Here is a 112,074-nt window from a genome sequence, read left to right as displayed (position 1 = left end):
TACAAGCAACCTGTTTCCGGTAGGATTCCCGTCGTGAAGTACCGGCCCACCGACGTGTCACTGGCGGTGAAGCGGTTGCAGTACCGCCATCACCGCGCACTGAATCGCGCGCTCACGCCGCTGGGGCTCTCGCTCGTACAGTGGGATACCTTGCGCCACTTGCACGCTCGGCCGGACGCCTCGCTCCACGACCTCGCCGTCCTGACATTCCAGACCGACCAGTCCTTCGGCTCCCTGGCGAATCGCATGGCCGACCGCGGCCTGATCGAGCGAATTCCGGGACCCGGCCGGGCCGTGCGCCACCGCCTGACCGATGAGGGCGAACGCCTGCGCACGGCCGGTCAGAAGATCATGGAGACGGTCATCGAGTCGTCCCTCGGCGGCCTGACCCCCGAGCAGCTGGACCAGCTGGGCGAACTACTGGATGCCGCCCTGGGCCCCGACCCGACGGCGTAGCGAGACGGTCAGGGCCAGCCGATCGCGCTGCGGCAGTGGCTGTTTCGGCGGGCCAGGGTAGCGGGTGCTCACCTCGCCGGTCTGGTCTGCTTCGAGTCGCCGTGTACCGCAACGGTTTCCGGGAGGTCGGCCGGGGTGCGGGAGAGGGTGCGGCCGAGGGCCAGGGCGGCTGTGCGGACGGCGGGGGCGAGGAGTTCGGGCTTGAAGCCCGCGGTCGGGACCGAGACGGAGAGGGCCGCGATGGGGTGGCCGGCCAGCAGGACGGGGGAGGCTACGCAGCAGGTGCCGAGGGAGGACTCCTCACGTTCGATCGCGATGCCGGTGCGCCGGACGGCGTCGAGTTCGCGGGCGAGGCGGGCCGGGTCGGTGAGGGAGTTGCGGGTGTAGCTGCGCAGGGGCGTGTCCAGGACGTGGGCGCGGACGTCCCGTTCCGCCGGGCCCAGCAGGGCCTTGCCGACCGCGGTGCAGGTCAGGGGGAGGCGGCCGCCGATCTGAGAGGGCAGGGGGAGTGCGGCGTGGCCGTGGATCTTCTCGACGTAGACGGCGTCGTGGCCGTCGCGGACGGCGAGGTGCACGGTCTCGCCGGTCACCGCGTAGAGGTCCTGCATGAACGGCAGTGCCGCCGTGCGCAACCGGTACTTCAGGCCGACGCGCTCGCCGAGTTCGAACAGGGCCAGCCCGAGTTCGAACTTGCTGCCGGTGCGGGCCAGCCACCCCAGCTCGACCAGTCCGGTCAGCACGCGATGCGTGGTCGAGCGGGGCAGCCCCGTGCGGGCGGCGACCTCCGCCAGCGACAGGGCGGTTCCCCCGGGAAAGGCGTCGAGCACCAGCGCCGAGCGCTGCAGCAGCGACAAGTTGTCCCGTTTCATGGGACACATCCTATTCACGACGGTTCGCCGCCAATAGCGTGCAGGGCATGACAACGGTGCAGAACGACACGATCGGCGAGGCCGCCGAACGACTGGCGACGGCCGCGGCGACCGGGATTCCGTGCGCGCCGATTCGCGACCTCATCGGACCGGACGATCTCGAGGCGGCCTACGCCGTTCAGAAGCGCAATATCGACGCGCTGCTGGCGGGCGGGCGGACCGTGGTCGGGCGCAAGACCGGCCTGACCTCTCCGGCCGTACAGCGACAGCTCGGCGTCGATCAGCCCGATTTCGGTGTCCTGCTCGACGATTTCGACTGCACGAACGACGACCGGATCGATATCGGCAGGCTGCTCCAGCCCAAGATCGAGGCCGAGATCGCCTTCACGCTGTCCGGCGACATCCTCGACGCGATCACCGCGGCCGAGGCGCCGCGCTTCGTGGAGCGAGTGCACGCCGCGTTCGAGATCGTCGACAGCCGAATCGCGAACTGGGACATCAAGTTCGCCGACACCGTCGCCGACAATGCCTCCTCCGGACTGTACGTGCTCGGCGACTCGCTGCCGATCGCGGACGCCCCCGACCTCGTCGCGGTCACCATGACCCTGACCACCGGCGGCGAACAGGTCTCGACCGGCCGCGGCTCGGACTGCCTGGGCAGCCCCTGGGAGGCCCTGGCCTGGCTGGCGAACACCTGCCGCACCTTCGGATCGCCGCTGCGCGCGGGCGAGGTCATCCTGTCCGGTGCGCTGGGTCCCATGGTCACCGTGGCGCCGGGCGGGACGTACGAGACGCACATATCCGGAATCGGCTCCGCCACAGTGGCTTTCACCGACTGACCACCACACCCGAAAGCAGGACGCCATGAGCCGTATCAAGGCCGCGGTCATCGGGTCGGGCAATATCGGCACCGACCTCCTCATCAAGATCCTCCGGATTGCCCAGCACGTCGAGATCGCCGTACTGGTCGGCATCGACCCCGACTCCGACGGGCTCGCCCGCGCCCGCGGGCTCGGCATCAGCACCGTCGACACCGGTGTCGAGGGGCTGATCGCACACCCGGACTTCGACGACATCCGCATCGTCTTCGACTCCACCTCGGCCAAGGCGCACCTGGCCAACGAGAAGGCGCTGCGCCCCTACGGCAAGCGGCTCATCGACCTCACTCCGGCGGCCATCGGCCCGTTCGTGGTGCCGACCGTCAACCTGGACGAGCACCTGGACGCCCCGGTCGTGAACATGGTGACCTGCGGCGGCCAGGCGACGATTCCGATCGTCGCCGCCGTCTCCGCGGTCACCCCCGTGCACTACGCGGAGATCGTCGCCTCCATCGCCTCGAAATCCGCGGGTCCGGGAACGCGGGCGAATATCGACGAGTTCACCGAGACCACCTCCGAGGCCATCGTGCGGGTCGGCGGCGCCGACCACGGCAAGGCCATCATCGTGCTCAACCCCGCCGAGCCGCCGCTGATCATGCGCGACACCGTGCTCACCCTGGTCACCGATCCGGACCAGGAGGCGATCCGGAAGTCCGTGCAGGACATGGTGTCCGCGGTCTCGGTGTACGTCCCGGGGTACCGGCTCAAGCAGGACGTGCAGTTCACGAAGCTGGACGACGCCGAGTCGGTCGCCACCCTCACCGGCGGCGTCGAGAAGGGACCCGGCCTGTGGAAGGTGTCGGTGTTCCTCGAGGTCGAGGGCGCCGCGCACTACCTGCCCGCCTACGCCGGCAACCTCGACATCATGACCTCCGCGGCGCTGCAGGTCGCCGAGCGGATCGCCGACAACATGCTTCTGGAGACGGCCCGATGACCGAGACCACCACCCGCCCCGACGTCACCGACGGCGCCCCGCTCTACATCCAGGACGTCACCCTGCGCGACGGCATGCACGCCATGCGTCACCGGATCAGTCCGGAGAACGTGGCGGCGATCGCCGCCGCCCTCGACGCCGCGGGCGTCGACGCCATCGAGGTCACCCACGGCGACGGATTGGCCGGCCACAGCCTCACCTACGGTCCGGGCAGCAATTCCGACCGGGAGTGGATCGAGGCGGCCGCCGCGGTGGTCCATCGCGCGAAGCTGACCACTCTGCTGCTGCCCGGCGTCGGCACCGTCGCCCACCTGAAGGAAGCCTTCGATCTCGGGGTGACCTCCGTGCGCGTGGCGACCCACTGCACCGAGGCCGATGTCGCCGCGCAGCACATCGGCACCGCCCGCGAACTCGGCATGGACGTCAGCGGCTTCCTCATGATGTCGCACCTGTCCGAGGCGGCCGAGCTGGCCCAGCAGGCGAAATTGATGGAATCCTATGGGGCGCACTGTGTCTACGTCACCGACTCCGGTGGTCGGCTGACCATGAACGGCGTGCGGGACCGGGTGCGCGCCTACCGCGACATCCTCGACCCCGGGACGCAGATCGGGATCCACGCGCATCAGAATCTGTCGCTGTCGGTGGCGAATTCGGTGGTCGCGGTCGAGGAGGGCGTGACCCGGGTCGACGCCTCCCTCGCGGGGCACGGCGCGGGCGCGGGCAACTGCCCGATCGAGCCGTTCGTCGCGGTCGCGGATCACTCCGGCTGGAAGCACAACTGCGACCTGTTCGCCCTCCAGGACGCCGCCGACGATATCGTCCGCCCGCTGCAGGATCGCCCGGTGCAGGTCGACCGCGAGACGCTGACCCTCGGATTCGCCGGGGTGTACTCCAGCTTCCTGCGGCACGCCGAGGCCGCCGCGAAACAGTACGGCCTGGATACCCGCGAGATCCTGCTGGCCGTCGGGGAACGCCGACTGGTCGGCGGCCAGGAGGACCTGATCACCGACATCGCCCTCGATCTCCAAGCAGCGAAGCAGCGCTGAGGCGTGCCCGGCACCGTCGGCGAACCGCCGCCGACGGTGCCGGGCCGTATCGGTGAGATGCCGGGAATTCGTCAGCAAACAGCCTGACGCGACCTCCTCTGCTGCCTGCGCCCACTTTCGTCTCGCGAATCCGGCCGCGGAAGAACGGCTGGCAACGGTAGGGTGGATGGATCTGGTCCGGAGAGTGGACCGCCTGGGTTCGTGGAGGCGACCATGCACACCGTACTGGGTAAGGCGCGAATGCTGCTCGAGGCGTTCGATGCCGAGTCGGGGGAACTGTCGCTCACCGAACTGTCCCGGCGCAGCGGGGTCGCCAAGGCCACGACCTACCGCCTGGCGAACGCGCTGGTCGAGTGGGGACTCCTCGAACGCTCCGGGACGCGATATCGCCTGGGCCTGCGCCTGTTCGAGCTCGGCGCGCTCGTGCCGGCGCAACGGGTGCTGCGCGACGCCGCCCTGCCGTACCTGCAGGAATTGCATGCCGCGACCGGTGCGACGGTGCATTTCGCGATCCGGGACGGTCTCGACGTGCTCTACATCGAGAAGCTCTCCGGCCACGGCGCAGTCGCCATCCCGTCCCGGGTCGCGGGCCGGCTGCCGCTGTACGCCACGGCGACAGGGAAGGCGATTCTCGCGTTCTCCGGCGCGGAGGTGGTCGCGCAGGTGGTCGAGAACGGGCTGTCCGCCTTCACGCGCCGGACGGTGTCGGCGCCCCAGTTGCACCGCCAGCTCGGCACCGTCCGGCAGCACATGCTGGCCGTGGAGGCAGAGGAGGTGTCGCTCGGCGTGGTGAGCGCCGCCGTCCCCGTATTCGGGCCGCACGCGGTGCTGGTCGGGGCGATCGGGATGTCCACCACCACGCCGCGGATGAATCTCGACCGGGTGTCCGGCCCGCTGAAGGCCGCCGGCGCCGGGATCACACGGACACTGGGCTCACTGGCGCGGTCGGCGTAGCGCGCGGGAGACTCGATCACCCGGTTACGGGACTCGCTCGCTTGCTGGGTGTGGTGCGGGGTGCGGGCGGACGTCGTCCGCTAACCCCCGCCAGCGCGGCGAATCCGAGCGCCGCCGCCACGGTCGTCGTGATCGCCACCGCGAGGCTCGTATTGCCCAGCAGCCCGACGATTGGCGCGACCACGGCCGCCGCCCCGAACTGCGCGAACCCGACCATCGCCGCCGCCGCGCCCGCGACCGCGCCGTACCGGGACAGCGCCAGCGCAGGGGCGTTCGGCATCACGAAGCCGGTGGCGCACAGCAGCGCGAGCACCGGCAGCGCGAAGCCGAGGAACCCTCCGGTGGCGGTGGCAGCCAGGACCAGAAAGCCCCCGCCGACCGCCGTACTCACCAGCAGCGAGACCAGGCTGATGCGCAGCGGCGACCACCGCTCGAGCAGGACGACGTTCAGCTGGGACGCCCCGATCAACACCACCGCCCCGGCGGCGAAGGCGAATCCGTAGGACCGCGAGCTGAGCCCGAACTGGCCCTGCATCACGAACGACGACCCGGCGATATAGGCCCAGAGCACCGACCGGCCGAGCCCGCACACCAGCACGAGCACCAGGAACCGCGGATCCCGGATCAGCGTGCGATATCCGTTGAGCGCCTGGGAAATTCGCCGTCCGGTGCGGGCGGCGGGCGGCAGGGTCTCCGGCATCGCCCACCCACCCAGCACCATCATCCCGGCGCCGAGCCCGGCCAGCACGAGGAAGACCCCCTGCCAGGAGATCGCGCCCAGGACCAGACCTCCGACCGACGGCGCGAGGATGGGCGCGACGCCCATCACGAGCATCAACCGCGACAGCACGACCGCCGCCGCGCGACCGGTGAACAGGTCGCGGACGACCGCCATCGCGATCACTCCCGTCGCCGCCGCGCCGAAACCCTGGAGGGCGCGCAGGAATCCGAGCGCCGCGACGGACGGGGCGAAGAAGCACGCCACCGATGCCGAGACATGCAGAGCCGTGCCGATGACGAGCGGCCTGCGCCGCCCGTAGATATCCGACAGCGGCCCCACGACCAGCTGCCCGATCGCGAGGCCCGCCAAAGTGCCGGTGAGAGTGAGCTGTACGGCGGTGTCGGAGGTGTGGAAGTGCGCGGTGAGCGTCGGCAGCGCCGGGAGATACATGTCGACGGTGAACGGCCCGAGCGCGGTGAGCGCCCCGAGGATCAGCACGAGCCGGATCCGGGCCGCGCCCTCCGGCGGGGCCACCACCCGCGTCACGGATGCCGCTGGTCGAGGAAGCCGGTGACCACGGAGTAGAAGTCGTGCGGCCGTTCCTCCTGGAGGTGATGCGACGCCTTGTCCATGATGTACAGGTGCCCGTGCTCGATCATCCGGGCCAGCATCAAGGGGTAGTCCGGCGTGAGGAAGGCGTCGTGCATTCCCCACGCGAAAAGCACCGGCGCGCTGATCATTCCGAGTTCCGCGGTGAGATCCTGCCAGTCGCCGCGGGGATTGTCCGACGCCGCGGCGAGGGCCATCTCCTCGGGGTCGAGGCTCTGCTCGTAGCGCATGTCGAGGGTCTCCGGCGGCAGCTTGTCCCCGTCGAACCACTCGAGGCGGGTGATCAGCTGACGCATCTTCTCCCGGGTCGGGCCCTCGCCGCCGTAATAGACGTCCCGGGCCGTCCGGCCGCGGTGCCCGTTCTCCGGCAGCGGGGCGAGCGGACCGTAGAACACCGGCATACTGCCCGTCACGACCAGCGCGCGCACCCGATCGGGGTACTTGGCCGCGAGGTTGAGCGCGATGGTCCCGCCCCACGAATTGCAGAGGAAGTCGGCGCGTTCGATGCCCAGCGCGTCGAGCAGCGCGACGATCTTCGCCGCGTGGAAATCCCACATCGGCCCGGAGATGGTGCACTTCTCCGACCGGCCGTACTGCAGGATGTCGACGAGGATCGCCCGCCGATCCCGCGCGAACAGCGGTGCGACAGGCCCGAAGTCGGACCAGGCGGTGCATCCGGGTCCGCCGCCGTGCAGGAAGATCGTGGGGCTCCCGGCGCCGAGGTCGTGGTAGTGGAACGTCACGCCCGCCGCGTCGGCGTACAAACTGTTCGGTGGTTGGGCCATGGGCACACCTGACCGCACCTCGCGCGCGGTGTGAAGGATCGCGGTCCGCTGGACGGTCCCGGTCTGTGGTCCGGCGGCCGCGCGCGGAGTTAGCTTGCGGCGCATGCGATCAGATCTGCGAGCGGCCGAAGACCGGGCCCGTGCCCTCGTCGGCGCCGTCGAGCACCGCGAACTCGGGCCGGTACGAGCATCGGAGACGGTGGCGTTCGCGCGCGCCTGCGGCGAACGCGATCCCCGGCTGCTCGATCCCGGCGCGGCGGACTTCGAGGTGCATCCCCTGTACCTGCCGAGTCTGCTGCGCGGCCCCGACGGCGGCGTCGACAGCGACTACCGCGACGACGGCATGTTCCGCGACGAGGTGCCCGGCACCGACGGGCTGGACGTCCGCCTGATGGCCGGCGGGCAGAGCGTCCTCTGCCATCGCCCGGTACCGCTCGGGGATCCGGTCGTGGTCCGGCGCACGCTCGATGCCGTGGCACGGAAGGGCCGCGAGGGCTCGGAGTTCCTGCTGCTCACGGTGTCGAAGGTCTACCGAGCCGCGCGGGCCGGGCGGCTCGCCGACGTCACCGAAAGGTTCATCGTCCGATGACGAACCCGCCCGCCGCCCACGCCGAAATCGGACAGCACATCGAGCCTGTCGTCCTGCGGACCGACCCGGTGCGCCTGCTGCGGTTCGGCGCGGCCACGCACAACGCGCACCGCATCCACTACGACCCTGGCTACGCCACGACCGAGGGCCTGGACGCACCGGTGGTGATGGCCCAGCTGCACGGCGCGCTGTTCCACCGCGCGGCCGCGGAGTTCTGTGGCGGTCCGCGCGGTGTGGTCTCCGTCGAGTGGCGCAACCGCGCGCCCGCGTATGTCGGATGCGAACTCGTCGTGACCGGCGTCGTCCGCGCGATCGCGGACGGGCTCGTCACCCTCGCCCTGGAGGAACACACCGGCGACGGCGTGCTGTGCGCCGCCGGCGAGGCCGTGGTGGTCGGCGACGCGAACCCGGTCTGCTGAGCAAACCGGATCCGTTGGCGCTGCGCCGGGCCTCGCCCAGGATTCGCAGTATCACACAGCTCGTCTCGAGAGGACTTCACATGACTGGTGTCGAGGCGCCGAAAGTCACGCAGGAGGCGCCGGAGCGACCGCGTGCGGCCGGCCGGCAGGACTGGACAGCCTGGCCCAAGTACAACGCGGCCGGGAGCGGATACCGCGGGTACTGGTACCCCGTCACCTGGTCCAATCACATCACGGGCGACCCGCGGAGCTACACGGTCTGCGGGGAGAAGCTCGCCCTCATCCGCGACGGCGGCACGGTCTACGCCCTGCACGACCGCTGCCCGCACCGCGGGGTGCCGCTGTCGGAGGGCGACCAGCAGTTCCCGGGCACGGTCAGCTGCCCGTACCACGGCTGGACCTACCGGCTGACGGACGGCAAGCTCGTCGCGGTCATCACCGACGGCCCGGATTCGAAGATCTGCGGCAAACTCGAGGTGCAGACGTACGCGGTGGAGGAGCGGCTGGGGCTCGTCTGGGTCTACATCCCGATCACCCGCGAGCCCGCCCCGCCCCTCGACGAGCAGCTGCCGCGCGAACTCGTCGAGAACGAGGGCATCATCGGCGGGCGCATCCAGCCCCGCGCGGGCAACTGGCGTTTCGCGTGCGAGAACGGTTTCGACGAGGGGCACGCGAAATACCTGCACCGCACGTCGCTGTGGCGGCTGTTCAAGCCGATGCCGACCTGGAACATCACCCGCATCGTGCGCGACGGCCGCTGGATCTACCGGGTCCAGGACGAGGTGTACTGGGAGGCCGAATTCCCCGGGGTCGGGACCTGGACCAACAAGCGGTGGTGGAAGAAGAAGCCGAACGAGACCAAGGTGTCGCAGATCGGCAATGTCGGCGCCGGACTCGAGGTGAACCCGGTGATCGCGGCGCAGGAGTTCCCCGGCTTCGCCTCCCTGTCCATGCCCGGCGTCCTGCGCATCGCCTATCCCAACTTCATCCACTACGAGTTCTACGTGCCCATCGACGACGACAATCACCACTACGTCGGCCTGATGGTGAATTTCGTGACCGGGGCGAGAAAGCTCGGCTTCTACGCCAAGTATCTGGGCGCTATTCGCTGGCTGTTCCACGGCCAGTTCTCCGGACAGGACGCCTGGATGGTCGAGGTCACCGACGCGCCGCCGGAGAAGCTCTACCGGCCCGACGTCTCGCTCACGGCGTGGCGCAATCTCGCCGAGGAGGAGTACGCCGAAAAGCTCGACGCCGCTGTCGAATTCGTCAAACAACCGGTCGCCAAGGCGCGTGAGCGGCGGACGCCCGCCCGGAACGGCGCCGCGCGGCCCGCCCCGTCCAGCGAATAGAGGAAGCACATGCTCAAGACACTGATCGCATTCGTCGCGGGCGGCGCGGCCGTCGCGGGCGCACCCGCCGCGTGGCGGTTCCTCGCTCGGCACAACAACACTCAGGTACATCAGGTCCGGCCATGACGGTCGCGGAAGCCGACGCGCCGACGGATCCGGACGAGCGGCGTCGCCGATGGACCGAAGCGGCCTGCGCGCGGGTGGATCGAAACCGCCTGCGCGAATTGCTGACCGGGATCGTGGACATCCCAAGTCCGACCGGCGACGAAGCACCGCTCGCCCGGCACCTCACCGCCACGATGGCGGCGGCCGACATCGAGTCGCACACGATGTATCTCGATGAGCGGCAGGCCAATTCGTGGGGCCGGGTACGCGGCGACGGCACCGGCCCGGATCTGCTGCTGTACGCGCCGATCGATACCGTGACCACCGGCGACCCCGCCGAGGACCTGCCCTGGGCCGGTGCATCGTTGCGCGCCGATATGGTCCCGCAGGCCACGACCGTCGAGGACTACGTCGTCGGGCTCGGCGCCTCCAATCCCAAAGGCCACGCCGCCTGCGTGCTGGCCGCGGGCGAGGCGATCCGGGCGGCGGGCGTGCCGCTCACCGGGGACCTGCTGCTGGGCTTCGGCGCCGGCGGGATGCCGACCAATGCCCGTCCCGGCGTGGGCAATCCGCGGCGCAACACCGGTCAGGGAGTCGGCTGCTCGTTCCTGCTCGAACAGGGGGTGTGGGCGGATTTCGCCCTCATCGCGAAGCCGGGCTGGACGGTGTCGTGGGAGGAGGTCGGGCTCGCGTGGTTCGAGGTCACGGTGCACGGCAGCCACACCTACGTGGGCTCGCGGCACCGGCTGCCGTACCGGAATCCGGTGGCGCTGGCCGGGGCGGTCGCCGCCCGGCTCGAGGAGTGGTTCCCGCGGTACTCGCGGGCGCACGACGACGGGCTCGTCCTGCCGCAGGGCATGGTCGCGAATATCCGCGGCGGCTGGGAGCGCACCGCGTCGTTCACCCCCGAATGCGTTCGTATGACGGTCGACCTGCGGCTCAGCCCGCGCACCACGCCCACCGCGGCCAAACGCGAACTCGTCGCGGCGGTCCGGCGGATCGCCGCGGAGCTCGAAGCGCGGATCGACGTGGAGCAGATCCTGGCGATCCCGGGGGAGGGGTCGGATCCGGGTATGTGGTTGTGCCGCAGTGCCATCGAGGCATGGGAAGCGGTGGAGGGGGAGCCGCACCGGGAGTTCCGGGACGCGAGCGGCGCGACCGACGCCAACATCCTGCGCGGCCGCGGGATTCCGACCGTGCGGGTCGGCATGCCCAAGGTCGTGGACGCTCCGTTCGAGGTGGATTTCGCGATGGGCATGAACACCGTCGATCTCCGGGACGCGGAGAAATTCACCGGATATCTCGTCCGTGTCGCACTCGACACGCTCACCCGCAGCCTCGAGGAAGTAGGGACGGCCTGATGGCGACCATCGTGCTGGGTGTCGGCGCCTCGCACAGCACCCTGATGAACACCCACTGGGAGCAGACCACCCACAAGGCGGAGGCCGGACGCTTCCGGGACGCGCTGTACACCGCGCGCGAACGGATCGCGGCCGCCGCGCCCGATGTGGTGCTGATCCTCGGATCCAACCATTTCCGCGGCTTCTGGCTCGATCTCATTCCGGCCTTCACTCTCGGTGTGGGGGAATGTATTTCGAGCGGCGAATCCGGAACTCCGAAGGGTCCGCAGGCGGTCGACGTCGAGTTCGCCCGGCACCTGGCGAATGCGCTGATCGAGGGCGGACGTTTCGATCTCGCGTATTCGGCGCGCATGCAGATCGATCACGGGCAGTCCCACGCGATCCAATATCTGCTCGACGGGCTCGACGTGCCGATCGTTCCGCTGGTGGTCAACGTCTTCGCGCCACCGCTGCCCACCTTCCGGCGCTGCGCGGAACTCGCGGGCGCGATCCGCGCGGCGATCGAGGGCTTCGGGCCGGACAAGCGGGTCGCCGTCATCGCCTCCGGCGGGCTCTCGCACCGCCTGCCCTGGCCGGACTGGCGTGACCCGCACGGCGAGGACGAGGACTTCATGGTCCGCGCCTGGCTGGACGGCCGGGAGAACTGGTCGGACTACGACATGCGCCGCCGCGAGATCATCCGGGCCGCCGAGGCCGCCATCACCCCCGAATTCGACGACCACCTCCTCGACCTCTTCGCGGCCGGCAAGGCGTCGGAACTCGCCGAATACACCACGGAGTACGTCGAGCGCGCGGCCGGGAACGGCGCGCAGGAACTGCGCACCTGGCTCATGATGGCCGCGATCCTCGACTACATCCCGGCCGAACGCCTTGCCTACGAAGCTATTCCGGAATGGCTCACCGGCATGGGCGTCGCGATCCTCGACCCCGACTCATCGTCACGAAGGACACGATCATGACAATCTGGAACGAACTGGCCGGACTCGACTTCACCCTGACGACCGTCGACGCCAACGGCATTCCCACCCGGTCGCTGCGGGCCGGCGCGGGCGAGGAGGCGGTGGTGTTCCTGCACGGCACCAGCGGCCACCTCGAGGCGTTCGCGCGCAATATGGCCGCGCACGCGCCGCACTACGCATGCCACGCCATCGACATGCTCGGGCACGGGTACACCGGCAAACCCGATTACCCCTACGAGATCCCGCGCTACGTGGAGCATCTGGTCGACTACCTCGACGCCGTCGGCATCCGGCGAGCGCACCTGGTGGGCGAATCGCTCGGCGGCTGGGTGGCGGCCCATCTCGCCAGCGAGCAGCCCGAGCGGGTGCTGTCGCTGCAACTGCTCGCCGCGGGCGGCACGGTCGCGAACCCCGTCGTCATGGACCGCATCAAGACCTCGACCATGAAAGCGGTGCGCAGCAACGACATCGAGCTCACCCGGCAGCGGCTGCGGCTGCTGATGCACGACCCGGTGAACGCCACCGAGGAACTCGTCGAGGTCCGCCACCGGATCTATCACCAGCCCGATTTCGTCGCCAACATCCACAATCTGCTGTCGCTGCAGGAGATGGAGGTGCGGCAGCGGAACCTGCTGCGCCCGGACCGGCTCGCCCGCATCCAGGCGCCGACGCTGGTGGTGTGGGGCCACGACAACCCGTTCGGTGATGTGCCGGAGGCGAAGAAGCTCGCCGAGGACATCCCCGGTGCGCGGTTGCAGCTCTACCCGGAGTGCGGTCACTGGCCGCAGCACGAGCAGGCGGATCACTACAACCCGCTGAGCCTGGAGTTCCTGGCCGAGGCATCGGCGAAGGCCAAGGCGTCGGCCTGAGACCACCGATGAAGCGCATCGTGCTGCTGACACCGGACGAGGACGACGCCCTCGGCGCGTGTATTCGCGCCGCGGTCGGCGATACCGGGCAGGTCGTCCGCCCGGCGGCGCGCACCGTGCGCGAGGTGCACCGGCTGCTCCCCGACGCCGATATCGTCGTCGGCGACTGGCTCGGTGACCTGCCGCTGGGAGCCGCCGAGGCGGCGATTCCCCGTCACTGCACGCTGATTCAGCAACCCGGCGTGGGCGTGAACTTCATCGACGTGGCCGCCTGGGCCGCGGCCGGAGTCCCCGTGGCCAATGTCCCGGGAGCCAACGCGGCGTCGGTCGCCGAGTGGGCGGTCGTGGCCGCGGCGAGCCTGAGCAGATCGATGCCGTGGGCGCACGACGAGATGCGGGCCGGGCGCTGGCCGCAGGAGACGATACCGACGCGCGGATGCCGCGATCTCGGTGAGCTGCGGGTGGGAATCGTCGGATTCGGTGCGATCGGCCGCCGCTGCGCCACACTGTTCGCCGCCTTCGGATGCGAGGTGGTCTACACCGCGCGCACCGCCCGCCCCGACGCGACGGCACGGTTCCTCCCGATGGCCGAACTGCTGGCCGTAGCGGACGTGCTGGTCGTGGCCGTTCCCCTGACCGACGACACCCGCGGGCTGATCTCCGCGCGGGAATTGGCGACGCTGCCGCCGCGAGCGCTCGTCGTCAACGTCGCCCGCGGTCTCGTGGTGGACGAACCGGCGCTCGTCGCCGCGCTGCGGTCCGGGGCGATGGCGGGCGCGGCGCTCGACGTCTTCGCCGCCGAGCCCCTCGCGCCGGACAGTCCCCTGCGCACCCTGGACTGCGTGCTGCTGAGCCCGCACATCGCCGGCGGGTCGGAGACCGCGCGGCGAAAGATCTACGCGATGACCGCCGAGAACGTGGCGCGCGTCTGCGCGGGCGAACGGCCGCGCTGGACCCTCTGACGTCGCCGGATGTTTCGTCTACGTAAGCCCCTCGACCTCGGTCCATTCGGTGGACCGAGATGATTTTCAGCCCCGGTCGGCGTGGCTAAGTTGCTTCACACCACCGCACGAATGCGGCCCAGATCACAGAACGAAGGTGTCCGTACATGGCCTGGCGATCTCGATCCCGAACCGCCGCCCTCGCGGCGGCAGTACTTGCCCTGATGACCGTCGGCGCGTGCAGCCGCCCGGCCACGCACAGCACCGCCGACGCGGCCGGTGGCGCGCTCCGGATCGCGGTCGGCATCGACGCCTCGTACGCGCCGTTCTTCGTCGCCGACCGGAAAGGGCTGTTCAAGGACGCCGGACTGGATGTGCAGCTGGTGCAGTTCGGCCGCGGCGGCGAGGCCGTCGACGCGCTGTCCACCGGGCAGGTCCAGGTCGCGGGCAGCTCCGACACCACCACGATCTCGCAGCTGCGCCAGAATCCGTCCCTGCGCGCGATGTACTCCTACGAGGTCTCCGGCGACTACATCAAAGCCGTGCTGCGCAAGGGAATCGACGCGCCGGCCGCCGGCCAGAAGTTCGGCATCGTCCCCGGCCTGAGCCAGATCTCCACCGAGAAGTACCTCGAGGCGCACGGCGTCCGGCCGGACGCGGTCAAGATGATCACCGCCACCCCGACCGATATGCCCGCGCTGCTCGGCCGCGGCGATATCGACGGATACGTGCTGTGGGAGCCGTGGCCCGCCACGGCCCTGAGCCAGGGCACCGGCCACGTCGTCGCCCGGACCGGGGACTACAACTGGCTCTACCACCACTGGGCCATCACGACCCAGCCGTGGCTGTCCGCGCACGAGGACACCGCGCGCAAGGTCGCCGAGGTTCTCGACAAGGCGACCCAGCTGGTCGAATCCGATCCGCGGGCCGCCGCGGCCGCGACCAGATCCGCGGTGAACGTGGAAGAGGACCAGACCGTCACCGCCGTGCAGGAAATCGACTTCGGCGTCCAGAATCTGACCGCCGCCGATATCGCCTCGGCGCAGTCGGTCGTCGACTTCTACACGAAGATCGGCGCCCTGTCCGACCAACCCGACCTGCAGTCGGCGATGCTCACCGACTGGTACAAGAAGAGTGCGCAATGAATGTGACAGCGACCAAAGGCGTCCCCGTCGACATCCGGGACCTCGGCATCAGTTTCGGGGCCGCGGAGATCGTCTCGGGAATAGATCTCCAAGTGCGAGAGGGCGAATTCGTCTGCCTCCTCGGACCCAGCGGCTGCGGGAAATCGACCCTGTTGTCGTCGATGGCCGGATTCATCGAACCCACCGCGGGCGAGATCCGCTGCGACGGAACCGCCGTGAAGGTCGGTAATGCCCACGCGGGCATGGTATTCCAGAGTTCCGAGGCGCTGTTCGAATGGATGACCGTCGACCGGAACGTCTCCTACGGGCCGCGCATGCACGGGGCGAGCAAGGCCGAACAGGCCCGGATCGCCGCCGAATACCTTGCGATGGTGGGACTTCCGCATTCGGGTGACAAGTTCCCGTCCCAGCTGTCGGGTGGTATGCGCCAGCGCGTCCAGATCGCCCGGGTACTGGCCAACCAGCCGTCGCTGGTCCTGATGGACGAGCCGTTCGGCGCCCTCGACGCGCAGACGCGGCAGGTCCTGCAGATCGAGCTGGACAAGATCTGGCGGCACACCGGCTGCACCGTCGTCTTCGTCACCCACGACATCGACGAGGCGCTCACCCTCGCCGACCGGGTCGTCGTCATGTCCGCCGGGCCGAAGGCGCGCATCAAGAGCATCTACGAGGTCGACGCGCCCCGCCCGCGCGATCGCGCCCACCCGGGCGTGATCGACCTGTACGAGCAACTGCGCGACGACATCCGTGCCGAGGTCGTGGCGTCGTTGCGGAATCAAGGCATCGAAGAGGACGAGCTATGACCGCCATTGTGCAGAGCCCCGCGGCACCGGCCGGAAACGCGAACGCGAAACGGGCACAACGTAAATCGCTCGCCGCGGCGGGGCGGGTCACCCGCACCGCGCTGCTGTGGGTGGCCTCGGGCGTGCTCGGCCTCGCCGTGTGGTCCTTCCTCGCGTGGTGGTACGGGCCGACGACCATCGCCTCGCCGGGGGAGGTGTGGTCCGCGGCCGTCGAGCTGGCGCAGCGCGGTGTGCTGTGGACCTCCGTCTCGGCGTCCGCGCAGCGCATCCTGCTCGGCTGGAGCCTCGGTGTCGTGATCGGCGCGCCGATCGGCATCCTCATGGGGCGCGTCAATGTCGTGCGCCAGCTGCTGGACCCCTACATCGAGTTCTTCCGGTTCATCCCGCCGATCGCCTTCGTGACGCTGGCGGTCGTCTGGTTCGGCATCGGCGAGACCTCGAAGATCGTCCTGATCTTCTACACCTCCGTCTTCATCGTCACGGTGAGCACCATTGCGGCCACCGTCGCGATCAGCGAGAACAAACTCCAGGCCGCGACCAGCCTGGGCGCGAACCGGCTGCGACTCATGAAGACCGTGGTCCTGCCCTCGGCCGTGCCCGGCATCGTGACCGGCGCCCGGCTGGCGATGGGCAACAGCTTCCTGACCATCGTCTCCGCCGAGATCGTGGCCGCCGATCGCGGTATCGGGTCGATGATCTGGCAGGCCCGCAACTACGGCCGCATCGACTGGACGTTCGTCGGAATCATCGTGCTCGGCATCATGGGCTTCGTCTTCGACCGGGTGCTGCGGCTGCTGTCCGCGAGATTCCTCTCCCGGTACGGCGTGAAATAGGCAGGGACGCAATGGAACAGAAACCCACCATCGCCGAACTGGCCGGGATTCCGGACCGGCCGCACTCGGGCGACGTCGGCGAGGAACGGCGACGGCGCAAGATCGCGGTGATCGGCGGCTACCGCATCCTGTCGCGGTTCGGGCTCGACGAGGGCATCTCCGGGCACATCACGGCCCGCGATCCCGAACTGACCGATACGTTCTGGACCGCGCCCTTCGGCAGGCATTTCTCGACGGTGATGCCGGACGACCTGCTGCACGTGGCCGCCGACGGCACCATCCTGTCCGGCCGGGGCCCGTTGAATCGCGCCGCGTTCGTGATTCATTCGAAGGTGCACGAGGCCAGGCCGGACGTGATCGGGGCCGTGCACGCGCACGGGTTGCAGGGCAAGGCGTTCTCGTCGCTGCACCGGCTGCTGTCCCCGATCACGCAGGACGCGTGCGCCTTCTACGACGACCATTCCATGTACGAGGAGTATCACGGCGTCGCCCTGGACGAGGAGGAAGGCCGGCGCATCGCGCAGGCGCTGGGTGCCACCAAGGCGGTGATCCTCACCAATCACGGACATCTGACGGTCGGCACGTCGGTCGAGAGCGCCGTGTGGTGGTACGTGTCGATGGAACGCTCGATGCAGGCCGAACTGGCCGCCCGCGCGGCCGGCGAGCCGGTCGCCCTGCACGACAAGATCGCGGCCCAGACCTACGAGGCGGTGGGCACCGAGAAGGTCGGCTGGTTCGCGTACTCGACCATCATCCAGAAGATCGCGGCGGAGGAACCGGAACTCTTCGCCTCCTGAATCACTGTTCCCTCCGGCGGGCCCGGCGGCCACCTCGCGTGGCCGCCGGGCCCGCCCGCGTGCGCACCACTCGATCCGGACGGAGTCTGCTGACCGGACCGAGTTCATTTCTCCAGGGCCGCAGCCGGATTAGCGTTCTCGCTGTGAACGAATCGTCCCTTGCCTCGACCGCCGCGCTCGACGTCGACATCCTCATCGTCGGCGCCGGCCCGGCGGGACTCTACGGCGCGTACTACGCCGGGTTCCGCGGCCTGCGCGTCGCCGTACTCGACGCGCTCGCCGAACCGGGCGGGCAGGTGAGCGCGATGTACCCCGAGAAGGCCATCCTCGACGTCGCGGGGTTCCCCGCCGTCAAGGGCCGGGATCTCATCGAGGGGCTGCTCGCGCAGGCCGCGCCGTTCGAGCCGATCTATCTGCTGGGCGAGCAGGCGCTCGGCCTGTCCCACGACGCGTCGGGGAATGCGGTCGTGACGACCGGCAAGGGGCGCACCATCACCGCGGGCGCGGTCGTAATCACCGGCGGGATCGGGACTTTCACGCCCCGGCCGCTGACGAAGGGGCTCGATTTCCTGGATCGCGGGCTGAGCTATTTCGTCCCCGAGCTGGCGGCGCACGAGGGCAAGGACGTGGTGATCGTCGGCGGCGGCGACAGCGCGTTCGACTGGGCCGTCCACCTCGAACCGATCGCCAACTCCGTCACCTTGGTGCATCGGCGCGACAAGTTCCGGGCCCACCGATCCACCGTGGCCAAGGTGCACGACAGCTCGGTGCGGGTCCTGGTCAACGCGGATATCGCGGCGGTGCGCGGCAACGGCTGGATCGCCGAGGTCGACATCGCGCACACACTCGAGAAGTCGACGACCACCCTTCCTGCCCAATCCGTCATCGCCGCACTGGGTTTCACCGCGGACCTGGGTCCGCTGGCCGAGTGGGGACTGGAGATCGACTCGCGGCACATCGTCGTGAACACCCGCATGGAGACCGCCGTCCCGCGCGTCTACGCCGCCGGGGACATCACCGACTATCCCGGGAAGGTGCGGCTCATCGCGGTCGGCTTCGGGGAGGCCGCCACCGCGGTGAACAATGCGGCGGCCGTTCTCGATCCGGACGCGGAGATCTTCCCCGGACATTCCACCGAACAGGAGGGCTGAGGCAATGGCATTCGTGATAGGCGAGGCCTGCATCGACTACACCGACCGCTCGTGCATGGAGGAATGCCCGGTCGACTGCATCTACGAGGGCGACCGGAAGCTGTACATCAATCCGAACGAGTGCATCGACTGCGGCGCCTGCGAATTGGCGTGCCCGGTCGAGGCGATCACGGTGGATCGCAAGGCCGCACCGGAATTCAAGGAGGACAACAAGAGGTTCTTCCTCGACATCCTGCCGACCCGCGCCGAGCCGGTCGGTAATCCGGGCGGGGCCGCGAAGATCGATGTGGTCGGCGTCGACACCCCGATGGTGGCGGCGTACTGATGGGCGCGGAACTCCGATTCGCCTACGCGGACACGTCTTTCGGCCAGGTGCACTACGCCGAGCAAGGGGACGGCCCGGTGCTGCTCCTGCTGCATCAGACGCCGCGGTCCTGGGACGAGTTCCGGGAATTGATCCCGCTGCTCGCCGTCGACCACCGGGTGATCGCAATGGATATGGTGGGTTTCGGCGCGAGCGCGAAACCGCCCGCGCCGCAGACGATCGAGGTCTTCGCCTGCGGAGCGTGGGAGCTGCTGGACGCGCTCGGCGTCGGCCACGCCGCCGTCCTCGGTCATCACACCGGGGCCGCCGTGGCGCTGGAGATGGCGGCCGCCGACACGGAACGTGTTGTCGCGCTGCTGTTGTCGTCGTGTCCGTGGGCGGACGAGCGATATCGCACCGCTCATGCGTCGGGAGCGGGGGTGGACCGCGCGGAGCAGAGCGAGGACGGGACGCACCTGCGGACCCTGTGGGATCTGCGCCGGCCGTACTACCCGGCCCCGGTCGCGGGGCTGCTGGACCGGTTCGTCCGCGACGCGCTCGCACCCGGCGTCGATCCCGCCGAGGGGCACCGGGCCTGTGCTCGGTACCGCATGGAGGATCGCATCGGTGCGGTGACCGGACCCGTCCTCCTGATCGGCGCGGGCCGGGATCCGTTCTCGATGCCCAACCTGCCCGCTCTGACCGCCGGGCTCACCGCGGCCCGCTCGGTCCGCAGTACCGTGATCGAGAACGGGACGGTCGCGCTCATCGAACGCGAGGCTCCGGCGGTGGCCGCGGCGGCCCGGGAGTTTCTGACATCCGCCGAGGTCACGTGGCCCGATGTAAACATCGTGGAACGGGTCCGCTGAGCGGACTCTGTGACGTGCCTCTCACGGCATCTCTCCCGTAGCGTCACGACATCAGGTGAGCGCTCGCCCGACCCGCCAGGAGGCACCCTTGACTACAGCCACACGAGGACCCGGTGGACTCGGGCCGGTCGTACCGATCACGGCGGCCCAGCAGGCCGGGACCGATATGTCCTCGGTGCTGGGGAAGGCCCGCCTGATTCTCGACGCGTTCGACAGCCAGTGCAGTGATCTGTCCCTGACCGAATTGGCGCGCCGCAGCGGGGTCGCGAAGGCGTCGGTGCACCGGCTGGCGGGTGAGCTGGTGGAATGGGGCCTGCTCGAGCGCGCGGGCACCAAATACCGGCTGGGACTGCGGTTGTTCGAACTCGGCCAGCTCGTGCCCCGGCAGCGGATCCTGCGTGACGCGGCGCTGCCGTATATGGAGGATCTGCTGCTGGCCACGCAGGAGACGGTGCATTTCGCGGTGCGCGACGGCATCGACGTGCTCTATATCGAGAAGATCATCGGCCATCGCGGACTCAATCAGCAGTCGCGCGTGGCGGGCCGCTTGCCGCTGTACTGCACGGCCACCGGCAAGATCATCCTGGCGTTCTCGCCGCCGTCGGTGTTCGACGAGGTCGTCGAGCAGGGCTTCACGGCGCTCACCAGCCGCACCACGATGTCCGTCGGCGTCCTGCGCACGCAACTCGAGCGAATGCGCAAGGAGCAGTTGGCCGTCGAGGTGGAGGAGACCCGGCTCGGTTACATGAGCGTGGCCGTCCCGGTATTCAGCGGCCCGCGCGTGCTGGCGGGGGCGCTGTCGGTCACCGCACCCACCGCCCGCCTCAACGTCAGCCGCATCACCGGCGCCCTCCGCACCGCCGGCGTCGGCATCACCCGCACCTTGCAGGCGATGCGCTGCACCCACACACCGGGTGAGGTGGCCCCGCGCGACAGTTCGTGCAGCGCGGCGATGTGTTCCTTCAACGGGTGCGGGCGGTGACCGGTCAGTGGGGGCGCGTCGGCAGGAAGCCCTCGCGTTCCGCATCCCAGGTGGCCGGGCCGACACCGCGGGCGCGTAGCTCCTGTTTGCGCACCTTGCCTGTCTCGGTGAGGGGGAGCGCCGGGACCAGGTCGAGGTAGCGGGGGAGCGCGAAGTAGGCGAGGTGGCGTTCGGCGAAGCGCAACAGGTCCGCGGGGTCGAAGGCGGCGCCGTCTCGGGGCACGATCGCGGCCATCACCTCGTCCTCGGCGAGGGCGGACGGGACCGGGAAGACCGCGACCTGGGCGACGGCCGGGTGCTGGGCCAGGACCGATTCCACCTCGGTGGCCGAGATGTTCTCGCCGCGGCGGCGGATCACGTCCTTGAGCCGGTCCACGAAACGGAACCAGCCGTCGGCATCGCGGATCACCCGGTCTCCGGTGCGCAGCCACGCCCCCTCCGCCGGGACCGGATCACCGAGATACCCCGCCGCGAAGGCCCCGCGCCGCAGACTGCGGACCATCAGTTCGCCCGGCGTGCCGTCGGGGGCGGGGCGGCCGCCGTCCACGACGGCGGCCTCGTAGCCGTCCATGACCGTGCCGAGGAAGCCGTCGCGGCGGTGGCCCGGCAGCGACCCGATGACGAGATTCGTTTCGGTGGTGCCGAATCCGTCGACGAGATCGATGCCGAACCGGGTGCGGAAGGGCTCGTACAGGTGCGCGGGCGTGGCGGGTGACAGCGCTCGGGTCGCCCGGTGGGCCCGGTCGTTCGGCGAGGGTGGGCGGTTCATCAGAATGGCGACCATGGCGCCGAGGAGATAGGTGACGGTGGCACCCGATTCCTCGACCCGCCGCCAATAGTCCGTCGCGGAAAAGCGTTCTCCGAGAACGAATGTGCCTCGCCACACCAGCGCCTGGAACAGTGACCCGAGGGCATTGGTGTGGAACAGCGGCAGGCAGTTGTACAGGACGTCGCCCGCCTCGACGCCGAGCGAACGCCCCACTCCCGCACCCCACCACAGGAACTGGGCATGCGGGCACCGAACCCCCTTCGGCAGGCCGGTCGTGCCCGATGTGAACAGGATCGCGGCGAGATCGAGGTCGGCGACCGGCGCGGGATCGCGGGGCGGTTCGGATGCCGCCGGATCCACCCGCGGGGCCGAGGCGGAACCGGCGATCCAGCACACGCCCGGGAAACCTGTCGCCTCGACCTGCCCGGCGTGGTGTGGCTCGACGAACACCCACCCCGCACCCGATTCGGCGAGCGCGTGACGCAGACCGTCACCCCGCAACGCCACGTTCAACGGCACCGCGACGGCCCCCAGCCAGGCACATCCCAGCACCAGATCGATAAGCTCGATCCGATTGTCCAGCACCGCCGCGACTCGATCCCCGGCCCGTATCCCGTTCGCGTGCAAGGCATTCGCCATGGACGACGCCCGGCACACGAGCCGGCGATAACTCACCGCGACCGAACCGGCGCGCACGGCGATCCGGTCCCCGCACTGTTCGGCCCGCAGGACGAGCAGTGCGGGAATGGTCATCGCTTCCGGCAGTGCGGGGATGGTCATCGCTTCCGGAAGGCCCGCCTCGGGTGCGCCCCCGGTCATGGCACGACGACGGCGCGCCCGGCCACCTTGCCCTCGCGCATGAGTCGCAGGGCATCGGCGATCCGGTCGAGGGGGAACTGTTGTACCGCCAGCCGGACCTCACCCGCCGCGAGCCTCTCGAGCAGCTCGGGGGCGAGTTCGGCTTGGCGCGCTCCCTTGCGAATCATATTGACGGGCAGGATCTTCACGTCGCTCAGCAGCCAGTTGGGCAGGTCGAGGGTCAGCTCGGTGCCCAGCGTGTAGCCGATCAGCGCGGCCCGCCCGCCCGGTGCGACGCGTTCGAGCAGCGGCGGAAGGGAATCGCCGCCGAGAGTGTCGATCAGGACCTCCGCGACGGGTTCGTCGCCCAGCTGCCCGGCCAGTTCGGTTCCGCGGCCGACGACCGGGCGGACCCCGGCGGGCAGCAATTCGACCTGGTCGTGCCGGGGGACCACGCCGATCACGTCGCCGGCCCCGGCGAGCAAGGCGAATTGGGCCGCCATCGAGCCGACCGCTCCCGACGCACCGGACACCAGCACGCGGTCCCCGGCCCGGACCTCGGCGACATCGTGCACGGCGACGTATCCCGTGGTGCTCGGCAGGAAGAAGGTCGCGGCCACCTCCGGCGGCAGATCGGCCTCGAACGGCGTGAACGCCTTGTCCGCCGCGACCAGATACTCCGCCCAGCACCCGTTCTTGACCAGCCCGATACCGCCGCCGCGCGCGAGCACCCGCGTCCCCGGCTCGAACGTATCCGACTCGACGACGGTCGCCGCGCCGTCGGTGCCGCCGATGTGTGGCAGCGACGGCTTGATGTCGAACGTGCCGCTCGCGACGGTCATATCGAGGTGGCCGAGTGCGGCCGCGTCGATGCGCACCAGCGTCTGGCCCGCCGTGCGGGCGGGGATGTCGATCTCGTCGAGGACGGGTGCCTCACCGAAACTGTGCAGCCGGGCGGCGCGCATGGGACTCCTTCGGGTTGGGGTGACGGTTCAGGAAAAGGATCGAGGCCGCACGCAGCTCGGCGATCCGGCCCGTTGGATACCGCAGGACGTCACGGAGCACCGATTCGGTATCGGCACCCAGAAGCGGTGCGGCGGAACGGATCCCGCCACCGGCGCGGTCGAGCCGGACGGGCACGCCTTCGTGGAGGAAGGCTCCCGCGCGGGGGTGGGTATGCCGCACGTAGAAGCCGCGGGCACGCAGATGGCGGTCGGCCTCGACCAGATCCCTGCCGTCCTGCACCGTGCCGGCGGGCACACCCGCGTCCTGTAGTGCCTCGGTGACCGTCTCGGCCGGCAGCGTCCTGGTCCACGCCGTGATCGCCGCGGTGATCTCCTCGTCGCGGGCGCGGCGTCGCTCCGCGGTCCGGAAGTCCTCGGCGCCGGACCATTCCGGGCGTTCGATCAGTGCGCACAGGGCTCGCCAGTCGGCCTCGTCGCGGACCGCGATCGCCACCCAGCGGTCGGCGCCGAGACAGCGGAACACGCCGTGCGGCGCATACGCGGCGTCGGTGTTCCCTCGTGGCTCCGGCGTCTGCCCGGTCCCCGTCGACCGGATCACCGCGGTGCCCATATGCGCGGCCATCGCCTCGAGCTGGGACAGATCCACGTGCTGGCCACGGCCGGTGCGGTCGCGGTGTTCGAGGGCGGCCAGCGTCGCCGTCGCCGCCTGCAGCCCCGCGACGATATCGCCGTGGCCGTAGATGACGCCGACGACATCGTCGGCATGCCACCCGGTCAATGCCGTCAGACCCGTACTCGCGGAGACGATGTCGGCATAGGATACCCAGCTGCTGCGCGGCCCCGTGTGCCCCATGCCGGACATCGAGACGTACACGATATCGGGGCGCAGTTCGCGCAGCCGTTGGTATCCGAATCCCAGCTTCGCCATCACCGACGAGCTGAAGTTCTCGATCACGACATCACTGGCGGCGATCAGATCGGCGAGGACCGCCAGGCCCTCCGGGGTTCGGGTGTCGAGGGTGATGCTGCGCTTGTTCCGGTTGACGTCGTTGAAGTAGCCGCTGGTGTCGGGATCGTCGTGCGGCCCGCGCGACAGGTGCATCGCGGGGGAGAAACGGGTCGGGTCGGGGCGGCCTCGCGATTCGACCTTGATGACCTCGGCACCGTGATCGGCGAGAATCCTTGTGCAGTAGGGGCCCGCGAGCACCCAGGTCAGGTCGAGCACCCGGATTCCCTCCAGGCTTGCCGAGTTCGCTTCGCTCGCAGGGGAAGCTGATGGGGAAGTGCGTGTTTCGGGAATCAGTGACTGATCGGCACCGAGTTCGGGCACGACGAGTTCGCGGACCCGCCGTCCTTCCGGAAAGGCGAAACCGAATCCGAGATCGCGGGTCACCTCGGTCCCGGCGACCACGTCGAGGAAGAAGTCGCGATCGTTCAGCTGCGGATTGACGAGCAGTTCGGCGGGGCCGTCGACCGCGGCCCACGGCAGTTTGCGTTCCTGCGCGCGGACGGCGAACTCCTCCTTCGGCCATTTCGCCAGAAAGCGCTGCACCACCGCGAATATGTGCTCCTGGTGCGTCTTTCGTTCGACCGGATCACTCCAGCGCGGGTCGTCGAGGTCGTCCTGCGCGCCCTCCTCGATCAGCCACCGCAGCGTCTCGTCCCACATCCGGGGACTGCCGCCGAGCCCGCCGCCGAGGAAGCCGTCCGCGGCGGTGAACAATCCGTGCGGAACCAGCGGATGCACCCGGCCCGGCCGGCCGGGCACGCGATCCTCGTGCAGGTATGCCAGGGCGCCCGCCTCCAGGCTCGCCGCGACGCACTCCTGCGCCGAGATGTCGACGAACGGCGCGCGCCCGAAACGCCTGGCGCGCAAGCCGAGCAGGGCCCCGATCGCCGCGTTCACCCCGGCCAACTGCTCCGCCTGGCCCTCGGGCAACGACAGGGGAGCGCCGTCGGGCATGCCGACCTGTGCCATCATGCCGCCCATCGCGGCGACGGTGAGATTCGTGGCCGCCCACGCGCGGTGCGGGCCGGACACCCCGAACGGCGTGACGCGGACGTGGACCAGTGAATCATACTGGGAGACAACCGGTCCCGATTGATAGTCGGTGCCGTCCAGCAGTACATCGGCCCCCGCGAGCAGATTCCCGAGGGCATGGCGATCGCCCTCGGCCGCCGGATCGAGCACGATCGACCGCTTGCCCGCATGCCAGTGGGCGAACGCGTACCCGTCGAGTTCGCGGCGCGTCGGGTCGCCCTCCGGGGGCTCGACCAGGACGACCTCGTATCCCAGACCGACGAGTATCCGCCCGGCGAATCGGGTGAACGGGCTCGACAGTTCCACGACGCGAACAGGGGATTCGGCCACGGGGTGCTCCATTTCGTGTGGTGTGCGCTCTCCGGGGAGGGCCGTGCCTACTGCGAGTTCCGGCCGACCCAGCCGCTGAGCAGGACCTGCTCCGGATCGACCGGACCGCCGAGCTTGCCCTGACCGCGAAAGAAGTCGACCAGCTGCCGCGCCTGCTCGATATCGCCGGGCGTGAAATCGCGTCCCTTGAAATCGATCTGCGTCACCTGATTGCGCGCCTCGGCGGGATCCATGCGGATGGCCTTCGCCACCGCCTTCGCCGCGCGATCCGGATCCGCCGCGATGATGTCCGCCGCCTGCGCGACCACACGGAACACCCGACCGGCCAGTTCCTCGTGGGTGGACAGCCAGCCCTGGGACGCCAGGAGCCACTGCGAGTACTTCGCGCCGAAATCGCCTGTCGTCCCGGCGACGTGGCCGTCCTGTGCCACCGCGCGGGCGACCCAGGGATCGAACGAGATGAACCCGTCGATATCGCCGCGCGCCAGCAGCGCGGGCTGCTCGGGAGGACTGGTCGTCACGAGCGCAATCGCGGCCGGGTCCAGGCCCAGGCTACGCAGATACCGGTCGGTGAAATAGAGTCCGATGCCCGGGAAGACGCCCATCTTCTTGACGGACTTCGGCGTGACGCCCTCCCGGAGCACCACCCGGAAGTACCGATCGGAATCCTCGTACACGCCGAGCGCGCGCAGTCCCGGATTCCCGGCCATCACGGTGAGCGCGGTCGAGTCCGCGTTCCCGGACAGTTCCGAGGTGCCCGCCACGACGTTCTGCGCTCCTGCCGCACCGCCCTCGGTCTGGATCACCCGCACGTTCAGGCCCGCCGCCTCGAACAGTCCCTCGCCGTCGGCGAGGAAGAACGGCGCGTAGGAGGGATCGACGCCGACCGAGATGCGGACCAGATCGCCCCCGTTACCCGCGGCCTGCGTGGCCGGCCGGGTACAGGCCGTGGCGGCGACCGCGACCGCCGCCACCGCTACCAGCGCGGCCACGGCGCGTCGCCGGAGAACTCTCATCATGGGGATTCCTTCGGATGTCGTGGGTCAGCGGCCGGTGAAGGTCGGCGCGCGTTTGTCGAGGAACGCCTGCAGGCCCTCCGCCGCGTCGGCGGTGCGGATCAGCTCGAGGACGGCGGCGAATTCGAGATCGAGCGCCTGCTCGAGCGGCAGCGAAGCCCCTTCGCGCACAATGCGTTTGAGCAGGCCGATCGTGCGGGTCGGCTTATCCGCCAGGGCGCGTGCGGTGGCGCCGATGTGCTCGTCGAATTCGACGTCGGGGACGACGCGATCCACCAGTCCGACGCGCAGCGCCTCGGCGGCGGACAGCCGGGAGCCCTCCATCATGAGCAGTGCCGCGCGGTGCGCGCCGAGCAGCCGGGGCAGGCGCTGACTGCCGCCCGCACCGGGGAACAGTCCGAGGGAGATCTCGGGAAAGCCCATGGTCGCGGACTCCGCCATCACCCGCATATCGCATGCCAGCGCCAGTTCGGCGCCGCCGCCGAGGGCATGCCCGTTGAGAGCCGCGACGACAGGCTTCGGCGCGGTCTCGAGTATGCGCTGGACGTCGACCCACGGCCGCATCGCGCGTTGCGTGGCCTCGGTGAGATCGCGCATGACGGCGATATCGGCGCCCGCGACGAAAAATCTTCCCGTACCGCGCAAGACGATGCACCGCACGCCCGGGTCCTCCGCGAGCGGCGGCAGCACCTCGAGGAATTCCGCGATCACCGCGGGATCGAAGGCATTGGCCGGTGGGCGATCGATCGTGATCGTCGCGATGCCCTCCGATATCGATGGTCGGAGGAATCCGGTGGTGTGTCCGGTGTGCTCGGGCATCACGTGCGTACCTCGATGGGGGAGTCGATCGAATGCGTCGACGAGTCAGTATCGAGCAGCCGCCCGGTTCGGGAAACGAATGAGGTTCGCTCAGCAAACCGGCCGCGAAATTCCTCCGACCCACCGCTGAACGGCGGTCAGCTGAGCGGACCGGACGCATTGACCTCGAACGATGCGCTCGGGCACCGTTCCAGCACTTCCCACGAGGAAGTGATGCGGGTCGCATCGAGACCGCACAGCGCATGGATGAGCAGAGGAAGAAGCGCAGATGAGGAAAATCGTTACGGTAACCGCGGGCTTGGTGGCCGCGGTCGGAATCACCTCCGGCTCGGCCGGCGCCCAGCCCGCGGCGGACGAGGGGGTCGGCTTCACCGCCCGCGCCACGGACACCCAGTCCATCGTCACCACCGATGCGGGCTCGCTGGTCGTCGAGGACGGCGTATTCAAGGTCGAGGCGGCCGACGGCACCGTGCTCGCCGGAACGCCGCTGAATTTCCGGGTCGACGATTTCGAATTCCCGATCGCGGCCGATATCGACGGCCGCACCGCGACCCTGACCCCGCGATTCGATACGGCGCACGCGGTCTACAAGCCGGTCGCTCTGCCGTACGAGAACATGGCGCCGTGGAAGACCGACTACGACCGTGAGCAAGCCGCCTGGACGCGCCTGACCAGCACCATCACCATGGGCGCCACCCTCGGCACCCTGATCGGCGGACTCGGCGGCGGGGCCGTCGGCTGCGTCCTCGGCGGCATCGCGGGCGCGACCGTGGCCGCGGCGGCGATCGTCGGCCTGTTCGGCGGATTCATTCCGGCGGCGGCCGTCGGCTGCCTCGGCGGCATCGTCGCCGTCGGCGCGCTGGGCACCCTCGCGGGCCAGATCCTGATCACCGCCCCGGTCGCGATCGGCGCCGCGGTCCAGTACCTGACCACGATCAACCAGCCGCCGGTCGCGCCGGTCAAGTAGGTCGTCGCGCCTCGATGCCCGGTGCCGCGGTGGTCACCGGGCATCGACGCGCGCTCAGCCGGTTCGCCGGTCGCGGCCGGGGGAGTCCGTGGCGAGGGTGTACAGCCGGCTGAGATCGAGCGATTCGAGCGGGCTGCGCGGAGCGCGGGTGTGGTCGACCTGGCGGTGCAGGGCCTCCATCTTCTCGTCCAGCTGGGCGGCCACCTCGGCGGCCTGGGTCAGCTCGCTCTGCAGATTCGGGGGAACCTCGCCGCTGTACTTGTAGTAGATCTTGTGCTCGAGGCTTGCCCAGAAGTCCATCGCGATGGTGCGGATCTGGATCTCGACCGGCATCCGCTCGGTGCGATCGGACCGGAACACCGGGATCGACACGATCAGGTGCAGGCTCTGGTAGCCGTTCGGCTTGCGGTGGGTGATGTAGTCGCGTTCCTCCAGGAGCGTGATGTCCTCCTGGCCGACCAGCATGTCCCTGATCACGGCGATATCGGAGATGAAGCTGCAGACCACCCGGACCCCGGCGATATCGAGCACGTTCTCCCGGATCGACGCCAGGTTCATCGCATAGTTCTTGCGCTGGACCTTCTCCAGGACGCTCTCGGGGGACTTGAGCCGCGAACCCACGTGCTCGATGGGGTTGTACTCGTGGGTGTTGTTGAAGTCCTCCCGCAAGATGTTGATCTTGGTCGTGATCTCGTCGATCGCGAACTTGTAGCCGAGCATGAAGTCGAGGAACTGCTCGCGAAGGGCGCGGACGTCGTCGACGGTGACCCGATCCAGGGTCCCGGGGGAGTCGTCGTCGGCGCGGGGCGTCGGCTGCAAGGCTCTCATCCCCTTCATTGTGCCTGTGCCCGCGCCGGGCGCCACCAGCGCGTCGCGTCCGGCGCGACGGCATCGCCGGGCGCGACGGCCACCTCCCGGCCCGGGAATTCCGCCGTGCCCGCCGCCGGGATATCGCCGAAAGCGCGATTCCTGCGCCGGTGCTTTATCGGATTCGTTTGCCGATGTGAGCAGCCGCTGTTTCCGGGGGAATGGGGCCGTGAATTGATTTCTGTTTCGGATCCGGATTAGAGTTGTTGTTCTCGTACTTGTGTGAGAGAAAGTGGGCGGTTGTATGGCGAAGAAGGTCACCGTCGAGTTGGTGGACGACTACGACGGTAAGTCGAAGGCCACGGAGACGGTTCGTTTCGGCATCGATGGCACGGAATACGAGATCGACTTGTCGATGAAGAATGCCGGCAAGCTCCGCGAGGCGCTCGAGGAGTGGACCGGTTCGGCGCGCAAGGTCGGCCGGATTCCGAAGGGTAAGGGCAAGGTGGCGGCACGGTCCTCCACCGATCGCGAACAGACCGCGGCGATCCGGGATTGGGCGCGGCGCAACGGATACAACGTGTCGAGCCGCGGCCGTATTCAGGCCGACGTCGTGGCGGCGTACAACAAGGCGAGCTGAGATCGGTTGCCGCGGCCGGCATCCGAATTCGGGATGCCGGCGCGACACCATCGCAGGTAAGCATCCCTGAGTCGATTTCGCGGCGATATCTGTCGGTGGGTGTCCGTATCGTCGGGTTCATGACCGATATAGGCCCGCTGGCCGCAGCCGCGCGGGCGACATTCGGCGATCCGGGAGTACGCGCGGTCGTCCACAACGGCCGCACCGTGCACGCCGTCCGGCTCGGGCGGTGGATCGGCGCCGAAGAAGCGCCCGAACTGATCTGCCACACCGGTGTAGCCGGGTGGTCTCCCGACGCCTTGCACCCCACCCGCGCCGAGATCACCTGCGCCCGCTGCCTCCGCATCCTCGGCGCCACCTCCGCCACCGATCCCGCGCAACTCCCACTCTTCGGCCACGGCACGCCGTTCGAAGCCGCGTAAGGGTTTCGCTGCGCGGTGTTCCGGGTCGACGGTTCGGAACCGTTGTCGCGGTGGCTAAGTCGCGTGGGTGTGCCAGATTCCCGCGGGTGCGCAGACCAGGCCGATGTCTTTGAGGGTGGAGATTCCGGGGGGTGCGGCGGCTACCTCGAAGGCGGCGTTGACGGCGGGCATGGCGGTCATGGTGTCCCATTCGTGGTTGCCCCAGGTGTCGGGGGGAACGAATCGGATGCGGGTCCGGACTTCGGGTTCGCCCTTGACGATCACCTGGTAGTGGTCGTCGTCGAACTGCCAGTCCTCGTTGAGTTCTTTGGTCAGATACCAGGCGACAGTGGTCTGGACGACGGTTCTACCGCCGATCTTGCCGTTCCAGCCCGCGCGGAGGGCCGCGATCGTGTTCTTCTCGATGTGCAACCACCCGAGGTCGACGTCGGTCGAGGCGGTGGCGTGTTCGATGAAGAACTCCACGTCGTCGAGGCGGTATCCCAGTGCGGCGGCCATGCGCTGATTCGAATCGCGGAAGGTGCTCAGCCACAGTTTCGACATCTCGATCTTCTCCGGCGTCGCCTCGGCGAACGAGAAGCCCAGCGCCTGCCAGGTTTCGGCGGATTCGTAGACCGAGACATCGGCCGATTCGAAGATCGATACGGTCTCCACGTCGCGGCACACCGCGGTCATCGCCGTGACCATCGAATTGATCCAGCCGGGATTGATACCCGTGATGAACAGTGAGCTGTCGCCGCGCCGGCACGCGTCGGCGAGCTTCTCCTCGGTATCCCCTTGGATGCCACCGAGATTGAGGAACAGATTGGTGCTGATCACGTCGAGGCCGCTCGCGAGCAACCGGACCGCGTGCCCGAGATCGGCCATGAACGGCGTGTAGAGCACCACGTCGGCGTCCAGCGCGATCAGGGCGTCGATATCGGTCGTCGCGAGAACGCCGGTATCGGGTCGGCCGCACAGGGCCCCGGCATCCCGGCCCGCCTTGTCGGCCGAATAGGCGTAGACACCGGCCAGCTCCAGCCGGGGATCGTCGAGAATGCCGCGCAGGCTGAGCTTGCCGACCTTCCCCGTGGTCCATTGGATGACTCGCAGTGTGGTCATAGGTCCCTCCGCGGCGGGATTCATCCGGCGACACTCGACCGGAATGAGATTCTTGCTTGTGAGAGGGTAGCAGTCACAAGTGGAAATCATATTCTCATTGCGGCAAATGTCAGCCGGATCGGCGTCGGAGGACGACCCGATGGGGGATTATGTTGTGTCGCCGAAGTATTCGGCCGGAGTCGTCACTGCGGCGCGGGGACCTCGATGGTCAGCTCGGCCGGGGTGGGGTTGGTGCTCACCTGCACGGCGACCCGGCCCGCGCCGTCGAGCGTGAAGAAGGCGGCGTGCCAGCCGTAGTGGCCGTCGTACTCGGTGGTGCGGGTATCGGTCGTGCTCGCGCCCGTGTCGAGGTTCCGCATCGTGACGGTGGCGGAGATCTCGCAGTCGCCCGGCGATCCGGATATCGAGCCGAGGGGATTGGCGTCGGGGGTGAAATTCACGGTGACCCGGGCCGAGCTGTCGATGAAATTCGCGTTCTCCCGCGCCTGCTGGCCCGGGCTGGCCGAGACCTCGGCGGTGACCTTGCCCGAGCACCCCGGGGTCGAGCCGTTGACCTGGGCGGGTTCGAAATGCACCGGATCCGCGGCGGCGGGACCGGCCGGTAACAGGAACGCCAGCACCGGCAGGATCGGCATCGCTGCGATCTTCAACGCGCTTCGCTTCATGGTTCCGTCCTTCCTCGCGCGATTCCGCGCGGGGATCAGATAGCTACCTGGCAAATCGAACGTTCACGTTACGCGCCGCACACGCGACGACGGCGTGGCGGGCGAGGCGGCGATGCTGCCGACGATAAGGCCGGCCAGTGCGGTGACGGCGTCGTCGGCGCTCGTGCGCCCGCGATTCACTTCGGTGGCGATGGCTTCGGCCGCGCCCAGGATGCCGTGGCAGCGCAGCCGGAGGGCGGCGTCGGTGAGCCCGGAATGCGGAGCGAGGGCGGCGGCCATCACGTCGGCGTAGGCGTCGAGCATCTCCTGCTGGATCGCCTCCATCTCCGGATCTCCCTTGAGCGCGGCGGATACGGCGGTGAACTCCGGCATATCGGTCGCGCAGGCGAAGTACGCGGCGCTCATGACGCGCGCGATGGCGTCCGGCGCCGGCGGTGCGCCCGCCAGGGCTCGTTCGGTGGCGGTCCGGTGGCGTTCGTCGAGCCGCCGGTACAGGGCGAGCAGCAGACTCGGCCGGGTGTCGAAGTGGTCGTACACGATCGGCCTGCTCACTCCGGCGGCCTCCGCGAGAGTCGGCAGGCTCAACCGGTCCGCGCCCTGGGCTCGCACGATCGCCATGGCCGTCTCGAGCAATTGCTCGCGCCGGGCCTGCTTGGACAGGCGCGCCGATGTCGTCTTCACGGTCCTCCTTGCGCTCGCCGCCCAGTATAGCTACAAAATGTAGGTTACAAAATGTAGGTTGAGTGAGTGGAAGGACATCGGCGGTGGGACAGTGGAATTCGGTACTGATCATGGGCGGTTCGGGTCAGGCGGGCGCGGGGGCCGCGGCCGTCCTGCGGCGGTGGCACCCCGAACTGCCGCTGACCATCGCCGGGCGGAACCTCGGCCGCGCGCGGCGGGTCGCCCGCGAACTCGGCGGAGCCGACGCCGTGACCCTCGATCTCGAGCGTGGCGATCTCGGGCTTCCGGCGGGGGAGACGTATTCCGCGGTGGTCGCGGCGGTGTGGGATGCTCGCCTGCACGGTCTGCGCTACGCACAGCGCACCGCGGTGCCGTACCTCAGCATCTCCAGCGGTCTGGTGGATATCGCGCCGGAGGTCGTCGCGGGCGCTCAGCGACCGGCCGCCGCCCCGGTCCTCCTGGCCAGCCACTATCTGGCCGGTCTCGTCGTCCTCGCGGTCCTGGACGTCGCCCGCGAATTCGACCGGGTCGACACCATCCGGATCGGCGCGGTGCTGGACGAGACCGACGCGGGCGGGCCCGCGGCGGTCGCCGATCTGGAACGCCTCCTGGCGGCGACCTCGGCGGGACTCGTCCGCCGCGACGGCGTCTTCACCTGGCTGACCGGTGACGAGGCGGACGCGATGGTGGCGGGCGTCGGCGGCACGGCCCTGCCCGCCCGGAGTATCCCCATCCTCGACGTGCCGAGCCTGGCCCTGGCCACGGGCGCGCCGAACGTGCGCTTCGACTTCGCCGTCGGCAGCCGCCGCGACGGCCCCTCCCTCGAAGTCCGGATCGACCTCGAGGGCACGGGACCCGACGGCACTCCGCTCGAGACGAGCCGCTACCTGCTCCACCCGGACGGGCAGCGCCCGCTGACCGCGCTCGGCGTCGCCCTGGGCCTCGAGCGGCTGCTGGGCCTGCGCGGGGACGCCGTACCGGCGGGCATCCACACTCCGGAGGGGCTGCTCGATCCGGCCTACGCCGTCCGGCGGATGCTCGAGGCGGGCGCCACGATCACCGTCGCGTGACGGTCAGCGCGCGGCGGTCCGGCGGAGTTTGGTGTTGACGAACTCGCCCATGCCCCAACGCCCGAGTTCGCGGCCGTAACCGGAGCGTTTGACGCCGCCGAACGGCAAGCCGGGCAACGTCGTTCCGTGTTCGTTGACGTAGGCCATGCCGACGTCGAGGAGGTCGGCGACCTCCGCGGCCTTGGCGAGGTCGGTGCTCCACACCGACCCGCTCAGGCCGAATCCGACATCGTTGGCGAGCCGCACCGCGTCGTCGATGGAGGAGACCCGGTAGACCATGGCGACCGGACCGAAGATCTCCTCGGAGTAGGCGTCCATCTCCGGGGTGATGCCGGTGAGGACCGCGGGTTCGAGGAACGCGCCGTCGCCGGGCGAGCCGCCGGTATGCAGCGTCGCGCCCTGCCGCACCGCCGTGGCGATCTGGTCGGCCACGGTGTCGCGCGCGGACACCGACGACAGGGGACCCACCTCGGTCCCGGGATCCGCCGGATCGCCGACCACCGCGCGCTTGAATTCACCGATCAGGCCCTGCACGAAGTCGTCGTAGAGTTCGTCGAGGACGATGAAGCGTTTCGGCGAATTGCACGCCTGCCCCGCATTCGACAGGCGCGCCCCCGCCGCGATACGGGTGGTTCTGGCCATATCGTCGGTGTCCAGCAGGATGAAGGGGTCGGAACCGCCGAGTTCCAGGACCGACTTCTTCAGATTCTCGGCGGCCTTCGAAGCGACTGCGGCGCCGGCCTTTTCGCTTCCGGTCAGCGAGACTCCGCGAATCGCCGGATGCGCCAGCAGTTCGGCGACCTGGTCCGAACTCGCGTACACGTTGATATAGGCGTCGCCGGGAACTCCCGCCTCGTGCAGGACGTCGGCGATGAGCGCCGAGGAGGCCGCGCAGATGGACGCGTGTTTGAGGATGATCGTATTGCCCAGCAACAGATTCGGCGCGGCGAAACGGGCGACCTGATAGTACGGGTAGTTCCACGGCATCACGCCGACGAGCGGCCCGATCGGCAATGTCTGGACCAGCGATTCCTCGGCGCCCTGGGGATCGAGCTGCTCGGGGGTCAGCAGGTCGCGGCCGTGCTCGGCGTACCAGCGGTAGATATCCGCGGACAGCTGCACCTCCCCGGCCGCCTGCTGCGCCGGTTTACCCATTTCCCTAGTGATGGCCGCCGCCAGTTCGGCCGATCGCTTCTCGTACAGATCCGCGGTCCGCGCCAGCGCGGCGGCGCGTTCGGGCACGGGCGTAGTCCGCCATGCCTGGAATCCCTGGGCGGAACGGTCGGCGATCTCGGACACTCGGTCGTCGGCCAGTCCCGGGAATTCGCGTTCGGTGGTTCCGGTGGTCGGGTTCGTCGTCACATAGGTACTCACAACGCAGTCCTCCGTATCAGCGGCCGGTTCATACGCGTGGCCGGGCTTACTCGTCACGCCCCACGGCCCGCGCTACCCCGCCCACGCGTCACTATTCACGCCGAACCCGGAAAATCACCGCGCGCCGAACCACCACTCTTGGCCGCCGCTCGAGCCGACTGTGTACGTGCGTGCACCGCTGCTAGATCGAATTCACCTGGGAATAATCCGGTTATCGGCCAATTCGGTGCACGGCTGTTCACTACCTCTGTAGGATGCTGCCACTGCAAGTAACAGTAATCATACGTGGAAGGTTCGGTGACGGTGATCGACTCGGTGGAGCAGCTGTCGGCGCTATCGCGACCGAGTCGGGTCGCCGCGGACCGTCCGGATCGGCCCGGACCCGACACGCGGCCGGCGGAGACCGTCGATGTCGTGCGCATGTGCCGGGAACTGGCGATCCGCGCCTTCCGCGGCGAGGAGGTCGGCCCGGCCGTCGCGCAGCTGGAGGATATCGCCCGCCGGTGGGCGGATCGGGGCGTCTCGCTGGATCGGTTGCAGCAGATCGTGCAGGAGGGGTTCCGGCTGGGCACCGACCGTGCGTCCGGGTTGCTCGAGCCCGCGGACGTCGCGGCCGCGATGGCGGTGATGCGGCGGCAGCTCGACGTGCTGCACACGCTGCACATCGCCGTCACCCGCGCCTATACGAGCCGGCTGCGGGCGGGCGATCCCCGTCACGCGGCGGCCCGGCAGCTGGCGACGGCCCTGCTGCACGGCGAGCCCGCCGGGACGCTGGCCCGGCACTGCGGGATCGAGATCGCCGACCGGTACCACGTCGTGGCCGTGGCTTTGCCCGCCGACGACGACTCCGGCGACGCGCCCCGCATCGCCGTGGACCGGGTCGAGGACGAACTCGCGCGCCGCTTCGGGCTGAGCGCGCTGTCGTTCCTCGGCGCCGACGGCGGCACGCTGCTGCTGCCGATGGAGCTGGTCGAGGACGAGCGGCTCGGTGACCTGATCGGCACGCTGTCGCGTTGTGCCGGAAGCTCTTTCGTCGCGGTGGTCCTGGACGCGGCAGCCGGGGACATTCCCGGCGTCGGCCGCCAGGCGCACGAACTGCTCGAGACCGCCGTGCAGCTGCGTGCCACGCCCCGCCTCTACCGGCTCGACGACGTGGTCCTGCCCTTCCAGCTCACCCGCCCGGGACCGGGCCGGGACGCGCTCCAGGCGCTGCTGGCGCCGCTCGACACCCGGCCCGAGCTGTTGCGCACGCTGACCCGTCATCTCGCCAACGATCTGAATCGCCAGGTCACCGCCCGGCAGTTGCGCGTCCACACCAACACCATCGACTACCGGCTCAAACGCATCGCACAGCTCACCGGCTGCGATCCGACCACGCTCACTGGGCTGTGGCACCTGCGCTCGGCCCTGATCGTCCGCCGCTTCACCGGCGGCGCCGACCGGAGCGGCGTCGTCGCCGAGGCGCCCGCCCGGAGTGTGCGGCGGTCGGCGAGTAACCGGCGCGTCGGAGCGTGAGTCCGTGGTGAGCTCGCCGCGCTGAGCGGTAGGCCGGGATCACGAGCGCCGCGTATCCCCGATGCCGAAGCGCTGTCTGGATATTTCGGCGTGGGCGATGCGGCGCAGCACGGTCAGCAGGGCGTCGCCGAGTACGGTACCGACCACCGCGCCTTCGACCACGGCGTCGGTGGATCCGAGCCGCCCGACGGCGTCGATATCGGCCTCGGCGACGCGTTCGGCGGATTCGGCGTAGCGGGGCAGCGCGTCGAGCACCCATTCGTGCCCGACCTCACGGAAGGTGCACAGCACCCCGACGAGATCCTCGATCAGCGGCGCGCCCGGCGGCGGCCGCCAGCCTCGCTCGGCGATGATCTCCTCGATGCGGCCGATCGCCCACGCGCGGTCCGCGTCGCCGATCGCGATGTGCGACACGGGAAGTCCGTGCTGTGCCAGCCCGAGGATGTCGTGGGTCGAGGCGTCCGGCTCGTCCATCGCGGCGAGTACGTCCCGCACGGCGGCGACCGACAGCCCGCCGATATCCGTCAGCGCGCGAACGAGTTTCAGGCGGCGGACGTGCGCGGCGCCGTAGCGGGCCTGGTTCGGGCTGGTCAGTTCGCCGGGCGGGAGCAACCCTTCACGCTGGTAGTACTTGATCGTCGCGACGGGAATCCCGGACTCCCGGCTCAGCTCCGCCATCCGCATACTCGGCTCACCTCTGGACATCCCCATAACGGATAGTGTAGCTTTCTATTACAGATAGTAGGACTATCCATTATGGAGTCGATCAGATGTACAAGCCACTTCTCGTCATCGCCGCGATCTACCTTGCGGCCATTGGACTTTCACTGCTGCTGGTGCCGGCGCAGTTCGGTGTCGGCGCCGTGCCCGACGATGCCTCGCCCCAGTTGCTCGCGCTGCTCCGGTTGCTCGGCGGGCCGTTCCTGGGCATCGCGGTGCTGAACTGGATGGCGCGCGCGTCCACACCCGCCTCGATCCGCAATACCGTGGTGCTCGCGAATCTGGTGGGCTTCACCGTCGTTGCCGCCAACGATGTGTGGGGCGTCGTCAGCGGTGACGCGCGCGAACTCGCCAAGATCTTCGTCGTCGTCCATCTGGCCTTCGCGATCTCCTTCGCGGTCGCGTGGGTGCGGGCCGGTGCGGGCCGGTCGCCGCAACCCGCGTGACTGCGCGGTGGACACTGCTCCGGACATTTGTCCATAATTGATCCGCGATGAGGCGGCAGGAAGGCGAGTCGATGACGGTCGGCCGGGAGGCGATGGATCCGCAGTTGCGCCGGTGGGGGATCTGGTGGCGGCGGGTGCTGTCCCGGCACGGCGAGACCGGTCTGCGGCGGGCCTACCGGGTGACGCGCCTGACGAGACCGATGCTGTCGGCGTGGCGGCCGGACGGTCTGCGGGTGCGGCGGGAATTCGTGGAGCGAGGTGACGGCACAAGGTTGCGCCTGCTGGTCTGCGAGCCGCTGGACCCTCCGTCGAATGTCGTGGGGATGGTGTGGTTCCACGGCGGGGGATACGCGCTCGGCTGTCCCGAGCAGGATCTGCCGACCTGCCGCCGCCTGGTCGCCCGCAGCGGCGGCGTCGTTGTCGCGCCCGACTACCGGCTGAGTCCGGAAGCGCCGTATCCGGCCGCGCTCGAGGACGGCTATCTGGCGTTGACGTGGTTGCGCGATCACGCCGGGCGCCTCGGCGTGCGGAGCGATCAGCTCGCGGTCGGCGGGGAGAGCGCCGGTGGCGGACTGACCGCGGCCCTGGCGCTGTACGCGCGGGACCGGGGCGAGATATCCCTCGCGTTCCAGATGCCGATCTATCCGATGATCGACGATCGAGCGGTGACCGAGTCGTCGCGCGACAACGATGCGCCGGTGTGGGATTCGGTGACCAATGCCGCGGCGTGGCGGCTGTATCTGGGCGCCCGGTACGGAACCCGGGATGTGCCCGCGTACGCCGCCCCGGCGCGGGCGACCGAATTCGGCGGGCTCCCACCCGCATTCACCTACGTCGGCGATCTGGAGCCGTTCCGCGACGAAACCGTCGCCTATGTCGAGAACCTGCGCGCCGCCGGTGTCCCTGTCGATTTCGAACTCTATCCGGGCTGCTGGCACGGGTTCGACCGGATCGTGCCGGGCGCGGCCGTCAGCGCCCGCGCCCGGCGAGTCCGGGACGAGTGGTTCGCGCAGGCGGTACGGCAGCACTTCGCCCCGCAGCCCGGTGCCCGTTGACGGTCGGCGCTCGAGGAATGCGACGCCGCCGAGGCCCATCGCCTTTTGGAGACCGGTGGCCTGCGCGGGCGGGTGGTACTGGACTTTCTCCTGACGCCCGGGTGACGAAGGCGGTCCCGCTCTGCCGAGTCAGTGGGTGAGTGACGCGGTCAGGCGTCTCAGGGCGGCGTGTGCGGGCGGGCCCCAGCTCGGTTTGCCGCCGGGGCGGCCGTGAATTCCCGCCTCTCCCACCAGGATTCCGACGAGGGCCCGTACGACGGCATGGCCGCGCGCGCGGCGCAGGGTGGCGGCGTCCGCGGTCGGTCCGTAGGCGCGGTGGAAGCGGTCGGCGGTGCCCTCGGGGAGCAACAGCCAGGCGGCGGCGAGGTCGCACGCCGGATCCCCGATGCACAGGTCGCCGAAATCGATGATGCCGCTGATGGTTCCGTGCGCGGTGAGGACGTTCGCCGGATGCAGGTCGCCGTGAAGCCAGAGCGCCGGGCCCGTCCACTCGGGCGCGTCGACGGCGTCCGCCCAGATCGCGCGGACGGCATCCGGATCGGGAATCAGTCCCAGGCCGATGGCTTCGGTCAGTTGCCGCTCGAACAACTCCGTGCCGTGGATCAGTGGTCCGCCGCGGCTGCTGCCGGCCGGCGCGTCGTCGGGTGCGGGCCGGTGCAGCGCGGTGAGGAAGGCGGCCAAGGCGTCCGCTGCGGCGGGGTCGGTGGCGGGTGCGTGGTCGGCGGGCGAGCCCGGCACCCAGGTGGTGACGATCCAGGGCCGCGGGAACCGGTCGGAGGGCTCGCCGAGACGCTGCGGGACGGGGACCGGCAACGGCAGGTGCGGGGCGAGGGTGGGCACCCAGGCGTATTCCTTGCGCAGCAGCGCGTCCGCGGACTGTGTCGCCCAGGGCAGCCGGACGGCGAGATCGTCGCCGAGCCGCCACAATTGGTTGTCCCACCCGCGTGCGCCCGGACTCAACGGGAGTCCGGCGAGGTCGGGGTGCTGGTCGCGCAGCAGATCGCGGATGACGTCGGCGGTGATCTCGATCGGACTGTGGGTCACGCCGGTCCACGCTAGCCGGACGCCCGCTCAGCAGACGGCGCGGAGGTGACCGGGGGCGCCCTCGGGGGTGACTTCGCGGTCGCGCCGGACGATGCTGAGCGAGCCGCCCCAGCGGGCGCAGGCGTTGGTCAAGCCCGTACTGGTGTATTCGACGACAATGACGTGGTTACCGAATGCGGCGGTGTATTCACCGCAGTCGTCCTGGTCGCCGCATTCTTCGGCGACGGCGAAGTCGAGGCCGTTCTCTCGCCGGCGGTCGGCCAGTTCCGCCGTGTTCTTCTGTGCGACGGCCAGTCCATCGGTGTGCGCGTGAGCGGACAGCAGGCGGATGTAGGCCTGGGCGTCGCGGTCGGACAGGAGACCGTGCGAGCGGGTGAAGCTGTCGTAGTTGTCCGGCTCCACGGCCTGATAGCCCGCGGCCGCGCAGCCGTCGACCCAGGCATTCACCTTCGCCGCGACGCGCTCGCGCTTGTCCGCGGTTCGCAGGTCGAGCACGGCCTCGTTCCAGTCCTCGTCGACGATGGTCTCGCCGTTGGCATCTCGCAGCACCAGGTCGCCCCAGTCGGCCGCACCGTCCGGCTGGGCTTGGAACGCGTTGACGTAACAGATGTTGTAGATCCCGGCGGCGGGCCGTGCGGCGTGATCGCGGGTGACGACGCGTACTCCGGGCGGCGGCGGGTAGGCGCCGCCCATCTGATAATCGAATTCCGCGCCGACCGGCGGCACGGTCACACCGGCAGGCGGCGGGACCTCGGCTGCCGGTGGCTCGGACGGCGAACACGCGACGCACCCGGCGACCAGCGTGGCGGCGAGGACGAGGGTGCGAGGTCGCATGGTCGCACTCGGAACCGTGATGGGCACAACCCATCTCAGCCCACACGGCCACGCCTCGGTGCTCCGGGGTCTAGACGAAGGCGTTCACGCCGGTGAGTTCCGCCGAGACCGCCCACAGGCGTTCGGCGAGCGCCGGATCGATCGCGTAGTCCTTGACTCCCGTGCGCGCGCCGTCCGCCGGTGCGGGCTCGGCGATATCGCAATCCTCGAGATACACGCCGCCCGAGCCGTCGAGCCGGGGCGACGTCGCCGCCCAGACCTGCGTGGCGGCACCCTGTTCCGGCGTCTTCACCTCGCCCGTGACCGCCCCCGACTCGTCGAGCATTCCCGCGGCGATCAGCTCCGCACGATCCAGGTACCGCACCAGATCCGTCATGATCCGGCCCGGGTGCAACGCGAACGCGCGGACGCCGTGATCTCGCGCCAGCCTGTCGAGGTGCACCGCGAACAGGACGTTCGCCGTCTTCGCCTGACCGTAGGCGAGCCACTTGTCGTAACCCTGCCGGAATTCGAGATCGTCGAAGCGCACCGGGCCGAAGTGGTGACCGCGCGAGGACACCGACACCACGCGGGCACCCGGGATGAAGGCGGGCCCAAGCCGATTCACCAGGGCGAAGTGCCCGAGATGGTTGGTCGCGAACTGCGCCTCCCAGCCCGGCCCCACCCGGGTCTCCGGCAACGCCATGATCCCGGCGCTGCCGAGGAAGATATCGATCCCGCGTCCGGACGCGAGGAACCGCTCGGCGAAGGCGCGGACGCTGTCGAGGTCGGCCAGATCGAGTTCATCGATCTCGGTATTCTCGAAGGCCCCCACCGCTTCTTCGGCGGTGGCGCGGCGACGGGCCGGGACGACGACGTGCGCGCCCGCACCGGCCAGCGCCCGCGTCGTCTCCAGGCCGAGACCGGAGTAGCCGCCGGTGACGATCGCGAGCTTGCCGGACAGATCGATCCCGGCCACGACCTCGGCGGCGGTGGTGGCAGCCCCGAAACCCGACCCGATCTTGTGCTGTGCAGTGGTCATCCCTCGACGCTAGGAGCTGGAGCGAACTCCAGCGCAAGCGTTCCGGGTGGCGAAGAGGGCGGACCGGCGCCGGCCCGCCACCCTACTCCCGCGGTCTACAGAGTCTGGCGGGTGAGGCGATGGGCGATGTCGGTGGCCCAGGCGTCGATGCGTTCCCTGTTCCGGAAGTCGCCGGCGTGGTTCTTCGCCATGGCCGCGGCGGGGAAGCCGCGGGCATCCGGGGCCAGCCGCCCGCCGAACAGGGTCGCGCCGCGGGCATCGAGGCGGCGGGCGGTCTTGCGAACCGCGCCGGAGCCGGGAATGCGCGGGGGATCGGGGCGATCCGCGGAGTCGTCCAGCGGTCCGCTGCCGAAGACCCAGACCGGACGCTCGCGGAGCTGCCGCAGGAAGCGCCGGGCGAATCGCCGGGCGTGGCGGTGCCAGCGCCCGGCGTAGAGGGCGCCGCCGAGGACCACCGCGCCGTAGTCGTCGAGGGAGCGCACGTCGCGGGCGGATCTCACGTCCGCCTCGAGGTGCTCGGACCGGAGCGTTTCGCCGATCCACTGCGCGATCTCGGCCGTCCCGCCTCGATGCGAACCGTAGGCCACCAGAACAGGATCTCGTGTCATCGTGAACCTCCTTCCCCTCGATCCCACGCCCGTCCGTGATCGACCGGCAGGGGCGAAAGTCACGGCAGGACAACACCAGTGGATACGGAGGTCACCCCCTGCGCCACCGCGGTTCCCGGCCCTCGCGCCGTGCGGCCAGCCCTTCGACCGGGTCCCGGTGGGGGATGAGCTTGTCGAGGAGGTCGGCCGGGCGGCCGAGGAGGCCGTCGGGGTCGGTGTCGCGGTCGGCGCGGGCCATGAACGCCAGGGCCGCGCGGATGGCCACGGGGGACCGGGCGACGATGTCGGCGGCCATCTCCCGCGCCACGTCGACCGCCTTGCCGGTCGGGGCCACCCGTGCCACCAATCCGGCCGCGACCGCCTCGGCCGCATCGATCCGGCGGCCGGTGACGATCATGTCGTGGGCCAGCGCGCGGCCGACGGTCCGGGGGAGCCGCACCAGAACGCCCGGACCGGGAGATTGCCCGAATCCGGTGTCCGGCAACGCGAACGACGCCGCGTCGTCGGCGACGACCAGCTGACAGGCCAGGACCAACTCGAGCCCGCCGCCGTCCGCGCGGCCGTCGACCGCGGCGATGACCGGCTTCGTCAGCTCGCGCGCCACCAGCCCGCCGAACCCGCTACGCGGCAGCCCCAGCAGCTGCATCGGCGAGGCCAGCTCGTCGAGATCGTGCCCGACGCAGAACGCCTCGTCGCCCGCACCGGACAGCACCGCCACCCACAGATCGTCGTCGTGCTGGAACGCCCCGAAGATCTCGTCGAGTTCCCGCTGCGCCTCGGCGTTGAGCGCGTTACCTGCCTGCGGCCGGTCGATCGTCACCTCGAGGATGTGCTCCGAGCGCGTGACGCGGACGTGAGAGTAGTTGTCGCGCAAGGTCGGTACGGCGTGGCCCAGCCGCTCGTCCATCCGTTCCCGATCGACGGCGACCCGGTTTCCGGCATCGGTCGACCTGACGAAGACCCGTCCCCCGATGGCCTGGTCGTCGCCGGTGAGCGCGTCGATCAGCGCACTGTCACCCTCGAGGGTGTTGGCGAGGAACCGCCTGCCGTCGTCGAGCCTGCCGAGCACGATGCCGACAGGAGAGCCGTCGCGGTCGAACTTCACGACATAGCTCTCGAGGGTTCCCCAGCCGTCGGCGTGGACGGCGACCGGCACCTCCGGCGCGTCGTTCAGCTCGGCCTGCACCGTCGCCGTGCGCGCCGGGCGCCAGGCGGCGGGCGTCGTGGTGTAGATGCCCACCGAATGTTTGCTGAGGATGCCGCCGTTGGCGACCACCATCCCGTGGCTGCCCGGCCGATCACGCACGCGCGCAACGATTTCCGCGATGCCGTGGGTCGAGTAGTTGTTGCCGGGGCCGCCGAAGTACGGTAGGCCCCCGGTGACCGTGAGCCCGCGCGGATCCTCGGGATCCAGGCCGAGCCCGTCGCAGATGTTGAAGACCGCGATCGGGAAGCAGCTGTACAGATCCATGGCCGCCAGGTCCTCGACGGTGACGCCGGCCATGTCGAGGGCGCACCGGACGGCGGCTACGGCCGCCGGGCTGCGACTGAGATCCGGCCGCGCGAGCAGTTCGCGCTCGGTCAGGTCGGCGTGGCCCGCGAGGAATACCGTGCGTTCGGCGGGGATTCCGAGCCGCCGCGCGGCCGCCAGCGACGTGATCACCACGGCCGCACTCTGATTCACCTGTTCGCGGGCGATCAACAAGCGCGTGTAGACGTCGGTGACCCGCCGGTTGCGATCGCTCTCCTCGATCAGCTCCGCCGCCGTGCGTTCGACCGGGGCCGCGGCGTGCGGATTGCGGGCGGCGACCGCGCTGAACCGGCTGAACAGCGCGCCCATCGCCCGCGCGTACTCCGAGCGCGAGGCGCCGAGGCGGGCCCGGCGGGCGTTCTCCAGCACCGAGTACGACACCAGCGGCTCCACCATCTGATGCAGGACGGCCTGCGCCGGGGTCATTCCCTCGATCCCGTAGCCTCGATCCTCCAGCGAGCCCTCGGTGTGCTCGCCGAAATCGGGGCGCTCGGCGGCGGGGCGGCCCGCCAGGGACCGCACGGTGGAGATCGCCTCCGCGCCGAAAAGTACTGCGGCATCGCTCTTTCCGTCGGCGATGGTGCCGCACAACTCGGTGAGGAGCTGTTGCGGGCCCTGCCCGCCGGTCGGTCCGAGGGTCGCCCGGCCGGGGCGTGCGCCGACTCGTCCGGCGACGGCGCGGGCCACATTGTCCGGCGCGCCGAGCGCGGCACGGGCGAAGGCACTCGAATCGTCGAACGCGCGGATCGCGACGACGGTGTCGAGCGCCGCGAGCACGGCCTCGGCGTCGCCGCCGGTATCGGCCGCCGCGGCCCGGACCGCCGCGGCCGCCAGATCGGCGGCCGACAGGGCCCGATATCCGGGTTCGCCGATGCGCTCGGAGACCTGGCCGACGCCGACGATCACCGGGGTCTGCGGCGGCAATTCCGCGGCACCTGCTGGGGACACCTCGTTGGACACCTGTCCGAACGTAACAGGCGATCGATTCCCGGACAACAGAGCGGTACGGCCGTCCCGGATCGGGGGCGTCATCGCGGATCGGCGACGTGGACCGGGAGGTCGTCGGCCCAGGGCTGCCGGGTGACCATATCGGCCACCCGCACCACACCGCGCTCGAACTCTCCGGTGGCCGCGTCGACCAGGCGGTACCGCTGCTCCTGGCGGTGGATCGGCTGCGCCTCGAGCAGGACCACGCGCACCTCGCCGGGTTCGAAGTGGCACCGCCGCTGCATGGCGGCGATGAGCTGCTCGCTGTGCATGTGGCCGTCGCCGAAGTTCCAGCCGATCGCCGTGCTGCAGATGCGCTCGCCGTCGGTGAGCGTGTACTCGTCCTCCCGGCCCGCGGGCATGGCGCGGTGCGCGAGGGTGAACAGCGCGCGTCCGTGAGTGTTCATGGCGCGGAAGGCGTATCCGAGATAGAGGGGGATCTGCGCGCGGTCCTTGCCGTAGTACCGCTCCAGCTGTGCCTGGGGCATGCTGGCGATCGCGACGATGCCCCGGCCGATCTTCGCGGACGCCGACGGCTTCACGCACCACAGCGTGGTGTCCCAGTTGCCGGCGTAGTAGCGCATGCCCGGTAGGAACGAGATCTTGCTCGGGAGCAGGTTGCCCGCGATCACCGTGCCCGCGAGGACCAGGAACAGCAGCACCGGCCACGGGCTGTGGATATCGCCGAGACCGAGGTCGGCGTGGGCGACGAACAGCGTCGCCATGCCGAAGATCATGAAGACGTTCCACTCCAGCGGTACGCCCATCGGGATGGCGGTCAGAATCCCGAGATGGAACACCACCATCAGGACCGCCGCCACGGCCGTCGGCCAGCCGCCGCCGGAGAAGAACAGCACGACGGGCACGCACATCTCGATGGCCGTGCTGATATGCGCGACGACCCGCGACCACCGGCCCGGCCGCAGGTCGTCGGGGAACTTCTCGAAGAACCGGCGCTTGATCGCCCGCGGCCGGACCAGCGGGCTGTTGGACATCATCGTGGAGATCACGAACGGGAAGTGCCGGTTCAGCTTCGAGGTCGCCGCGCCCATCCAGATGACGACGAAGACCAGCTTCGCGGCGACGATCACATCGGCCCCGGAGAACAGGAAGGCGACCGTCAGGCTCGCGTAGACCTCGCCGCGGGCGGCCAGGAAGATCACCTTGTCGCGCAGCCCGAGCACCGCCAGCACGCCGACTATCGCGGCGATCTGCCACACGGGCAGCAGGCCGACGGTGGTGTCGAGGTCCGGTATCGGGCCGGTGCCGTCCGACAGCAGCGCCCACACCAGCAGGATCAGCAGCGCCGCGTACAACACGACATCGACCGGGGTCCGGTTGTCCCCCTTCGTCAGGGGCACGTATCGCGGCCACGGTGGCAGCCGAATCGTGTTGGGGCGCAACCAGTACAGGATCGATCCCAGGGGAGGAAAGAACCGATTGTTCAGCGGGCCGAATCCGCATCCGAGGCCCACTACCTCGAACAGCATCGTGTACAGCACGACCTTCTCGAACACGATCGGCTCCGACCACCAGGACCCGACCTGGAAGAAACCGTCGACGCCGCGCGTGGCCAGGGCGAACAGCCAGCCGCCGAGGATGTAGAGGCAGATCTTGACCACATAGAACAGGTGCATCACCACCGGCGTGCCGAAGCCGACCTCGGCCCAGTGCCGCGTCATCGGCCGGATGCGCTCGCTGCGCGTCCCCCGGCTCCACTGCTCCATGTCGACCACGGGCAGATCGGGCTGCGTAAACCCCATCGGACCTCCGTTCCGGCGGCGAACTACCGGGCGGTCACGCTATCACAGCGAACTAGAACTTGTTATAGAAATGGGGCCCCGCCCGGGCGGGACCCAATTGGCGGGTTTCCGGCATGGAATGTCGTCTACCGGTGGTTGTCGGCTCGGCCGATCAACAACAGTGGAGGTATCGACGAGGAGGAGACACCCATGAGCGACAACCGTATCGGCGACCGTCTGGCGATCGGCGACCTGATGACGGGCTGGATCCACCGGGACAGGGAGCGGTGGGAGGAACTGGCCGGGTTGTTCCACGAGGACGCTACGCTGCGGATCCTGTGGTTCTCCGGATCCGCCCGCGACTTCGTCGACCGCTCCCGCCGCATGGGGCACGGGCCGCTGCGCAGCAAGCATTTCATCGGCCCGCCCGCCATCCGTTTCGCGGGTGAGAGGGCGTTCGTCGAGACCAACGCGATCCTCCTCGCCGAACTCACCGATACCGGAATCGGCGCGACCGTTCACAACCGATTCCTCGACCGCGTGAGCCGGCGGGACGGGGTCTGGCGCATCGACCATCGTGACTCCGTCTACGACATGGGCGGATTCACCTATCCGTTCGGCGTCGCGGGCGCCCCGGACATCGACTCGACGTCGCTGTCGGACCGGCATCCCCGGGAGTACGCGGCGCTGGCCTACCTCCTGGAAGCCGCCGGGCACCCGGTAACCGGCACGTACCCGACCCGGTTCGGCGCGCAGGAGGCGGCCATCCTCGAGGCAGGCAACGCGTGGCTGGCCGAGGCGAACGCCGCATCCTGAGCATCGCCCTGGCGTTGATGGCGGCGGGAACGCTGGTCTCGGCCGTGTCGGGCGTGCTTGCCGTGGTCCTGCCAGTCGTATCCGGCGGAGGCGGCGTTACTGATCGTGGCCGGTCGGCGGACTCGGTAGCTGAGTCTCAGGGTGTCGTCGGCACGTAGGGAATGTTGAGGGAGCTGTTGTCGTCGACGTGGATCGGGCGGCCCAGTTGCGGGAAGGCGCGCTGGGCGCAGTCGGTGCGCTCGCACACCTTGCAGCCCGCGCCGATCGGCACGGCGGTGCGCGGATCGTCGATCGGCAGTCCGTGGGAGTACACGAGCTTGTCGGCATAGGCCAGATCGCAGCCGAGCCCGATGGCGAAATCCCGTTTGGGAGAGAGGTATCCGGGCGTCTTCTCGTCGGTGGTGCGGGCCAGCCACAGATAGTTGCGCCCGTCCGGCATCCGCGCGATCTGCGTGCGGATGCTGCCGGGAGTCGAGAACGCCTCGTGCACCACCCACAGCGGGCAGCTGCCGCCGACCCGGGAGAAGTGGAAAGCGGTGGCGGACTGGCGTTTCGAGATGTTCCCGGCGCGGTCGGTGCGCACGAAGAAGAACGGCACCCCGCGCCGGCCCGGCCGTTGCAGGGTGGACAGGCGATGGCAGACGGTCTCGAAACCGACCTCGAACTTCGCCGCGAGCATCTCGATGTCGTAGCGCAGGGTCTCGGCGGTGTCCCGGAATGCGGTGTAGGGCAGGATGAGCGCTCCGGCGAAGTAGTTGGCCAGGCCGATGCGCAGCAACCCGAGGGAGCGTTCGGGCAGGGCGTCCGCGGCGGCGATCAGGTCGCCGATGACCGCGGCCTGGGTGAGAAACGCCAGCTGCGTGGCCAATTGGAAGGCGCGCTGCCCCGGACTGAGCCGCCGCGCCAGGGTCACGACCCGATCGCCGGGATCGTAGACCCGCTTCGGGCCGGGCCGATGCGGGTCGTCGGTGCGGATGACGACCGCGATATCGTGCTGCTCGCGCAGCATCCGGGTGAGTTGCAGATCGAGGCCGCCGAGGCTCAAACCGTTGCGCGCGAACAGATCCTCGGCCGCGGCGTCCAGTTCCGGAATGTGGTTGCGGCGGTCGTAGAAATAGTCGCGCACCTCCTCGTAGGGCATCGCGGCCGCGGGATCGCTTGCGATACCGTCGATTCCGGCGGATACGCGTTCCATCTGCTCGGTGGTCCCGCGCAGCCGCCGGTGCAGGGAGACGAGCAGCCGCGCCGCCGCCGGGACGCGAGCCACCAGATCGTCCATCTCGGCGGTGGTGATGGTCGCGCCCTCGGGATCCTCGGTGAACACGTCCTGGAGATCGGCGATCAGGCGCGCGTCGGTATCCGCGGCGAAGAACGCCGTATCGAGATCGAAGCGGGAATTCAGGCGCAGCAGCACCGGGACGGTGAGCGGGCGCTGATCGTGTTCCAGTTGATTGATGTAGCTGACGGAAAGCTCCAGCGCCTTCGCCAGAGCGGATTGGGACAGCCCGCGCTGTTCGCGCAGCGCCCGCAGCCGCGCACCCGCATACATCTTCTGCACCCGGCCAATCTACCAATCGCCATTTCCACAACTTTCACACATTCACCGGTCGGCTTCCGCAAAATTAGGCATTTGTTGAGTATTTCCGCCTGAACGCGGCATGTGTAGCGTGCGAAACAATTCGATGTCACCGAACTCCGGGAGGTTTCCGACCGTGAAGAATCATCTCGTCCGACCCCGTCGCTCGGCGGAGAGTTTCCCGCGCGAGGACCATCTCGCCTGGCGTATCGCGGAGGTCGCCGCGGATACCGTGGAGGTCCCCGCGGAGACGGAGGAGATGATCGTCAATCGGATCATCGACAATGCCGCGGTCGCGGCGGCCTCGCTCACCCGGCGTCCCGTCGCCAATGCTCGCGCGCAGGCGCTGGCCCACCCGTACGAGCCCGGCGCGACGGTCTTCGGTGCCGAGGGCCGCTATTCGCCGGAGTGGGCGGCGTGGGCCAACGGGGTCGCGGTGCGCGAACTCGATTTCCACGACACCTTCCTGGCCGCCGAGTACTCCCACCCGGGCGACAACATCCCGCCGATCCTCGCGGTCGCTCAGCACGCCGGGCGGTCCGGGCGGGATCTGATTCGCGGTCTGGCAACGGGTTACGAGATCCAGGTGGATCTGGTGCGCGCGATCTGCCTGCACGAGCACAAGATCGACCATGTCGCGCATCTGGGCCCGTCGGCCGCGGCCGGTATCGGCACTCTGCTGGGCCTGGATACCGGGATCATCTCTCAGGCCGTAGGGCAGGCGCTGCACACCACCACAGCGACCCGGCAGTCCCGCAAAGGGGAGATCTCCAGCTGGAAGGCGTACGCGCCCGCCTTCGCGGGAAAGATGGCCGTCGAGGCCGTGGACCGGGCGATGCGTGGCGAGGGTGCGCCGTCGCCGATCTGGGAGGGCGAGGACGGCGTCATCGCCCGGCTGCTCGGCGGGCCGGACGCCGAATACGCGGTACCGCTGCCCGGTCCGGGCGAGCCCAAGCGCGGCATTCTCGACACCTACACCAAGGAACATTCGGCCGAGTACCAGAGTCAGGCGCCCATCGACCTGGCGCGACGCCTGCGCGAGCGCATCGGCGATCTGGATCGGATCGCGTCTATCGTGCTGCACACCAGCCACCACACCCACCACGTGATCGGGACGGGTTCGGGCGATCCGCAGAAATTCGATCCGGCGGCGTCCCGCGAAACCCTCGATCACTCGGTCATGTACATCTTCGCGGTCGCGTTGCAGGACGGTGTCTGGCACCACGAGCGCTCCTACGCACCCGAACGAGCGCGGCGTCCCGACACCGTGGAGCTGTGGAACAAGATCTCCACCGCCGAGGACCCGGAATGGACCCGCCGCTACCACTCCACCGATCCGGACGAGAAGGCGTTCGGCGCGCGGGCGGAGGTCACGCTGAAGAGCGGTGCGGTGATCGTCGACGAACTGGCCGTCGCCGACGCGCATCCGCTGGGCGCGCGGCCGTTCGCCCGGGAGCAGTACATCGCCAAGTTCCGGACCCTCGCCGAGGGCGTGATCGACGCCGCCGAACAGGACCGCTTCCTCGAGGTGGTCCGGCGCGCGGGCGAGTTGTCCGCCGGTGAGCTGCCGGAACTGACCTTCACCGTCGCGCCGGACGTGCTCGCCCGCGCGCCCCGCTCGCCGCAGGGACTGTTCCGATGACCGGCCTGATCGCCGCGGAGACATCGGCTGCCGACAAGCGCGCCGCGTTCCGGGCGGGGCTCACCTCGGGCACGATCCAGCGCTTACCGGGCGCGTTCAATCCGTTGGTGGCCACGCTGATTCAGGAGATCGGCTTCGAGGGCGTCTATGTCTCCGGGGCGGTGTTGTCGGCCGATCTGGGGCTACCCGATATCGGTTTAACGACCCTGACCGAGGTCGCCGGACGTAGTCAGCAGATCGCGCGGGTCACCGATCTGCCGGTCCTCGTCGACGCCGACACCGGCTTCGGCGAACCGATGAACGCCGCCCGCACGGTGACGGTGATGGAGGACGCCGGCATCGCCGGTCTGCACCTGGAGGACCAGGTCAACCCGAAGCGGTGCGGCCACCTCGACGGCAAGGCGGTGGTGCCCACCGCGGATATGGTGCGCCGCCTGCGCGCTGCGGTATCCGCCCGTCGAGACCCGAATTTCGTGATCTGCGCCCGCACCGACGCCGCGGGAATCGAGGGTATCGACGCCGCCATCGAACGGGCCGGGGCGTACGCGGACGCGGGCGCCGACCTGATCTTCACCGAGGCGCTGCGGAATGCCGCCGACTTCGAGAAATTCCGTGCGGCCGTCTCGATTCCGTTGCTGGCCAACATGACCGAGTTCGGCAAGTCGGAGTTGCTGACCGCGCGGACCCTGGAGTCGATCGGGTACAACGCCGTCATCTATCCCGTCTCCACGCTGCGGCTGGCCATGTTCGCCGCGGAGGCGGGCCTGCGGGAAATCTTCGAGCAGGGAACGCAATCGGGGCTGCTGGATCGCATGCAGCACCGCAGCCGCCTCTACGAACTCCTCCGGTACGAGCGCTACAGCGAATTCGATTCCGACATAGTCACTTTCACCCTGGGAAGGAACCAGTGATGACGGAGACCGCGGTCCCCACCATCCGCAAGGGATTGGCCGGTGTCGTCGTCGACACCACCGCCATCTCGAAAGTGGTGCCGGAAACCAACTCGCTGACCTATCGCGGCTATCCGGTCCAGGACCTCGCCGCGCACTGCACCTTCGAACAGGTCGCCTACCTGCTGTGGAACGGTGAGCTGCCCACCGACGCCCAGCTGACACAGTTCCTCCAGCGGGAGCGGGCCGCACGCCGCGTCGACCGTTCGCTGCTGTCGCTCGTCGCGAAACTGCCCGACAACTGCCATCCGATGGATGTGGTGCGCACCGCGATCAGCTATCTCGGCGCCGAGGATCCGGCCGAGGACGACAATTCTCCGAAGGCCAACCGCGCCAAGGCATTACGTATGCTCGCCGTGCTGCCGACCATTGTGGCCGCCGATCATCGCCGTCGGCACGGGCTGGACCCCATCGCGCCGCATTCGCACCTGGGGTACGCGGAGAATTTCCTGAACATGTGTTTCGGGACGGTGCCCGCGCCGGAGCTGGTGCAGGCGTTCGAGGTGTCGCTGATTCTCTACGCCGAGCACAGTTTCAATGCCTCGACCTTCGCCGCGCGTGTGGTCACCTCGACCCTGTCGGATATCTACAGCGCGGTCACCGCCGCCATCGGCGCGCTCAAAGGGTCGCTGCACGGCGGCGCCAACGAGGCCGTCATGCGCGACATGCTCGAGATCGGCGACCCGGCCCGCGCGGAGGAGTGGCTGCGCGCCAAGCTGGCGAACAAGGACAAGGTCATGGGGTTCGGCCACCGGGTCTACAAGAACGGCGACTCCCGGGTGCCGACCATGAGGAAGGCGTTCCACGACATCGCCGCCGCCACCGGCGGGGAGAAGTGGGTGCGGATGTACGACGTCCTCGAGCGCACCATGGCGGAGGAGACGGGCATCGAGCCGAATCTCGACTTCCCCACGGGCCCCGCGTATTTCCTGCTCGGATTCGATATCGAGGCGTTCACGCCGATCTTCGTGATGAGCCGCATCACCGGCTGGACCGCCCACATCATCGAACAGGGCGCCGCCAATTCCCTGATCCGGCCGCTGAGCGAATACGTCGGGGTGCCGCAGCGTTCCGTCGTCGCCCGACGGCCCCGCGATTGACCTGCGATCCCACAGTTCGTATCGTTGAGCGACGATGTCTCGAGGAATCCGGTGAAATTCCGGACGGTCGCGCCACTGTGAACCTCCACGCCTGCGGGTGTGGGGCAAGTCAGACCCTCGCATCGTGGTTCAGCTCGACGACGGGGACGCGCAATCCCCACGAATGCAAGGAGTCATTGTGGCCACCTCCTACGTCCCGCGGTCCGGTGCCGGAACCCGATCGCTGGCGGTCCCGTCCACGGCCCTCTGGCTGATCGGCACCACCGTTCTCGCGCTGCTCGCGCTGTATTTCATCGGCATCGACCAGGGTGCGGTCTCGATCTTCGGCAGCGATATGCATGTGCACGAGTTCGTGCACGACGGCCGCCATTTCCTCGGATTCCCCTGCCACTAGGCGGGGATCGAGACCTCACAATGGAAAAGCGAATCATCGGCCGCGGCGTCCTGCTGGGCGCGCTCGGCGGCTTACTGGCGTTCCTGTTCGCGCGGATCCTGTCCGAACCCCTCATCGACCGGGCCATCGACTACGAGGCCGGCCGCGACGAGGCCCAGGAGGCGCTCGACAAGGCCGCCGGGCATTCGATGCACGGGATGGGCGAGACCGAGCTGTTCACCCGCACCGAGCAGGCCAATGCCGGCCTCGGGTTCGGGGTGATCGTCTTCGGCATCGCGATGGGCGCGCTGTTCGCGGTCGTCTACTACCTCGCCCTGCGCCGCGCGGGCCGCATCGCGCCGCGGCCGCTGGCCCTGCTCGTCTCGGGCGGCATGTTCCTCGCGCTCTATGCCGTGCCGTTCCTGAAGTATCCGGCCAACCCGCCGTCGGTCGGGCACGCCGACACCATCGAGGAACGCACCGGGTTGTACCTGGCGATGATCGTGATCACCGCCGTCGTCCTGCTGGGTGCGGTGTGGCTCGGCCGCCGGCTCGCCTCGCGCTGGGGTGACTGGGCGGCAACCGTGGCCGCCGCGGTGTCGTTCGTGGTGGTCATGGGTGTGGTCCTGGCGCTGATGCCGTCGCTGGGTCGTCTCTCGGCCAACGCGTCGTTCGGCGATTTCGACACCGAGACACCGCAACCGCTCACCGACCCGGCCGGGAGGATCGTCTACCCCGGCTTCCCCGCCGACGACCTCTACCACTTCCGGCTCTACGCCTTCGGCGCCCAGCTGATCCTGTGGCTGGTCATCGGCGTCGGATTCGCCTGGCTGGCCCCGCGCCTGCTCGGCGAGCGGACCCCGGCCACCGAATCCGGCGAACCGGCCCCGGCGGCGTGAGCGCGGTCACCCGCCTCACGCTCGTCGCGCACGCGGTCACCGACGCCGTCCGGCACGCCCGGTTCCCGGCCGACGAGCCACTCGACCCGCTCGGCCTCCGATCGATCGCGACGGTCGGCGCCTCCCCGGCGCCGACCGCGCGGCCGTCTACTGCGGCCCCGAGACCCGCACCCGCCAGACCGCACAGTCACTCGGCCTGTCCGCCACCCCCGACGACGCCCTGCGCGACCTCGACTGCGGCCACTGGGCAGGCCTGCCGATGACCGCGACCGACCCCGCCGACCTGACAGCCTGGCTCACCGACCCCACCTACCGCGCCCACGGCGGCGAATCCCTCACCGACCTCCTAGCCCGCACCCACACCTGGCTGACCACCTTGGAGAACCGAGGCGACCCCATCATCGCCATCACCCACCCCGCCGTCGCCCGCGCCGCCATCCTCACCACCCTCGACGCCCCCGCAAAGTCCTTCTGGCGCATAGACATCCCACCCCTCACCACAATCACCCTGCACCACCGCCCCCCTGCCTGGACCCTCCGCACCACCCCACACCCTGTGATCCGCCGCCCCTGCTCGACCGCGCCGGACGCGGGCGGCTGACGTGGATTACTCAGTCGACTTCGGTGAGGTCGAGTTGCTGTGAGCCGGCTCGACCGGCTCAGGGTTCGGGGGCTTCTCGCAGGGTTGTGCGGATTTCGGTTTTGAGGATTTTGCCTACCTTGGAGCGGGGGAGGTCGGGCCAGATTTCCAGGTGTTTGGGGGTTTTCACGCTGCCGAGCTGGTGTTTGACGAAGGTGAGTAGGGCTTCGGGGGTGGTGGTGTGGCCGGTGCGGAGTTCTATTGCGGCGGTTACCTGTTCGCCCCATTTGGGGTGGGGGAGGCCGACGACGGCGGCGTCCTTGACGGCGGGGTGGGCGAGGAGGGCCTGTTCGACCTCGGCGGAGTAGACGTTGAAGCCGCCGGTGATGATCATGTCCTTGGCGCGGTCCACGACGAACAGGAAGCCCTCGTCGTCCAGGTAGCCGATATCGCCGGTGTGGTGCCAGCCGAAGGCGCCGACTTCGGCTGTGGCGTCGGGGTTTTCGTGGTATCCGTCCATGACCAGCGGGCCGCGGACGACGATTTCGCCGCGCTCGCCGCGGGGGAGCAGCCTGCCCTGCTCGCCCATGATGGCGACGGTGGTGAGCGGGGTGGGGCGGCCTGCCGAAGCGAGGCGTTCGGTGGCGACCGAGCCGTCCGGGCGGAAGTGGTCGGCGGGGGACAGGGTGGCGATCATATTGGGCGCCTCGGTCTGTCCGAACAGCTGGCCGAGAACGGGGCCGATGCGGCGCAGCGCCTCCTCGAGCCGCACCGGCGACATCGGGGCCGCCCCGTACCAGAGGCACCGCAGTGAACCGAGGTCGCGGGTGTCGAGATCGGGGTGGTCGAGGACGCCGTAGACGACCGTCGGCGGGAGGAAGGCGTGCGTGATGCGGCGTCGCTCGATCACCGCGAGGAATTCACCGATATCGGGCGCGGGCATGATCACGACCTCGCCACCGAGGCTGAGGATCGGGAAGGTCAGCACGCCCGCCGAATGGGTCAGCGGGGCGAGCGCGAGATAACGCGGCCGCTCGCCGAACGGATAGCTCATGAGCGCCAGCGCCGTCGAGGTCATCATGTTGTCCTCGGTGAGCCGCACGCCCTTCGGCCGCCCCGTCGTGCCGCCCGTACCCGCCAGCATGCACAGGCCGCGCTCCGGCCGCCGCGTCTCGTCGGGTTCCGCGGGATGCGCGGCGACCCAGTCGTCGAAGCGCGTCGCCCACTCGACGTCACCGTCGAGACACACGAGCCATTCCAGGCGTGGCAGCTCGCCCCGGATCCGGTCGACGAGACCGGCGAACCGCTCCTGGAAGAACAGCAGCCGGCACCCGAACAGACCGAACAGCTCCCGGTTCTCCCCGGCCTCGTTGCGCGGATTGACCGGGCACCACACCGCACCCGCCCGCGAGATGCCGAAGACACACGTGAGCGCGAGCGGATCGTTCGCCGCCAGCACCGCCACCCGGTCGCCCGCCGCGATACCGGTGTGCTGCAACGCACCGGCGATGCGGACGGAACGGTCCTGGACCTCGCCGTAGGTGGCGGTCACGCCGCCGGTCGTGAGGCAGGGCGCCCCACGACCGAGCGACGCGCCCTTGTCGAGATACTCCGCGAGACGCATCGTCGACCTCAGTTGTGAACGGTGACAATCGGATTCAGCACGAGGCCGAACGCCCGCAACGTCCCCAGCAGCTCGCGATGCCCGAACGCCTGGCAGCTCGAGGCGAATCCGGCGCGCCGCGGCGTGCCCTGCAGGAGTTCGGCCGCGGCGTGCGCGTTGAGCAGGGCCGTCTGCTTGTAGTTGCAGTTGCCGTGAATCACGCAGTGCGCCCGCCCGAGCGGGCCGGAGGCGTACACCGAATCCAGCGAGGTGTTGATCCGCGGATTCTCCCGCGGCGGCATCTCGCTGCGGATCGCCGCCGACTGCTCGTCGATGATCCGGTACTTCTCCTCCTCCGACTTGCCCTCCATCTGTTGCAGCGCCGCGGCTACCAGCACCGGAACCCCTTGCATCAGCGGACGATTGAACACCCCGCCCAGCGCGCGGGCGGTGGCCACGCGCGGATCGTTCTTGAACCACACCGGATGCGAGGTGCCGCCCCACGGCAGCGCCAGGCCGAGATCGTGCTGCCCCGGCACGCTGACCGTGTAGAGCCCCTCCTCCGGCGGCCACTCCACGTACTCGTTCTGTTCGAGGTAGTACGCCTTGGCGAAGGCCGCGTTGGTGAGGATGGTGTTGGTCGACGCGACGGTCGGATGACCCTTCCAGAACACCTGGATGTCGAGGGTGTCCAGACCTGGATTCTCCAGGCAGATATTCGCGGCGATCTCGCCGATCGAGTACATCTGCGCCAGGCCGGGGGTGAGAAGTAGTCCGCGCGAGGCGAATTCGGCACCGTAGCGGGCCTCGGCGTCGATCATCCAGTTCTGCTCGCCGTTGGTGTCGGTGTAGTGCGCCCCGATCTCCAGGCATGCCTGCACGACCTCGTGGCCGTAGCGGGCGAAGGGGCCGACGGTGTTGAGCACGACGCTCGCGCCGCGGAACGCCTCGGCCAGCCCGGCCGCGGTGTGCTCGACCTCCGCTATCTCGTGGTCGACGGTATCGATGCCCGGTACGGCGTCGACCGCGGCCTTGACGCGCCCGTGGTCGCGGCCGGCGGCCAGGAACGGAATGGTGTACTCGCGCAGGTACTCACAGATGAGGCGGCCGGTGTACCCGGAGGCTCCGTAGACGACGACGCGCTTGTCGGTGGGCATGGCTGAACTCCTCGGAAGGTCGGGTGTCGATGAACGATGCTGCGAGAGAACGGACTACATGCCCATGCCGCCGTCGACGGGCAGGCCCGCGCCCGTGATGAACTTCGCCGCGTCCGAGGCGAGGAAGACCACGGCGTCGGCCATGTCGTCGACCTGGCCCAGGCGGCCGAGCGGGGTGAGTTCGGCGACCGCCTGCGCGGCGGCCTCGGGGGAGGGGAACAGGCCCAGCTGCGCGCAGTCGACGGCGAGTTTGTTGCCCATGGCGGTCGGGGTCAGCGCCGGGTAGATGCAGTTGACCCGCACGCCGTACCCGAGCTTGCCCGATTCGGCCGCGGCGACCCGGGTGAGGCGGTCGATACCAGATTTGGTCGCCGAGTACATGCTGATGCCGGGGAAGGCGATCGTCGCGGCGACCGACGCGATATTGACCACCGCGCCGCCGTTACCGGCCGCGCCGCCGGGACGCATGGCGCGGAAGGCGTGCTTGATGCCCAGTGCCGTGCCCAGCAGGTTGATCTCCAGCATCTTCGACGCCGCGACGGGATCGAGATCGACCAGCAGATCCGTGACCTCGATACCGGCGTTGTTGACGACGATGTCCAGCCCGCCGAGGGACTCGACCGTCGTGGCGACCGCCGCCTCCCACGCGGTGTCGTCGGTGACGTCGAAGCCGACGAATTCGGCCTTGGCGCCCGTCCCGCGTAGGTCCTCGACCGCCTGCTGGCCGCCGTCCACGTTGACGTCGCCGATTGCCACCGAGGCGCCGGCCGCCGCCAGCGCGTGCGCCATACCCGCCCCCAGGCCCTGCGCCCCGCCGGTGACCAGTGCGGTGCGTCCGGCCAGGTTGTAGCTCGTCATGTCGATACCTCTTCGTTGAGATGCGCGAGTGTCGAGAATTCCGCGGGTGCGATGTGCGGCACAGCCGCGGAGTGATGTGTCGCAGGCCACACTAAGCGGAAATCTTGACAGTCGTCAAGACTTCTCTTGACAGTCGTCAAGTTTTCGCTGGACACTCGTCAAAGACGCTCCGCGCCGCACCGCTACACTCACAGGACAGACATGACGTGACCCGGCCGACAAGGACTCACCGTGACGCAGGTCGCCGACCCGAAAGCCCGTGTGGAAGGACGCGCCCGCGACAAGTTCCAGGCGCGGCGTACCGAGCTGGCGCAGGCCACGCTGCACACGCTGGCCGAACTCGGCTACGCGCGGACCAGCCTGCGTGAGATCGCGCAGAACTCCGAGTACTCGCACGGCGTCCTGCACTACTACTTCTCCGACAAGCTCGACCTGATCACCCACGCCGTGCGGCAGTACGAGGCGGTCTGCGTGACCCGCTACGACGAGGTCGTCGCCGCGGCCGAGAGTCCCGAGCAGCTGCGCGCCGAATTCGCCGCGATGTTCTTCGGCACCCTGCGGGCCGACGCCGCCGTCCACCGGCTCTGGTACGACCTGCGCAACCAGAGCCTGTTCGACGACACGTTCCGCGCCGACGTCCTCGACATCGAGGCCCGCCGCGAGGAGATGATCTGGCGGGTGGTCTCGCGCTACTGCGAACTCTCCGGCACCGAACCGGCGCTCTCGCCCGCCACGGTGTACGTCACCATCGACGGGATCTTCCAGCGGGCGCTACTGCACCACATCGCCGGCCGCACAACGGAAACCGACCAGGCCCCCGAGCAGCTGAACGCGGTCTTCGCGCTGCTGAGCCCCTGATCCGTCGCGCGCCGGAATTCAGCGCGCGTTCGGGGTGTCGCCGTAGACGACCAGCCAGATGGCGCGGCCGAGGGCCGCGGCCAGGTCTCCGTCGGAGAGGCCGGTGCCGATATCGGCCGAGAAGGCGACGGTGATCGAGCGTTCCACCATCGAGGTCAGTGCCAGCGCGGTGGCCGCGGGATCGAGGTCCGCGCTGACCCGGCCCGCCGCGCGGTCGGATTCCAGTCGCTCGCGGACCATTTCGGCGAAGGTGGCGACCCGGGCCTGCCAGTAGGCGCGGACGTCGCGGTCGTATCCGGCGACCTCGCTCAGGGCCAGCAGCAGGTAGCGGTGGCGGCGGAAGCCCGCGATCATGGCGGCGATGGCGCGGGTCACGCCCGCGCGGCGGTCGGTATGCTCTGTGGTCCACCACATTTCGGCGGCCCGGAACAGGTCGGCGGTGCCCAGGTCGGCCATGCGGATCAGCAACCGGCTCTTGTCCGGGAAGTAGCGATAGAACGTCGACCGGGCCGAATTCGAGGCCGCGGCGATCTTCTGCACGGCGATCTCGGTGAACGGCGTGCCGTCGGCGAGGAGTTCCTCCACCGCGACGAGCACCCGCTGTTCGAATTCGGCACGGCGATCGTCGGTGGGCTTGCGCGCGTGCCGCGGGACCCGGGTCAGTGAGGGCATCGGCCGCCCGCCGCCGACCTGCTGTTCGCACCTGCCATAGGCCCATTGTGCCTGCCGGGAGTGGGAAGCCGGTGACGGACGATCCGCGCGGCGCTGTCCCGGACACCGATCCGGCCGGGCGCGGGGGGCGTTGACTTTCGGTGCGACCCGCCGCACTATTGATCGGACACACTGTCCGAGACTCGGTGCCCGAGGCGGTACGTATGGGCGAGATGGCCGTTGCGGCGACCGGGCGGGCCGGTGTTGTGAATTACTTTGTGCCGCAATCGAACTGCACCGCTACCGACCCAGTGGTGTGCGGTGGGAGAGGTATTGGACGCCCGTCCGCGACGTGGCGGCGGGTGCGCAAATCCGGTGTCGGCGCAGGGTTTCAAGATCGTCTGGGACGGCGGCCGATGCGCCGGGCCCATTCCGCTCCACCCCGCTCAGGAGATGACCCATGTCTGAACAGCTGCCGATGACGCCGGCTCGGATGAACCGCCGCGACGTACTGCGCGGGACGCTGGCGGCGGGAGCCGCCCTCGCGGTCGCCCCCGCCCTGGCCGGTCCGGCCACCGCGATCACGCCGCGGCGACGCTCGCCCGGACCGGCTCGGGAGGCGACCGTGGCAATCTTCGGCGGCGGGATGGCGGGCCTCTCGGCCGCGCACGAACTCGCCGAGCGCGGCTATCCGGTCACGGTGTACGAGCCGGCGTATCTGGGCGGCAAGGCCCGCAGCATGGGCGTTCCCGGGACGGGCGCCGACGGGCGGCTCGACCTGCCCGGCGAACACGGATTCCGCTTCTTTCCCGGCTGCTACCAGCATGTCCCGGACACCATGCGCCGAATTCCGTTCCCCGGCAACCCGAACGGTGTGCTGGACAACCTGATTCGCGTCGAAGGCACGGTGGCGGGATTCCGCGGCCGCGCGCCGGTCTTCGCGCCGGTGGAGATCGGCTCGGTCGACCAGCTCACCCCGCAGCTGGTGCAGAACGCCGTCGTGACCGCGTTCGGGTTCGTACCCGAACTCCCGCCGCAGGAGCTGGCGTTCTTCGGCAAGCAGATGGCCCTGTGGTTCACCTCCAGCGAGGAGCGCCGGTTCGGCCAGTGGGAGTACGTCACCTGGGAGCGGATCATGCAGGCGGACGGGAAATCCGCGGCGTACCGGAGCTACCTGGTGAACGCGCTGACCCGGATCACGGTCGCGGCGAAACCGCATCTCAGCTCCGCCCGGACGATCGGCACCATCGGAGAAGCCCTGGTGCTGGCCGCGACCGGGGCGATCCCGCAATTCTCCGGCGGCGTCGACCGCATCCTCAACCGCCCCACCAACGAGGCGTGGATCGACCCCTGGGTCGCCCATCTGCGCTCGCTCGGGGTGCGGTTCGTGATGGGCAGCCGGGCGAGCGCGCTGCGGCTGGACGGCGGCCGGATCGAATCGGTGACGGTCACCGACGCCCGCGGCGCGACCTCCCGCGTCGAGGCGGACCACTACGTCTGCGCCATGCCCGTGGACCGGGCGTTGCCGCTGCTGAACGACCGGATTCTGGAGGCGGATCCGCACCTGGCCGGAATGCGAGACCTACTGACCGACTGGATGGTCGGGATCCAGTACTTCCTGCGCCGCTCGACCGACCTGCCGGAGGGGCACATCGCGGCGCTCGGCTCGCCGTGGGCGCTCACGGCGCTGCGGCAGGCGCCGATGTGGGTCGGGGATTTCGCGGCGAAGTACGGCGACGGCAGCGTGCGGGAATGCCTGTCGGTCGACATCTCCGACTGGGATACCCCGGGCATCCTGTACGGCCGATCCGCCAAAGAGTGCGGCGCGGAGGAGATCTCGGCCGAGGTGTGGGCGCAGCTGAAGGAATGGCTCAACACGTCCACCGGCTGGCTGCGCGACGAGGACATCCACTCCTGGCATCTCGACCCGGGCGTCAGCTGGTCCGGCGGCGATATCGCCAACGAGACGCCGCTGCTGGTGAACACCGTCGGCTCCTACGACAACCGGCCCCACGCCCACTGCGCGATCCCCAACCTGTACTTCGGCGGCGACCACGTGCGCAGCCACATCGATCTGGCAACCATGGAGGGCGCCAACGAATCCGGGCGCGCGGTGGCCAACGCCGTCCTCGACGCCGCCGGCGACTCCGGGCCGCGCGCCGCGGTATTCCCGCTCGTGGCACTGCCGGCCTTCGACGCCGCGAAGAAACTGGACGCGGACCGCTACCGGGCCGGCCTCCCGCACATCCTGGACGTGTGAGCCCCCTCGGCTGGGAACCGCGTCCAGCCTTGACACCGAGTTCCATACGGGAACAGACTCCCACTGCAAAGTGCGGTGTCAGGAGGGTTTCGGTGGTGTGGAAAGTCGTTCAGTGGGCTACGGGTTCGGTGGGGCGGGCGGCCATCGAGTGCATCCGGCGGCATCCGGATCTCGAGCTGGTGGGGTGCTGGGTGCATTCGGACAGCAAGAACGGGCTCGACGTGGGGGAGATCATCGGGACCGATCCGCTGGGCGTGACCGCCACCTCCAGCGTCGAGGAGATCCTGGCGCTGCGGGCCGACGCGGTCGTCTACGCGCCGCTGCTACCGGATCCGGGGCAGGTGGCGGCCCTGCTGCGGTCGGGGAAGAACGTCATCACGCCGGTGGGGTGGTTCTATCCGGGTGAGAGCGAGGCGTCCGTGCTGCGGGAGGCGTGTGCCGAGGGCGGTGTGACGTTGCACGGCACCGGAATCGATCCCGGGGGCGCCACCGAGATCTTCCCGCTGATGATGACGGCCATGTCCTCATCGGTGGAATTCGTTCGCGGCGAGGAGTTCTCGGATATCCGCGGCTATGAGGCGCCCGATGTGGTGCGGCACATCATGCGGTTCGGCGCGACCCCTGAGGCGGCGGCCGACGGGCCGATGCTGTCGCTGCTCGACGGCGGGTTCCGCCAATCGGTGCGGATGATCCTCGAGACCCTCGGCATCGGCGAGGCGGAGATCCACGGCCTGCACGAGTCCGCGGTCGCCACCGCCCCGATCGAGTCCCCCATCGGCGTGATCGAGCCGGGGCAGGTCGCCGCGCAGCGCTTCCACTGGGAGGCGACCGTGGGCGGCGACGTCGTCGTCCGGATCGGCGTGAACTGGCTGATGGGGGAGGAGAACCTCGATCCGCCTTGGACTTTCGGGTCCGGCGGGCAGCGGTTCGAGATGCAGGTGAAGGGCGATCCGGACAGCCACGTCGTGATCCACGGCTGGCATTCCGATTCGGTCGTCGCGGGGCTCGCGGGCAACGCGGGCATCGTCGCCACCGCCGCGCACGTGGTGAACTCGATCCCGTACGTCTGCGCCGCGCCGTCCGGTATCCGGACCGCGATCGACCTGCCGCTGGTGTCCGGCCGGGCGCATCCCCGGCTCCTGAAGTCCTGAATTCCCGGTAGGCCCCGATGGATTCGCCGCCGCCGCTGCGCGCCCGCCGGCGCGCCCAGCTGACGAAGGAGATCCGCAGGACCGCGTTGCGGCTGTTCGCCCGGCACGGCTTCGACGCGGTCACCGTGGACGATATCGTCGCCGCTGCGGCAATCTCGAAGAGCACGTTCTTCCGCGTGGTCGCCGGTAAGGACAGCCTGCTGGTGGATCCGCTGCTGGAGAACGTCGCCGCGGTCGTGGCGGCCTTCGCCGCCAGGCCCGCGACCGAGCAGGTCACTGATGCGCTGATCGCCGCCATGGTCGACCGCGTGACGGCGGCCGAATCCGCCGATATCGAGCTGTGGTGCACGGCGATTCGCACCGCGCCCCACCTTCTCGGGCGGGTCGCGCTGATCGGCCCCGACGATCGGGCCGCCCTGATCGAGGCCGCCGCCCGCCGCATGGGCACGTCCGCCGACCCCGCGACCGACCCGCGGCCCGGCCTGCTCGTCACCGTCGCCCTCGCCGCCGGCGAGTTCGCCTTCCGCACCTGGATCACCGCTCCCGGCGAGACCCCGCTGCCGGAGCTGGTCGAGAACGCCCTGCGCACCGTTCTCACCCCGGACTGGACGACACGCTAGGGCAACGCGGTCCGGAATACGAAAGAGGGCGCCCCCGGCAGGGCGCCCCGTTCGTCCCGGGCCGTTGCGGGATCAGCGACGGCGTGAATCCTCGCAGCGCGTGGCCCACGCACCGGGTAGGTCGTCGGACAGGACCGGCGCGTCGAGAATCTCGTCGTCGAGACCGAAGGCGTCGAGCAGTGCGGGCAGGTTGTCGGCGAGCGTGTCGATGGCACTGTGGAACTGCCGCTGCGCCGCCTGGACCCCCGCCACGTCGAGAAGACCGTGGGTGAGGTACCACGCCGCGTGCTCGTTGAGATAGTGCAGCGCGAAAACATCACGCACGGCGGCGATCTCGGCATGATCGGCATGCTGGTGGAGCAGTTGCAGGGCCTCCTCGGCGCAGTACGCCTCGGCGAGGTCCAGCGCCTCGGGAATGACCGCCAGCCGATCCGCCAGCGCCGGGCTCGCCAGATGCTCCTGCGCCTCCTGCACGATCGTCAGGGTGCGCGCGTTGAGCAGGCCTAAACGGTCGGCGGGGTCGGCGGGGTCCAGCAGGCCGGGCTCGGGCGGCATCTTTCCGGCCAGGTGTTTGGCCAGCACGCGCCCGGCGACGGAGCCCAGGACGTGGCAGTCGCCCTCGCCGGTGATGGCCGCATGACAGACCCCGAGATAGCCTGCCACCCGGTTGGCGCTGAACATGCCCTGCGCGCCCATCTTGATGCGGCAGTGGGTGACCGTGTCCAGGGCGTGCAACTGGATGAAGTGCTTGGCCAGCATCACCGAGACGACGGTGTCGCGATCGGTGAGATCGCTGCCCGCCAGGAAGGTCTTGATCGAGTTGCCGTAGATCGTGCGGGCCACCGTGCCGGCCAGGTCGGTGAGCAAGGTGTCGCGCACGTGCGGGATGTCGGCCATGAGCGGGGCGTCGACCGGAGTCAGCGGCACCACCCGCTTGGCGGCGTAGCGCAGCGCGATGTACAGCGAGGCGCGGGCCGTGGCGTTCAGGCAGGACGAGAGCGCCAGCCGCCCGACGGTCAGCTGGCTGATCGCCGAGGCGAACGACCGCTTCTTGCTGTTCTCGTCGCGCCAGGTCAGCACGCCCCGGTCATCGATCGTGGCGAGGTCGTTGCTCAGCCAGGCACTGCGCTCGACCCGCAGATTGTCGAAGCTGATGACCGAGTTGTCCATGATGACCAGCGGCTGGTGATCGAGCTGGGTGATCGTGACACCCGGTGCGGGATCGCCGTTGGCGTCGCGCAGCCGCGCCGTGAACAGGTGCACCCCCTGATCGACGCCCGCGGCGTCGATGTACCGGGCGCCGATGACGCAGACCCGGGAGACCGGGATGCCGACGCTGGGCATGAACTTCCGCGCCCGCGGATTGGGGGTGTTGAGGACGAATCCGTCGCCGTCCCAGGTCGCGGTGGTCTGCATGAAGCCGATGTTGGAACCGCAGCCGTACTCGGTCAGCAGCATCACGCCGATGCTGGACGCGTTGTCCAGATCCGCGAGATACGGTGCGGCGGAATCGGAGTCGGTCAGGGTGGCCAGGCTGCCGGAGGCCAGATTGTAGTGACCGGAGATCAGCGGGATCAGATCGGTCGCCAGCACCGCGGACCAGTCGAACACCGCGAACAACTCGGGCAGTTCGGTAGCGACGGCCCGGGTGCTCCCGATCTCCTCCACCAGGTAGCGCAGATGGGCGTAGGCGTTCTCGCGCCGTTGCTCTTGACTCTGCTTCTCGGTAACGGCATAGTGCGGGTTGCTCAACACCTTCTGCAGCTGATCGTGAAAATCCAGGCTGCCGTGCCGAAGAAGTTCGGCGAGCGATGTCCCTTCCTCGTACCCGTGCGTAACCATAACCGCCTCCTACTCATTTTCGATCCCAGCAGCATTCGTCCGTCGCTGGGCATAACCGAGGCGATCGTGGCCGGACCTCGACGCACCGGGACCCGTCGTCGCCGCGCGCTCGCGCGGCCACTGTCGGGGACTGGAGAGAAAGGGCCGGGACGATCACCCGTCAGACGCTCAAAGCACCACACACCTTCACGTGAGAGTTGTTCCGCTAGCCCGTCCACCGGATGCGCGCAGCGCGGCGCGGGGTAGACGCGCATCGATGCGGTCGTCCGATCCGGTCGCGTCGGTGAGGCGGGCTGTCTGGTCGAATCGGCGGGGCGGCAGTGCGTACATGCCGCCGGGCCGATGTTGCGGTCGGGTCGATGAGCGGCGTCACCGTTGCCGCGGAGTTGCTTTCGACCGACCGAGCCACGAATTGTAGTGTGCCACAAATTTTCTTACGACTCATGCCGAACCGCTCATAACGGACGGCTCATGGCGAACGCATCATGGCGAATCGACACCGGACAGTGCTGGTCGAGGCGTTGACCTCGATCGAGGGCGCCTGGGAAAAAAGTCTTGGATCGGCTGTCTAGGGCCGGAGACCCGGGAGCGGGTGCGAGAGTGGCGACCGGTCGGCACGTAAAGTTGCCGCTGGGCAAACCCCGGCTCCCCCTTGACATTTAGTCTCACCGGTGGACGCGCAACCGGCCAGCGCGTGATCCGCCCGGCGCCGCCACCCGGGGCGGCGACGCCGGCGCGCGATCCGCGACTCCGGCCGGTGCGGCTCCCTCAACCGATGACCGCGCGGTTCCCCGGCGCCGATGCGAAGACGGCGAAAGGGGTTACCGCACAGGGAGCTACACCGTCAGAGCGAGAACGGGGAACTGGGCGGGAACACGACCGGCAGCGTCGTCAGGGCGCGGTGGAAGGGGCCCGGGCGCCAGACGAGATCCTCTTTGGCGACCGCCAGCTGCATTTCCGGGAGGGTGTCCAGGAGTTGATCGATGACGTCCTGCGCGAGCAGGAGCCCGTACGGCCGGGCGTGTGCGGGGCAGGCGTGATCGCCGGTGCTGAATGCGAGATTCCAGCCGTTGTCCAGGAATTCGCCGTTATTCATCTCCGGATCGGTATTACACGCCGCCATGCTGATGATGACCGGCTCGTGCGCGGGCAGCCATACACCCTCGATCAAAGTCGGCTGGCGGGGATAGGTAATGCAGTAATTCGCCATTGGCGGGTCGGTTGCCAGCCGCTCGTCGAGCGCGGTCTTCGTGGACAGCGGAAGCCTGTTGTCGTCGCTGGTGTACCGGCTGTCGGTCAGCATCAACAACAGGGTGTTGGCAATGAGATTCAGCGGCGGTTCGACGCCGGCGGCGAACAGCAGGACCAGCTGGTGCACCATCTCCTCGTCGGAGAGCCCGGCGGAGTGCTGGACCAGCCGCGTGGTGACGTCGTCGGCCGGGTGGGCGCGCTTGAGGGCGGTGAGGTCCATCAGCGCCTCGCCCATGATCGCGTTCACGGTCTCGGTGTCGACGCCGTCGAACATCGCGGCACTGGCCTGCGCGACCCGTTCGCCGATATCCGGCGGGCAGCCGAGAACCTGGCAGAACACCGAGAACACCAGCGGCAGAGCGTATTGGCTCAGCACGTCGGCGTGCCCGTCCTCGCAGAACGTGTTCACGATCGGGATGGCGGAATTCTCCACCATGGACCGCAGCGAGTGCAGATCGATTCCGGCCAGGGCGTCGCCGATGGATTTGCGGTAGCGCGCGTGCTCCGTGCCGCTGGTACGGATCGCGTTGGGCCGGTACTCGATCATCGGCATGATCGGGATATCGGAGGGAACGGATTTCTGCCAGGTGCTCGGATCTGCCGGGAAATGATCCGAATCGTTCAAAATGCGTACGGCGGTGCTATATTTGATCACCAGGGTTGCGGGCACACCGGGCCACATGTCGACCGGCACCAGCGCGCCGTAGTCTCTACGCATCTGACGATAGGCCCCGTGCGGATCGGCCGCAAATTCCGGACTGTAAATCGGGATTCGGGCTTCTATGTCCTCGATCGACGACATCGAGTTAGCGGTAGCACCCTCACGCGTGTGCTGCGGATACACGTAGTCTCCTTGAAATCGGTTGCCGCAGCATAGTACCCAAGGTCAGGGCCTTGGTGTTGCCAGCCGGAAGGATACGGGGGCGAGAGGCCGCCGGAATTCCACATCCCTCGCAAAGTCGGCACGGCACACCGCCGCTCACCCGTCCGCGATGTGGATGACTACTGTGACCGCGGGGCGACACGGCGTGATCGACCGCGCCGCCGCACCGTCCGACGAACGAAAGGCCGCCTCGTGCCGTCGCATATTCCGGATCCGCGCGACACCGCCCGTCTCGGCCGCCGGGCGTTGCTGTCGATGATGGCGGCGGCGCCGTTCGCCGTGCCGGCGTTGGGTGGGGCGCGGGCCGGGGCGGATCCGGGCCGCCGCCCGAACATCCTTGTCGTGATGACCGATCAGGAGCGGGCCGATGTCGTGCGCCCGCCCGGGTTCGCGCTGCCCGCCCGTGACCGGATCGACGCCGCCGGTGTGCGATTCGCCATGCATCACACCCCGACGGCCCCGTGCACCCCGGCCCGCTCCACCTTCTTCACCGGTCTGCACGCGCCCGTGAACGGGATGATCGACAATGTCGGCGGCAGCGGCGTCGTCGATCAGCTGCTCGATCTCACCGGCACTGCCAACGCCGATCTGGACACCGCGATCCCCACCCTCGGCACGCTGTTGCGGCAGACCGGCTACCACACCGCCTATATCGGCAAGTGGCATCTGTCCGGTGCGGTGAGCCCGGATCCGGCGGGCCTGGCGGGCTACGGATTTCAGGAATCCCACGACATTCTCGGCGGCGGCGGGCCCGACGAGGGGCTGCACGAGGATCCGGGCGTGGTCGACCGTGCCGTGAACTGGTTGCGCGACAACGGCACTCGGGCCGAGCCGTGGCTGTGCGTGGTGAGTATGGTCAACCCGCACGACATGATGTACTGCCCGCGCTTCTACCGGCTCGCGGACGTGCCCGAGCACGGCGCGGACGTCCCGCCGAACTTCGAAGCCGACCTGTCCGCCAAACCGCAGGTGCAGAGCGTATGGCGGACGCTGAACACCGCGGTCGGCGGGGTGATGCCGGAGGAGGTGACCTCACCCGGCGCGCGCCGGCAGTGGCAGCGGTGGGGCAACTGGTACCTCGAACTCCTGCTGCGCACCGACGACCTCATCGGCCGCGTCCTCGACGGCCTGGACGCGAGCGGCGCCGCGAACGACACGGTGGTCGTCCGGGTGGCCGACCACGGCGAACTGGGTGGCGCGCACGGCCTGCGGCAGAAGGGGGCCATGATCTACCGGGAGAACAACCGTGTCCCGCTCACCATCGCCGATCCGCGCATCCCGGCCACCCACGGGCGCACCGTGTCCGGCCTCACCTCGCACATAGACCTCGTCCCGACGCTCGCCGCGCTGGCCGGGGTCGCGGTCGCGAGCACCGGCCGCGACCTGACCCCGCTGCTCGGCAATCCGGGCGGCGACGTCCGGGAGGCGCTGCTGCTCACCGCGGACGCCAGGTCCAGCGGCGGCCGGACGCCGGGCGTGCGGTACTGCCTGCGCGGCACGATCACCCCGCGCTACAGCTTCGCCCGCTACTCGACCCCCGCGGGGGTCGACGGCTCCCGTGCGGACTTCGAGTACGAGCTGTACGACCGGCAGGAGGATCCGCTGGAGATGCGCAACCTCGCGCACGACCCGGCCGCGTCGCCGGTGGTCGACGAGCTGAACGGCCTGGTCGACACCCTCGTGGCCCGCGAACTCCGCCGCGCCTGAGCCGCGCGCGGGCTAGGACGCGTCGGCGGCCGGGTCGACCAGTTCGTGCACGGTGAGCAGCACGTGGTCGAATCGGGTGCGCGCCCCGGGACTGTTGGGGTCGAACTGCCTGGCCTCCTCGACCAGCCGCGCCGCGAGCGCCCGCAGCTTCGTATTGGTGTGCTGGGAACGCCATTTCAGCACCGCGAAGGCTTGTTCGGAGTTCAGCCCGTAGATCAGGGCCAGAATGCCCTTGGCCTGCTCGATCGGCGCGCGGGCCGCGATCGTCTCGGGCAGGACGTTGTCGAGGGCGTCGTTGCGCTCCTCCTCGAGCGCGTCGGTGAGGTCGATGTAGAACCCGGTCGTGCCGACGACCGTGCCCTGGTCGTCGGACTCGTAGTCACCGATGACGATGACCTCGCGCACCCGGTCGGCGGTATCGATGATGCGGTGCCGGCCGCAGAACGGTTCGCCGTCCTCGACCCGGTGGATCACCGCCTCACCGGTCGCCCGATCGTCGGGATGCTGATGCGACAGGAGCAGTTCCGTGGTCGGCCGGACCGTGCCGGGTTCGTAGCCGAACATCCGGGCGAGATCGTCGGACCACTCCCACCGCCGCTCGGCGAGCGAGTAATGGAACTCCCCGGAGTTGGCACAGGGCGTGCCGCCGACGACGGATTCGATCACCGTCGTCAATTCGGGATCGACCCGCTGTTCACCACTGATCACAGCAGCATTATCCGCCGTGCCGGTGCGGATGCTCCGGCCAGGGCCGGGTCGTACTCGCGGTCTGGGCCGAACGCCCCTATACGCGTGTGACTACGGATTGGGGTCTTGTGGCTCTAGACTCGGTGAATTGCGACGGTTGAGAACCACAGCCTCGCCGATTCCGACGACGGGTCCACGAGAGAGCGGGGCCCTGGTTTCGAACGTCCCGAACAGCACGCGCGGGTCCGCGACACGTGAGAACGTGCGCGCCGCTGTGCGATTCGTGCGGGTACGGAATGCGAAAGGTCATGGATTGCGTCACGAAGGCCAACGGCGGGGTTTCACCGTCGACGTCGTGTCGGTGGGTGCGGCGGTCGTGGTGATCGCCGCGGGCGAGGTCGACATCCTCACGGCGTCCCGGCTGCGGGAAGCGGTCGACGCCGCGGTGCGGTGCGGGCCGCGGACGGTTGTCGTCGATCTGTCCGAAGTGGGATTCTTCGATTCGTCGGGGCTCAACGTGCTGCTGCGCACGGCCCGGGATTCGGTGGAGCTGAGGGTGATCGGCTCCCATCCGGTGCGACGGCTGATCGAGATCACCGGGCTGTCGGACACGATTCGCCTGATCGATCACCTGGACGAGGCGACCGGTCCGTGAACCGTCCGGCGCCGGCCCGACCACGACGCCGTTCTTTGGAGGAGCAGTGGTGGACGAAGCAGTCGACATGGCGTACCCGAGCGGTGACGCCGAGCCCGTGCTCGACCGGTGCGGCGGGTGGTCGGCGGTGCCGCATCCGGCGGTGGTGGTCGATCGCGCGGGAACCGTGCTGGCCGCCACCGCCGCGGGCCGGGCGGTCCTGCCCGGGATAGGCGCGGGGTCGCCGCTGCGCGATACCGCGCCCGACTGGTTGGTGCGGGCCCACGCCGAGGTCGTGGGGGGATGTCCGGAGGCCGAGTCGGCGTCGGGTCCCCTGGACGGCCGGACGGTCGAGGCGCGGCCGACGGTGCTGGCCGATCACTCGGTGGTGTGGTGGCTGGTCGAGGACGCCACCCGCTCGCTGACCGCCGCGCGCGAGGCGCTGACGCGGGAGCGGGAGCGCACGGCATTCCTCTCGGAGACCTCCGACATCTTGCTATCGTCGCTGAACATCACGCGGTGCATGGAGGCGACGGTACGGATGGCCGCACAGCATCTCGCGGACGCCGCGGTGGTCGTGGCGCCCGCGTCCGGACCGCAGCTGCCGATCACGTCCTGCTGTTCGGGCGGCGAGGTGTGGCACGGGACCGCGGATCAGGACCCGGCGGCCGTGCCGGGACTCAGCGAGGCGCTGCGCGGATTCCCGCCGGTGCCGTCGCGCTGGATCGATCCGGCGACGGTGCCCGAGTGGATCCTGCCCGCCGGTTTCGACGGGCCGGTCGGTTCGGTGGTGATCACTCCGCTGCCCGGGCACGGCGTGCCGGCCGGTGCGCTGATCCTGTTGCGCCGCACGGGAGAACAGGTCTTCGGCGAACGCGACGAACTCTTCGCGCACCTGTTCGCCGCCCGAGCCGGGGGTGCGCTGTCGGCCGCGCGGCTCTACGCCGAGCAGGTGAACATCACCGGCATCCTCATGCACGAACTGCTGCCGCCGCGGTTGCGGTGGGTGCACGGCATCGAACTGGCGGGCGGTTACCGCGCGTCGGAGAATCACGAGATCGTCGGCGGCGACTTCTACGACGTGCATCCCGCCGCGACGCCCGACGGGGAATCGCTGGTCGTCCTCGGCGACGTGTGCGGCAAGGGCCTGGAGGCCGCGGTGCTCACCGGCAAGATCCGCAACACCCTGCAGGCGCTCGCGCCGATGGCCGACGATCACGAACGCCTGCTGAACATGCTGAACAGCGCGCTGCTGTCCACCGAGCACACCCGCTTCGCCACGGTCGTGCTGGCCTCCGTGGTCCGCAGCCACGGCGGCCTGGGGGTGCGGCTGACGTGTGGCGGCCACCTGCCGCCGCTGATCGTGCGGGGTGACGGCATCGTCGAAAAGGCCGACACCCGAGGACAACTCGTCGGCGTGCTGCCCAGTATCTCCGCCACCACCTTCCGGACCTGGCTGGCGCCGGGCGAGACCTGCCTGCTCTACACCGACGGGGTGACCGAGGCGCGGGGCGGGCCCCTGGGCGGGGAGATGTTCGGTGAGGAGCGGCTGTCGGCGGCCCTGTCCGGATGCGCCCGTATGCCCGCGGACGCGGTGGTCGAACATATCCAGATGCTCACGACGGAGTGGGTGGGCCGGCAGCGGCACGACGATATCGCTGTCGTCGCCATCACGGCGCCCCGGCACGCGCATCTGAGCGCGGTCGACGGGCACATGAGCGGGAGGTATACGGCATGACGACCGGTATGGCGGCCCCTTCGGTGGATCGGGCCCGCGACGAACTGTGGGACGCGGTCTCGGACCGTGACGAATATGCCGCCGCCGCAGTGCTTCTCGGCGTGGCCGACGCCGGGTTGAGCGTCGAGATGATCCTGCTCGAGGTGGTCGCGCCCGTGCAGCGCAGAGTCGGGGTGGAATGGGCGGCGAACCGCGTCACCGTCGCGCAGGAGCATGCCGTCACGGCCATCAACGACCGCGCGATGGCGGCGCTGGCCCACCATCCCGCGGGCGCGTCGGAGACGACGGCCGGTAGCGTCACCGTCGCCTGCGTCGACGGGGAGTGGCACGCGCTGCCCGCGCGGCTGGTCGCCGAGGTGCTGCGGCTGCGGGGGTGGCGGGTCGACTTCCTGGGCGCGCAGGTGCCCACCGGTCATCTGATCGTCCATCTGCATCAGCACAATCCCGACGCGGTGGCGCTGTCGTCGTCCCTGCCGACCCGGCTGCCCACCGCACATGCCGCGATCAGCGCCTGCCAGGCGACCGGGATCCCGGTCGTCGCCGGCGGCGCGGCGTTCGGGCCGGACGGCCGGTACGCGCGGATGCTGGGCGCCGACGCGTGGGCGCCCGACGCGCGGGCCGCCGCGGATCTGCTCGGGGGAGGACTACGCCGGACCGCCGTATCGCTCGACGACCCGCCGGCGCCCGATCCGCTCGCGCACCTGGCCGATCAGGAATACACGATGGTCGCCCGCTCGGCGCCGCAACTCGTGGCCTCCACGCTGGCCGGGCTCGAGCAGCGGTTCCCGCCGATGCGCGCCTACAACGCGGCCCAGCGTGACCGGACGGCGGAGGACATCGCCCATATCGTCGATTTCCTGGCCACCGCCCTCTACACCGACGACGACGATCTGTTCACCGGTTTCATCACCTGGACCGCCGATATCCTCACCGCCCGTGGCGTTCCCGCCGCATCGCTCGGTGTGGTGTTCGATATCCTGGGCACCCGGTTGCAGGACTTCCCGCGCTCCCGGCGCCTGCTGGCCGCCGCGAGCGACGCGCTCGCCCGGTGGGGACGGCCCGACAGGTAGCACAGCCGGGTGACTGTTCGCCCCGTCACCGAGGCCGGGCCGGCGTCGACCTAAGCTGCAGTGACGGACGACGGAGTCCGGCCCCTCGCGGGTTGCGCGCGAAAGGAACACGCATGATCGCTGTAATCGCCGAATTGACCGTGCAGGACGGGAAGGGCGCCGAACTCGAATCCGTGGTGGCCGATCTCGTGCAGCAAATCGAGCAGAACGAGCCGGGCAACCGGGAGTACCGGCTCGTCCGGTCCAAGAGCGACCCGAACTCCTACCGCATCTTCGAGCTGTACGACAACGACGAGGCGCTCGAATTCCACGGCAAATCCGATCATTTCCGCGCCGCGGGGAAGAATCTCGCCCCGCTCCTGGCCGGCGCGCCGAAGATCGAGTACTTCGACGCCGTCTGACGAGTGCCGCACCGGCCGGACGCTTCTCAGTCCGCCCGCAATTCGATGCCCTTGGTCTCGGTGACGAAGTAGACCGTGCCCAGGGTGAGCAGGGCGGTGAAGACGAAGTATCCGGCCGGGGCGAGGGAATTGCCCGTGAGGTCGATGAGGTAGGTCGCGATGAACGGGGCCGTGCCGCCGAGCAGCATATTGGTGATGTTGTTGCCCAGCGCCAGGCCGCTGTAGCGGACCGAGGCCTTCAGCATCTCCACGTAGGTGACGTACGAGGCGCCGTTGACGATCGAGACGCAGATGAACAGGACCGACTGCCCCGCCACGGCCTGCCAGGCGCCGCCCCCGGCCATCAGCATGAACATCGGCACGCCGAGGACCGCGGCCGCCGCGCTGCCGAGATACAGCACCGGCTTCCGGCCGTACCGGTCCGCGCAGTACCCGGCGATGGGCAGGGTGATCACGCCGAGCACCAGCGCGAGCGAGGTCGACAGGAACGCCAGCGTGGCGGAGTGCCCGCCGGTGGTCTGCAGATAGGTCGCGGCGTACACCGAGGCGATGTAGTAGCCGCCGGTGATGAGCGCGCCCAGGAACACGATCTTGACCACCGCGCCGCCGGAGGTGCGCAGCAGCTCCGCCACCGGCAGCTTCTTCGTCTCGCCCTTCTCCGCGAGCTCCTCGAACTGCGGCGTGTCCTCCATGTGGTTGCGGATCCAGATGCCGACGACGCCGATGACGACGCTCAGCAGGAACGGAATGCGCCACGCCCAGGACAGGATGGTGTCGTGGGAGAAGATCGAGGTCAGGGCGAGCGCGACGAGGGAGGCGACGAGCGATCCCAGGTACGTGCCGGAATTGACCATCGAGGTCTGCGTGGCCCGCCAGCGCGCCGGGGCCGATTCGGAGACGAACGCGTTGGCGCCGCCCAGTTCACCGCCCGCCGCGAAGCCCTGTAGACAGCGCGCGAGCACCAGCGCCGCGGTGGCCCAGACCCCCAGCGTGACGTAGGTCGGCATCAGGCCCATGATCACCGTGGCGATCACCATCAGCAGGATGGTCCACGACAGGGCGCTCTTGCGCCCGTACTTGTCGCCGATGTGCCCGAAGAAGATCCCGCCCGGCACCCGGAGGAAGAACGCGACCGCGAAGGCGGCGAACGTCCCCAGCAGTGCGGCCGTATCGTTCTCCGAGACGAAGAACAGGGTGGCGACGACGGTCGCCATATATCCGTAGATGCCGAAGTCGTAGTACTCGACCACGGTGCCGACGATGGCCGCGCGCACGACCTTCACCGACGACCGCCCGCTCGTGGCGGGCGGGCCGGAACGCTGCTCGGCGTGCGGCATCAACTCGTTTCCCAACATGTCGGCTTCCTCAGGTGTTCCTGTGGGCGCGGGCGGCGCTGCGGCCGGCGACGCGTCCCATCGTCAAAGCATTGGCGACGGCGTTGCCGCCGCCCACGTAGCGCTGTCCGAGGACTCCGCCGCCGGCCTCTCCGGCGGCGAAGAGCCCGGGGACGGGCTGTCCGGTGGTATCGAGAACGGCTGCGTGCGCGTCGATTTCGAGACCGGTATGGGTACAGACGAGTTCGGCGGGCAGGATCTCGGCCGCGTAGAACGGCGCCTCGGCGATCGGATCGAGCCGGGTCGCGCCGCCCTTGGCCGCGAGCGAGACATGGCGGCGGAAGTCGTCGTCCACGCCCGTGGGCAGCTGAGCGTTCCAGCGTTCGATACTCGCACGCAGCGCGGGCGCGGGGACGCCGAGGGTCCCGGCGAGTTCCTCCCAGGTGGCGGCGCACGCCGTGCGCCCGGCGGCGACCTCCGCCGCGACGCGCTCGGGAATCCAGTCGGTGTACCCGGACGCCAGATTCACCCGCGCCTTCTCGTCGAAGATCATCCAGCCGCGCCCGCCGTGGTGGTCGATGATGCCGCTGGAGACGGCGTACGGGGCGTCCTCGTCCATGAAGCGCCGCCCGGTGCGGTCGATGTGAATGCGGGAGGCGGGCGGGAATCCGGACTGCCAGTGATGCAGGCGCTGGAAGTACACGGTCGGCATGAGCAGGCCCCACCCGTGCCCGGTGAGCGACGCGCCGACCTCGGCCCCGAACCGCAGGTGGTCCCCGCGGCTGCCCGGCGCGGCCACCACGAACAGTGCGTCGCCCGCCGCCCGCGCCGCCGGGAAGTACCGGTCGACCAGGCCGGGATCCTGTGCGAAGCCGCCGGTCGTGACGACGACGGACGCACCGTGCACCTCGATCCCGTCGGCGACGACGCCGGCTACGCGGCCGTCCTCGACGAGCAGGCTTTCCACGCGGGTGCCGAGCACCACCTCGATCCCGTGCGCGCGCCCGGCGCGGGCGAGGACCTGGACGAGCCCGTAGCCCTGATCCTTGGGCACGTGCGCGCGCCACACGTCCTCCACGCCCGCGCGGGCGAGGCCCGGTTGATGTGCGTTGCCCGACACCGTCGCGGGAATCTCCACGCCGAGCCCGATCAGCCATTCCAGCGTCGGCCCGGCGTTCTCGCAGAACGCGTGGATCAGGCCCGGGCGCAGCACCCACTGGTTGAGATCCATGTAGTGCTGGAAGAACCGCTCCGCCGAATCCTCGATGCCCAGCGCGCGCTGCACGCTGGTGCCCGCGGCGGTGAACAGTCCCGCGGACAGCTGGGTGGACCCGCCGAGTTCGCGCTCGGATTCGAAGAGGACGACCGACGCGCCCTGCTCGGCGGCCGAGACCGCGGCGGCCAGACCCGCTCCGCCGCCGCCGATCACGACGACATCGACGTCCATCACAGGCTCCCCTCGGTCTCGGCGACGATGCGGTGGTACAGGCCGTTGGAGACCAGGCCGCCGTCGACGGTCACCTCGCTGCCGGTCATATAGCTGGACCGGTCCGACAGCAGATGCAGGACGGCGTCGGTGATCTCCTCGGCCGCGCCCATCCGGCCCATCGGGATGGACCGCAGCGACGACTCCACGAACGCGCCCGATCCGCTGACCAGTGCGGTACCGACCAGGCCGGGATGAACGGAGTTGACCCGGATACCCCACTGCGCCAGTCCGCCCGCGGCCGACTTCGACAATCCCGTCAGCCCCCATTTGCTCGCCGAATAGGCGGGCGAGAAGTAGCCGATCTGCCCGGAGATCGAGGAGATGTTGACGATGGACCCGCCGCCGGAATCACGCATCAGCGGTGCGACGGCTTGCATTCCGTAGAACGGGCCGAACAGGTTGATACGCAACGTCGTTTCCCAGACGTCGTCCGGGGTGTCCATGAATTCCCGGCGCCGCGAGATCCCGGCGTTGTTGACCAGCCCGCCGAGTTCGCCACGCGTGGAACGGATCTCGTCCACGATCCGGGTCCACGCGGCGCGGTCTGCGACGTCGAGCGTATGCGCGCTCGCCGAGCCGCCCGCCGCGGTGATCTCCGCCGCGAGTGCGGTGGTGTCGGCGACGTCGGCGAGGCACACATGGACGCCGAGCGCGCCCAGCGCCCGCGCGTGCGCCGCGCCCATACCCGCGGCGGCCCCGGTGACCAGGACGACCCCGGGATACTCCGGCCGATCAGACATGACGCGACCCGCCGTCGACGGCGATGCTGTGCCCGGTGACGTAGCGGGCGCTGTCGGACAGCAGGAACAGCAGCGGCCCGAACACCTCCTCGGGCGAGCCGAGCCGGTGCAGCGGCACCACGTCCAGCGCGTGCGCGAGGGCGGCGGGATCGTCCTGCACCCAGCGGGTCATCTCGGTATCGATATAGCCCGGGGCGAGGGAGTTGACCCGAATTCCCTTGTCGCCCAGTTCGACCGCGAGCGATTCGGTGAGGTGCGCGACGGCCGCCTTCGACGTGCAGTACGCCCCGCGTCCCTTGCGGACCCGCACCGCCGAGACCGACGACATGTTCACGATCGCGCCGCCCGGCTTCATGTGCCGCGCCGCGGCCTGCGCCCCGTAGAGCACACCCTCGACATTGACGCTCAGTGTGGCGCCGATCTGCTCGGGGGAGATCTCCTCCGCCGCCGCGAACGGGAAGATGCCGGCGTTGTTGATCCAGAAGTCGATCCGCCCGAACTCCCGCAGCGCCCGCTGGGCGAGTTCCTCGTGGTCGGCGGCGACGGTGACGTCCGCGCGGACGCCGGCGACCCGGCCCGGCTTGTCCGCGAGCGACTGCCCGGCGAGTTCCCCGTTGATGCGCTCCGCGGTGGCGACGACCCGCTCCTCATCGATATCCGCGGCGAGGACCGACACCCCGCGGGTGGCCAGGCCCGCCGCGAAGACCGCCCCCATGCCCTGCGCCGCGCCCGTGACGACGGCGACCTTGCCGTCCATCTCCGGGTAGTGCGCGCTGGGCGGCGTCGCGTCGGTGCGCCCGGGATTGGCCTCTCGCGCCGTGCTGCTCATCTGTAGTTCCTCCGAATTTCTCGATGGGTGAAGGTCGTGGCGGCTAGGGCCGCGGTGCGTCGTCGCGGAAGACGCGACGGCGGGCGACGAGCCAGGCGCCGTCGACGAGTTCGAGGCGGTCCTCGATCGTGGTCATTCGCACCAGCCGCGCGTCCGCGCCGGGCGCCGTCGCGATGATCTGGAGGTAGGCGGTCACCTCCAGGTTCGACGAATCCGATTGCCGGACAGCAATATTGGTGATCACATGCCGCCGCACCTCGTTCGCCGCCCGCGCCCCCTCACGAAACGCGGCGGCGAATTCGGTGAGTGCGGCCGTGCCGGCGACCGGCTCGGGGTAGGTCGGCGAATGGAATTCGCCGCCGGGCGTGAACGTCGCGGCCCACTCGGCCGTCCATCCCTCATCGATGGACCGGCTCTGGAAGCCGTACAGCTGGTGGACCGCGACGACCGTCGCGGGATCCGGCAGCCCGCCGGATCGAACCCTGGTCATGGAATGTCTCCTCGAACTCGGCACGGTGTCGGGGCGGGTTGATAGTCACCGCTGTCCGTGCGATAATCGCACGCAGTGTGCGATATGTATGCAGAGTAAGTGTCCCCGCTCACAGAAGTCAAGGAAGTCGAGTTGAATCACAGCGCGGAATCGGCGAGTGCGGGCAAACCCGCGGCAGAACTGGACCCGGGAATGTCGAAGACGCTGCATCACGGACTGCGGATCCTCGAGGTGCTGTCGCGGTATCCGCACGGGCTGACCATCACCGAGGTCGGCGACGCGGTCGGCGTGCATCGCACGGTCGCGCACCGGCTCGTGCGCACCCTGGAGGCCCACCGGCTGTGCCGGCGCGACGACAGCAAACGCGTCACGCTGGGCGCGGGACTGGTCACCCTCGCCGAGCCGGTGGAACAGGATCTGCGGACCGTGGCGCGGCCGGTCATGGAGGAGTTGGCCGAACGCACGCGCGCGACGGTGCACCTCGTGATCCGCGAGAGCGAGACCGAGGTGCGCGCGCTCATGGTCGTGGAACCGCGCAACGCGCAGGTGCACGTCGCCTTCCGGCCCGGCCAGGTGCACCCCATCGACCGCGGCTCCGCGGGCCTGGCCATGCTGATCGGTCTCCCGGCCACCGCCGGCGAACGCCCGGAAGTTCAGGCCGCGCGCAGCCGCGGCTACGCCGTCACCCGGGGCGAGGTGGTGGCGACGGTATTCGGCGTCTCCGCCCCGGTCCCGCGGCGGCGCGGCGGCCCGCAGACGACGATCGGCATCTCGGTGTTCGAGATCGACGACGAGCCCGCGCTGGGCGCGGCCGTGGTCGACTCCGCCCGGCAGCTGGGCTCACTGCTGAACTGACAGCGCTAGATTGCGTCGCCGGTGTGGATGCCGATCTCGCGTACCGCGTCCAGGAGCGGGTCCCGGGCGTTCTCGAGGACGGACTCGCGGTTGGTGACGATATTGATCGCGGCGGGACGGCCCCAGCCGGGCAATGGTGCCGCGATGGCGTGGGCGCCGAGATTGAGTTCGCCGTGGGTGGTGAGGTAGCCGTGCGCGCGGGCCGAGGCGACCCGGTCCGGTTCGTCCGGACGGGGCGGTCCGGCGGCGAGCGCGGCCACACCGCCCGCGCCGCGATCGAGCGGATCGCGATTGCCCAGGCGATAGGAGAATCGCGGTCCGTCACTGGGAGGTTCGGCGACCAGGGTGGTCACCGCGTACCCGTCGACCACCTCGACCAGCGACGCGGTGGCGTCGACCGTGCGCGCCAGGCGGTCGAGGACGGGCGCGGCCACGGCGCGCAACTCCGGGCGCGACAGGCCGAGCAGATCACCGACCGCCGGGCCGACCGAGTACGCCCCTGTCTCGTCGCGGCGGGCGAATCCGGTGCGCTGCAACGACACCAGCAAACGGGTGGTGATCGACCGGTGCAGCCCGCACGCCGTCGCGACCTGGGCGGTGGTGAGGCCACCGGGATGCCGGCTCAGCTCGACCAGTACCGCGAGACCGCGTTCCAGCGTCTGCGCACCCTCGTTCGGTTCAGCGCGTGTCACGGCTGACATTGTTCTCCCTCCCGCACCCGCCGGGACCGCGGCCCGCCGATCACGGCCCGAGCAGCCCCAGGGCGGCGAGATCGTCGTAGGGCTCCTGAACGCTGCACGAGCCGTAGGAGGCGAACAAGGTCCGCGCGGCGGCGGTGCGCGCCCGGTCGGCGAGAGCGCCGGTGAGCGCGTGCGCATCCCGCTCGGCGAGGATCGCGGCGAGCGATCCGGCGGTGGCGCCCTCGACCGCGGCCGCCGCCGCGCACAGGATATTGAGAAAGCCGTGGTGCTCGAATCCGGTGACCGCGTCGGTGTGCCGGATCGCATTGTGCAGTCCCGCAGTGCATTTGAACGGCGTGGCGGTACGCGCCGCGGCGGCGATCCACTCGGCCACCTCGGCCTCGGACGGAAACGCGCGCGCCTCGGTGCCCCCGGTGCGGAATTTGAGCCGCAGGCCACTGCCGGCGACCGCGGTGAGCACCTGGGGCCATTCGGCATGACCCGGTCGCGGTGCCTCGACATAGGTGATCGCGCCCCGCCGGTCGCGGGCCGCGATCCGCGCGACCTGCTCGGCGAGCGGCCGCGCGGGGTCGAGTTTGACCTCCAGCGCGGCCAGGGTCACGCGCAGGCGACCGGCCAGGTCCACGGTCGCACCCACGGCCTCCGGGCCCGGGACGACGACGCTCACCGGCAGGGCGTCGGGAAACAGTGCGGGCGTGGCCGATTCGGCCGCCGCCGCGAGATCGCCCGCCCCGACGACGAACGGCCCGACGAGGGCCCGCAGCGGCGAACCCCGATGCGCGGCATGCGCGGGGACGGCCTCGGGGAGCGGAAGCGACCCCGGCGGAAAGATCGCGGCGTCGTCGACGAGGGCGGCAAACACGGTCGGGATTGACATGGCTCACACTCTAGCGCAGAGTGGTCGATAATAGGTCATTTAGTAACCGGTTATCGAACATCGAGGATGATTATGGCGTACTACCGACGCGTGGGCGAGGTGCCGGACACCCGGCACACCGCGTTCCGCGACGAGGCGGGCGGGTTCCGGTACGAGGAGCTGATGGGGGAGGAGGGCTTCTCCTCCGATTCGTCGCTGCTGTACCACCGCACGATTCCCTCGGCGATCACCGGCAGCGAGATCTGGCATCTCCCGGACCAGTCGACGGCGCCGAACCACCCGCTCAAACCCCGGCATCTGCGGCTGCACAACCTGTTCGACGAGGCCGCGGCCGAGGCGACCGACGCGGTCACCGGCCGCCGGCTCGTCCTCGGCAACGCCGATGTGCGCCTCGGCTACGTGGTGGCCGCGGCGGTCTCGCCGTACTACCGCGACGCGGTCGGCGACGAATGCGTGTACGTCGAGGCGGGGCGCGGCGTGGTCGAGACCGTGTTCGGTGAATTGCCCTACCGCACAGGCGATTTCGTGGTCATTCCGCGGGCCACGACGCATCGCTGGGTGCCGGACGGTCCGAGCCGGCTGTACACGATCGAGGGCAACGGCCACATCGCCCCGCCCGAACGCTACCTGTCGCGCTACGGCCAACTGCTGGAGCACGCGCCCTACTGTGAGCGCGATCTGCGCGGCCCCGGCGCGCCCCTGCTCGCCGCGGGCACGGATGTCGAGGTGCTGGTGAAGCATCGCGGGTCCCGCGGGATCGTCGGGACCCGGTTCCGCTACGCCGAGCATCCGTTCGACGTGGTCGGCTGGGACGGCTGCCTGTATCCGTACACGTTCAACGTCGAGAACTTCATGCCCATCACCGGCAAGGTCCACCAGCCCCCGCCGGTGCATCAGGTCTTCGAGGGCGACAACTTCGTGATCTGTAACTTCGTGCCCCGCAAGGTGGATTACCACCCGCTGTCGGTCCCGGTGCCGTACTACCACTCCAACGTCGACTCCGACGAGGTCATGTTCTACGCCGGCGGCGACTACGCCGCGCGCAAGGGATCCGGGATCGGCGTCGGGTCGATATCGCTGCATCCCGGCGGGCACGCGCACGGCCCGCAGCCGGGCGCGGTCGAGGCCTCGATCGGGGCGGAGAGCTTCGACGAACTCGCGGTCATGGTCGACACCTTCCGGCCACTCGAACTGGGCGAGGGCGGGACCGCCGTCGACGACGGCGTCTACGCCTGGGCCTGGGCCGGCCGGAAGGCGGGGTGACCGTGGACAAGGTCTGCGCCACCGCCGCGGATATCGTCGGCCGGATTCCCTCCGGCGCGACCGTCGCCGTCGGCGGCTTCGGGCTGAGCGGAATCCCGTCCGTGCTGATCGCCGCGCTGCTCGAGTCGGGCGTCACCGATATCGAGGCGGTCTCCAACAATGCCGGCGTCGACGACTGGGGGCTGGGACTGCTGCTCGGCGCGCGGCGGCTGCGCCGGATCGTCGCTTCCTACGTCGGCGAGAACAAGGAGTTCGCGCGCCAATACCTGTCCGGCGAACTGGAAGTCGAGCTGACGCCGCAGGGGACGCTGGCCGAGCGCCTGCGGGCGGGCGGCTCCGGAATCGCCGCCTTCTACACCCGCACCGGTGTCGGCACCCAGGTCGCCGACGGCGGGCTGCCCTGGCGGTACGCCTCCGACGGATCCGTCGCCGTCGCCTCGCCCCCGAAACCGGTCGAGGTGTTCGACGGTCACGAGCACGTCCTCGAGCGCGCGATCGTGGCGGACTTCGGATTGGTGCGGGCCTGGAAGGGAGATCGCCACGGCAATCTCGTCTTCCGCAAATCCGCGCGCAATTTCAACCCGCTCGTGGCGATGTGCGCGCGTGTGACCGTCGCCGAGGTGGAGGAGCTGGTGCCGGCGGGCAGCCTGGACCCCGACGAGATCCACACCCCGGGCGTGTACGTCCGCCATGTCCTCCCGCTCACCCCGGATCAGGTGCGGGACAAGAGAATCGAGAAGCGCACGGTCACGAAGGAGTCGCGCTGATGCCGTGGACCAGAGCACAGATGGCCGCCCGCGCGGCCGCCGAATTGCGCGACGGCGACTACGTCAATCTCGGCATCGGCCTGCCGACGCTGGTCCCGAACTTCGTGCCCGACGAGGTGGAACTCGTCTTGCAGTCCGAGAACGGGATCCTCGGCGTCGGACCGTATCCGGACGACGAGGCCGTCGACGCGGATCTCGTCAACGCCGGTAAGGAGACCGTCACCGTGCGGCGCGGCGCGGCGTTCTTCGACAGCGCGACGAGCTTCGGCATGATCCGGGCCGGGAAGATCGACGCCGCGATCCTCGGCGCGATGCAGGTCTCGGCCCGTGGCGACATCGCGAACTGGACCATCCCTGGCAAGATGATCAAAGGGATGGGCGGCGCCATGGATCTCGTGCACGGCGCCCGCCGGGTCGTCGTCCTCATGGAGCACAACGCGAAGGACGGCACGCCCAAACTGGTTCGCGAGTGCACACTGCCCTACACCGGCCGCGCGGTGGTCCACCGGATCATCACCGATCTCGGGGTCCTCGACGTCACGCCCGCGGGGCTGCGCCTGGTCGAACTCGCTCCGGCGGTCGGGGTGGAGGACGTCCGCGCCCGCACCGAACCACCGATAGAAGTAGCCGGCTCACTGCTCCAGGAGGCACTGCGATGACCGCCGCCGACCATTTGGCGACCGAGGGATTCGGGATCACCCATCTGCCGTACGGCTCGTTCTCGACGGCGCTGAGCGAGCCGAGACTCGGCGTGCGGATCGGCGACCACGTGCTCGGGGCCGCGGCCCTGCTGCGGCGCGGTGGCGCGTCGGCCGAGGACCTCGCCGTGGTGGACGCCGCGAATCTCGATGTCCTGCTGACCCGCGACCGCGAGACCTGGGATCGGGTGCGGGCCGGGCTGATAGCGGCCCTCACCGACCCGTCCGCGACGGCGAATATCGTGGCCGACGCCGTCCCGCTCGCCGAGGCGACCCTGCACCTGCCCTTCACCGTCGCCGACTACGTGGATTTCTACGGCAACGAATTCCACGCCTCGAACGTCGGGCGGATCTTCCGTCCCGGGCAGCCGCCGTTGACCCCGAACTGGAAGCACCTGCCGATCGGCTACCACGGCCGCGCGGGCACCATCGTGCCGAGCGGCACCGAGATCGCCCGTCCCCGCGGCCTGCGGCCCGAACCCGACAACCCGCCCAGTTTCGGACCGAGCCGCCGCCTCGATATCGAGGCCGAGGTCGGATTCGTGCTCGGCGCCCCCGTCGCGCGCGGCGAGGTGGCGCTCGCCCACGCGGACGAGCACATCTTCGGGCTGGTCCTCACCAACGACTGGTCCGCCCGCGACATCCAGGCCTTCGAATACGTCCCCCTCGGACCGTTCCTCGGCAAGTCGTTCGCCACCTCGATCGCGGCGTGGGTCACGCCCCTGCCGTGCCTGGACCGGGCGCGCATCGCCCCGCCGCCCCGTGACACTCCGCCGGCCCACTACCTCGACGACACCGCCACTCCCGCATGGGCTTTCGACATCGATATCGACGTGGTCCTCAACGGCGAGGTGGTATCGACCGCTCCCTACGCCACGACCTACTGGACGGCCGCGCAGATGCTGGCCCACATGACCGTCAACGGCGCGAGCCTGCGCGCGGGCGACTTCTTCGCCAGCGGAACCATCTCCGGACCGGAACCCCGCCAGCGCGGTTCTTTCCTCGAAATGGCCTGGGGTGGAACGGAACCCCTGAAACTCGCGGACGGAACGGAAATAGCCTTCCTCCGCGACGGCGACGAGGTGACCCTCCGCGCGACCGCGCCGGGTCCCGGCGACACCACCCTCACTTTCGGCGAATGCACGGGCCGCATCCTGCCGACACGCTGAGAATCCCGAACTGCGTGTTCACGGCCGCGGGTTGATTCTTTCCGAAAGGTATGAGTACCTATTAGGCAAGCATCACCTTAGTTGTGTCGTGGCATGAGTATGCCGTGTGGAGACATGCGGTCGAACTGGATGAGGGATTCATGGTCAGCTCGCAGCAACACAGAATTCGGTTCCTACGTCGCTTCGCACCGGTGATTCTGTTTCTGGTGGCGGCGCTGGTCGCCGCGGTGTCGGGCTGCTCCGGCGGCACCGAGCAGGGGGCGTCGAACGGGCAGTCGAGCGGGCCGGAGGTCGAGGTCACCGATGTGCTGGGGCGCAAGGTCACGGTGAAGGCGCCCTCGGCGCGGATTCTCGTGGACGGTGCGCGCTATCTGTACACGACCGCGATGCTGGACAAGCAGAATCCGGTCGCGCGGATCGTGGGCTGGCCGAAGGACTTGCAGCAGAACGACCCTGGGACGTACCAGACGTATCAGCGGCAGTTCCCGCAGCTGGCGGACATCCCGACGATCGGCGATCTCTACGACGGATCGTTCTCGGTGGAGCAGGCGATCAAGCTGCGCCCGGACGTCTTCGTGGCGAGCGCGTCGGCGTTCAAGACGGCGCAGGACGCCGGTGTCATCGACCGCCTGGCCAAGGTCGGCATTCCGACGGTCTTCCTCGACTACTTCGTCGACCCGATCAAGAACACCGTGCCCAGCGTGGAACTCATGGGCAAGCTGCTCGACCGCAATGCCGAGGCGGCCGGTTTCGTCTCCTACTACCGGTCGGTCGTGGACGGGGTCCGGTCGCGCCTGGATGCCGCCAAACAGCCTGCGACGCCGACGTTCCTGTGGCGTGCGCCGGGGTACTTCGACTGCTGCTCTTCGTTCGCGCGCTCCAATCTGGCTGCGATCGTGACGTATTCGGGCGGCGTGAACATGGCCGACGACATGCTGCCGGGCCAGCAGGGCAGTATCTCGCCGGAGGCCGTGCTGTCGCGCAATCCGGAGGTCGTGATCGCCACCGGCGCCAACTGGTCGCCGGACACGCCGGCCAAGCCCGGCACCTTCGTCCCGCTCGGCTACGACCAGTCGCAGGAGCAGGCGAAGGCGCAGCTGCGTTCGATCGTCGACCGGCAGGCGGGCTTCTCGCAGCTGCGGGCCGTGCAGAACCACCGGACGTACGTCGCGTGGCATCACTTCTACGATTCGCCGTACAACTTCCTGGCCATCCAGTGGTTCGCGAAGTGGATGCATCCCGATCTGTTCACCGACGTCGATCCCGACGCGAGTTTCCGTGCGCTGCACGAGAAATTCCTGCCGATCCCCGCCACCGGCGCCTTCTGGGCAGGTCTGCCATGACCAGCCAGGACGTCTCGGCAAAGCCCTCGAACAAGTTCGAGGGCAACGAATCGCAGGTCGAGGGCAACGAATCGCAGGTCGGGGTCGACGGCCGGGAGCTCGAACCGGCCGCGCGCGCGGACCTCACGACGCGGGCCTACCGCGGGGTGATCCGCCGTCGCGGCTTGCTCGTGCTTGCGCTGCTGATCCTGGCGGTGGTGCTGTTCGTGGCGGACGTCGGCGTCGGCGGCAGCGGGCTGAGCCTGCCCGAACTGCTACAGGGGGTGTTCACGCCGTGGCACGCGCCCGAGACCGTCAAGCAGATCGTGTGGAATATCCGCATGCCGATGTCGGTCGTCGGCGTGCTGGTCGGCGCCTCGCTCGCGGTCGCGGGCGTGCAGATGCAGACCATCCTGAACAATCCGCTCGCCGAGCCCTACACGCTGGGGATTTCGGCGGCGGCGGGATTCGGCGCGGCTCTCAATGTGGTCGCCGGTGTCACGGTCATCCCCATGGTCGGCTCGCTGCTGAGCATGGCGGGGACGGCGTGGATCTTCGCCATGATCGCCTGCGCGGTGATCCTGGGTTTCAGCCTGGTCCGCGGCGCGAGCACCGAGACCATGATCCTGCTCGGCATCGCGATGGTGTTCCTGTTCACCGCGCTGCTGTCGCTGATGCAGTACGTGGCCTCGGACGCGCAGCTGCAACAGGTCGTGTTCTGGACCATGGGCAGCCTCGGGCGCGCCGACTGGCCGCAGGTCACGCTGCTGGCCGTCGTCTTCTGCGTGATCACGCCGCTGTTCCGGCGCTCGGCGTGGACGCTCACGACGCTGCGGCTGGGCGACGACCGGGCGCGGGCGCTCGGCGTCTCCGTCGAGCGGACCCGGATGTGGGTCCTGGTCGGTGTCTCCGTGCTGGCCGCGACGGCGGTCGCCATCGCCGGATCGATCGGCTTCGTCGGGCTGGTCGGGCCGCACGCGGCGCGAATGCTGGTGGGGGAGAACCAAAGGCATCTGCTGCCGGCGTCGGCGCTGTGCGGCGCGATCCTGCTGTCCGGGGCGTCGATCGCCAGCAAGCTGCTCGTCCCCGGCGTGATCGTCCCGGTCGGCATCATCACCTCGATCGTCGGTGTCCCGGTATTCCTCGTGCTCATCCTCACCAAGCGGAGGCAGCTGTGGGCGTAGAACTGGCCGTCGAAGGACTCACCTTCGGCTACAACGGAACCCCCGTCCTGCGCGAGATCACCTTGCCCGCAGTGCGATCCGGCACGGTGACCGCGCTGGTCGGCCCGAACGCCACCGGCAAGTCGACCCTGCTGCGCTGCATCGCCGGGTTGCACCGCGCGTCCGGCAGCGTCCGGATCGACGGCGAGGGCGCCCTCGACGCGCGTCCCGGCGGGCGCGCGATCCGGCGCTGGCTCGGCAGGGGAGCGGGCCACGACCGGATCCTGTACACCCCGCAGGAAACCCCGCCCGCCAGCTCGATCACGGTGTTCGAGGCCGTGCTGCTGGCCCGCCAGGGGCAGTTGCGGGGTCGCGCCGACGCCGCGGTCCTCGACCGGATCGGACAGGTCCTCACCCAGCTGAACCTCGACGAGCTGTCCACCCGGCCGATCTCGGATCTGTCGGGCGGGCAGCGGCAGCTGGTGAGCCTGGCCCAGGCGGTGGTCCGCGAGCCGACCGTCCTGCTGCTCGACGAGCCGACCAGCAACCTGGACCTGCGCAACCAGCTCCAGATCCTCACGCTCATACGGGAATTGGCGCGCTCCCAGCCGGCCGCGATCGTCATCACCGTGCACGACCTCGCCCTCGCCGCGCGGTTCGCCGACCAGATCGTCGTCCTGCACGGCGGGGCGGTGCATTCGGCGGGCTCCCCGGAGGAGACCATCACCGAGGCGATGCTGCGCGATGTCTACCAGGTCGACGCGACGGTCCACGCGATGCCGGACGGAACTCTCAATGTCGCGGCGAAGAGAAGTATCTGACGCACAGCGGAATTAAATCAGCGACAAATCGGACAGAAATCGCGCCGGGGCAACCGGTTCGCTATTGACGCGAACGAACGGCGAGATGTCGTCGATTCCCGGATCGGCCGGAAGAATTCGCGGACCGAGTGCCGATACCCGTCGATAAACATGTCCGACGCACGGCTGTTGGTGAATCTCGGCAGCGCGTGCGGACATGTTCGGGCGAATATCGAAGCCCTTGCGGGACAAATTAGGTGAGGCTACCCTCATTCACGTCCCAGGCTGTTGGTAGATCTCGCAAACGCACGATTGGACACCGATCTCATGCACATTCTCACGCGCAGTGATTTGTCTGACCTGCCCTTATCCGCCCAGGATGTCATCGCCGCCGTGGAGGACGGTTATCTGGCGCTGGCGGACGGAAAATCCCGTTGTCCCACGAAGCTGATGATGCCGCTGCCCGACGAGACGCGTGACTCCGTCTCGTATTCGATGCTCGGCTACGACGCCAACCTCGAGCAGCTCGGATTCAAGACCTCCTACCGGCAGGGGAGCCGGAGCAACGAGAAGTACTACACCACGATCAGCCTGTACGACGACGCGACCGGGCTGCCGTTCGCGCTGATGGACTGCCAGCGGGTCGGCGCCTCGCGGACCCCGGCGACGACCGCCCTCATCGCGCGGGAATGCGCGCGCCCGGATGCGCGCTCCGCGTTGATGATCGGGACCGGAGTGCAGGGCGTCAACACGCTGCCCTACCTGCTGACGGCCCTGCCGAAGCTGGAGAAGCTGCGCCTGTTCGGCACCCACCCGGAGGGAATCGCGCTGTCGCAGAAGGTATTTCGCGACCATTTCCCCGACCGGGAGATAGCGCTGGTGCCCGATGTGCCGGAGGCGGTGGCGGACTCCGACATCGTGGTCGTGGCCTCGGGCCGGGCGGCGCATCCGCCGGTGCAGACGAGCTGGCTGCCCGCGGGCGGGCTGCTGATCTCGGTGGCGAGCAAGGGTGTCGCGGCCGGCGCGCTGCGCGACGCCGACTACACCGTCACCACGAGCATCGGGCAGCTCGGTGTCACGGGGACGCGGCTGGCGGGCCCGGACGGCGAGGTCCACATCGACGGGACCCTGCCGGAGATCCTGGCGGGCACGGTGATCGGGCGGCGCGCCGCCGACGACCGGATCTTCGCCTTCTCCAGCGGCATGATCATCACCGACATCCCGGTGGCGCACGCGCTCGCCACCCGTGCGATCGCGGCCGGTCGCGGACAGCGGGTCGAGCTGTGGCGGTGACGATCTCCTCCGCGCCCCCGACCTCGTCCCACCTTCCCGCCCGCCAATCCGACTGGGCCCTGCGGGTGCAGCAGGATCCGGTCCTGCTCGGCGACATCGCCCGCGCCGTGGACGGCCCCTTCCACGTCATCGATCCCGCCCGGTTCGGGGCGAATCTCGCGGCGTTCAAGGCGGTCCTGTCCGCGGCGGGGGTGGACGGCCAGATCTACTACGGCAAGAAGGCGAACAAGGCCGGCGCCTGGCTCGGCGAATGCGCGCGGCACGACGGCGGCGTCGACGTCGCCAGCGTCCCCGAACTGGTGCACGCGCTCGAGTGCGGGGTCCGCGGCGAGGACGTCGTCGTCACCGGCGCCGCCAAGGCCGACCGCCTGCTGTGGCTGGCCGCCCGGCATCGGTGCCTGATCGCCGTCGACAACCTCGACGAACTCGAACGCATTGCCGCACTACATATTCCGGTGCGGATCCTGCTGCGCGTCCTGCCGGATGTCAACCCGGACAGCAGGTTCGGGCTCGACCGGAAACAGGTGGAGCACGCTCTGGACCGGTGCACCGCCGAGTCCTCGCGGATCTCCATGGAGGGGTTCTCCTTCCACCTCGACGGCTACGAGGTGCGCCCCCGGGCCGAACTCGCCGACCGGTTGATCGATCTGTGCACGGCGGCTCGCACCCGCGGCCTGCCCGCGACGTCGATCTCCATCGGCGGCGGCTTCGCGTGCAGCTACGTCGACGAAGAGGACTGGGAGCGGTTCCGGTCCGGTTACCGCGACGACTGGTTCCACGCCGGTAGGAAATTCGCGAAATTCTATCCCTACCACCAGAATCCGACCGGCGCCGCCATGCTCGCCGACATCCTCGGGCACATCGGCCCGCGCCTGGCCGGGACGGGGACCCGGCTGTTGTGCGAACCGGGCCGGGCGCTGCTGGATCAGGCCGGATTCTCCGTCTTCCCGGTCCAGGGGTACAAGGAGCGCGGTGATCACGGGGTGGTCGCGGTCGGCGGGCTGAGCATGAGCGTGTCCGAACAGTGGAAGGGCAGCGAATTCCTGCCCGATCCGCTGCTGTGGCACCCGGATTCGGCTCCCGGCGATCCGGTCACGGCCTTCGTCGGGGGCGCGAGCTGTATGGAGTACGACGTGCTCACCTGGCGCAAGATCGGTTTCCCGCGCCGTCCCGCGCACGGCGATCTGCTGATCTACCCCAATACCGCCGGATATCAGATGGACAAGAACGAGAGCGAATTCCATCAGCTCCCGCTACCGCCCAAGATCCGCCTCGCCGACCACGACGGCCGGATCACCTGGGCCTTCGACACCCACTGACACCGGCCGCGACGCAAAGGAATTCCGGCACGATGCTGACCACGATCAGCCCTCCGCAGGTATCGATCCCCGATCGCGCGTCCGAACTGATCGGCGATACGCCGCTGCTCGAGTTCACCCGCACCGGATCGGGCACCCGCCTGCTGCTGAAACTCGAGCAGTTCAACCCGACCGGATCGGGGAAGGTGCGCATGGCGCGCCGCATGATCCTGGACGCCGAGCGCAGCGGCGCGCTCGCCCCGGGCGGCCATATCGTCGAGCCGACATCCGGCAATACCGGACTCGGCCTGGCGCTCGTCGCGCTCGAACGCGGCTACCGGTTCACCGCCGTCGTCGACGCCCACGCCGCGAAGGACAAAGTGCGCGCGATGGCCGCGATGGGCGCGGAGATCGTATACGTCGAGGGTGGCGCGTCCGGCGGGCCCAGTACCGTCGAACGCCGCCGGATCGCCGACGAGATCGCGGCGCGCACGGGCGCGTTCCGCCCCGATCAGCACAACAATCCGGGCAACGGCGCCGGATACGACGAGCTGGCCGGGGAACTACGTGACTCGCTGGGGGAGATCGACTACCTGGTGGGCGCTGTCGGCACGGGCGGCTCGCTGTGCGGGACGGCGCGCGAACTGCGCAGACACGGATCGCGGGTGACCACCATCGGCGTGGAACCGCTCGGATCGATCATCTTCGGCGGGCCGGGCGGCCCGTACTGGCAGTCGGGCGCGGGCAGCCCGCCCGGATTCGACGTCGGCGCCAATGTCGACTACTCGGCGATCGACGAGGGCGTGCAGGTCGGTGACGTCGACGCCTTCACCACCGCCCGCGTCATCGCCCGCCGCACGGGCCTGCTGGTCGGCGGCACGGCGGGCGCCGCGGTGAACGTGGCGCTCAAACGGCTCACGCTGGTGCCGGCCGGCAGTACGGTCGTCGTGCTCGTGTGCGACGCGGGGGAGAAGTACCTCGACAGCATCTACGACGACGACTGGCTGCGCGCCCGCGACCTGCTGGACGAGGCGGCGCATCGCCGCACGCAGCGCCTGCTCGACGCGTACGCCGACTCGGTCGGCATCGCCGCGGCGGACCTGTTGTTGCGGGCCGGTGCATGATGTCTGCTGTGGACGAGGGCATCGGCGGGCGGCTGCGCGGGTATCGGCCCGTGCTCGCGCTGGCGGCGCCGATCGCGGGCATCCAGCTGGCCCAGGTCGCGCTGACCACCGTCGACCTGGCCATGATGGGGCTGATCGGAGTGACCGCGGTCGCCGCGGGCGGTCTGTCGGTGCTGCTGTACAACCAGCTGCGCACGATGACCGTCGGCATGGTCACCGGGATCGGGAACCAGATCGCGTCCGCGGCCGGGAAGGGTGAGAAGCGCACGGGCTCGGGCGAACTCGACGAGTCCGCCCGCGCGGAGATCCGCGGCCTGACGCGGGCCGGATTCCTCGTGGCCACCGTGGTCGCGATCGCGGGCGCGGTGATACTGATCGGGATCGGTGCCGTACTGCCGTGGTTCGGGCAAAGCGACGAGGTCGTGCGGCTCGCCCGGCCGATGATGGCGGCGCTGGCGCCCGGACTGCTGCCGATGCTGTGGCTGAACGTGTTGCGGCAGTTCGCCGTCGGCATGCGCCGGCCCGGGTCGCTGCTCACTGTCACCCTCGTGTCGATCGCGGTGAACGCCGCGCTGAACGGGGCGTTCATCTACGGCTGGCTGGGTATCCCCGCGCTCGGCCTGACCGGAATCGGGCTGGCCACCACCACGGTTCAGGTGTTCACCCTCGCCGTGTTCTACTCGCGGGTCCGCCGCGACACCCACCTCACCGGGCTGATCGCCCTGGACTGCTGGAACGCCGACCGCGCCACGGTCCGCCGCATCGTGAAGATGGGCACGCCCATCGCCCTCACCTACGGCAACGAGGCGGCCATCACCTCCGTCGCGACCTTGATGATGGGCGCCTTCGGTCCCGCGATGCTCGCGGCGAGCAACGTGGTCAACCAGCTCGCTTACATCGTCTACCAGCTCAATATCGGTCTGTCCCAAGGGTCGTCGATCCTCATCAGCCGCTCCGACGGGGCGGGGGACCGGGCGGCCGCCGGCCGGATCGCCCGGCGCGCGCTCACCCTCAGCGTCACGGCGATGACCGTCTTCGCGGTGGTGTATCTCGTCGCGCCGTCCGTCGTGCTCCTGCCGTTCCTGCACGGCGAGCACGACACCGAGGTCGTCACCACGGCGACCGCCCTGCTCGGATTCGCCATCGCCCACCAGTATTTCAAGGGCGCCCAGAACGTCGGGGTCGGACTGCTGCGCGGCTTGGGCAACACCACCGCCGGCCTGCGGATCACCCTGATCGGCTACTGGGCCGTCGGCATTCCCGCCATGGCGGCGGCCGCCTACCTCCTGCACTGGCGCGGCTACGGCGTCTGGTTCGGACTGTGCCTGGGCTTCGGCGCCACCGCGGTCCTCATGCTGCGCCGATTCCGGACCGAACTGCGCCGGGAGCCCGCGGAGGCCGCGGTCCACTGAGGGCATTCAGGCCGTGACCTGGGCATCCAGGAAGGCGGTGATCTTGGCGTGGAAGCCGTCCGGGTCCTCGGCGGGAGCGCCGTGGCCCGCGTCGATCTCGGCGTAGCGAGCGTCGGGGATGGCTTTCAGTAGCTGTCGTTGCTGGTCGGCGGGGATGACCCGGTCGTGTGCGCTGGCCAGGACCAGGGACGGTGCGGTGATGCGGCCGAGGAGGCCGGTGAGGTCCACGGTGCGGTCGACCTCGGTCTGGCGTGCCGCGCCGGGGGCTATCGCGTCGGCGAGCTGGGCGATGAGGGCGGTGTTCTCGGCCTCCGTGACACGGTCCCAGTAGCGCGGGCCGAGTGCCGCGAGGGGGAGATAGTGCGGGAACAGGGTGGTGCCGTGTTCGGCGTCGGCGCGGAGAAGGTCGAGCCAGTACCGGAATTCGGCGTCCATGCGGGTGTCGGTGCGGACCCAACCGGCGTGCATCAGCAGCGAGTACGGCCGGGCGGGGTCGGTCGCGGCGACCTGCGCCGCGACCGCCGCGCCGAGCGAGTGGCCGACCAGATGGAATCGCCCGAGACCGGCGTGGTCGGCGACCGCGCGGACCTCGGCCGCGAGATCGGCCAGGGTCAGCGGGCCGCCGTGGTCGACGGTCTCCCCGGAGCCCGAATAGTCCAGGGCGACAACGGTATAGCGGGAGGCGATCGCGGCGGTCAGTGCCGCCCATTGCGTGCGGTCGGCCGCGGTGCCGTGGATCAGGACCACGGCGGGCCCGCTGCCGGTGCGGTCGTAGGCGACGGTGGCCGGGCCGCCGCTGAGCTGAACTGTGGTGGTGTACATGGTGATTCCGTTTCTCGGTGGCGGGTCAGGCGGCGACGGCGGCGGTGAATTCGGCGGCCTTCTCCTGCCGCGGCATATGCCCCGCGCCCGCTATGACGAGTTCGGCCTGCTGCGCGCCCCAGGCCCGGCCGCTGGTGCCCCAGCCGTGCAGGAACAGCAGCGGCTGCCCGGCGCCCTCGTCCTCGTAATAGAGCTGGGTGTCGTCGACGGTGAGGTACGGCATTGTCGTCACTTCCTATCACTGGTTTTCCGGGGTGAACCCAAGGAAACCGTGATCGGCGGCGGGGAGAAATGGCCGGATCGCGCCGACACTGATCACCGAAACTGATTAATCTGGCGGGGTGGAGCTTCGCCAGTTGCAGTACTTCCTGATCGTGGCCGAGGAATTGCACTTCGGACGCGCCGCCGAACGGCTGCACATCGTGCAGTCCGCGGTCAGCCAGCAGGTGAACCGGCTGGAGAAGGAACTGGGCGTGGCCCTGTTCGAGCGCACCACCCGCACCGTGCGCCTGACCGAGGCGGGCCGGCGGCTACTGCCGCACGCCGAGCACGTGCGGGACGCGGTGGCGGGGGCCCGGCACGCCGTCGACGATCTGCGCACCGAACGCACCGGGACCATCCGGCTGGGGACCAGCACCGGCCTGGGCACGCGGTTGGAGACCATCGTGGTCGAATTCGCCCGCCTCGCACCCGATGCCCGCCTCGAACTCGTGAACGCCGGAGGAGACGAGCGGATCAAGCGGGTGCGGTCGGGTGAGCTGGACGCGGCCGTCGTGCGCGGCCCACGCGAGGCCCCCGGCCTGGAACTCCTGCCGCTGTGGTCGGATGCGCTGGTCGCGGCCATTCCCGCGCGGCACGATCTCGCGGTGCTGCGTGAGATCGAGCTGTCCGCCCTGGCCGGGCTGCCGCTGCGGGTCGTGGGCCGCTCGCGCAATTCCGCGCTCCACGACCTGATGGTGGACAGCTGCCGCCGGGCCGGATCCGAGCAGATCTTCGGGCCGGAGCTGCCCACCGAACAGGACACGTTGGCGGCCATCGGATTCGGCCCGCCGAGCTGGACGGTGTACTACGCCGCCATGGCCGCCCAGCTGTCGTTCCCCGGCGTCGTCTTCCGGCCGCTGCGCGATCCGGAGCCGATGATGCCCAATTTCCTCGCGGTGCGCCCGGACCCACCGCGGGCCGAGCTACGCGCGCTGATCTCCGCGTGCCACGTGGCCGGCGACTGATCGTTACGCGCCCGTGAGACCGCGGCGGGCGAGCAGCGGCTCGATCTCCGGGTCGCGGCCGCGGAAGTCACGGAAGGCGGCCATCGGGTCGACGCTGCCGCCGCGGCCCAGCAGGGTGCGGCGGAAGTGGTCGCCGTTGGCGCGGGTGAGGCCGCCGTTCTCGTGGAACCATTGGACGGTGTCGGCGTCGAGGACCTCGCTCCAGATGTAGGAGTAGTACCCGGCGCTGTAGCCGCCGCTGAAGACGTGCGCGAAATAGGTGGTGCGGTAGCGGGGCGGGATACTGTCCAGTGCGACACCGGCTTTCACGAGTGCGTCGCGTTCGAAACGCTGGACGTCGCCGATCGCGTCGTCGGCGCCCACGGCGTGCCAGGCCTGGTCGAGCAGCGAGGCGGCGAGGTATTCGGTGGTGGCGAAGCCCTCGCCGTACTGCTGGGAGGCCATCAGCTTCTCGACGCGCTCGGCGGGCAGGGCCTCGCCGGTCTCGTGGTGGCGGGCGTAGTTGGCCAGCACCTCCGGCCACAGCATCCACATCTCGTTGACCTGGGACGGATATTCGACGAAGTCGCGCGGCACGTTGGTGCCGGAGAACATCGGGTAACGCACCGACGAGAGCAGCGCGTGCAGGGCGTGCCCGAATTCGTGGAACGCGGTGGTGACCTCGGCGAACGTCAGCAGCGTCGGCTCACCCGCCGGCGGCCGGTCGACATTCAGCACGTTCACCACGACCGTCGCGCGGCCGAGCAGTTCCGACTGGTCGACGAAGGTGTTCATCCAGGCCCCGCCGCGCTTGGAGTCGCGGGTGTAGAGGTCGAGCAGGAACAATCCCAGGGGGCCGCCGTCGGCGTCGCGGACCTCGAACGTCCGGACCTCCGGATGGTAGGAGGGCAGGTCGTGCCGTTCGGTGACGGTGATGCCGTACAGCCGGTTCGCGGCGAAGAAGATGCCGTCGGTGTAGACGCGGTTCGCCTCGAAATACGGCCGCAGCGCCTCGGTGTCGACGTCGAAGCGCTCCCGGCGGACCTGCGCGGCGTAGTACGGCCAGTCCGACGGCCGCAGCCGCGCCTGCGGTTCGTCGGCCTCCAGCAGCCGCTGCAGTTCCTCGGCCTCGGTACGCGCGTTCGCCACGGCGGCGGGGGCCAGCCGCTCCAGCAGGCCGGTCGCCGCCTCGGCGGTCACGGCGGTCTGGTCCGCGATCACGTAGGCCGCGTGGTTCGGATAGCCGAGCAGCGCGGCCCGTTCGGCGCGCAGGCGGGCGATCTCGGCGACCACGGCGTTGTTGTCGAAGTCGTTGCCGCGGTTGCCGCGCGCCATCGACGCCGCGTGGACGCGCTCGCGGACGGCACGGTCGCGCAGGGTCGCGAGCGGCGCCGCCTGGCTGGTCGGCAGCGTCAGGGCGAGGACGTAGGCCCCGGTCTCGCCGCGCGCGGTCGCCGCCTCGGCCGCGGTGGCGAGTGCGTCCTCGCCGAATCCGGCCAGCTCGGACCGGTCGGTCAGCACGACGGCCAGATCGTTGGTGTCCTTGAGCAGGTTCTGCTGGAAGCGGGTCTGCAGCGTCGACAATTGCGCGTTGAGTTCCCGCAGTCGCTCCTGATCGGCCTCCGGCAGCCCCGCCCCGGCGCGGGTGAAGGCCAGGTGCCGCCGTTCCAGCAACCGCAGCGATTCCTCGTCCAGCCCGAGGTCCTCTCGGCGCGCGTGCAGGGCATCGATGCGGGCGAACAGCCGCGGGTCGAGGTGGATCGCGTCCTCGTGCGCGGCGAGCCGCGGCGCGAATTCGGCTTGGACGGCCTGGATCTCGTCGGTGCTGTCGGTGCCCGCCAGGTTGTAGAACACGCTCGCCACGCGCTCGAGCAACTCCCCGGCGCGTTCCAGGGCCACTACGGTGTTCTCGAATGTCGGCTCATCGTCGCGCGCCGCGATCTCGTCGATCTCCGCCGCGTGTTCGGCCAGTCCGGCCTCGAGTGCGGGCCGGTAGTGCTCCTCGGAGATCAGGTTGAAGGGCGGCAGCGCGTACGGCAGCTCGCTCGGTGCGGAGAACGGGTTGTCCGGCGAAAGCATCGGGGCAGGCTCCTGATCGGGGGCGGACTCGGCTTCCGCCACAGTACGTGGACAGCGCCGCTCCCACCGCTGACATCCGGTGCCGTGCAGAAGGCGGCGGCGGTGCGACACGGTGTCGGCTTGTTCGGGCATGTGGGGGCGGTGTCGGTGGGCGCGGTTAGTCTGCGGTCGTGGTCAGACCCGATACGGCGTTGCGCCGCTTACTGCGTGAGACGGAGAAGTTGCTGCAGCCGTACGGCTTTCACGGCTCCGAACCCCTATGGGTGCGGGTGCGACCGGCGGGCGTCGCGTCGGTGGGGCGGACCCGTGTGGCCCGCACGTGGACCGGCGGGCGGCAGGTCCTCCGCTTCGGCCTGGAACTGAACGCGACGCCGCTGGCCTGGTGGGAGTACTGCAACTGGCGCAACGCGCGACTCGGGCTGCCGGAGGTGCCGCTGGAGCACGCGTCCGGCCCCGGCCTGGCAGGCGCCGAAACCCTCTCGGCCGAGCTGACCGAACCGTGGTCCTTGCGAGTCGACCCCGAACAGCCGGGCCAGCACGTCCTGCAGAGCGATCTCGACGCCATTCGCGCCGACCTGCCCCGCCGCGTCCACGCCTACGCGCGCCGCGCACTGCGCCTGGTGGAACCGGACCGGTACCTCGCGGAACTGACGTCCCGCCCCGACGCGGGAAGCGCGGCCCGGGAGGCGATCGTCGTCCTCCTCGCCGACCGCGGCCCCGGCCCCGACCTGGACGAGGCGATAGCCCACCTGCGCCTGTGCCACACCGACGGCGATTCCCGCACCTACGCCGACGACCTCATCGCCTACGCCCGCTCCCGCGCCGCTCTGGTCTGAGCGATAGGTCGCGGGTCGGCCTCCGGCGGTGCGGTGTTCTTCGACGATGAAAGATCTCACAACCGTTTATATACCCCCGGGGGTATAGTCGGTGCTGAACGACGAGAGGAATCGGGGCATGGTGGGCGACGAGGAGACGATCGCGCTGGTGCTGAATCGGCTGCGGCGGGCGCAGGGGCAGCTCGGCGGGGTGATCGCCATGATCGAGCAGGGGCGCGACTGCAAGGACGTCGTGACCCAGCTCGCGGCGGTGTCGCGGGCGCTGGACCGGGCCGGATTCAAGATCGTCGCCACCGGATTGCGGGAATGCCTGACCGGTGAGAGCGCTGACGGCGAGCCGATGAGCGAAGCCGAACTCGAGAAACTGTTCCTCGCGCTCGCGTGAAAGGAGAAGCGATGAGCCTGGCCATTTCCACGACACTGCGCGCGGACAGCGTCGACGATGCCGCCGAACGCACGCGTAACGCGCTGTCCGAGCAGGGTTTCGGCATTCTGACCGAAATCGATATGGCCGCCACCCTGAAGGCGAAGATCGGCGCGGAGCTGGAGGACTACCGCATCCTCGGCGCCTGCAATCCGCCGCTGGCCCACCGTGCCGTCGAGGCCGACCGCCGGATCGGACTGCTGCTGCCGTGCAACGTGGTCGTCCGGCGCGACCCGTCCGACGCCGCGTCCGTCCTCGTGGAAGCGCTGAACCCCACGGTGATGGTCCAGGTCACCGGCGACCCCGCACTGGAGACGGTCGCCGCGGAAGCCGCCGCCAAACTCCGCGCCGCCCTCGACTCCCTCGGCGGCACCGCGACCCGGTAACGAATAACGCTGGGTGCCCGCTCATTTCGCGTCCGCGTAGCAGTCGACCACCGCCGTGGTGAAGGGGAAACGGACCGGGGTCGGGCCGAAGGCCGTCCGGCCCGCCGTCTCGGCCGCGGTCGTGATCATGGTGGTGACGGCTTCGGCCTCCTCGTGAGGGCAGTGCACGATCACCTCGTCGTGCTGGAAGAACACCAGTTCGGCGCGTAAGCCGGCGTGGTTCATGGCGTGGCGCAGGCCCGCCAGCATGAGCAGGGCCCAGTCGGCGGCGCTGCCCTGGACGACGAGATTGCGGGTGAAGCGGCCGCGCGCGCGGTCCGCGGGGGTGCTGCCGTAGCCGCGCTCCGCGCCGTCGTCCGGGTTCTCGAACGAGGTCGCGGGCGGGGAGGTCCGGCCGAACCACGTGCGCACCAGACGGCCCTCCTCACCCGCCCGTGCGGCATCGTCGACATAGGCGACCGCGGCCGGATAGCGGCGCCGGAGTTCGGCCAGGTGGGTGAGCGCGTCGCCGGAGGTCTGGCCGTAGACGGCGCCGAGAAGCGCGATCTTGGCCTGGGCGCGGTCGCCGCCGAAGGCGCGGGCCGCCAGATCCGCGTACAGGTCCTCGCCGCGGCCTGCCACGTCCATCAGTCCCGGATCGCGGGAGATGGCGGCGAGGACGCGCGGTTCCATCTGGCCGGCGTCCGCGACCACCAGCCGCCACCCCGGATCCGCGCGGATCGCCTGGCGGATCACCTTCGGAATCTGCAGGGCGCCACCGCCGTTGGCGGTCCAGCGGCCCGTCACCGTGCCGCCCGGCAGATACTCGGGACGGAACCGGCCGTCGTGCACCCACTGCTCGATCCAGGACCAGCCGTGGGCGGTGTGCAGGCGATACAGCGATTTGTACGCCAGCAGCGGCGCCACCGCCGGATGGTCGATCTCCTGCAACTCCCACTTGCGGGTGGAGGACAGCTCGATTCCGGCGCGGGCGAACGCGCGGATGACGTCCTGGGGCAGATCGGGGCGGACCCGCACGCCGTCGCCGAAGGCCCGCGACACCTCCTCGGCCAGCTCCGCCATCCGGCGCGGCTCACCGGTGCCCGAAATACGTTCGCCCAGGACCGAATCCAGCAGTTCCCGGTGGAGGTCGGCCCGCCACGGGATGCCCGCGCGCGTCATCTCCGCGGCCACCAGCATGCCCGCCGACTCCGCGGCCAGCAGCATGCGCATCCGCTCCGGATGCTCGGTCGCGGCCGTGCGCGCCACCTGTCCCGCGTACACCTCGAGCAGCGCCGTGAACTCGTCCGTACCGGACGGCAGCGGCACCGGTCCGGACTCGAACAGGGTCGGCTGGGTCTCCGCGGCGCGCACGGGCGCGTCCGGGGGAACCGGAAGGCCATGCAGCCGCGCCCAGCCCGCCGCCAGTGAGCGAGCCTGCCCGGACTGGCCCTCCTCGTGGCCGATCAGCAGCGATTCCGCGGCCTCCACGTCGTAACAGCGATCCACCCGCACGCCCGCCGCGAGCAGCCGCCGGTAGATCTCGCCCGTGGATCGCCACACCCACCGCTCGACCTCCGGACGCGACCGCACCGCCTCGGCGAGCGAGGATTCGTGCACCACCGGCCCCGCGGGCCGCCCGTCCTGATCGAGCGGGCACACCCGCGCCCCGCCCGCACCCGTCTCCGCCAGCGCCCATCGCATGGGTCAGAGTCTGGCAGCGGGCACAGACACAAAGCCGCCGACCACCCGTTTCGCCGCCGGACTTGAGGATGCCGTAACGGCATCGTTTCTCATGGTTCCCGCGGACGGCGCACCGGAGCGCCCGGCACCGAACGACGACACGGCCCGGAGGGACGAGATGGTCACGACGAATCCGAACCACGACGACGCGGAGGGGACCCCGGCGCGGGAGGAGACGCTCCTGAGCCAGATGGGCGGCCCGATGGGGTTCGTCTACTCGACGGTCCCGGTGGTGGTCTTCGCCACCGCCAACGCGTTTCTCCCGCTACCGATCACGATCGCGGTGTCCGTGGGAATCTCGGTGGTCCTCACGGTCGTCCGCATGCTGCGGGGCGAGCGGTTCTCGTCCGCCGCGGGAGGGCTGGTGGCCATCGGCGTGGCCGTGGGCGTCGTCGCCTGGACCGGCTCCGCCAAGGACTTCTTCGCGATCGGGATCTGGCTGGCGCTGGCGGGATTCGTCGTCACGTTCGGATCCGTCGTCGTTCGCCGGTCGTTGACCGGAGTGATCTGGAACGCCCTGCGCGGCGGTGCACACGCCTGGTACGACGACCGGCCGAGCCGCCGCGCACACGATCTGGCGACCTTGGCCGTGGCGGCCATCTTCGGCGCCCGGTTCGTCGTGCAGCAGTGGCTGTACGCGGCCGATACGACCGGCGGCCTCGCCGCGGCCCGGGTCGCCATGGGCACGCCGCTCACGATCCTCGCCGCGGTGATCGTCGTCTGGGCGTTCCGACGCAGCACCAAGCGGCTCGCGCAGGTGGCCGGACCGGCCGCGAACGGCCCGCTGCCGCAGTGACACCCCGGCCCGCTGGTGGTCACGGCACGGAGCGGACGGCGCGGCGATCGCGTCCCGGCGAGTCGACGCGTAGCCGCACGTCGTCCGCCCGCGGTCGTTAGGGTGAGGCACATGGCTCCCGCGAAGATCGTGATCATCGGCGGTGGTTTCGCCGGTGTCGAGTGTGCCCGCTATCTGGAACGGCAGCTGGGTCCGGACGAGGCGTTCGTCCAGCTCGTCACGCCGGATGCGGGGCTGCTCTACTTGCCGCTGCTGCCGCAGGTCGCCTCGGGAGTCCTCAATCCGAGATCGATATCGGTGTCGCTGCGGCGGGTGCTGCGGCGGACGGAGGTCGTTCCCGGCATGGCCATCGGCGTGCACCCGGAGACCAGGCAGGTCGTGGTCCGCCGGCCCGCGGGCGCCGAATGCGCCCTCGAGTACGACCATCTGGTGCTGGTCCCGGGCAGCATCACCCGCGTCCTCGACGTGCCGGGCCTGCACGAGCACGGCTTCGGGATGAAGACCCTCGCCGAGGCCATGTTCCTGCGCGACCACGTGCTGCAGCAGTTGGACGTCGCCGCGATGCGCGGTGAGGAGGACGAGGACCGCGAGCGCCTCCACTTCGTCACCATCGGCGCGGGCTACGCCGGAACCGAGACCACCGCGGTCCTCAACAAGGTCACCCAGGCCGCCGCGCGCCGCTACTTCCCGAAACTCGAATCCGGCATGGTGCGCTGGCATCTCGTCACCCGCGGCGACCGGATCATGCCCGAACTCGGCGAGCGGCTCGGCGAGCAGACCAAGCGCAATCTGGCCGAACGCGGTATCGAACTGATCTGCGGCGCCTCGGCGAAAGAGGTTACCGCGCACGGGGTTCAGCTCACCAACGGCCGGTTCATCCGGTCCCGCACCGTGCTGTGGACCGCCGGCGTCCAGCCCAGTCCTCTCGCGGGACATCTGGGCGCGGCCACCGAGAAGGGCCGCATCGTCGCCGACGCCGACCTCACCGTGCCGGGACTGCCCGGCATCTGGGCGTGCGGTGACGCGGCCGCGGTGCCCGACCTGGCCACGGGTGACGGCGCCGTCTGCGCCCCCACCGCCCAGCACGCCATGCGGCAGGGCCGCCACCTGGGCAAGAATCTGGCGGCCGAGGTCCGCGGCGAGCGGCGAGTTCCGTATCGTCACCCCGACCTCGGCATGGTGGTCGACCTCGGTGGCATGGACGCGGTCGCGCGCCCGCTGAAGATCCGGTTGAGCGGCCTCCCGGCACAGGTCGTCACCCGGAGCTACCACCTGATGGCGCTGCGCACCTTCGTCGCCCGCGCGCGGGTCGCGTTCGACTGGGCCATCCACGGGCTCAGCGGCGACGATTTCCTCCGTATCGGCTACGGCGACTACGACACCCACACCATAGGCGGATTCGAGCAGACCGGCTGCTACCTGCCCGCCGAGGACGTCCCGCTGGCCCTGAAGGGACTCTGCGACCCGGCGGAGTGAGGGCCGGAGTTTCCCAGACTATTAGCCCACCCTAAGTTAGGGTGGGCTCGTGTCTGAATCGATCAAGGCCGGTGTCCGGCAGCGGGCGCAGAGCAACCGGCTGCTGTCGTTGGAGTTGTCGGTCGCCGAGATAGAGCAGCTGACTCCCGGGTTCACCCGCGTGGTGCTGTCGGGCTCCGCGCTGGCGGACTACACGGATCCGCGGCCGGCCGACGCGTTCAAACTGATCCTGCCGGGCGATGCGCCGGAACCCGTGCTGCGCGCCTTCACCGTGCGCCGATTCGATTCGGCCGCACAGCGATTGACGATGGACGTGGCCCGCCACGAACAGGGCAGTATCGACTGGCTGCTCGCGCTGCGGCCGGGTGACACGGTGTCGCTCTCGGGTATGCGGCCGGAGTGGGCGGTCGGCGAGGGCGTCCGCGACCACGTGCTGATCGGCGACGACACCGCGGTCCCGGCGATCGCCGCCATCATCGAGAGTCTCGACGCGAGCGATACGGTGTCGGTCTATCTCGCCCTGTCCGATCCGGCCGATATCGCCCTCGTGCCGTCCCATCCGAACCTGACGGTGCGGCGGCTCGGCGCTGTCACCGAAGCCGCCGAGCACACGCCACCGCCCGTCGCCGCCGCCCGCCGGGCGCAGGCGTGGATCGCCGCCGAGGCCGGGCAGGTGCGCCGGGTCCGGGCGCACGTGACCGACCGGTGGGGGATCGCCCGTGCCGACCTGCTGGCCCGCGCGTACTGGAAGCTCGGAACCACCAGTACGGACAACGATTCGGCGACCCTGGCCAGGTACCAGGAGGCCCTCGCCGGCGGGGACGACGTGTACGACCCGGAACTGGCCGAGGACATCGACCTCGCGGTGTGACCGGTGCGGCGGTCAGGTCGTGGCGAACGCGGAGCCCGCGGCGGCGATCGTGAGGACTTCCTTGTTGCCGTCGGCCCAGGTGGGCGTCATGGTGACGGTGTCGATGAGCCAGCGACCGGCGGTGTGCGCCAAGCCGATTCGATACGTGCCGCCCAGCGTCCAGCGTGGTGAGCCGAGACGGTTGGCCAGCAGGTGGATCGCCTGGAAGACGGCGGTGAGTTCGGCGCGGTCGCCGTCGGCGCGGACCAGATGGTTGCCGAGCAGATGCTGGGTGGCGTCGAACGCCCCGAGCAGCGCCGACCAGTCGGCACGGATCTCCTCGGGCGTGGCGGTCGTGGGTTCGTCGCCCCAGATCGCGGTGTAGTCCAGGACGACCCGGTCGGCGAAGACGCCGGGAAACGCGTCCCAGTCGCGGATGTCGATGTACCAGAACATCCGGGTGGCGGCCTCGATGACGTCGGCGCGCTGCTGTGCTGTGGTCATGGCATCGAGGGTGCTGGACCCCGGCGGGGTGAACCAGGCCCGCCTTGTCCACGTACCGCGGATACGAGGATTCGTACACTGAGCCCATGACCGAACTGGCCGGTTTCCTGGCTGCCCGCCGTGCCCGCATCGACCCGTCGGACGTCGGGCTGCCCGCGGGCCGCCGGCGCCGGGTCCCCGGTCTGCGGCGCGAGGAATTGGCCCTGCTCGCCGGGATCAGCGCCGAGTACTATCAGCGGCTCGAGCAGGGGAGGTCCACGCGTCCCTCCGAGGAGGTGCTCGACGCCCTCGCCGGTGCGCTGCGGCTGGACGCGGTCGAACGCGAGCATCTGCGAGCCCTCGCCCGCCCGGCTCGGCGGCGCACCCCGCCGGCCCCGCCCGCCGCCCGTCCCGAACTCCGGCGGATGCTCGACCGGATGGACGGCGTCCCGGCCATGGTCATCACGGATCTGTTCACCGTGCTGGCGGAGAACGCGTTGGCGCGCAGTCTGTTCGAACCGCTGGCCCGGTACGGGAACCTCGCTCGCGCGCTGTTCCTGGATCCGGCCGCCCGCACGTTCTATGTCGAATGGGACGAGGTGGCGGCCGCGACGGTCGCACAGCTGCGGCTGGTGACCGGCCGCTACCCCGACGACGAGGAGGCCTCGGCGTTGACGGCGGAGCTGGCGACCGCGAGTGCCGCGTTCGCCGCATTGTGGCGGACCGGCGACGTGACGCTACGGACCTACGGCAGCAAGAGCTTTCGTCACCCCGCGCGGGGCACGGTGACGGTGAACTACGAAAACCTGGAATTGCCAGGCGATTTCCGCCAGCGCCTGGTCACGCTGACTCCGGTCCACTGAACCGAGTGCGACCGGTCGTCACCGGTGGCGGATCGTCAGGATCTCGGCCAGCGGCCGGCGCGGAGTGGCCGGTGGCCGCTCGTCGCCGGACGGGACGGTGCCGACGCGGATGACGATCTGCGGCACGGTCGGGCTGGGCAGCAGATCGGCGATCGCCCGGCGGCCGGCCGGGAGTTCGGTGACGTGGGTGACAGCACAGGTGGCCAGCCCGGCGGCCGTGCATTCGAGCAGGACGGCCGACAGCGCCTCGCCGGAGTGCAGCCACATCGGCACCGCGTCGCCGTGCGAACTCAGGGCCACCAGCTCGGCGTGGTCGGTGAGTTCGGCACGGCGCATGGAGTGCGGTGCGGAGGGAAACGCGCGGCCCACCCCGACCCGGGCCAGCTCGGCGTCCGAGACCAGCGCGGAGAGCGGCACACCCTCCGGCACGCCGGAGTGACCGGCCCACCATCGCAGCTCCTGCTGGTACATTCGATCGTCCCGGCGTGCGGCCGTGGCCTGTTGCGAGACCGCGGTCAGCCGCGCGACGGTCGTGTCGTCGAGCGCGTCCAGGGCGATGTCGTGGGGTGAGACGAGCATGCGGAGCGCGGGCAGGACGGCGGTCCAGTTCTCGGGCGGGAGCAGCGGTAACCGGTCGCTGTGCCGCGCGCCGATCGCCTCGGCCCGCGTCGCGACGCCGGGCGGCGGGTCGGGCCAGGGCCGGAACTCGATCGACGCCAGCCGCTCGGGCCGATCCGGGCTGGGCACGCGGGTGGTGTCGGTGTGCCAGCCGTGCGCGGCGAAGACCGTGCGGGCGTGGTGCAGGACGGCGCCGCAACTGATCACCTGCTGGCGGCCGTGTGGATCGGTGGCGGGCAGCATGCGGTCGGCGTCGGCGTACAGGTCGAGCCGGGTTCCGTCGAATTCCCAGCGCCAGGGCTGCGTGTTGTGCACCGAGGGCGCGCGTTGCGCCGATTCCAGTGCCGCGACGATCGTCGCCTCGTCCGGGCCGGTGCTGGTGCCGGGTGCGTTCGTGGACGTCATAGGTCGGGCCTCCGGTGCTGGTCGGTGCCCCCGAGGGGGTCCTGGTGTTCCGGGCGGCGGGTCGTATCACCTCCATGCTGATCGCGTGCCGCGAAGTCCGCAACGTTCGTCTCGCCGGGACTTCGCAGGCAGGCGCGCTGAGCGGGGCGGAACCTAGCGGGCTCCGGGAGTGCACGGACTCGGCAGCCCCGAACCCGTGGCGAGGTCGCAGACGCCGGTGGTCAGGATCTGGAAGGGGGTGACGACGAGGAGCGTGAGCAGTCCGATGACATTGCCGTGCTGGAGGTAGAACACCCCCGTCTGTGCCGCCGCCGATCCGGAGTCCACCGCGGACGAGCCGGTCCCGGCCGCCGGGGCGGGCGCGGGGTCGGCCGCCGCCGAGGCCGCGGTGGTGACGAGGGCGGCGGCCGCGACCGAGGCGGCGCCGGAACGAAGGGTGGTACGCATCATCGCGCTCCTATCGATGGAGAATAGTGACTAACATGCTAGCGATGATGTGAGTGTCTGTATCGTGATTGCTGTAGATCTGACGTTGTGCTCGGTTTCGAACTATAAGAATAGTGAGTCACTTAGATCGTGAACGCGTTGCCGGGCTCCCCACCCTCAGATGATCGATCCCACATCCTCGGTGACGAGAGTGTCGAGGGCGCGCTCGGCGACGGCCGCGATGGTCATCGACGGGTTGCAGGCGGCGCAGTTGCCCGGGAGCAGCGCGCCGTCGAGAACGTAGAGGCCGCGCTGCCCGTGCACGCGGCCGTCCGGATCGCAGACCGGCCCCATACTCGCGCCGCCGAGCGGATGCCAGGTGGAGGGCGCGACCGCGTTGGTGTCGACGAGAATGCTTGCGGGACCGGCGATCCGGTGCACCAGCGGGCCGATGGCGCCGTTCTGCGCGACGGCGTCGCCGTCGGCGGGCCAGCGGAGTATCGCGTCGTCGGTGGCCGGGTCGTAGTCGAAATGGCCCCGGGAGTCGCTGACGCCGTAGCCGACCAGCATGGTGGTGTGCGCGTCGGCGCCCGTCGGCGGGATGGAGGCCTGGATGACGGTGGCCGCGCGGGCGGGGTCGTCCCAGTTCAGGCTGCCGAAGACGACCGGACCGCCCTGGGCCGCGCCGAGTTCGGCGTCGAGGCAGGTCCAGGTGTAGATCCGGTCGGCGTTGGTGCCCCACCCGCCGCCGAGCCCGTCGGGCAGGTCGGGGATGGCGCCCTTCGCCGCGGCCCGCACCAGCAGCCTGGTCGTATTGAGGCTGCCGGCGGCCAGGACCAGGGTGTCGGTGGTGAGGATCTTGTTCTCGAGGACGGTCCCGCCGGTGTCGATCCGGTCGACGTGCACGGTCCATCGCCCGTCCGGATCGCGCGCGATATCGGTGACGTGGTGCAGCGGTTCGACCTGCACGCGGCCGGTGGCCTCGGCGGCGGCGAGGTAGGTGACGTCGACCGAGTGTTTTCCGCCGTTGTTGACTCCCAGCGCGCCGTCGCCGTTGGTGTAGGAGGGCTTCATCAGCCCGCGGAGTTCGGCGAGGGCGTATTTCCAGTCGATCGGCATCGGGATCTTCGACACCGGCAGTCCGGCGCGGCGGGCGTGTTCCTCGAAGACCCGCACCGCGCGATAATTCGGGGTGTCGACGAGTTCGTCCGGCGCGACGGCCAAGCGCAGCATGCGTGCGACGCGCGGATAGTGGATCCGGTCCATCGCCTGCCAATTCAGCTGCTCCGGGAATTGCGTGTAGAACGCCTCCTCCGTGGGTTGCAGCGACATGCCTTGATAGACGAGTGATCCGCCGCCGACACCGGCCGCGCACAGCGCGGTCATATTGTCGCCGACGACCGTTTCGAGTAATCCGGTGTACGGCTCGAAACCCACCGGATTGCCGAACAACCGAGGCGCGGATCGATACCAGAGCATGCGTTTGTCCGGCGCTGTCGCGCGCGGGAACGTGTCGGAATTCGGCCCGGTCGGCCACCGCTGTCCCCGCTCCAGGACCAGCACCGGAACCCCCGCCTGTGCCAGCCGCAACGCGGTGACGCCGCCGCCGAAACCGGAACCGATCACGATGACGCGACGGTCCTCGCGCACCACCCGCACCCGGTTCACCGCCATGGCGATTCCGTTGCCGCCGAAAGCCGCCGGTGCGCTCACCGAGGCGAGAGCGGCGCCGGCCGCCGCGCCCAGAAAGGCGCGGCGCGGGAATTCGGGCATGGGTCGACCTCCATGATCGTGCGGAATCGGCTCGGGCCGTGGGTAATTCGTGTCACCCGACCGTAAATACGCCTTCCTGCAACGGCAAGCGATGTTTTCGAAATTGGATGAACACACCAACGCCGACGGAGGGTGACTGGTGAACGACCGAGGAATTCAGCAACGCACCGGGGACTCCCGCCGGGGCGGCGCGGAACCCGTGGCGACGGACCGGGTCGCCTGGCCGAGTCCCCACAGTGCCAGCGCCGAGGCGGAGTAGGCCGCGCCGAACCAGCAGGACCCCTGCCAGCCCCAGACGCTGTAGGCCCAGGTGGTCGTGATCGCGCCGAGGGCCGAGCCGAGGGAGTAGAAGGCCATGTACGCGCCGATGACGCTGCCGGCCCGGTCCGGATGCGCCGCGGTCAGGAGATGCTGCGAACCGACATGCACGGCCTGGACGGCGAAGTCGAGCAGGACGATACCGGCGACGAGCAGCCACAGAGTGGTCTCCGCCCGCGCGATCAGCAGCCAGGACGCGGTCAGTACCGCCAGCGCGGTTCCCGTGATCGCTTGTGCGTGACCGGAATCCGCGCCGCGTCCCGCGCGGGCGGCGCCGAGCGCTCCGGCCAGGCCCGCCAGCCCGAACAGCCCGATCTGCGTGGTGCCGAAGTGCCAGGGCGCGGCGCCCAGGGGGAGTGCGAGCCCGCTCCACAGGGTTCCGAACGAGGCGAAGAGGAAGAAGGTGATCAGACCCCGGTTCAGGAACAGGCGATCCGTGCGCGCGAGCCGTCCCATCGATGCCAGCACCCGCCCGTACCGGGCGCCCGGAGTCCCGCGGTCCGGGCCGAGAACCGCGCGGACGGTCAGCGCGAGAGCCACACAGCACACGGCGAGTACCGCGTACACCGCCCGCCATCCCGCCGTATCGCCCAGCAGGCCCGCGAGGATCCGGACACCGAGAATTCCGAGCACCACCCCCGAGGTGACCGCGCCGATATTGCGTCCCCGCTCACCCGGCGCGGATACGGCGGCCACATAGGCGACCGTCACCTGAACCACGACCGCGAACAACCCCGCGACCGCCAGCCCCGCCACCGCGACCCCGCCGTTCGGCGCGAAAGCCACGACCGCCGCCCCGAGGGCGGTGAGCAGCAACTGCACGGTGATGAGCCGCCGCCGATTCACCACATCCCCGAGCGGAACCAGCAGGATCAGACCGGCCACGTACCCGATCTGCCCGGCGGCCACCAGCGCTCCCAGCGACTCGTGCCCGAGGCCCAGGCCGGTGCCCGCCGTCGCCAGCACCGGCTGGATCGCATAGATGGTCGAGACGGCCACGGCACACACGAGCGCCAGCACGAATCGCTGCGACCTCGTCATTCACGCCTCCAATTAGTAGCAAAATGCAACCATTCAGACGGTAGGGCATAATGGTTTCGAATTGCAACCGATTGGAGGGAGGCGCATGACCGCGATGCCCGGATCCGGTCGCGAGTGGACCGATCCCGCCTGCCCCGTCGCGCGGACCGCGGACCTCGTGGGCGACCGGTGGAGCCTGCTGATCGTGCGCGACGCCATGGACGGCGCGGCGTCCTTCACCGACTTCCAGCAGCGGCTCGGGATCGCCCGCAATATCCTCGCCGACCGCCTGCGCAAGCTCGTCGATCACGGCATCCTCGCCACGAGCACCGCTCCCGGCGGCAAGCGGCACAGCTACGAGCTGACCGCGGCCGGTCGTGACCTGTTCACCGTCGTCGTGGCACTGCGCCAGTGGGGCGAACGCCACGCCTTCACACGCGGCGAACCGCATTCGACACTCGTCGACCGCGACGGCCGCCCCGTCGCCCGACTCCGGACCGAGGACCGTGACGGGACGCCGGTCGGCGCGGAGACCACGCGCGTCCGCAAGGTGGGTGAAAGCTCCGCCGCCGATGCGTAATCGGTTGCGCGGCAGACTGTTCCGGGAGGCTACCGGGCAATCGGGCAGTGCGAACAGCTCCGCGCGACCATCGCGCATCGCAGCTGCCACTGCCCGGCCTGCGTCAGCGGATCCAGGCCGGTGAGCGCCGCGACCCGTTTGAGCCGGTACTCGACCGTATTCGCGTGGATACCGAGATGCCGCGCGATGGCCCGGCGGCTCAGGGTGCCGCGCAGGTACAGGTGCAGCGTGTCCGACAGATGCGGCGTCGTCTCGAGCGGATCGAGGATCGTGGCGAGCTGATCGCGGGCCGGGCCGGGGCGGGTGAGCTGGTATTCCGCGGCGAGATCGCTGAAGCGGTGCAGGGTTCCCTCGCGGCCGAAAAGCAGTGCGACGTCGAGGAGTTCGTGGGCGCGGCCGGCGGCGTCGGCGAGTCCGGCCGGTGGCGCCGAGGTCGTGGCGGCGGTCAGCGGGATGCGAGTGGCGGCCTTCAGCTCGTCGAGGAGATGGTCGAGGGCGGCGTCGTCGTCGGGCGCGGGCAGCAGGATGGTGCCGCCCTCGTCGGACAGCCGCGCCAGCGTCTCGGCCCCGCCGTGGTGGGCCAGTTCCGAGCTGATCCGGGCCGTCGTGTGCGCGAGCGACGCCTGCTGTGCCCGCGGTATCGGGAAGGCGAGGGCGATGACGGCGTAGGAGCCGGCGATGGTCAGGCCGCATTCGCGGGCGAGCCCCGTGGTGTCCTCACCGTTCAGCAGCGCCGACATGAGGCGCTGCCGCGCGGACCGCCCGCGCAGCTCGCCCAGATAGGTCGCCGAGACCATGGCCAGGACGCTGGTCATGGTGTCCATGAGCGCGGCGAGATCCGCGCGTTCGGTCGCGGCGCCGCGCGAGCCGGGCTGCGCGGCCTGCTTCACGCTCTCCCACACCTGCTTGTGGATCCAGTCCAGGGGGACGCCGGCCTTCGCCCATCCCGTCGCGATCGTCTCGATGTGCCGGGCCTTCTGGCGGAGGAAGCGTCCCTCGAGTATCGCCTCTGCGAGGTCCCGGCAGGCATGCAGGACCGACTGGTCGAACCCGGTGGCGGACGACGGAACTGGCGTGATCATGGATACACCTGAAGTCGGGATGCGAGGGGGCGGCGGCGCGATGGTCATCCCGGCGGCCTGGGCCGCCGATCAGGACGCGGGCCGTAGGTCGGTGCCTGTCGAGGGGTCGGTCGGCCGGCCGGAGCGGAGGAACGCCTCGGTCGTGCCGATGTCGGCCGGGGCGGACGCCGCGGCCAGGGCGTGGGCCTTGAACGCCCGGGCCGCGGCACTGAGGGTGTGGAGCACCGGCCGCGCGTCCTGGCCGTCGCCGGGAGCCCAGCCGGCGCCCCACACGACGACC

Annotated in this window: 109 protein-coding genes, 1 pseudogene and 1 riboswitch; of the genes and pseudogenes, 64 read left to right on the top strand and 46 right to left on the bottom strand. The window is 69.7% G+C overall.

All coding sequences use genetic code 11. The features are described 5' to 3' along the window. The first annotated feature begins 33 nt into the window (after window positions 1-33). Window positions 34-456, top strand: a complete 423-nt coding sequence (locus ON41_RS33815) for a MarR family winged helix-turn-helix transcriptional regulator (RefSeq protein WP_040752455.1) — start codon at window positions 34-36, stop codon at window positions 454-456. Window positions 457-524: 68 nt separating this feature from the next. On the opposite strand, the gene ON41_RS33810 is transcribed toward ON41_RS33815, so the two are convergent. After that, window positions 525-1,325, bottom strand: coding sequence for an IclR family transcriptional regulator (locus tag ON41_RS33810; protein ID WP_051163097.1), 801 nt, complete (start codon window positions 1,323-1,325; stop codon window positions 525-527). A 47-nt stretch (window positions 1,326-1,372) separates the two neighbouring features. Between ON41_RS33810 and ON41_RS33805 the strand changes: the two genes are divergently transcribed. The 4 genes from ON41_RS33805 to ON41_RS33790 all read left to right on the top strand — a co-directional run bounded on the left by ON41_RS33805 (window position 1,373) and on the right by ON41_RS33790 (window position 5,137). Beyond that, the gene (locus tag ON41_RS33805; protein ID WP_040752453.1) at window positions 1,373-2,164 is read left to right on the top strand and encodes a 2-keto-4-pentenoate hydratase; all 792 of its coding nucleotides are present in this window, start codon (window positions 1,373-1,375) and stop codon (window positions 2,162-2,164) included. A gap of 25 nt (window positions 2,165-2,189) precedes the next feature. Beyond that, window positions 2,190-3,137 carry an acetaldehyde dehydrogenase (acetylating) gene (locus ON41_RS33800; protein ID WP_040752451.1) on the top strand — a complete coding sequence of 316 codons (948 nt, stop codon included), beginning with the start codon at window positions 2,190-2,192 and terminating at the stop codon, window positions 3,135-3,137. Continuing rightward, window positions 3,134-4,183, top strand: a complete 1,050-nt coding sequence (dmpG, locus tag ON41_RS33795) for a 4-hydroxy-2-oxovalerate aldolase (protein WP_040752449.1) — start codon at window positions 3,134-3,136, stop codon at window positions 4,181-4,183. Before ON41_RS33800 ends, dmpG begins: the two co-directional genes overlap by 4 nt. Before the next feature lie 213 nt (window positions 4,184-4,396). Further along, a complete protein-coding gene (locus tag ON41_RS33790; protein WP_040752581.1) occupies window positions 4,397-5,137 on the top strand; it encodes an IclR family transcriptional regulator in 741 nt (246 codons plus the stop codon). A gap of 16 nt (window positions 5,138-5,153) precedes the next feature. On the opposite strand, the gene ON41_RS43270 is transcribed toward ON41_RS33790, so the two are convergent. Continuing rightward, a complete protein-coding gene (locus tag ON41_RS43270) occupies window positions 5,154-6,404 on the bottom strand; it encodes a multidrug effflux MFS transporter (protein ID WP_051163095.1) in 1,251 nt (416 codons plus the stop codon). Then, entirely contained in the window at window positions 6,401-7,252 is an 852-nt protein-coding gene (locus tag ON41_RS43265) for an alpha/beta fold hydrolase (RefSeq protein ID WP_040752577.1), read from the bottom strand. Before ON41_RS43265 ends, ON41_RS43270 begins: the two co-directional genes overlap by 4 nt. 103 nt (window positions 7,253-7,355) lie before the next feature. On the opposite strand from ON41_RS43265, the gene ON41_RS33775 reads away from it, so the two are divergent. The 15 genes from ON41_RS33775 (at window position 7,356) to ON41_RS33705 (ending at window position 20,731) form a co-directional block, all read left to right on the top strand. Then, window positions 7,356-7,841 (top strand): FAS1-like dehydratase domain-containing protein, encoded by a 486-nt coding sequence (locus tag ON41_RS33775; protein WP_040752447.1) that lies wholly within the window; start codon window positions 7,356-7,358, stop codon window positions 7,839-7,841. Beyond that, window positions 7,838-8,260, top strand: a complete 423-nt coding sequence (locus ON41_RS33770) for a hotdog family protein (RefSeq protein ID WP_040752445.1) — start codon at window positions 7,838-7,840, stop codon at window positions 8,258-8,260. Before ON41_RS33775 ends, ON41_RS33770 begins: the two co-directional genes overlap by 4 nt. Before the next feature lie 80 nt (window positions 8,261-8,340). Beyond that, complete coding sequence (locus ON41_RS33765; RefSeq protein WP_040752443.1) at window positions 8,341-9,612, top strand: aromatic ring-hydroxylating oxygenase subunit alpha; 1,272 nt, start codon at window positions 8,341-8,343, stop codon at window positions 9,610-9,612. A 122-nt stretch (window positions 9,613-9,734) separates the two neighbouring features. Continuing rightward, the gene (locus tag ON41_RS33760) at window positions 9,735-11,078 is read left to right on the top strand and encodes a M20 family metallopeptidase (RefSeq protein ID WP_040752442.1); all 1,344 of its coding nucleotides are present in this window, start codon (window positions 9,735-9,737) and stop codon (window positions 11,076-11,078) included. Then, complete coding sequence (locus tag ON41_RS33755; RefSeq protein ID WP_040752440.1) at window positions 11,078-12,037, top strand: DODA-type extradiol aromatic ring-opening family dioxygenase; 960 nt, start codon at window positions 11,078-11,080, stop codon at window positions 12,035-12,037. Before ON41_RS33760 ends, ON41_RS33755 begins: the two co-directional genes overlap by 1 nt. Then, the gene (locus ON41_RS33750; RefSeq protein ID WP_040752438.1) at window positions 12,034-12,906 is read left to right on the top strand and encodes an alpha/beta fold hydrolase; all 873 of its coding nucleotides are present in this window, start codon (window positions 12,034-12,036) and stop codon (window positions 12,904-12,906) included. The genes ON41_RS33755 and ON41_RS33750 overlap by 4 nt, the downstream gene beginning before the upstream one ends. 8 nt (window positions 12,907-12,914) lie before the next feature. Continuing rightward, the gene (locus ON41_RS33745) at window positions 12,915-13,868 is read left to right on the top strand and encodes an NAD(P)-dependent oxidoreductase (protein ID WP_040752436.1); all 954 of its coding nucleotides are present in this window, start codon (window positions 12,915-12,917) and stop codon (window positions 13,866-13,868) included. Window positions 13,869-14,014: 146 nt separating this feature from the next. After that, a complete protein-coding gene (locus ON41_RS33740) occupies window positions 14,015-14,992 on the top strand; it encodes an ABC transporter substrate-binding protein (RefSeq protein ID WP_040752434.1) in 978 nt (325 codons plus the stop codon). After that, a complete protein-coding gene (locus tag ON41_RS33735; RefSeq protein WP_040752432.1) occupies window positions 14,989-15,795 on the top strand; it encodes an ABC transporter ATP-binding protein in 807 nt (268 codons plus the stop codon). Before ON41_RS33740 ends, ON41_RS33735 begins: the two co-directional genes overlap by 4 nt. Continuing rightward, window positions 15,792-16,628 carry an ABC transporter permease gene (locus tag ON41_RS33730; protein ID WP_040752431.1) on the top strand — a complete coding sequence of 279 codons (837 nt, stop codon included), beginning with the start codon at window positions 15,792-15,794 and terminating at the stop codon, window positions 16,626-16,628. Before ON41_RS33735 ends, ON41_RS33730 begins: the two co-directional genes overlap by 4 nt. Window positions 16,629-16,639: 11 nt before the next feature. Beyond that, complete coding sequence (locus ON41_RS33725; protein WP_040752429.1) at window positions 16,640-17,425, top strand: class II aldolase/adducin family protein; 786 nt, start codon at window positions 16,640-16,642, stop codon at window positions 17,423-17,425. Window positions 17,426-17,568: 143 nt separating this feature from the next. Next, window positions 17,569-18,576 (top strand): NAD(P)/FAD-dependent oxidoreductase, encoded by a 1,008-nt coding sequence (locus ON41_RS33720; RefSeq protein ID WP_040752428.1) that lies wholly within the window; start codon window positions 17,569-17,571, stop codon window positions 18,574-18,576. Window positions 18,577-18,580: 4 nt separating this feature from the next. Beyond that, window positions 18,581-18,901, top strand: coding sequence for a ferredoxin (gene fdxA, locus ON41_RS33715; RefSeq protein ID WP_040752426.1), 321 nt, complete (start codon window positions 18,581-18,583; stop codon window positions 18,899-18,901). Beyond that, window positions 18,901-19,749: an alpha/beta fold hydrolase gene (locus tag ON41_RS33710; RefSeq protein WP_051163092.1), complete on the top strand. Its 849-nt coding sequence runs from the start codon at window positions 18,901-18,903 to the stop codon at window positions 19,747-19,749. Before fdxA ends, ON41_RS33710 begins: the two co-directional genes overlap by 1 nt. Before the next feature lie 166 nt (window positions 19,750-19,915). Continuing rightward, window positions 19,916-20,731, top strand: coding sequence for an IclR family transcriptional regulator (locus ON41_RS33705; RefSeq protein ID WP_083905827.1), 816 nt, complete (start codon window positions 19,916-19,918; stop codon window positions 20,729-20,731). Between the two features lie 4 nt (window positions 20,732-20,735). Here the strand turns inward: ON41_RS33705 and ON41_RS33700 are convergent, their stop codons facing one another. From ON41_RS33700 to ON41_RS33680, 5 genes are read right to left on the bottom strand one after another with little or no spacing between them, the layout of a single operon-like run. Beyond that, window positions 20,736-22,319 carry an AMP-binding protein gene (locus ON41_RS33700; RefSeq protein WP_083905826.1) on the bottom strand — a complete coding sequence of 528 codons (1,584 nt, stop codon included), beginning with the start codon at window positions 22,317-22,319 and terminating at the stop codon, window positions 20,736-20,738. After that, complete coding sequence (locus ON41_RS33695) at window positions 22,316-23,263, bottom strand: quinone oxidoreductase family protein (RefSeq protein ID WP_040752421.1); 948 nt, start codon at window positions 23,261-23,263, stop codon at window positions 22,316-22,318. The genes ON41_RS33700 and ON41_RS33695 overlap by 4 nt, the downstream gene beginning before the upstream one ends. Beyond that, window positions 23,232-25,646 carry a CaiB/BaiF CoA-transferase family protein gene (locus ON41_RS33690; RefSeq protein ID WP_169336537.1) on the bottom strand — a complete coding sequence of 805 codons (2,415 nt, stop codon included), beginning with the start codon at window positions 25,644-25,646 and terminating at the stop codon, window positions 23,232-23,234. Before ON41_RS33690 ends, ON41_RS33695 begins: the two co-directional genes overlap by 32 nt. A 35-nt stretch (window positions 25,647-25,681) precedes the next feature. Beyond that, a complete protein-coding gene (locus tag ON41_RS33685) occupies window positions 25,682-26,653 on the bottom strand; it encodes an ABC transporter substrate-binding protein (RefSeq protein WP_040752420.1) in 972 nt (323 codons plus the stop codon). A 24-nt stretch (window positions 26,654-26,677) separates the two neighbouring features. Continuing rightward, on the bottom strand, window positions 26,678-27,469 hold the full coding sequence (locus ON41_RS33680; protein WP_040752418.1) for an enoyl-CoA hydratase/isomerase family protein: 792 nt from the start codon (window positions 27,467-27,469) through the stop codon (window positions 26,678-26,680). A gap of 268 nt (window positions 27,470-27,737) precedes the next feature. On the opposite strand from ON41_RS33680, the gene ON41_RS33675 reads away from it, so the two are divergent. Further along, window positions 27,738-28,436: a DUF8020 domain-containing protein gene (locus ON41_RS33675; protein WP_040752416.1), complete on the top strand. Its 699-nt coding sequence runs from the start codon at window positions 27,738-27,740 to the stop codon at window positions 28,434-28,436. A 54-nt stretch (window positions 28,437-28,490) separates the two neighbouring features. Here ON41_RS33675 and ON41_RS33670 read toward each other — a convergent pair whose 3' ends face one another. Next, on the bottom strand, window positions 28,491-29,264 hold the full coding sequence (locus ON41_RS33670; RefSeq protein ID WP_085995894.1) for a GTP pyrophosphokinase: 774 nt from the start codon (window positions 29,262-29,264) through the stop codon (window positions 28,491-28,493). A gap of 283 nt (window positions 29,265-29,547) precedes the next feature. On the opposite strand from ON41_RS33670, the gene ON41_RS33665 reads away from it, so the two are divergent. Together ON41_RS33665 and ON41_RS33660 are read left to right on the top strand one after the other, a co-directional pair. Further along, entirely contained in the window at window positions 29,548-29,883 is a 336-nt protein-coding gene (locus ON41_RS33665; protein ID WP_040752414.1) for a histone-like nucleoid-structuring protein Lsr2, read from the top strand. A gap of 119 nt (window positions 29,884-30,002) precedes the next feature. Then, window positions 30,003-30,305, top strand: a complete 303-nt coding sequence (locus tag ON41_RS33660) for a hypothetical protein (RefSeq protein ID WP_063709998.1) — start codon at window positions 30,003-30,005, stop codon at window positions 30,303-30,305. A gap of 54 nt (window positions 30,306-30,359) precedes the next feature. Here ON41_RS33660 and ON41_RS33655 read toward each other — a convergent pair whose 3' ends face one another. From ON41_RS33655 to ON41_RS33645, 3 genes are all read right to left on the bottom strand, one after another. Then, window positions 30,360-31,406, bottom strand: coding sequence for an NAD(P)H-dependent amine dehydrogenase family protein (locus tag ON41_RS33655; RefSeq protein ID WP_040752411.1), 1,047 nt, complete (start codon window positions 31,404-31,406; stop codon window positions 30,360-30,362). 182 nt (window positions 31,407-31,588) lie between these two features. Continuing rightward, window positions 31,589-32,071, bottom strand: a complete 483-nt coding sequence (locus ON41_RS33650) for a hypothetical protein (protein WP_157185730.1) — start codon at window positions 32,069-32,071, stop codon at window positions 31,589-31,591. A gap of 63 nt (window positions 32,072-32,134) precedes the next feature. Then, window positions 32,135-32,752 (bottom strand): TetR/AcrR family transcriptional regulator, encoded by a 618-nt coding sequence (locus ON41_RS33645; protein WP_040752407.1) that lies wholly within the window; start codon window positions 32,750-32,752, stop codon window positions 32,135-32,137. Window positions 32,753-32,835: 83 nt separating this feature from the next. On the opposite strand from ON41_RS33645, the gene ON41_RS33640 reads away from it, so the two are divergent. After that, the gene (locus ON41_RS33640) at window positions 32,836-33,822 is read left to right on the top strand and encodes a saccharopine dehydrogenase family protein (protein ID WP_246829652.1); all 987 of its coding nucleotides are present in this window, start codon (window positions 32,836-32,838) and stop codon (window positions 33,820-33,822) included. 3 nt (window positions 33,823-33,825) lie between these two features. Here the strand turns inward: ON41_RS33640 and ON41_RS33635 are convergent, their stop codons facing one another. After that, complete coding sequence (locus ON41_RS33635) at window positions 33,826-35,196, bottom strand: NAD-dependent succinate-semialdehyde dehydrogenase (protein WP_040752405.1); 1,371 nt, start codon at window positions 35,194-35,196, stop codon at window positions 33,826-33,828. Between the two features lie 297 nt (window positions 35,197-35,493). Here ON41_RS33635 and ON41_RS33630 point away from each other — a divergent pair, with 297 nt between their 5' ends. Then, complete coding sequence (locus ON41_RS33630) at window positions 35,494-36,711, top strand: PucR family transcriptional regulator (protein ID WP_157185729.1); 1,218 nt, start codon at window positions 35,494-35,496, stop codon at window positions 36,709-36,711. A gap of 39 nt (window positions 36,712-36,750) precedes the next feature. On the opposite strand, the gene ON41_RS33625 is transcribed toward ON41_RS33630, so the two are convergent. After that, window positions 36,751-37,422, bottom strand: coding sequence for a MerR family transcriptional regulator (locus ON41_RS33625; protein WP_218003597.1), 672 nt, complete (start codon window positions 37,420-37,422; stop codon window positions 36,751-36,753). Between the two features lie 59 nt (window positions 37,423-37,481). Here ON41_RS33625 and ON41_RS33620 point away from each other — a divergent pair, with 59 nt between their 5' ends. Continuing rightward, window positions 37,482-37,877 carry a hypothetical protein gene (locus tag ON41_RS33620; RefSeq protein ID WP_040752402.1) on the top strand — a complete coding sequence of 132 codons (396 nt, stop codon included), beginning with the start codon at window positions 37,482-37,484 and terminating at the stop codon, window positions 37,875-37,877. Between the two features lie 47 nt (window positions 37,878-37,924). Continuing rightward, window positions 37,925-38,932, top strand: a complete 1,008-nt coding sequence (locus tag ON41_RS33615; RefSeq protein WP_218003596.1) for an alpha/beta hydrolase — start codon at window positions 37,925-37,927, stop codon at window positions 38,930-38,932. Between the two features lie 129 nt (window positions 38,933-39,061). Here ON41_RS33615 and ON41_RS33610 read toward each other — a convergent pair whose 3' ends face one another. From ON41_RS33610 to ON41_RS33585, 6 genes are all read right to left on the bottom strand, one after another. Further along, window positions 39,062-39,976, bottom strand: coding sequence for an aminoglycoside phosphotransferase family protein (locus ON41_RS33610; protein WP_040752401.1), 915 nt, complete (start codon window positions 39,974-39,976; stop codon window positions 39,062-39,064). 27 nt (window positions 39,977-40,003) lie between these two features. Further along, window positions 40,004-40,810: an endo alpha-1,4 polygalactosaminidase gene (locus tag ON41_RS33605; RefSeq protein WP_040752561.1), complete on the bottom strand. Its 807-nt coding sequence runs from the start codon at window positions 40,808-40,810 to the stop codon at window positions 40,004-40,006. A gap of 70 nt (window positions 40,811-40,880) precedes the next feature. Then, window positions 40,881-41,831: an SDR family NAD(P)-dependent oxidoreductase gene (locus ON41_RS33600; protein WP_040752399.1), complete on the bottom strand. Its 951-nt coding sequence runs from the start codon at window positions 41,829-41,831 to the stop codon at window positions 40,881-40,883. Window positions 41,832-41,926: 95 nt separating this feature from the next. Then, complete coding sequence (locus ON41_RS33595; RefSeq protein WP_040752396.1) at window positions 41,927-42,439, bottom strand: flavodoxin domain-containing protein; 513 nt, start codon at window positions 42,437-42,439, stop codon at window positions 41,927-41,929. Between the two features lie 91 nt (window positions 42,440-42,530). Then, window positions 42,531-44,930, bottom strand: coding sequence for an acetyl-CoA acetyltransferase (locus ON41_RS33590; protein WP_246829651.1), 2,400 nt, complete (start codon window positions 44,928-44,930; stop codon window positions 42,531-42,533). A 68-nt stretch (window positions 44,931-44,998) separates the two neighbouring features. After that, a complete protein-coding gene (locus tag ON41_RS33585; protein WP_040752393.1) occupies window positions 44,999-46,720 on the bottom strand; it encodes a DUF3556 domain-containing protein in 1,722 nt (573 codons plus the stop codon). A gap of 189 nt (window positions 46,721-46,909) precedes the next feature. On the opposite strand from ON41_RS33585, the gene ON41_RS33580 reads away from it, so the two are divergent. After that, window positions 46,910-47,515: a nuclear transport factor 2 family protein gene (locus ON41_RS33580; protein WP_040752391.1), complete on the top strand. Its 606-nt coding sequence runs from the start codon at window positions 46,910-46,912 to the stop codon at window positions 47,513-47,515. A 136-nt stretch (window positions 47,516-47,651) separates the two neighbouring features. On the opposite strand, the gene ON41_RS33575 is transcribed toward ON41_RS33580, so the two are convergent. Then, complete coding sequence (locus tag ON41_RS33575) at window positions 47,652-49,073, bottom strand: short-chain fatty acyl-CoA regulator family protein (protein ID WP_040752389.1); 1,422 nt, start codon at window positions 49,071-49,073, stop codon at window positions 47,652-47,654. Between the two features lie 154 nt (window positions 49,074-49,227). Between ON41_RS33575 and prpD the strand changes: the two genes are divergently transcribed. The 6 genes from prpD (at window position 49,228) to ON41_RS33545 (ending at window position 54,656) form a co-directional block, all read left to right on the top strand. Continuing rightward, on the top strand, window positions 49,228-50,733 hold the full coding sequence (prpD, locus tag ON41_RS33570) for a 2-methylcitrate dehydratase PrpD (RefSeq protein WP_040752387.1): 1,506 nt from the start codon (window positions 49,228-49,230) through the stop codon (window positions 50,731-50,733). Continuing rightward, window positions 50,730-51,644, top strand: coding sequence for a methylisocitrate lyase (gene prpB, locus ON41_RS33565; protein WP_040752385.1), 915 nt, complete (start codon window positions 50,730-50,732; stop codon window positions 51,642-51,644). Before prpD ends, prpB begins: the two co-directional genes overlap by 4 nt. Further along, a complete protein-coding gene (locus ON41_RS33560; protein ID WP_040752383.1) occupies window positions 51,644-52,783 on the top strand; it encodes a bifunctional 2-methylcitrate synthase/citrate synthase in 1,140 nt (379 codons plus the stop codon). Before prpB ends, ON41_RS33560 begins: the two co-directional genes overlap by 1 nt. 17 nt (window positions 52,784-52,800) lie before the next feature. Beyond that, window positions 52,801-52,922, top strand: a riboswitch (cobalamin riboswitch). 39 nt (window positions 52,923-52,961) lie between these two features. Further along, window positions 52,962-53,177 (top strand): CbtB domain-containing protein, encoded by a 216-nt coding sequence (locus tag ON41_RS33555; protein WP_040752381.1) that lies wholly within the window; start codon window positions 52,962-52,964, stop codon window positions 53,175-53,177. Window positions 53,178-53,197: 20 nt separating this feature from the next. Continuing rightward, on the top strand, window positions 53,198-54,055 hold the full coding sequence (locus ON41_RS33550) for a CbtA family protein (RefSeq protein ID WP_040752379.1): 858 nt from the start codon (window positions 53,198-53,200) through the stop codon (window positions 54,053-54,055). A gap of 100 nt (window positions 54,056-54,155) precedes the next feature. Next, complete coding sequence (locus tag ON41_RS33545; protein ID WP_373281378.1) at window positions 54,156-54,656, top strand: histidine phosphatase family protein; 501 nt, start codon at window positions 54,156-54,158, stop codon at window positions 54,654-54,656. Between the two features lie 58 nt (window positions 54,657-54,714). Here ON41_RS33545 and ON41_RS33540 read toward each other — a convergent pair whose 3' ends face one another. From ON41_RS33540 to ON41_RS33530, 3 genes are read right to left on the bottom strand one after another with little or no spacing between them, the layout of a single operon-like run. Beyond that, window positions 54,715-56,259 carry an AMP-binding protein gene (locus tag ON41_RS33540; RefSeq protein WP_040752377.1) on the bottom strand — a complete coding sequence of 515 codons (1,545 nt, stop codon included), beginning with the start codon at window positions 56,257-56,259 and terminating at the stop codon, window positions 54,715-54,717. Window positions 56,260-56,267: 8 nt separating this feature from the next. Continuing rightward, on the bottom strand, window positions 56,268-57,395 hold the full coding sequence (locus ON41_RS33535; RefSeq protein ID WP_040752375.1) for a DUF5938 domain-containing protein: 1,128 nt from the start codon (window positions 57,393-57,395) through the stop codon (window positions 56,268-56,270). Between the two features lie 54 nt (window positions 57,396-57,449). Beyond that, entirely contained in the window at window positions 57,450-58,253 is an 804-nt protein-coding gene (locus tag ON41_RS33530) for an SDR family NAD(P)-dependent oxidoreductase (protein ID WP_040752374.1), read from the bottom strand. 231 nt (window positions 58,254-58,484) lie between these two features. Between ON41_RS33530 and ON41_RS33525 the strand changes: the two genes are divergently transcribed. Beyond that, the gene (locus ON41_RS33525) at window positions 58,485-59,111 is read left to right on the top strand and encodes a TetR/AcrR family transcriptional regulator (RefSeq protein ID WP_040752372.1); all 627 of its coding nucleotides are present in this window, start codon (window positions 58,485-58,487) and stop codon (window positions 59,109-59,111) included. 18 nt (window positions 59,112-59,129) lie between these two features. Here the strand turns inward: ON41_RS33525 and ON41_RS33520 are convergent, their stop codons facing one another. Beyond that, window positions 59,130-59,783 (bottom strand): TetR/AcrR family transcriptional regulator, encoded by a 654-nt coding sequence (locus ON41_RS33520; protein WP_040752370.1) that lies wholly within the window; start codon window positions 59,781-59,783, stop codon window positions 59,130-59,132. Between the two features lie 439 nt (window positions 59,784-60,222). Here ON41_RS33520 and ON41_RS33515 point away from each other — a divergent pair, with 439 nt between their 5' ends. From ON41_RS33515 to ON41_RS33505, 3 genes are all read left to right on the top strand, one after another. Further along, complete coding sequence (locus tag ON41_RS33515) at window positions 60,223-62,022, top strand: hydroxysqualene dehydroxylase (protein WP_040752369.1); 1,800 nt, start codon at window positions 60,223-60,225, stop codon at window positions 62,020-62,022. 92 nt (window positions 62,023-62,114) lie between these two features. Then, complete coding sequence (locus ON41_RS33510) at window positions 62,115-63,173, top strand: NAD(P)H-dependent amine dehydrogenase family protein (protein ID WP_040752368.1); 1,059 nt, start codon at window positions 62,115-62,117, stop codon at window positions 63,171-63,173. 17 nt (window positions 63,174-63,190) lie between these two features. Continuing rightward, the gene (locus ON41_RS33505) at window positions 63,191-63,793 is read left to right on the top strand and encodes a TetR family transcriptional regulator (protein ID WP_040752364.1); all 603 of its coding nucleotides are present in this window, start codon (window positions 63,191-63,193) and stop codon (window positions 63,791-63,793) included. 72 nt (window positions 63,794-63,865) lie between these two features. Here ON41_RS33505 and ON41_RS33500 read toward each other — a convergent pair whose 3' ends face one another. Next, window positions 63,866-65,635 (bottom strand): acyl-CoA dehydrogenase family protein, encoded by a 1,770-nt coding sequence (locus tag ON41_RS33500; RefSeq protein WP_040752362.1) that lies wholly within the window; start codon window positions 65,633-65,635, stop codon window positions 63,866-63,868. An 844-nt stretch (window positions 65,636-66,479) separates the two neighbouring features. Beyond that, the gene (locus ON41_RS33495) at window positions 66,480-67,604 is read right to left on the bottom strand and encodes a cytochrome P450 family protein (protein WP_040752360.1); all 1,125 of its coding nucleotides are present in this window, start codon (window positions 67,602-67,604) and stop codon (window positions 66,480-66,482) included. Window positions 67,605-67,961: 357 nt separating this feature from the next. Here ON41_RS33495 and ON41_RS33490 point away from each other — a divergent pair, with 357 nt between their 5' ends. Continuing rightward, window positions 67,962-69,476, top strand: coding sequence for a sulfatase-like hydrolase/transferase (locus tag ON41_RS33490; protein WP_040752357.1), 1,515 nt, complete (start codon window positions 67,962-67,964; stop codon window positions 69,474-69,476). A 12-nt stretch (window positions 69,477-69,488) separates the two neighbouring features. Here ON41_RS33490 and ON41_RS33485 read toward each other — a convergent pair whose 3' ends face one another. Continuing rightward, window positions 69,489-70,184 carry a PAS and ANTAR domain-containing protein gene (locus tag ON41_RS33485; RefSeq protein WP_083905824.1) on the bottom strand — a complete coding sequence of 232 codons (696 nt, stop codon included), beginning with the start codon at window positions 70,182-70,184 and terminating at the stop codon, window positions 69,489-69,491. A 28-nt stretch (window positions 70,185-70,212) separates the two neighbouring features. Between ON41_RS33485 and ON41_RS43550 the strand changes: the two genes are divergently transcribed. The 4 genes from ON41_RS43550 to ON41_RS33465 all read left to right on the top strand — a co-directional run bounded on the left by ON41_RS43550 (window position 70,213) and on the right by ON41_RS33465 (window position 74,006). Continuing rightward, window positions 70,213-70,818 carry an STAS domain-containing protein gene (locus tag ON41_RS43550; RefSeq protein WP_246461825.1) on the top strand — a complete coding sequence of 202 codons (606 nt, stop codon included), beginning with the start codon at window positions 70,213-70,215 and terminating at the stop codon, window positions 70,816-70,818. Window positions 70,819-70,885: 67 nt separating this feature from the next. After that, window positions 70,886-72,535, top strand: a complete 1,650-nt coding sequence (locus tag ON41_RS33475; RefSeq protein ID WP_051163079.1) for a SpoIIE family protein phosphatase — start codon at window positions 70,886-70,888, stop codon at window positions 72,533-72,535. After that, window positions 72,532-73,605 (top strand): cobalamin B12-binding domain-containing protein, encoded by a 1,074-nt coding sequence (locus ON41_RS33470; RefSeq protein ID WP_085995893.1) that lies wholly within the window; start codon window positions 72,532-72,534, stop codon window positions 73,603-73,605. Before ON41_RS33475 ends, ON41_RS33470 begins: the two co-directional genes overlap by 4 nt. A 113-nt stretch (window positions 73,606-73,718) precedes the next feature. Beyond that, window positions 73,719-74,006 carry a putative quinol monooxygenase gene (locus ON41_RS33465; RefSeq protein ID WP_040752354.1) on the top strand — a complete coding sequence of 96 codons (288 nt, stop codon included), beginning with the start codon at window positions 73,719-73,721 and terminating at the stop codon, window positions 74,004-74,006. 26 nt (window positions 74,007-74,032) lie between these two features. Here the strand turns inward: ON41_RS33465 and ON41_RS33460 are convergent, their stop codons facing one another. Genes ON41_RS33460 through ON41_RS33440 form a run of 5 tightly spaced genes read right to left on the bottom strand, consistent with a single transcriptional unit; the run spans window position 74,033 to window position 78,888 of the window. Next, the gene (locus tag ON41_RS33460) at window positions 74,033-75,343 is read right to left on the bottom strand and encodes an MFS transporter (protein WP_051163120.1); all 1,311 of its coding nucleotides are present in this window, start codon (window positions 75,341-75,343) and stop codon (window positions 74,033-74,035) included. Between the two features lie 28 nt (window positions 75,344-75,371). Further along, window positions 75,372-76,787: an FAD-dependent oxidoreductase gene (locus tag ON41_RS33455; RefSeq protein WP_040752350.1), complete on the bottom strand. Its 1,416-nt coding sequence runs from the start codon at window positions 76,785-76,787 to the stop codon at window positions 75,372-75,374. Further along, complete coding sequence (locus ON41_RS43260) at window positions 76,787-77,569, bottom strand: SDR family NAD(P)-dependent oxidoreductase (RefSeq protein WP_040752348.1); 783 nt, start codon at window positions 77,567-77,569, stop codon at window positions 76,787-76,789. The genes ON41_RS33455 and ON41_RS43260 overlap by 1 nt, the downstream gene beginning before the upstream one ends. After that, window positions 77,562-78,398: an SDR family NAD(P)-dependent oxidoreductase gene (locus ON41_RS33445; RefSeq protein WP_040752345.1), complete on the bottom strand. Its 837-nt coding sequence runs from the start codon at window positions 78,396-78,398 to the stop codon at window positions 77,562-77,564. The genes ON41_RS43260 and ON41_RS33445 overlap by 8 nt, the downstream gene beginning before the upstream one ends. A gap of 43 nt (window positions 78,399-78,441) precedes the next feature. Next, window positions 78,442-78,888, bottom strand: coding sequence for a nuclear transport factor 2 family protein (locus ON41_RS33440; RefSeq protein WP_051163077.1), 447 nt, complete (start codon window positions 78,886-78,888; stop codon window positions 78,442-78,444). A 192-nt stretch (window positions 78,889-79,080) separates the two neighbouring features. On the opposite strand from ON41_RS33440, the gene ON41_RS33435 reads away from it, so the two are divergent. Further along, a complete protein-coding gene (locus ON41_RS33435) occupies window positions 79,081-79,743 on the top strand; it encodes an IclR family transcriptional regulator (RefSeq protein ID WP_051163117.1) in 663 nt (220 codons plus the stop codon). A 5-nt stretch (window positions 79,744-79,748) separates the two neighbouring features. On the opposite strand, the gene ON41_RS33430 is transcribed toward ON41_RS33435, so the two are convergent. Continuing rightward, the gene (locus tag ON41_RS33430) at window positions 79,749-80,435 is read right to left on the bottom strand and encodes an IclR family transcriptional regulator (protein WP_218003595.1); all 687 of its coding nucleotides are present in this window, start codon (window positions 80,433-80,435) and stop codon (window positions 79,749-79,751) included. A gap of 49 nt (window positions 80,436-80,484) precedes the next feature. Continuing rightward, window positions 80,485-81,321, bottom strand: coding sequence for a hypothetical protein (locus ON41_RS33425; RefSeq protein WP_040752341.1), 837 nt, complete (start codon window positions 81,319-81,321; stop codon window positions 80,485-80,487). 72 nt (window positions 81,322-81,393) lie between these two features. On the opposite strand from ON41_RS33425, the gene ON41_RS33420 reads away from it, so the two are divergent. The 11 genes from ON41_RS33420 to ON41_RS33370 all read left to right on the top strand — a co-directional run bounded on the left by ON41_RS33420 (window position 81,394) and on the right by ON41_RS33370 (window position 93,630). Continuing rightward, window positions 81,394-82,584 (top strand): homogentisate 1,2-dioxygenase, encoded by a 1,191-nt coding sequence (locus ON41_RS33420; protein WP_040752340.1) that lies wholly within the window; start codon window positions 81,394-81,396, stop codon window positions 82,582-82,584. Next, entirely contained in the window at window positions 82,581-83,351 is a 771-nt protein-coding gene (locus tag ON41_RS33415; protein WP_218003594.1) for a CoA transferase subunit A, read from the top strand. The genes ON41_RS33420 and ON41_RS33415 overlap by 4 nt, the downstream gene beginning before the upstream one ends. Continuing rightward, a complete protein-coding gene (locus ON41_RS33410; RefSeq protein ID WP_040752338.1) occupies window positions 83,351-84,010 on the top strand; it encodes a 3-oxoacid CoA-transferase subunit B in 660 nt (219 codons plus the stop codon). The genes ON41_RS33415 and ON41_RS33410 overlap by 1 nt, the downstream gene beginning before the upstream one ends. Then, window positions 84,007-85,218, top strand: coding sequence for a fumarylacetoacetase (fahA, locus tag ON41_RS33405; protein ID WP_040752336.1), 1,212 nt, complete (start codon window positions 84,007-84,009; stop codon window positions 85,216-85,218). Before ON41_RS33410 ends, fahA begins: the two co-directional genes overlap by 4 nt. 191 nt (window positions 85,219-85,409) lie before the next feature. Then, window positions 85,410-86,561, top strand: coding sequence for an ABC transporter substrate-binding protein (locus ON41_RS33400; protein WP_157185728.1), 1,152 nt, complete (start codon window positions 85,410-85,412; stop codon window positions 86,559-86,561). Continuing rightward, window positions 86,558-87,724, top strand: coding sequence for a FecCD family ABC transporter permease (locus ON41_RS33395; RefSeq protein WP_085995891.1), 1,167 nt, complete (start codon window positions 86,558-86,560; stop codon window positions 87,722-87,724). Before ON41_RS33400 ends, ON41_RS33395 begins: the two co-directional genes overlap by 4 nt. After that, window positions 87,715-88,524 carry an ABC transporter ATP-binding protein gene (locus ON41_RS33390; protein WP_040752335.1) on the top strand — a complete coding sequence of 270 codons (810 nt, stop codon included), beginning with the start codon at window positions 87,715-87,717 and terminating at the stop codon, window positions 88,522-88,524. The genes ON41_RS33395 and ON41_RS33390 overlap by 10 nt, the downstream gene beginning before the upstream one ends. Before the next feature lie 330 nt (window positions 88,525-88,854). Then, a complete protein-coding gene (locus ON41_RS33385) occupies window positions 88,855-89,796 on the top strand; it encodes an ornithine cyclodeaminase (RefSeq protein WP_246461619.1) in 942 nt (313 codons plus the stop codon). Further along, a complete protein-coding gene (locus ON41_RS33380) occupies window positions 89,793-91,115 on the top strand; it encodes a type III PLP-dependent enzyme domain-containing protein (protein ID WP_051163113.1) in 1,323 nt (440 codons plus the stop codon). Before ON41_RS33385 ends, ON41_RS33380 begins: the two co-directional genes overlap by 4 nt. Window positions 91,116-91,147: 32 nt before the next feature. Further along, window positions 91,148-92,218, top strand: coding sequence for a PLP-dependent cysteine synthase family protein (locus ON41_RS33375; protein WP_040752332.1), 1,071 nt, complete (start codon window positions 91,148-91,150; stop codon window positions 92,216-92,218). Between the two features lie 8 nt (window positions 92,219-92,226). Next, complete coding sequence (locus ON41_RS33370) at window positions 92,227-93,630, top strand: MATE family efflux transporter (protein WP_246829650.1); 1,404 nt, start codon at window positions 92,227-92,229, stop codon at window positions 93,628-93,630. 6 nt (window positions 93,631-93,636) lie between these two features. Here the strand turns inward: ON41_RS33370 and ON41_RS33365 are convergent, their stop codons facing one another. Together ON41_RS33365 and ON41_RS42815 are read right to left on the bottom strand one after the other, a co-directional pair. Beyond that, the gene (locus tag ON41_RS33365) at window positions 93,637-94,452 is read right to left on the bottom strand and encodes an alpha/beta fold hydrolase (RefSeq protein ID WP_040752328.1); all 816 of its coding nucleotides are present in this window, start codon (window positions 94,450-94,452) and stop codon (window positions 93,637-93,639) included. 25 nt (window positions 94,453-94,477) lie between these two features. Continuing rightward, entirely contained in the window at window positions 94,478-94,684 is a 207-nt protein-coding gene (locus ON41_RS42815; RefSeq protein WP_218003593.1) for an alpha/beta fold hydrolase, read from the bottom strand. A gap of 109 nt (window positions 94,685-94,793) precedes the next feature. Between ON41_RS42815 and ON41_RS33355 the strand changes: the two genes are divergently transcribed. After that, complete coding sequence (locus ON41_RS33355; protein WP_040752323.1) at window positions 94,794-95,678, top strand: LysR family transcriptional regulator; 885 nt, start codon at window positions 94,794-94,796, stop codon at window positions 95,676-95,678. Window positions 95,679-95,681: 3 nt separating this feature from the next. Here ON41_RS33355 and ON41_RS33350 read toward each other — a convergent pair whose 3' ends face one another. Next, window positions 95,682-97,736 (bottom strand): M3 family metallopeptidase, encoded by a 2,055-nt coding sequence (locus ON41_RS33350; protein WP_051163074.1) that lies wholly within the window; start codon window positions 97,734-97,736, stop codon window positions 95,682-95,684. A 170-nt stretch (window positions 97,737-97,906) separates the two neighbouring features. On the opposite strand from ON41_RS33350, the gene ON41_RS33345 reads away from it, so the two are divergent. The 3 genes from ON41_RS33345 to ON41_RS33335 all read left to right on the top strand — a co-directional run bounded on the left by ON41_RS33345 (window position 97,907) and on the right by ON41_RS33335 (window position 99,382). Further along, window positions 97,907-98,572, top strand: coding sequence for a hypothetical protein (locus ON41_RS33345; protein ID WP_040752319.1), 666 nt, complete (start codon window positions 97,907-97,909; stop codon window positions 98,570-98,572). A 118-nt stretch (window positions 98,573-98,690) separates the two neighbouring features. After that, entirely contained in the window at window positions 98,691-98,957 is a 267-nt protein-coding gene (locus ON41_RS33340) for a metal-sensitive transcriptional regulator (protein ID WP_040752534.1), read from the top strand. 11 nt (window positions 98,958-98,968) lie between these two features. Then, entirely contained in the window at window positions 98,969-99,382 is a 414-nt protein-coding gene (locus tag ON41_RS33335; RefSeq protein WP_040752316.1) for a DUF302 domain-containing protein, read from the top strand. Window positions 99,383-99,403: 21 nt separating this feature from the next. On the opposite strand, the gene ON41_RS33330 is transcribed toward ON41_RS33335, so the two are convergent. Continuing rightward, complete coding sequence (locus ON41_RS33330; protein WP_040752315.1) at window positions 99,404-101,065, bottom strand: bifunctional 3'-5' exonuclease/DNA polymerase; 1,662 nt, start codon at window positions 101,063-101,065, stop codon at window positions 99,404-99,406. Window positions 101,066-101,222: 157 nt separating this feature from the next. Between ON41_RS33330 and ON41_RS33325 the strand changes: the two genes are divergently transcribed. The 3 genes from ON41_RS33325 (at window position 101,223) to ON41_RS33315 (ending at window position 104,247) form a co-directional block, all read left to right on the top strand. Further along, complete coding sequence (locus tag ON41_RS33325; protein ID WP_040752532.1) at window positions 101,223-101,900, top strand: DUF3159 domain-containing protein; 678 nt, start codon at window positions 101,223-101,225, stop codon at window positions 101,898-101,900. Between the two features lie 111 nt (window positions 101,901-102,011). Then, window positions 102,012-103,376 (top strand): NAD(P)/FAD-dependent oxidoreductase, encoded by a 1,365-nt coding sequence (locus ON41_RS33320; protein WP_040752313.1) that lies wholly within the window; start codon window positions 102,012-102,014, stop codon window positions 103,374-103,376. 49 nt (window positions 103,377-103,425) lie between these two features. Beyond that, window positions 103,426-104,247, top strand: coding sequence for a siderophore-interacting protein (locus ON41_RS33315; protein WP_040752310.1), 822 nt, complete (start codon window positions 103,426-103,428; stop codon window positions 104,245-104,247). A gap of 12 nt (window positions 104,248-104,259) precedes the next feature. Here ON41_RS33315 and ON41_RS33310 read toward each other — a convergent pair whose 3' ends face one another. Continuing rightward, window positions 104,260-104,730, bottom strand: a complete 471-nt coding sequence (locus ON41_RS33310; protein ID WP_040752307.1) for a nuclear transport factor 2 family protein — start codon at window positions 104,728-104,730, stop codon at window positions 104,260-104,262. Between the two features lie 86 nt (window positions 104,731-104,816). Between ON41_RS33310 and ON41_RS33305 the strand changes: the two genes are divergently transcribed. Further along, window positions 104,817-105,572, top strand: coding sequence for a helix-turn-helix domain-containing protein (locus tag ON41_RS33305; protein WP_051163072.1), 756 nt, complete (start codon window positions 104,817-104,819; stop codon window positions 105,570-105,572). Window positions 105,573-105,590: 18 nt separating this feature from the next. On the opposite strand, the gene ON41_RS33300 is transcribed toward ON41_RS33305, so the two are convergent. The 4 genes from ON41_RS33300 to ON41_RS33285 all read right to left on the bottom strand — a co-directional run bounded on the left by ON41_RS33300 (window position 105,591) and on the right by ON41_RS33285 (window position 110,153). Next, entirely contained in the window at window positions 105,591-106,595 is a 1,005-nt protein-coding gene (locus ON41_RS33300) for an Acg family FMN-binding oxidoreductase (protein ID WP_051163070.1), read from the bottom strand. 153 nt (window positions 106,596-106,748) lie between these two features. Next, window positions 106,749-107,042: a hypothetical protein gene (locus tag ON41_RS33295; protein ID WP_157185727.1), complete on the bottom strand. Its 294-nt coding sequence runs from the start codon at window positions 107,040-107,042 to the stop codon at window positions 106,749-106,751. 156 nt (window positions 107,043-107,198) lie between these two features. Next, complete coding sequence (locus tag ON41_RS33290) at window positions 107,199-108,794, bottom strand: GMC oxidoreductase (protein ID WP_083905821.1); 1,596 nt, start codon at window positions 108,792-108,794, stop codon at window positions 107,199-107,201. A 156-nt stretch (window positions 108,795-108,950) separates the two neighbouring features. Continuing rightward, window positions 108,951-110,153: an MFS transporter gene (locus ON41_RS33285; RefSeq protein WP_051163068.1), complete on the bottom strand. Its 1,203-nt coding sequence runs from the start codon at window positions 110,151-110,153 to the stop codon at window positions 108,951-108,953. Between the two features lie 85 nt (window positions 110,154-110,238). On the opposite strand from ON41_RS33285, the gene ON41_RS33280 reads away from it, so the two are divergent. Further along, the gene (locus tag ON41_RS33280) at window positions 110,239-110,712 is read left to right on the top strand and encodes a winged helix-turn-helix transcriptional regulator (protein ID WP_040752302.1); all 474 of its coding nucleotides are present in this window, start codon (window positions 110,239-110,241) and stop codon (window positions 110,710-110,712) included. A 29-nt stretch (window positions 110,713-110,741) separates the two neighbouring features. Here ON41_RS33280 and ON41_RS33275 read toward each other — a convergent pair whose 3' ends face one another. Beyond that, window positions 110,742-111,794, bottom strand: a complete 1,053-nt coding sequence (locus tag ON41_RS33275; RefSeq protein ID WP_051163066.1) for a PucR family transcriptional regulator — start codon at window positions 111,792-111,794, stop codon at window positions 110,742-110,744. A gap of 69 nt (window positions 111,795-111,863) precedes the next feature. Continuing rightward, window positions 111,864-112,074 (bottom strand): annotated as a pseudogene (locus tag ON41_RS33270) (hypothetical protein); the annotation flags it as partial.

It is taken from the genome of Nocardia transvalensis NBRC 15921 (genome assembly GCF_000308875.1).
In the GTDB taxonomy this organism is placed as follows: domain Bacteria; phylum Actinomycetota; class Actinomycetes; order Mycobacteriales; family Mycobacteriaceae; genus Nocardia; species Nocardia transvalensis.
This window is presented reverse-complemented; position numbering and strand designations above follow the sequence as displayed.

Excerpts from the sequence above, each read along its gene's own strand:
- ON41_RS33280 (WP_040752302.1), top strand. The coding sequence starts at position 110,239 with ATGACCGCGATGCCCGGATCCGGTCGCGAGTGGACCGATCCCGCCTGC.
- ON41_RS33465 (WP_040752354.1), top strand. The coding sequence starts at position 73,719 with ATGATCGCTGTAATCGCCGAATTGACCGTGCAGGACGGGAAGGGCGCC.
- ON41_RS33600 (WP_040752399.1), bottom strand. The coding sequence starts at position 41,831 with ATGACCACTGCACAGCACAAGATCGGGTCGGGTTTCGGGGCTGCCACC.
- fahA (WP_040752336.1), top strand. The coding sequence starts at position 84,007 with ATGACCGCCGCCGACCATTTGGCGACCGAGGGATTCGGGATCACCCAT.
- ON41_RS33290 (WP_083905821.1), bottom strand. The coding sequence starts at position 108,794 with ATGCCCGAATTCCCGCGCCGCGCCTTTCTGGGCGCGGCGGCCGGCGCC.
- ON41_RS33305 (WP_051163072.1), top strand. The coding sequence starts at position 104,817 with ATGACCGAACTGGCCGGTTTCCTGGCTGCCCGCCGTGCCCGCATCGAC.
- ON41_RS33585 (WP_040752393.1), bottom strand. The coding sequence starts at position 46,720 with ATGGGGTTTACGCAGCCCGATCTGCCCGTGGTCGACATGGAGCAGTGG.
- ON41_RS33770 (WP_040752445.1), top strand. The coding sequence starts at position 7,838 with ATGACGAACCCGCCCGCCGCCCACGCCGAAATCGGACAGCACATCGAG.
- ON41_RS33340 (WP_040752534.1), top strand. The coding sequence starts at position 98,691 with ATGGTGGGCGACGAGGAGACGATCGCGCTGGTGCTGAATCGGCTGCGG.
- ON41_RS33650 (WP_157185730.1), bottom strand. The coding sequence starts at position 32,071 with ATGAAGCGAAGCGCGTTGAAGATCGCAGCGATGCCGATCCTGCCGGTG.
- fdxA (WP_040752426.1), top strand. The coding sequence starts at position 18,581 with ATGGCATTCGTGATAGGCGAGGCCTGCATCGACTACACCGACCGCTCG.
- ON41_RS33420 (WP_040752340.1), top strand. The coding sequence starts at position 81,394 with ATGGCGTACTACCGACGCGTGGGCGAGGTGCCGGACACCCGGCACACC.
- ON41_RS33455 (WP_040752350.1), bottom strand. The coding sequence starts at position 76,787 with ATGGACGTCGATGTCGTCGTGATCGGCGGCGGCGGAGCGGGTCTGGCC.
- ON41_RS33395 (WP_085995891.1), top strand. The coding sequence starts at position 86,558 with ATGACCAGCCAGGACGTCTCGGCAAAGCCCTCGAACAAGTTCGAGGGC.
- ON41_RS33530 (WP_040752374.1), bottom strand. The coding sequence starts at position 58,253 with ATGACGAGCTACAACCTGGCCGGACGCACCGCACTGGTCACCGGCGGG.
- ON41_RS33365 (WP_040752328.1), bottom strand. The coding sequence starts at position 94,452 with ATGTACACCACCACAGTTCAGCTCAGCGGCGGCCCGGCCACCGTCGCC.
- ON41_RS33695 (WP_040752421.1), bottom strand. The coding sequence starts at position 23,263 with ATGCGCGCCGCCCGGCTGCACAGTTTCGGTGAGGCACCCGTCCTCGAC.
- ON41_RS33595 (WP_040752396.1), bottom strand. The coding sequence starts at position 42,439 with ATGACACGAGATCCTGTTCTGGTGGCCTACGGTTCGCATCGAGGCGGG.
- ON41_RS33740 (WP_040752434.1), top strand. The coding sequence starts at position 14,015 with ATGGCCTGGCGATCTCGATCCCGAACCGCCGCCCTCGCGGCGGCAGTA.
- ON41_RS33495 (WP_040752360.1), bottom strand. The coding sequence starts at position 67,604 with ATGCGTAGAGACTACGGCGCGCTGGTGCCGGTCGACATGTGGCCCGGT.
- ON41_RS33435 (WP_051163117.1), top strand. The coding sequence starts at position 79,081 with ATGTCGAAGACGCTGCATCACGGACTGCGGATCCTCGAGGTGCTGTCG.
- ON41_RS33375 (WP_040752332.1), top strand. The coding sequence starts at position 91,148 with ATGCTGACCACGATCAGCCCTCCGCAGGTATCGATCCCCGATCGCGCG.
- ON41_RS33665 (WP_040752414.1), top strand. The coding sequence starts at position 29,548 with ATGGCGAAGAAGGTCACCGTCGAGTTGGTGGACGACTACGACGGTAAG.
- ON41_RS33625 (WP_218003597.1), bottom strand. The coding sequence starts at position 37,422 with ATGGGGATGTCCAGAGGTGAGCCGAGTATGCGGATGGCGGAGCTGAGC.
- ON41_RS33500 (WP_040752362.1), bottom strand. The coding sequence starts at position 65,635 with ATGGTTACGCACGGGTACGAGGAAGGGACATCGCTCGCCGAACTTCTT.
- ON41_RS33470 (WP_085995893.1), top strand. The coding sequence starts at position 72,532 with ATGACGACCGGTATGGCGGCCCCTTCGGTGGATCGGGCCCGCGACGAA.
- ON41_RS33745 (WP_040752436.1), top strand. The coding sequence starts at position 12,915 with ATGAAGCGCATCGTGCTGCTGACACCGGACGAGGACGACGCCCTCGGC.
- ON41_RS33775 (WP_040752447.1), top strand. The coding sequence starts at position 7,356 with ATGCGATCAGATCTGCGAGCGGCCGAAGACCGGGCCCGTGCCCTCGTC.
- ON41_RS33755 (WP_040752440.1), top strand. The coding sequence starts at position 11,078 with ATGGCGACCATCGTGCTGGGTGTCGGCGCCTCGCACAGCACCCTGATG.
- ON41_RS33675 (WP_040752416.1), top strand. The coding sequence starts at position 27,738 with ATGAGGAAAATCGTTACGGTAACCGCGGGCTTGGTGGCCGCGGTCGGA.
- ON41_RS33295 (WP_157185727.1), bottom strand. The coding sequence starts at position 107,042 with ATGCGTACCACCCTTCGTTCCGGCGCCGCCTCGGTCGCGGCCGCCGCC.
- ON41_RS33605 (WP_040752561.1), bottom strand. The coding sequence starts at position 40,810 with ATGCGACCTCGCACCCTCGTCCTCGCCGCCACGCTGGTCGCCGGGTGC.
- ON41_RS33410 (WP_040752338.1), top strand. The coding sequence starts at position 83,351 with ATGCCGTGGACCAGAGCACAGATGGCCGCCCGCGCGGCCGCCGAATTG.
- ON41_RS33440 (WP_051163077.1), bottom strand. The coding sequence starts at position 78,888 with ATGACCAGGGTTCGATCCGGCGGGCTGCCGGATCCCGCGACGGTCGTC.
- ON41_RS33425 (WP_040752341.1), bottom strand. The coding sequence starts at position 81,321 with ATGTCAATCCCGACCGTGTTTGCCGCCCTCGTCGACGACGCCGCGATC.
- ON41_RS33700 (WP_083905826.1), bottom strand. The coding sequence starts at position 22,319 with ATGACCGGGGGCGCACCCGAGGCGGGCCTTCCGGAAGCGATGACCATC.
- ON41_RS33445 (WP_040752345.1), bottom strand. The coding sequence starts at position 78,398 with ATGAGCAGCACGGCGCGAGAGGCCAATCCCGGGCGCACCGACGCGACG.
- ON41_RS33800 (WP_040752451.1), top strand. The coding sequence starts at position 2,190 with ATGAGCCGTATCAAGGCCGCGGTCATCGGGTCGGGCAATATCGGCACC.
- ON41_RS33620 (WP_040752402.1), top strand. The coding sequence starts at position 37,482 with ATGTACAAGCCACTTCTCGTCATCGCCGCGATCTACCTTGCGGCCATT.
- ON41_RS33540 (WP_040752377.1), bottom strand. The coding sequence starts at position 56,259 with ATGCGTCTCGCGGAGTATCTCGACAAGGGCGCGTCGCTCGGTCGTGGG.
- ON41_RS33705 (WP_083905827.1), top strand. The coding sequence starts at position 19,916 with ATGTCCTCGGTGCTGGGGAAGGCCCGCCTGATTCTCGACGCGTTCGAC.
- ON41_RS33310 (WP_040752307.1), bottom strand. The coding sequence starts at position 104,730 with ATGACCACAGCACAGCAGCGCGCCGACGTCATCGAGGCCGCCACCCGG.
- ON41_RS33690 (WP_169336537.1), bottom strand. The coding sequence starts at position 25,646 with ATGGAGCACCCCGTGGCCGAATCCCCTGTTCGCGTCGTGGAACTGTCG.
- ON41_RS33790 (WP_040752581.1), top strand. The coding sequence starts at position 4,397 with ATGCACACCGTACTGGGTAAGGCGCGAATGCTGCTCGAGGCGTTCGAT.
- ON41_RS33560 (WP_040752383.1), top strand. The coding sequence starts at position 51,644 with ATGACGGAGACCGCGGTCCCCACCATCCGCAAGGGATTGGCCGGTGTC.
- ON41_RS33580 (WP_040752391.1), top strand. The coding sequence starts at position 46,910 with ATGAGCGACAACCGTATCGGCGACCGTCTGGCGATCGGCGACCTGATG.
- ON41_RS33350 (WP_051163074.1), bottom strand. The coding sequence starts at position 97,736 with ATGCTTTCGCCGGACAACCCGTTCTCCGCACCGAGCGAGCTGCCGTAC.
- ON41_RS33670 (WP_085995894.1), bottom strand. The coding sequence starts at position 29,264 with ATGAGAGCCTTGCAGCCGACGCCCCGCGCCGACGACGACTCCCCCGGG.
- ON41_RS33325 (WP_040752532.1), top strand. The coding sequence starts at position 101,223 with ATGGTCACGACGAATCCGAACCACGACGACGCGGAGGGGACCCCGGCG.
- ON41_RS33475 (WP_051163079.1), top strand. The coding sequence starts at position 70,886 with ATGGCGTACCCGAGCGGTGACGCCGAGCCCGTGCTCGACCGGTGCGGC.
- ON41_RS33520 (WP_040752370.1), bottom strand. The coding sequence starts at position 59,783 with ATGCCCTCACTGACCCGGGTCCCGCGGCACGCGCGCAAGCCCACCGAC.
- prpB (WP_040752385.1), top strand. The coding sequence starts at position 50,730 with ATGACCGGCCTGATCGCCGCGGAGACATCGGCTGCCGACAAGCGCGCC.
- ON41_RS33680 (WP_040752418.1), bottom strand. The coding sequence starts at position 27,469 with ATGCCCGAGCACACCGGACACACCACCGGATTCCTCCGACCATCGATA.
- ON41_RS43550 (WP_246461825.1), top strand. The coding sequence starts at position 70,213 with ATGCTCCGGCCAGGGCCGGGTCGTACTCGCGGTCTGGGCCGAACGCCC.
- ON41_RS43265 (WP_040752577.1), bottom strand. The coding sequence starts at position 7,252 with ATGGCCCAACCACCGAACAGTTTGTACGCCGACGCGGCGGGCGTGACG.
- ON41_RS33805 (WP_040752453.1), top strand. The coding sequence starts at position 1,373 with ATGACAACGGTGCAGAACGACACGATCGGCGAGGCCGCCGAACGACTG.
- ON41_RS33320 (WP_040752313.1), top strand. The coding sequence starts at position 102,012 with ATGGCTCCCGCGAAGATCGTGATCATCGGCGGTGGTTTCGCCGGTGTC.
- ON41_RS33615 (WP_218003596.1), top strand. The coding sequence starts at position 37,925 with ATGAGGCGGCAGGAAGGCGAGTCGATGACGGTCGGCCGGGAGGCGATG.
- ON41_RS33515 (WP_040752369.1), top strand. The coding sequence starts at position 60,223 with ATGTCTGAACAGCTGCCGATGACGCCGGCTCGGATGAACCGCCGCGAC.
- ON41_RS33335 (WP_040752316.1), top strand. The coding sequence starts at position 98,969 with ATGAGCCTGGCCATTTCCACGACACTGCGCGCGGACAGCGTCGACGAT.
- ON41_RS33550 (WP_040752379.1), top strand. The coding sequence starts at position 53,198 with ATGGAAAAGCGAATCATCGGCCGCGGCGTCCTGCTGGGCGCGCTCGGC.
- ON41_RS33685 (WP_040752420.1), bottom strand. The coding sequence starts at position 26,653 with ATGATGAGAGTTCTCCGGCGACGCGCCGTGGCCGCGCTGGTAGCGGTG.
- ON41_RS33735 (WP_040752432.1), top strand. The coding sequence starts at position 14,989 with ATGAATGTGACAGCGACCAAAGGCGTCCCCGTCGACATCCGGGACCTC.
- ON41_RS33730 (WP_040752431.1), top strand. The coding sequence starts at position 15,792 with ATGACCGCCATTGTGCAGAGCCCCGCGGCACCGGCCGGAAACGCGAAC.
- ON41_RS33300 (WP_051163070.1), bottom strand. The coding sequence starts at position 106,595 with ATGACGTCCACGAACGCACCCGGCACCAGCACCGGCCCGGACGAGGCG.
- ON41_RS33750 (WP_040752438.1), top strand. The coding sequence starts at position 12,034 with ATGACAATCTGGAACGAACTGGCCGGACTCGACTTCACCCTGACGACC.
- ON41_RS43260 (WP_040752348.1), bottom strand. The coding sequence starts at position 77,569 with ATGTCTGATCGGCCGGAGTATCCCGGGGTCGTCCTGGTCACCGGGGCC.
- ON41_RS33725 (WP_040752429.1), top strand. The coding sequence starts at position 16,640 with ATGGAACAGAAACCCACCATCGCCGAACTGGCCGGGATTCCGGACCGG.
- ON41_RS33460 (WP_051163120.1), bottom strand. The coding sequence starts at position 75,343 with ATGCCGCACGCCGAGCAGCGTTCCGGCCCGCCCGCCACGAGCGGGCGG.
- ON41_RS33655 (WP_040752411.1), bottom strand. The coding sequence starts at position 31,406 with ATGACCACACTGCGAGTCATCCAATGGACCACGGGGAAGGTCGGCAAG.
- ON41_RS33535 (WP_040752375.1), bottom strand. The coding sequence starts at position 57,395 with ATGCCCACCGACAAGCGCGTCGTCGTCTACGGAGCCTCCGGGTACACC.
- ON41_RS33660 (WP_063709998.1), top strand. The coding sequence starts at position 30,003 with ATGACCGATATAGGCCCGCTGGCCGCAGCCGCGCGGGCGACATTCGGC.
- ON41_RS33810 (WP_051163097.1), bottom strand. The coding sequence starts at position 1,325 with ATGAAACGGGACAACTTGTCGCTGCTGCAGCGCTCGGCGCTGGTGCTC.
- ON41_RS33710 (WP_051163092.1), top strand. The coding sequence starts at position 18,901 with ATGGGCGCGGAACTCCGATTCGCCTACGCGGACACGTCTTTCGGCCAG.
- ON41_RS33275 (WP_051163066.1), bottom strand. The coding sequence starts at position 111,794 with ATGATCACGCCAGTTCCGTCGTCCGCCACCGGGTTCGACCAGTCGGTC.
- ON41_RS33760 (WP_040752442.1), top strand. The coding sequence starts at position 9,735 with ATGACGGTCGCGGAAGCCGACGCGCCGACGGATCCGGACGAGCGGCGT.
- ON41_RS33285 (WP_051163068.1), bottom strand. The coding sequence starts at position 110,153 with ATGACGAGGTCGCAGCGATTCGTGCTGGCGCTCGTGTGTGCCGTGGCC.
- ON41_RS33505 (WP_040752364.1), top strand. The coding sequence starts at position 63,191 with ATGGATTCGCCGCCGCCGCTGCGCGCCCGCCGGCGCGCCCAGCTGACG.
- ON41_RS33765 (WP_040752443.1), top strand. The coding sequence starts at position 8,341 with ATGACTGGTGTCGAGGCGCCGAAAGTCACGCAGGAGGCGCCGGAGCGA.
- dmpG (WP_040752449.1), top strand. The coding sequence starts at position 3,134 with ATGACCGAGACCACCACCCGCCCCGACGTCACCGACGGCGCCCCGCTC.
- ON41_RS33330 (WP_040752315.1), bottom strand. The coding sequence starts at position 101,065 with ATGCGATGGGCGCTGGCGGAGACGGGTGCGGGCGGGGCGCGGGTGTGC.